The following is a 115,343-nucleotide window of genomic DNA, read 5'->3' as shown; positions in this document are numbered from 1 at the left end:
GAAAGTGTTCCCGCAGCCGCAGTGCACCGTGGTCTCGGCGTAGCCGGGGTGGATGTCAGCTTTCATGGTGTCCTCTTCGATCGTGTGTCGCCCTGGTCCGCCGTAAAACCCCGGGCGGTCGGGCGTGAACTCAGAACCTGACGGGGTTCCGGGCAGTCGGGGCTCGATTATGCCAGGTCAACTACCTACTGCCCAAACACCGAGATGCGCCCCCACATTCCCGGCGGCGCCAGCGGACGCTGCGCTAGTCGTTGTCCATATTCCCCGGGGTGGTCTTGGAGACCTGGACCAGGAACTCGTAGTTGGTCTTGGTCTTGCGCAGCTGCGACATCAGCAGGTCGATGGCCTGGTGAGAGTCCAGACCCGACAGCACGCGGCGCAGCTTGTGCACGATGCCGAACTCGTCGGGCGAGAGCAGCAGCTCGTCCTTTCGGGTGCCCGAGGGGTTGACGTCGACCGCGGGGAAGACCCGGCGCTCCGAGATCTTGCGGTCCAGCTTGAGCTCGGCGTTACCGGTGCCCTTGAACTCCTCGAAGATGACCGTGTCACCGGTGGACCCCGTCTCGACCATCGCCGTGGCGATGATGGTCAGCGATCCGCCTTCCTCGATGTTGCGCGCGGCGCCGAGGAAACGCTTCGGCGGATACAGCGCGGTCGAGTCGACACCACCGGACAGGATGCGGCCCGATGCCGGCGACGCGTTGTTGTAGGCGCGGCCCAGCCGGGTGATCGAGTCGAGCAGCACCACGACGTCCTGCCCCTGCTCCACCAACCGCTTGGCCCGTTCGATGGCCAGCTCGGCGACCGCGGTGTGATCCGACGGCGGCCGGTCGAAGGTCGAGGCGATGACCTCGCCCTTCACCGAACGCGCCATGTCGGTGACCTCCTCAGGCCGCTCGTCGACGAGCACGACCATGAGGTGGCATTCCGGGTTGTTTTGGGTGATCGCGTTGGCGATCGCCTGCAGGATCATCGTCTTACCCGCCTTGGGCGGCGACACGATCAGCGCACGCTGGCCCTTGCCGATCGGCATGATCAGGTCGATGACCCGGGTGGTCAGCAGGTCAGGCGTGGTTTCCAGGCGCAGCCGCTGGTTGGGGTACAACGGTGTCATCTTGGTGAAATCGGGACGCTTCTTGACGTCTTCGACCGGTCCGCCGTTGACGGTGTCCAGGCGCACCAGCGGGTTGAACTTCTGCCGCTGGTTGGGCTGTTCGCCGTCTTTGGGCACCCGAACCGCACCGGTCACCGCGTCACCGCGGCGCAGGCCGTTCTTGCGCACCATGTTCATGGACACGTAGACGTCGTGCGGTCCGGCCAGGTAGCCGGAGGTGCGCACGAAGGCGTAATTGTCGAGGACGTCAAGAATGCCGGCTACCGGCTGAACGACGTCGTCGTCGCGCAGCTCGGTGTCGCCACCGCCACCGCCGCCGCCGCCTTCGCCGGTCCGCTCGCCGCGGCGCCTGCGGTCGCGGAACCGGCGACCCCGCCGCCCGCCGCGTCCGTCGCCGTCGTCATCTTGCTGGTTCTGGTTCTGGTTCGAGCCGCCGCGGTTCTGCTGACCGCCCGAGTTCTGCTGGCCACCCTGGTCGTTGCCGAAACCGCGGTCGTCGGACTTGTTGTCCTGCTTCTTGTTGGACTGGCGATCGTCGGACTCGCCGCGGGGCGTCCCGTTGCGGCCGCCTTCGTCGCCTCCGCGAGCATCCGAGGACTCCTCCTCGTCGCGGTTGGCCGACCCCGCATCCCGGGACGCGCCACGGCGTTCCCGGCGCGGCGCCTCGGTCGAGGCATCGTCCTGTTTCCCTTGGGCGGCAGGCGTTTCGGCGCCGGCGGCCTCGGTCTTGGTGTTGGTGTTGTCGTCAGAGGCGGGACGGTCACTTACCGAAGTGCCGTTAGCCTGTCCCCTGGTCTCCTTGATGGCGGCGATGAGTTCGCTCTTGCGCATCCCGGACGTCCCCTTGACGCCGGCCTGAGTGGCCAGGGCGCGCAACTCGGGAAGCACCATGGTGGACAGGGAGCCGGTCGAGGCGTTCTTGACGCCGGGATTGTCTGAGGTCACGGGCTTCGACAGCTGGTCGCTGTCGGTGCTTTCGCGAGCCGTGAAGAGGTCCGTATCAGTCACGGATTTCCTTTCTTCCCTCGCTGATCACTTCATACGAGGGTTCGTTGCATTCAGCCAAATTGCCGAGTGCGCCCAAGTTCTCTGCAACGGTGATCGCCTAATCGGCGAAGGGAAGCGGCGAACCTCGTTCACGAGAAGAATTGGTGGTTGTCCTAGCTGCAAGGCAGTTAATGCAGATGCAGGTTCTGCGATTGCGGGACGGGTCCGAGGATAACCCGCATCGGGGCCGGAAGCAAGCAAACCCTCCGGCCGCGCCGCAGATCAACCGGCGACTTTGACACCCGGGCTCCAGCGAACTCCTTCGCCGGCGGCCATCTTGGTGACGGTGAATCCATGCGCAACCCCATATTCAGCGGCTTCCGCGGGTAACCGCGGTTCCGTACTGAGTGCGATGAGCGATGGACCCGCCCCCGAGAGCGTCGCTGACACGTTAAGACGCCGCAGCAGCCGCAAATATTCCGCCGAGGCGGGCATGGCCGGGGCGCGCTGCGGTTGATGAAGCAGGTCTTCGGTGGCCGGCATCAGCAGGTCCGGGCGCTCCGTGAGCGCCACGACCAGCAGCGCGGCGCGGCTGACGTTGAACCTGGCGTCCTCGTGGCTGACATGCGTGGGCAGCAGCCCCCGCGTCTCGGCCGTCAACGAGCGTTCCTCGGGAATCGCGCAGAACAGGTGGATATCGGGATGCAGCCGCAGCGCCACCGCCGAGTACTTGGGCGCGTTGCCGCTGCGGTCGGCCCACGACACCACGGCCCCGCCCAACACGGCCGCGGCGGCGTTGTCGGGATGACCCTCGAACTCCGAGGACAGCTGGATCAGCTGGGACTCGGACAGCGGAGCCGAATCCGATTGGGCGATAAGGCCATTGGCGGCCGCCAGGCCGCTCACCACCGCCGCCGCCGACGAGCCCAGCCCGCGGGAATGCGGAATGGCGTTGCGGCAGCGCACCACCATGCCCGGCGCGCTGACGCCGGCCGCCCGCAGCCCGCACTCGATGGCACGGACCACCAGGTGCTCGGCGCTCAGCGGGACCTGGTCGGCGCCCTCGCCCTCGACCACGACCACCAGGCCGGAATCCGTTGTCTCCACCACGATCTCGTCGTGCAATCCCACTGCCAGACCGACGCTGTCGAAACCCGGGCCGAGGTTGGCGCTGGACGCCGACACCACGGCGTTGGCCACCAGCCCGGCGGGCAGCGTGGCCTTAGCCACTACGCCAGCCCCAGTTTCTCGACGACCAGCACCGGGTCCACCGGTAGCGGGGACACGCTCGGCATGTCCCTGAGTGCCGTGTCGGGATCTTTGAGCCCATTGCCGGTCACCGTGCAGACCACGGTCGAGCCGCGCTTCACCCAGCCGTCCTCGACGGATTTGAGCAGGCCCGCGATGCTCGCGGCCGACGCGGGCTCGACGAACACACCCTCGGACTCGGCCACCAGGTGATAGGCGGCCAGGATCTCCTCGTCGGTGGCGGCCAGAAAGCGCCCGTCGGACTGCTCCTGCGCCGCGACGGCCGCGGACCACGACGCCGGCGAACCGATGCGGATCGCGGTCGCGATGGTCTCGGGGTTGGGTACCGGCTTGCCGTGCACCAACGGCGCCGCGCCGGCCGCCTGCGTGCCCAGCATCCGGGGCAGCTTCTCGAAGACGCCTTCCTGGTGGTACTCGGTGTAGCCCTTCCAGTACGCGGTGATGTTTCCCGCGTTGCCCACCGGAAGCGAATGAATGTCCGGCGCGGTGCCCAGCGCGTCGACGATTTCGAACGCCGCCGTCTTCTGGCCCTCGATGCGCACCGGGTTGACCGAGTTGACCAACGAGATCGTCGGGAAGTCTGCGGCCATCTTGCGGGCCAGCTCCAGGCAATCGTCGAAGTTGCCGTCGATCTGAACGATCTTGGCGCCGTGCATGACCGCCTGCGCGAGCTTGCCCATGGCGATCTTGCCCTGCGGGATGAGCACAGCGCAGGTGATGCCGGCGCGGGCCGCATACGCCGCCGCGGAGGCCGAGGTGTTTCCGGTCGACGCGCACAACACGGCCTGTTGCCCGCGGGCCACCGCGTCGGTGACCGCCATCGTCATGCCGCGGTCCTTGAAGGAGCCGGTGGGGTTGAGGCCCTCGACCTTGAGATGGACGGTGCAGCCGGTCTTTTCGGAGAGCCGGGTCGCCGGGATCAGCGGGGTGCCGCCCTCGAGCAGGGTGATCGGCGTCCAGTCGTCGCCGACGGGCAGTCGGTCCCGGTAGGCGGCGATCAGCCCCGGCCAGGGTTTATGGGTGGCCGTGTGCGGGGCGCTCATAGGCCGCTTCCTTCCAATCGCAGCACGCTGGTCACACCCAGCACGGAGTCCAAATCGGCCAGCGCGTCGACGGTTTCGGACAGCGCGGCGTCGGTGGCGCTGTGCGTCACCACGACCACGCGCGCACCCACCCGCCGGCCGCCTTCGTCCTCCACGCCTTCCTGGCGAACCTCGGCGATGCTGACCTCACGCTTGGCGAACTCCGCCGCGACGGAGGACAACACACCGGGCTTGTCGGCGACGTTCATGCTGACGTAGTAGCGGGTGGAGATGAAACCCATTGGCGCGATGGGCAATTGGGCGTACTTGGATTCCTTCGGCCCACGGCTGCCCAGCACGCGGTTGCGGGCCGCCATCACCAGGTCGCCCGTGACCGCCGAGGCGGTGGGCGCACCGCCGGCGCCCTGGCCGTAGAACATCAACCGCCCCGCGGCCTGACCCTCGACGACGACGGCGTTGAACGCCCCGCTGACGGTGGCCAGCGGATGCGACAACGGGACCAGCGCCGGGTAGACGCGCGCCGAGACCCGTTCGTGGCCATCGTCGTCCGTGATGCGCTCGCAGATGGAGAGCAGCTTGATGTTGCAGCCCAACGCGTGCGCGGATTCGAAGTCGGCCGGAGTGATCTTGGTGATGCCTTCGCGGTAGACGTCGTCGATGGTCACCCGGGTGTGGAAGGCGATGGAGGCCAGGATCGCGGCCTTGGCCGCCGCGTCGTAGCCCTCGACGTCCGCGGTGGGGTCGGCCTCGGCGTAGCCCAGGGCGCTGGCGTCGGCCAGGGCGCTGTCGTAGGTGGCGCCGGTGCTGTCCATCGCCGACAGGATGTAGTTGGTGGTGCCGTTGACGATGCCGGCCACCCGCAGCACTCTGTCGCCGGCCAGCGACTGGGTCAGCGGACGGATGACGGGGATCGCCCCGGCCACCGCGGCCTCGAAATACAGGTCGACGTGGGCGTTTTCGGCCGCCTGCGCGAGCGCCCCGGTGGACGTCGACAACAGCGCCTTGTTCGCCGTGACGACGGACTTGCCGTGTTCGAGCGCGGCCAGGATCGCCTTGCGGGACGGCTCCACCGGACCCATCAGCTCGACGACGATGTCGACGTCGTCGCGCGAGACGAGCGCGTCGATGTCGTCGGTGAGCAGCTCGATGGGGACACCGCGGTCGGCGGCGACGCGGCGGACTCCGATGCCGCGCAACGCCAGCGGCGCTCCGATCCGCGCCGTCAGGTCATCGGCGCTGTCCTCGATGATGCGGACAACCTCGCTGCCAACGTTGCCTAACCCGAGTACGGCTACGCCCACCGGCTTGACATCATCGGACACAGTTCACCTCACTTCCAGACTCAGTAGATCGTCGACCGTCTCGCGGCGCAGGACCAGCCGCGCACGCCCGTCGCGGACCGCGACCACGGCGGGCCGGCAGATCATGTTGTATCGGCTCGAGAGCGAATAGCAGTAGGCGCCGGTCGCGGCCACGCCCAGCAGGTCACCGGGCTGCAGATCGCCGGGCACCCAGGTGTCGCGCACGACGATATCGCCGCTCTCGCAGTGCTTTCCGACGATGCGAGCGAGTGTGGCCGGCGCGTCGCTGACCCTCGACACCAGCCGGGCGTCGTACTGGGCGTCATACAGCGCGGTGCGGATGTTGTCGCTCATGCCGCCGTCGACGCTGACGTAGCGGCGGTTCGCCGTGCTGCTGATGTCGACGTCTTTGACCGTGCCGACCTCGTAGAGCGTGATGGTCCCCGGCCCGGCGATGGCGCGTCCGGGCTCGACCACCAGACGCGGCGTCGGCAGCCCTACCGCGGCCGACTCGTCGCGCACGATGGCGCTGAGCTTGGCGGCCAGTTCGCCCATCGGGGGCGGATCGTCGGGTGCCAGGTACGAGATGCCAAGCCCGCCACCGAGATCCACCGTCGAGATCTGGGCGGTCTTCTCGACGCCGAACTCGGCGACGACCTCGTGCAGCAGGCCGATGACGCGGCGCGCGGCGAGCTCGAACCCGGCGACATCGAAGATTTGCGAGCCGATGTGGCTGTGCAGGCCGACCAGGCGCAGGTTATCGGTGGCGAACACCCGGCGCACCGCGGCCGCCGCCGCGCCGCTGGCCACCGACAGCCCGAACTTCTGGTCTTCGTGTGCGGTGGAGATGAATTCGTGGGTGTGCGCCTCGACGCCGACGGTGAGGCGCACGAAGACGTCCTGGACGACGCCCGCCTCGCCCGCGATGGTCTCGAGGCGCTCGATCTCGGTCGTCGAGTCCAGGACGATGTGGCCCACCCCGGCCTTGACCGCGGCGGTGAGCTCCGCGACAGACTTGTTGTTGCCGTGGAAGGTGATTCGCTCGGGCGGGAAGTTGGCGTTCAACGCCACGGCCAGCTCACCGCCGGTGCAGACGTCGAGCGAGAGGCCCTCCTCGTCGATCCAGCGGGCCACTTCGCTGCACAGGAATGCCTTGGCGGCATAGTGCACGTTCTGGCCGCCGCCGAATGCGCCCCCGATCTCCTTGCACCGGAAGCGGAAGTCCTCTTCGTCGATGACGAACAGCGGGGTGCCGTACTCCTGGGCCAGGTCGGTCACGAAGACCCCGGCGATGCTGGTCAGCCCGGCATCGTCGCGGGAGGTATTGCGCGGCCACACGTTTGGCGCGAGCAACAGCAGCTCCTCGGGAGACTGCGGGCGCGGCGGGCTCTGGGCTGGACGCGTCTCTTCGGCGTGCCGGGGACCGGCGGGGTGGACGTTCACATGCGCTCCGGTGCGGTGACGCCGAGGATCGCCAGACCGTTGGCGATGACCTGGCGGGTGGCCTGGCACAGAGCCAGGCGTGCGGTGTGCAGGTCGCCGGGCGGCTCGTCGCCCTGCGGCAGCACGCGGCATGAGTCGTAGAACCGGTGGTAGTCGCCGGCGAGGTCTTCCAGGTACCGGCAGATCCGGTGTGGTTCACGCAGGGACGCAGCGGTTTTCAGCACGCGCGGGAAGTCGCCGAGGGTGCGCAGCAGCGTGCCCTCTTTGTCGTGGCTGAGCAGCTCGAGGTTGTCGGTGTCGGCGATGAGGCCGAGCTCGGCGGCGCTGCGGGCCAGCGCGGACAGCCGGGCATGCGCGTATTGCACGTAGTAGACCGGGTTTTCGTTGGACGCCGTCGACCACAGCGCCAGGTCGATGTCGATCGGGGTGTCCACCGACGAGCGGATCATGCTGTAGCGCGCGGCATCCACGCCGATCGCTTCGACCAGGTCGTCAAGCGTGATCACGGTGCCGGCCCGCTTGCTCATCCGCATCGGCTGCCCGTCACGGACCAGGTTGACCATCTGGCCGATGAGCACCTCGACGGCGGCCGGGTCGTCACCGAAGGCCGCGGCGACCGCCTTCAGCCGCGCGATGTACCCGTGGTGGTCGGCGCCGAGCATGTAGATGCACAGGTCGAAACCGCGCTGCCGCTTGTCCAGGTAATAGGCGATGTCGCCGGCGATGTAGGCCGGCTTGCCGTCGCTCTTGATCACCACGCGGTCTTTGTCGTCGCCAAAGGCGCTGGTGCGCAACCAGGTTGCGCCGTCCTTCTCGTAGATGTTGCCGGTCTCGCGCAGCTTGGCGATGGACTGGTCGACGAGGCCGCTGGTGTGCATCGAGTCTTCGTGCGTGTAGACGTCGAAGTCGGTGCCGAATTCGTGCAGCGTCTCCTTGATGTGGGTGAACATCAGGTCGACGCCGACTTCGCGGAATTTCTCGTGCATCTCGGCGTCGGGCAGGCTCAGCGCGTCCGGCGCCTTCTTCAGCACGTCCGCGGCGATGTCGCTGATGTAGCTGCCCGCGTACCCGTCCTCCGGGGTCGGCTCGCCCTTGGCCGCGGCGATCAGCGAGCTCGCGAACCGGTCGATCTGGGCGCCGTGGTCGTTGAAGTAGTACTCGCGCGTGACGGCCGCGCCCTGCGTGGTGAGCAGCCGGCCCAGCGCGTCGCCGACGGCGGCCCAGCGGGTGCCGCCGATGTGGATCGGCCCGGTGGGGTTGGCCGAGACGAACTCCAGGTTGACGTTGAGCCCGGCCAGGTCGTCGGAGTGGCCGAAGCTTTGGCCGGCGTCGATGACGTTGTCGACGACCACCGCCTGCGCCGAGGTCTCCAGGCGCAGGTTGATGAAGCCGGGGCCGGCGACCTCTGCCGCGGCGATGCCGTCGGCCTGGGTCAGCGCCTCGGCGAGCCATCCGGCCAGCTCACGCGGGTTCACGCCGACCTTCTTGCCCAGCTGCAGCGCCAGGTTGCTGGCGTAATCGCCGTGCTCGGGATTGCGGGGCCGCTCGACGGTGGCCGTCGCGGGCAGCGCCGACGCATCGAGGGCATGCTCGGCCAGCACCGCGGCGGCGGTGGTTTTGAGCAGCTCAGCCAGGTCAGCGGGGGTCACGAGCGTCCATCCTATTGGCTAGGGTGCCCGCGCCTCGAATCCATTGCGGTGGCCGAGCGCCCGTCGCGATGCGTTAGTCTGTCTGGGCCCTATGGTGCAACGACTTAAGTCGTAGCGCCCCCGTAGCTCAGGGGATAGAGCGTCTGCCTCCGGAGCAGAAGGCCGCAGGTTCGAATCCTGCCGGGGGCACCAGTTCTGACCAGCCCGGTCGCCTCAACTCCGCACGAGTACGAACGCCTCGATGTGGCGATCGCCCGACGTGATTTCGTACTTCCGCCAGCCGGGATAGATTTCGAGGCCCTTCGCCCAGATCTCGTCGCGCTCGCCGGGTGGGGCCATTCGGGCCACCGCGTCCCAGGTATCGCCCTCGACGGACACAGTCGCCCGCGGGTTCGCCTTGAGGTTGTGATACCAGGCCGGGTGCTTGAGGCCACCGAAGTTCGACGCGATCACGGCCAGGCCGTCGGGATGCGGGATGGGGAACAACGCCACCGTACGGGGCTGACCCGACTTCACCCCGGTAGTGGTGAGCATGAGCGCCGGAACGCCGGTCACGATCCGCGACGCGCTGCCGCGGCCACCGGTGAGCTTGGTGGCGATTCGATCGAGGTGGTGTGCCGTCGGACGAAAGATCGTCACCCCCAGCTTCGTGGCGATGAGCTTACGCATTCCCCGGTGAAATGCGTTGGCGTCATTGAAGTTTCGACCCGACACCCTCACACCGGCTTCGCGCAGTCGACCTGTTCGCGGTCGTATTCGATGACGGGCGCCGAGTCGCCGTAGACGTTGAGCGTGTGAATGAAGCGGTGCAACCCCATCACCCCGGCGCAGGTGAAACCGAGCTCGATGATCTGCGCGGCGGTGAAGTGCTCCCCCAACCGCTTGTAGAACTCGTCATCCATCGCGTGGTGATCGGCGGACAGCAGGTCGATGAACTCGACCGCCATCTGCTCCTGCGGCGTCAGCTCGCCGTGGCCCGGCGCGAGCAGGCACGCGACGTCCTCGTCGGTGATCGAATCGTGCTTGCGTGACTGGCTACACGGCTCGCACTCGCCGAGTTGCGCGCTGCGGATGCGCAGTAACTCCAGGATCCGGCCGCCGAGCAGCGTCCCGGCACCGAGGTGGGTCCGCGCCATGTTGACCTGCTCGAGCTGCGCGCTGCGGTAGGCGAAGATCTGCAGGGGCACCGGCGTCGCGTAGAGCCCGGCCGCCACGCCGGCATCGACGATCTCGCGGGAATGCGAGCTGAGCTCTTCCATCGGTATTGGTGCAATACGCGGCATTAATTCAGGCTATCTTTTTTATGCGGCACTGAAAAGGAGAACCGATGCCCAGACTTGCCGGCAAGGTCGCGATAGTTACCGGAGGCGCCGGCGGGATTGGCGCGGCCACGGCACACGAATTGGCGCGCGAAGGCGCTGCCGTTGCCGTCGTCGATATCGACGAGGCGAAGGCCAACGATGTCGCCGACGAGATCCGGGCAACCGGGGCCCGAGCGATCGGGCTGGGCGGCGACCTCGCGGACGAGGACGCGGCGAAAAGCGTCGTGCAGTCCACCGCAAAAGAGTTCGGCCGCATCGACGTCCTGCACAACAACGCGGCGCTGACGGCCAGCGACTTCCTGTCGCGCGACACCACGGTGTCCGAGATGCCCATCGACGTCTGGCAGCGGTCCATGGAGGTCAACCTCGGCAGCCAGCTGCTGATGTGCAAGTACGCCGTCCCCGAAATGCGCAGGGGCGGTAGCGGTTCTATCGTCAACATGTCGTCGGGGGCCGCGCTGTCCGGCGACCGCACCCGCCTGGCCTACGGCGTCTCGAAGGCCGGCGTGCACGCCCTGACGATGTACGTGGCGACCAGCGAGGGCAAGCAAGGCATCCGGGCCAACACCATCGTGCCGGGCTTGATCCTCACCGACGCGGTGCGCGCACACCTGTCCGACAACATCCTCGACGGCCTCGGGCGCGCCACCCTGACGCCCTACGTCGGGCAGCCACACGACGTCGCCGAACTCGTCGCGTTTCTCGCTTCCGAGCAGTCCCGCTACATCACCGGACAAATGATTGCGATCGACGGCGGAATGTCGGCGCACGTGTCGATGAATACCGGCGATTAATTGCAGCAATTACCGGCACAAGCGCCATTCGGCGAATGTGAACCGACGAAATGGAGGCCCTATTAACTTGTCGGGCCGAGCGCGTAGGCGCCGGTCTCCGGGTGGTGATACCAGCCGCTGGCGGCATGCGTGCCGCCGTCGACGTGGATCGTCTGGCCGGTGATGTAGCTGGACATGTCGGAGGCGAGGAACACCGCCGCCCCCGCCATCTCGTCGACATGGCCCGCGCGGCCCATCGGCACGGTGAAGCCCATCCGCTGCTGCGCTCCCGGCGGCGCGATCTGCTCAAGACCTTCGGTCCAGGTGATATCCGGGGCCAGCGCGTTGACCCGGATGCCGTGCGGGGCCAGCTCGAGCGCGGCGGTCTTCGTGTAGTTGATGACGCCCGCCTTGGCCGCCGCGTAGGTCGCGTAACCGGGCGCGGCGCGCACGCCCTCGATCGACGTGACGCTGATGACGCTGCCCGGCAGCTTCTGCTCGACCAACACACGGGCCACCCGCTGCGTGCACAGGTAGACGTGGCGCAGGTTCGACTTGTACAGCGCGTCCCAGCCGTTCTCGGTGGTCTCGAGCACCCCCGACCAGAACACCCCGCCGGCGTTGTTGACCAGGATCGTCACCGGCCCGAGCTCCGCCACGGTCTGCGCCAGCGCGGCGTCCACCGCGGCGCTGTCCCGCACGTCGACCGGAATACCGAGAGCACCGATCTCGTCGGCGGCGGCGGTGCAGGTCTCGGGGTTGCGCTCCCAGATCGCGACCCGCGCGCCGAAGGCCGTCAGCCCCGCCGCGATGCCGCGGCCGATGCCCGAACCGGCACCGGTGACGACGGCGACGCGATCGGTCAGGAGCACGCTGGAGGGATCGATGGTCATGGAGGTTGACTATAGAACAATCCCACTTCACGGTTTACAGTTCTGACTAAATATGTTCGATATGTAACTCACAGCCAGCCTGAGGGAGGCCGCGATGGCCAGCACGATCTTCGTCACCGGCGCGACCGGCCAGACCGGTGGCAACGTCTGCGAGCAGCTGATCGAGCGCGGCGACCAGGTCCGCGCGCTGGTCCGCAACCCCGACGAGGCCGGTGTCCTGGCCGGGATCGGCGTCGAGTTGGTCAAGGGCGACATCAGCGACGCCGACGACGTGCGCAACGCCGCCAAGGGCGCCGAGGCCGCGATCCACTGCGCGGCGCTGCTGGGCGGCGCGAGCCAGGACCTGGAGGACTTCAAGGCCGTCAACATGGTCGGCACCACGAACGTCCTGGACGCGGCGAAGGCCCACGGCATGCGGCGGGTGGTCGCCCTGAGCACCGCCACCTTCCTCGACCTGGGCACCGGCCTCGACTTCGAAGAGGCGCCCGTGCTGAAGAACCCGCCGCAAGACCCCTACACCGTCACCAAGCTCGCCGCCTTCCTGGAGGCGCACAAGCGCGCGGCCGCGGGCGACGACGTGCTGACCTGTCACCCCGGCGCGATCTACGGGCCGGGTCTGGTCGTCCAGCGCGCGTTGCACCGCACCAGCTTCAATCGGGTGCTGCTGGCGGGCATGCGGGGAAAGATCAAGCGCTACTTGGCTTTTCCGGTCACATGGGTCGCCGGGGCGGATGTCGCGAAGGGCTCGATCGCCGCGCTGGACGACGGGGTGGCCGGTGAGCGGTACCTGCTGATCGGACGGCCCGAGGACACCTTCAGCACCGCCGGCGGCATCAACCGCGCCTGCGAGGTCGCTGGAATCGACCACCGTGTCGAGGATCTCGACTACCGTTCCGACCCCGAGGCGTTGACCGCCGAATTCGGGCCGACGCTGATGGCCATCGCGAAAGCCATGGCCCATAGCGAGCGCAAACCCAGGTCCAAAGACAACCTGACCACCCGACGCCTGGGGTATGCGCCGATGTCGTTCGACGACGGACTGCGGCTGCTGATTTCGTGGCTGCGCGGTCTGGGCAAGCTGTAGGGGCCGTGACCGTGTCGATCGCCGAATCACGCGGCTCGGATCACGGAGACCTGGCCGATCGAATCCTGGACGCCGCCCAGCGCCTGATGTTTCGAACTGGTGCCCGCAAGATGTCGCTGTCGGACGTGGCGTCGCTGGCCGGGGTATCACGCCCGACGATCTACCGGTACTTCGCGTCCAAGGAAGACCTGATCGACGCGATGGGAAAGCGCGTGCGGCGGCGCTTCGGTGTGGCGATGGACGAGGCCATGGCCGGAGTCGTCGGCGTCGCACGATTGGAGGCCGCGATCGACGTCGTCGCGAGGTTCGTCGAGGCTCAGCCGCCGGGGCGCCTGCTCGACATCGAGCCCGCCTTCGCGCACGACCAAATGGCCGCGGTACTACCGATGCTCGTCGACGGCCTGGTGGCCATCCTGCAGCGCTGCGCCAGCGAGGGCGGCCTGCCCGATGGCGCGAATCCACGCGCCCTTGCCGGCGCGATCGCGCGAACGGCGATGAGCCACTACATCTTTCCGGACCGAGACGGCGCCGCCGCGCGCCGCGAGATCCGAACGGCCGCAGGCGTTTACGGCCGCACGTAGCTCAGTCGGGGCGCAGCGGGTGGTCGATGTCGACCAGCTGGCGGGCGATCTCCTCGAGGCGGGTGTTGGTGTCCTGCGACAGCCTGGCCAGCAGCTGGAACGCGCCAGCGGCGTCGATGTTGAATCGCTCCATCAACATGCCCTTGGCCTGGCCAATCGTGTCGCGCGTCTCGATGGCGCGCCGCAGTTGCTCGATCTCGTCCTGCATCGCCCGCTGGCGTTGGGCGCTGCGCGCATCCTCCACGGCGTGCAGGGCCTCGCAGATGTGCAGCAGTTCGGCGGGAGACCAATGGTCGCGCCCGTTGCGCGCCAACTCGGCCAGCACCTGCCTGCTTTCCGAGATCTCTTCGACGCGGTGCGCCGCGCCGATCAACTCGCCGTGATCGATCAACGGGGTATTGGTGGGGCTCCACACCTTGGGCAGGAATTGGTCTGGGGCGGCCGGATCGCGGATGTCGTAGCGCTGAATCCGCATGTTGTGTACCTGGCCGCTGCGCATCGCGGTTTCCAGGGATGCCGCGAGGTTGGCGGTGCCGTTGGCCAGCGGATCGTTGGGATTGTCGGGGAACGCGTCGAAGAGGTATTCCCCGCGCAGTTCGTCGCCGTCCCGCAGCGTGGCCTGCTCGTATGCACTGCTGAAGCCGCGGATCCGCAGGTCGCGGTCGAGGATCAACAAGGCCACACCCGACGACTCTGGGGCGATCTGTCGGGCGACCTCATCGAATCGATTGTTCTCACGCATCGACAAATAAATACCCCCAGATAGAGGGGTCCAACCGCGTCGTATTAGTGACACGTGTCAAGTTGGGCCCCGGCCCCGGGGCCGATAAATGCGATGGGCGACCAACCCGTCCATGACGAACTTCCGTGCGCTCGAACCCTTTTCGACCAGCGCCACCGCCGGGTCGTCGGTACAGTCGCTAATCCGTTGCCGCGGAGCTAGTCTCAGCCACGGCGGCCCGTCCATAGGTGTTTCATATTTGTTTCTCCGCGGATAGGAATCGCCTATGAACGCGGCTTCGATACCCTCGTGCGTCTACCGCTTCGCAGTACTCTTCGATCACGTTCCCCTAGCGGCAGGAGAAGGGCGAAACATCATGCGGATCAACACATTCATGGCGGCCGCGGTCATTGCCGGCGCGGGACTGTGCGTGTCAGCACCAGTGGCGCGCGCCGCCGACGAAACCAAGATGAACGGCGTCTATACCTACGTCGACGAGGACGGCGTCACCGGGACGTGGATCATCAACACCACGTGCACGCCCGGCTGCGTCGCCCACGTCGGAACCTCGCTCGACAGCGGGTTCGATGCCCAACTGGTCAACGGCCGCTACACCGTCACCCGCACGGTGCCCGAGGGCGCGGTATGCCCGGACAACAGCAGCCACCCGGTCACCGTCAACCAATCGTGGGATCCGGCGACGCTCATTGGAGAAGTGGACTTCCTGGAAACCTCAGCGCCCTGCGGCCTTGCCGATCCGCACGACTACTTCAGCCTGACGCGGATCGGCTAGCCGGTATCAGACGTGCGCGCCGAGTCCGGCGATCAAATTGATCGTCACGGCCAGCACCACCGCGCCCAGCAGGTACGACAGCAGCGCGTGCCGCAGCACCGTCGCCCTGATCGACGTCACCCCGATCTCGGTGTCTGACACCTGATACGTCATGCCGACCGTGAAGGCCAGATAAGCGAAGTCGCGAAAGCGCGGCGGCTCGGGGTCGTGGAAATCGATGCCGCCCGGATCGTCGACGTAGTAGAGCCGCGCGTAGTGGACGGTGAACAACGTGTGGACGGCGAACCAGGACGCCGCGACCGTCAGGATGCCGATAAGCGCGGCGTGGATGGCGTGCGCGCCCGACCGCGACCCGGCGGCCACCACGTAGCCCACCCCGATCAGGCTTGCGATGCTGGCCGACACGATGACCACGTCGGCCACCCAACGGGTGGGATCCTCCCTGGTCGCATACCTACAGGTCTGCTGGGCGTCCATCCCGCCCACGATGAGCCACGTCCACCCCACATAGACCACCGCGCTGGTGATCCAGCCGGCGAGCGAGAATCGCCAGCCGACGGTGTTGCCCACCGCGACGGCGACGGCGACTCCAAGGACCACGGCAACCGCTATCCGCACCGCGGCGGTTTCGCGAAACACCTGAAGCTTCACAACCCCGACCTAAGCACTGACACCCGCCGTCCGTCGACATCCGTGACGACCGTGTCGGATCCGACGTCACTCGCCCGGGGGGATCACCCGGCCGCGAACGCGGCCACCGGCATCTCCACGGATCCCTGACAGGGGCCGCCGCTGATGTCGGTGTGCCAGGTACCGCGCAGCGACCCGTCGGCTTGCGGGGCGTAGAACGCCCACGACTTCGCCGGCGCCCAGACCTTCGGAATGCCTTCTCCCATATAGCAATCCCATTGGAAGTCGAAGTGCTCGACCCATCTGGTCCCATCCCAGACGTAGTGCGACGGCTGCGGCAGGGTCGGGTTCTTGGGCGTGGGCCCGTTGGTTGCCGTGGCGACGCATTGGGCCGCCGAACACGACGTGACGAAGACGTAGTCGGCGCTGAACGTGGGTTCTGATTGGCGGGCGGCCACGCTGGTGCCCGTCTTGTTCACGGCGTAGCGCACCAGCGAGTATTTCCCGTTCCACGACGGCATCGTCGCGTGCACCGCAATGGCGGGCACGGCAACGAACGCGATCGCGCCGAGCGCCGCGGCCGCCCGGGTGCCGGCCCTCGGTCGTGAACGCACCGTGTGAATTTACCGCCCGCGCAGCAGGAATAGGCCGTACGCGGCGATCGACTGCGCGTCGACGATCACTCCCGAGCGGATCATCTGCTCGACGTCGTCGCGGGAGAACCACGCGCTGCGCATGTCCTGCTCTTCGTGTTCGAGGTCGGCCTCCCCTTCGGTGATCCCGGTGGCCAGGAAGACCCAGCCGAGTTGGCTGGTCATCCCGGGGGCGACGTCGACCTGACCGAGCACCTCGAACGACTCCGCGCGTAGCCCGGTTTCTTCGCGGAGTTCGCGCGCGGCCAGCTCGGCCGGTTCGATGTCCGCGTGGTCGGGCGCGGCGCCCTGGGGAAACTCCCACCGCCGCGCGCCCACGGGATACCGGAACTGTTCGACCAACCGGAAACGCTGCCCGTCGTAGGGCATCACGAGCGCGTAGTGCGGCTTGTCCACCACGGAGTAGATGCCGGGGCTGCCGTCCGGACGCCGGATATCGTCCTCACGCAGCACCAGCCATGGGTTTCGATAGATCTCGCGGGACGCTACGCGTTCAATGAAGGGCACCTCGCCAGTATTGCCGCCGCCGTTACGCCCGGCCACGCCAGGTTACGGTGTCGTGTCGAACCCGTTGTGCCACAAGGCAAGCAGAGCCGCACCTGGCCGGCGCCCGGGGAGCCCCGTCTTCCCGGGATGCGACTCCGCTTGCGGGACACGGCCGTTGATTGGCAGTGACAGCGGTTCGCAAGGGTGGCACGATCTGGGTATGCACCAGGGCATGCACCGCCACATCATCGTCAGCGGCGACGACGCGCTGGCGACGACGATCGCCGCGGAGCTGCAGAATGCCGGTGCCACCGTCGTCAAGCTCGTCGACGACAACGTCGCCGACACCAAGTACGACCTCGCCGAGGCCGGGATCGCCCGCGCGGCCGCCGTGGTGTGTGCGGGCGACGATGACGCGATCAATCTCGAAATCGCCTTGCTGGCAAGGAAAGCCAACCCGGGCGTGCGTGTGGTGGCGCGGCTGGCCAACGATGTACTGCGCGAGGCGGTCGCCGACGACAACGGTCCCGGCGCGATCCTCGACGTCGCCGAGCTGGCCGCGCCATCGGTGGTCGAGGCCGCGCTGGCCCGCACGTCGCACCCCTTCGAGGCGGCCGGCATCAAGTTCATGGTGACCGGCGGTGAGGCCCCGTACGACGCCTCGCTGCGCGAGATCTACGCCGACCTGGCGCCGGTGGCGGTGATCCACGGCAAGGACTCGCCGACGCCGGGACTACTGGAAACCTGCCCGGGCCGCGACCTGACGGTGCGCGCCGGTGACTGGACGGCGATGATCGGCACCGCCGAAGAGCTGGCGGCGCGCGGCATCAGGCCGCCGCGGGCCAGCACGACGCGGGTGCGCCAGCGCCGGCTGCGGCGCGCCTTCGACGTCGCGCGGGGCCTGCGCAACGACGTCAACCCGATGTTCATGCGTGCGGTGATCGCGGTGCTGACCGTGCTGATCGGCTCAACGGTGTTGTTGCGCTTCTGCTATCAGCCGCACGCAAGGATGACGTGGGTCGACGCGCTGTACTTCAGCACCGAGACGATCGCGACGGTCGGCTATGGCGACTTCAGCTTCCTGTCGCAGCCCACCTGGCTGCGGCTGTTCAGCATCATGCTGATGTTCGCCGGCCTGACCACCACCGCGGTGCTGGTGGCGTTCATCGCCGATGTGCTGATCTCGCGCCGCTTCGTGCACACGGCGGGCCGCCGGCGCGCGCGCCACCTGCGCAACCACGTCGTCGTCGTCGGGCTGGGCTCGTTCGGCAGCCGCGTCGTCGCCGACCTGACCGCCGACGGTTACGACGTCGTCGTCATCGAGCAAGACGAGAACAACCGCTACCTGTCGACCGCGGCCGAGCTCGAGGTGCCGGTGATCTTCGGCGACGCGACGCTGCGCCAGACCCTGGAGGCGGCCCGCGTCGACCACGCGCGGGCCGTGGCGGTGCTGACCCACGACGACATGGTCAACATCGAGGTCGGCATCGTGCTCCGCGAGATGCTGGGTCCCCGGGTGATGCCGAAGGTCGTCCGGCCCGACGTCCCGATCGTGCTGCGCATCTACGACCGGACGCTGGGTGGCGCGGTGGCCGAGCGGTTCGGCTTCGACACCGTGCGCTCGACCGTCGAGCTGGCCGCGCCGTGGTTCATCGGCGCCGCGATGGGCCTGCAGGTGCTCGGCACGTTCTCGGTCGGCCAGCGCTACTTCATGGTCGGCGGCATGCACGTGGAAGCCGGTAGCGAGCTCGACGGGCTGCGGATGTTCGAGATGTCCACGCAGACCCGCGTCATCGCGATCACCCGGGCCGACGCGCCCGTCCAGCTGCACCCGCGCCGCGACGCCCGGCTGCGGGCCGGCGACACCGTCTACCTCGTCGGCCCCTATCGCGAGCTGGTGGCGACGCTGCAAAAGGGGCTGCCGCCGCAGCAGCCCGACGTCGGGCGCGACCGGCTGCCGGCCTAGAGCCGGGCGGCCACGTCGGCGGCGCGGCGAACCTGGTCGACGTCCGAGCTGGTCGGGATGAGCTGCACCTCGTCGGTGCCGATCTCCTCGAACCGCCGCAGCACCGCCAGCAGCTCGTCCTCGCTGCCGGCCCACCCGGTGGTCGGGGCCATCGCGTCGACGTACTCGGCCGGGATCCAGTTCATGTAGCGCAGCAGGTGGCGATGCACCTGGGCGCGGGCCTGGTCCGGGGCGCCGAACGCAAACCAGAACGACGTCGTCAGATGCGGTTTCGGCTTGCCCGCCTGCGCCCACGCCTCCCGCGCCACGTCGAACAGCTCGTTCTGCTTGGCGACGTCCAAATCGAGCGTGGTGCCGGCCAGCCCGTCGGCCCAGGCGGCCGCGCTGCGCAGCGTCTTGGGCCCGATCGTCCCGACGAACAGCGGCGGACCGCCGGGCTGGACCGGCGCGGGCCCGGTCGGCAGCACCGACTCGGTGATCTTCTCGCCGGCCCACACCCGCTTCATCACCGCGACGCTGTCGGCCATGCCCCGGATGGTCTGCGTCGACGGGTCGGCGCCCACGGCGTGGTAGTCCTCGATCCGGCCGCCCACGCCGACACCGACGGTCAGCCGGCCCCCGCTGAGCAGGTCACCGGTCGCCAGCCCCTTCGCCAGCAGCACCGGGTCGTGCAGCTGCGGCACGATCACCGTGGTCAGCAGCCGGACCCGCGTCGTCCAGGCGGCAAGCGCCCCCAGCAGCGTCAGGCTGTCCGGATTCGAGAACGTGATCCGCTCGCCCCAGCACAGCGACGAGAACGGTCCCTCGTCGGTGGCCCGGGCCCAACTCTCCAACACCGTGGCATCCAACTCCGGTTCCATCACCGGCATGGTCATCGCTATCCGCACGACGGCGATTCTGGCACGTCCTCAACATGGGATGCCTCCAGTGGCACCATGGGTTGGATGGCAGTAACGAGTTCGTCGATCGCCCACGTCCGCCTCACCGTGACCGACATCGAGAGATCACGGCAGTTCTACGAGAGCGTGTTCGATTGGCCGGTGCTGCTGGAAGTGCCCGAGAACGCCGACGAAGCCACCCGCAACCAGTACAGCTTCCTGTTCGGGGGCGTCATCTACGACCTGGGCGGCACGCTGCTGGGGCTGCGGCCGGTCGCGGCCGACAGCTTCCACGAGGATCGCTGCGGCCTGGACCACATCGCGTTCCGGCTCACCAGTTTGGCCGAATTAGAATCTGCCGCAGCACATCTCGACGACATCGGGATAACCCATGAGCCGGTCAAAGACATCGGGCCGTCCTACATCCTGGAATTTCGCGACCCCGACAACATCGCCCTGGAACTGACGGCACCGAAGTAACGTAGAACCATGGCCATCAGCTTCAACCACACCATCGTCGCCGCACGCGACAAGCAGAAGTCCGCGGAGTTTCTCGCCGACCTGTTCGGCCTGCCGAGCCCGAAGCCGTTCGGGCACTTCATGGTTGTCGCGCTCGAGCACGGCGTCAATCTCGACTTCGCCGATGCCCCCGAGGGCGAGGAGATTCGGCGGCAGCACTATGCGTTCCTAGTCTCCGAAGAGGATTTCGACGCCATCTACGGCAAGATCCAGGCACGCGGCCTGCAGCATTGGGCCGATCCCGGTCAGCGCAGGCCCGGGGAGATCAACGAAAAGCACGGCGGCCGCGGGGTCTACTTCCCCGATCCCGCCGGGCATGCGATGGAGATCCTCACCCGCCCCTACGGGTCGGCCTAGTCGCCGCCGCGCGGCGCCCCGTGCCGGGTGTGTTCCTGGTCGCGGTAGTCGTCGGCGAACTTCGCCACGTGCTTGGGCAGGCCGCCGGACGCGACATCGGCCACGGTGGTCTCCTCCAGCACCGAGCGCATGCTGGCCCGCAGCGCGCGCCAGACGTCGGTGAGCGCCGCCGTCGCGCCCGAATAGGGCAGGTCACCCAGCCCGATGTCGCGAACGCTGGCCAGCGGACCGTCGATGCAACGCAGCACGTCGGCGATGCTGATCTCGCTGCCCGGGCGTGCCAGCTCGTAGCCGCCGTCGCGCCCGCGATGGCTGCGGACCAGGCGATCGGTGCGCAGGTTGGTCAGGATGTCGACCAGAAACTGCGGCGGGATGCCCTGTGCGGCGGCCAGGTCATCGGTCTTGACCAGCACGCCCTCGTCGACGGTCGCGAGCTGGACCATGGCCCGCACCGCGTATTCCGCCTTGGCTGACATGCGCACGGACTCAGATTGTGCCATCCGGCCGGATGGCACAGGCGCCGTGGCGCCGCGTTAGGGCCGCAACTCCAGCAGGTCGATCACGCTTTGCGCCATTTCGTCGAGCGAATGCTCCGGGATGAGCCGCAGGTCCGGCTTCTTCGGCCGCTCGTACGGGCTGTCGACTCCGGTGAAGTGCGTGATCTCGCCCGCGCGCGCCTTGGCATACAGGCCCTTGGGATCACGCTTCTCGCATTCCTCGATCGGGGTGTCGCAGAAAACCTCGACGAAGTCGAAGCCGGCGTCGGCGTGGACCTTGCGGGCCATCGCGCGGTGCTCGGCCAGCGGACTGATCGCCGGCACCAAAACGACCTGTCCGGAATCGGCCAGCAGTGTGGCCACATGCGCCAGGCGGCGCAGGTTTTCGGCCCGGTCGGCCATGGAAAAGCCCAAGTCGGCATTCAGGCCATGGCGCAGGTTGTCGCCATCGAGAACATAAGCGGGAACGCCCTTTTCGAGCAGCTTCTTCTCAACCAGCACGGCCACCGACGACTTGCCCGCGCCCGAAAGGCCAGTGAGCCACACGGTCCTGCCCCGGGCCGCCCGGTCCTCGGCGGTCACCAATGACTTGTGCCGCACGGTATTCGGGCTGGCGGTCTGCGTCGACACGTCGCGCAGCACCATGCCCGCCGCCACCGTGCCGTTGGTATTCGGGTCGATCAGGATGAACGAGCCGGTGCTCGCATTGCGCGTGTACTCGTCGAGCAGCAACGGCACCTGGCTGCGCAGCGAAATACGGCCCAGCTCATTGAGTTTCAGCGCCGACGCCGTCTTGTCGCGGTGCAGCGTGTTGACGTCCAGCCGATAGTCCAGCGCAGTCACCTTGGCCCGGGTGGTCCGGGTGGTGTGCTTGATGACGTAGTCACGACCCGGCTCCAGCGCCGCGCCGTCGGCCATCCAGCACACGGTCGCGTCGAATTCCTGCGCGACCCTGGGCTGGTTGTTGGTGCGGGCGATCAGGTCGCCGCGCGAGATGTCGATCTCATCGGCCAGGCTCACCGAGACGGCCATCGGCGGAAACGCTTCCTCCACAGGGCCATTGGGGCCATCGATTGCGGCGATGGTGGTGGTCTTGCCGATCGGCAGCACCACTACCTCGTCGCCGGGGCGCATCACACCGCTGGCCACCGTGCCGGCGTAGCTGCGGTGGTCCTGGTGCTCACGGGTGTGCGGACGGATCACGTATTGCACCGGGAACCGCACGTCGACCAGGTTGCGGTCACCGGCGATGTACACCTCTTCGAGGTGCGACAGCAACGCCGGCCCCTCGTACCACGGCGCCGCGTCGGACTTGGTCACGACGTTGTCGCCGTGCAGCGCGGACAGCGGGATGGTGGCGACGTCCTGTACGTCCAGGCGCGCGGCGAAGGCGTGGAACTCGTCGCGGATCGCCTCGAATTTCTCTCTGTCCCAGTCGATTAGATCCATCTTGTTGACCGCCAGCACGATGTGCTGGATGCCCAGCAGCGACGCCAGGAAGGCGTGCCGGCGCGACTGCTCGAGCAGGCCGTGGCGCGCGTCGACCAACACGATCACCAGTTGGGCCGTCGACGCACCGGTCACCATGTTGCGGGTGTACTGGATGTGTCCCGGGGTGTCGGCGATGATGAATTTCCGCTTGGGAGTGGCGAAGTAGCGGTAGGCCACATCGATGGTGATGCCCTGTTCACGCTCGGCCCGCAGGCCGTCGGTGACCAGCGCGAGGTCGGTGTACTCGTGCCCGCGCTCCTCCGAGGCCTTTTCGACCGAGGCCCACTGGTCCTCCATCACGGCCTTGGAGTCGTAGAGCAGCCGACCGATCAGGGTGGACTTGCCGTCATCGACCGAGCCGGCGGTCGCCAGCCTCAACAACGTCGTCATCAGAAGTAGCCCTGTCGCTTGCGGTCTTCCATCCCAGCCTCCGAGATGCGGTCGTCAGCCCTGGTCGCGCCACGCTCCGTCAACCGTGACACCGCAGTCTCCGCAATGACCTCCGACACGCTGGCAGCCCCCGATTCCACACATCCTGTGCAGGTGACGTCGCCGACGGTGCGGAAGCGCACCGTCTTCTCCTCCACCCGCTCGTCGGCGCGCGGCTGCAGGTGCCGGTGCACGGCCAGCAGCATCCCGTCGCGCTCGAACACCTTGCGCCGGTGCGCGTAATAGATCGACGGCAGCTTGATCTTCTCGGCGCCGACGTAGGACCAGATGTCGAACTCGGTCCAGTTGGACAGCGGGAACACTCGGATGTGCTCGCCCTTGTGGTGGCGCCCGTTGTAAATGTTCCACAGCTCGGGCCGCTGGACCTTGGGGTCCCACTGCCCGAATTCGTCGCGGAAGCTGAACACCCGCTCCTTGGCGCGGGCCTTCTCCTCGTCGCGGCGCGCCCCGCCGAACGCGGCGTCGAACTTGTTCTCCCGGATGGCGCGCAACAGGGTGACGGTCTGGATCGGGTTGCGCGACGGGATCGTCTCGACGACCCGGCCCGCGTCGATGTCTTCCTGCACCGAGGCCACCACCAGGCGAACGCCGGACTCCGCGACGAGTTCGTCGCGGGCCGCGATCACCTCGTCGAAGTTGTGGCCGGTGTCGACGTGCATCACCGGGAACGGCAGCCGTCCCGGCGCGAACGCCTTGAGCGCCAAGTGCAGCATGACGATGGAGTCCTTGCCGCCGGAAAACAGCAGCACGGGCCGCTCGAACTCGGCGGCGACCTCCCGGATGATGTGGATCGCTTCGGCTTCTAGCGATCTCAGATGGCTCAACTCGTACTGCCCGGCGGCGGGGCCAGCCGTAACGTCGCTGGTCATGGCGTCCTTGTCGTAAACCCGATAAAGTTGGTAGATTTGACCATCTTTATGGTCATTGCCATCTATGGAACCAGCCCGCGTCGACGGTGTCAATGGTCTCGTGACTGGGCGTGCGCAGTGACCAACTGCGAGGCGGAGATCGTCGACCCCGACGGCCGGCTGGTCGCCAAGGCCCTCGGGATGTACAAGCTGGGCTAGAGCGTGACCTCGTCGAGCTTGCCGCTGGCGACGTCGAAGACGAACCCGCGCAGCGACACATGCTTGGTGACGAAGGGATCGTTTTCGATGCGGCGCAGCGACTGCCGGACATCCTCGGCCAGATCCGGGAAGGCCTCGGCCGCCCAGGCCGGCTTGACCCCGGTCTCGTCCTGAATGCTGCGCTTGAAGTCGTCGTCGGTGAAGGTCAGCATGCCGCAGTCGGTGTGGTGGATGAGGATGATCTCCTGCGTTCCCAACAACCGCTGGCTGATGGCCAGTGACCGGATGGCGTCGTCCGTCACGACCCCGCCGGCGTTGCGGATGACGTGGGCCTCGCCTTCGTGCAGGCCGAGGATGCGGTAGACGTCGAGCCGGGCGTCCATGCACGCCAGCACCGCGACGTGTTTGCCCGGCGGCAGGGGCAGTGGCCCCTCGAAGTTGTTTGCGTATTCGGCATTGTTCGCCAACAAATCTTCGGTAGCCGTCATCCGCTGCAGCCTAACGATCGGCCATCCGGAAGTCACTGGTCACGATCAGTGCGATCGGAAGAATGCAGCGCCGCCATCGCGCTCCGCTGCGCCGCGCTCGCTAACGTTGTCCCAATGCGGCGCAGGTGCGGTCTAACGTGATCAGATTCCTCGGCCGCCGCTTCCTCAACTACGTCGTGCTGCTGGTGCTGGCGTCGTTCCTGACCTTCTGCCTGACCTCCGTGACGTTTCACCCGCTGGACAGTTTCGTGCAGCGCCACCCGGTGCCCCCGGCGGAGGCCATCCACGCCAAGGCCGCCTCCCTGGGCCTGGACAAGCCGATCCCCGTTCGGTACGCGAAGTGGATCTCCGGCGCGGTCGCCGGTGACTTCGGCAAGACGGTGACCGGACACCCGGTCTCGCAGGAGCTGTGGCGGCGCATCGGCGTCAGCCTGCGGCTGGTGGTCCTCGGTTCGGTGCTGGGCACAGTGATCGGTGTTCTCGTCGGCGCCTGGGGAGCCATCCGGCAATACCGGCTGAGCGACCGGGTGATCACCGTCCTGTCGCTGATCGTCCTGAGCATCCCGTCGTTCGTGTTGGCCAGCCTGCTGATCCTGGGCGCGCTGCGGGTGAACATGTTCGCGGGCGTGGGGATTTTTCAGTACACCGGCGAGACCGCGCCGATTCCCCCGACGGGGTTTTGGGATGCGCTGGTCGAACGCCTGCAGCACATCGTGCTGCCCACCGCGACGCTGGCACTGGGCGCGATCGCGAGTTTCAGCCGCTACCAACGCAATGCGATGCTCGACGTGCTGGGCGAGGACTTCATCCGCACCGCCCGCGCCAAGGGCCTGACCCGCAGGCGCGCGTTGCTCAAGCACGGCCTGCGCACCGCGCTGATCCCGATGGCCACGTTGTTCGCGTACGGCGTCAGCGGCCTGGTCGTCGGAGCGGTGTTCGTGGAGAAGATCTTTGGCTGGCACGGGATGGGCGAGTGGGTGGTGCTGGGCATCTCGACCCAGGACACCAACGTCGTCGCGGCGATCACGTTGTTCTCCGGCGCGGCCGTGCTGATCGGCGGGCTGCTGTCCGACATCATCTACGCGGCGCTGGACCCCAGGGTGCGGGTGTCATGACGCAGGACACCACCGAAACGGCGGCCCGCTCGGGCGTGCACGCGGCCGGCTTCACGTCGCGCCGAGATCTGGTCATACGAAGGTTCATTCGCAACAGGCCCGCGCTGGTGGCGTTGACCCTGCTGGTGTTGGGATTCGTCGGCTGCTACGCGCTGCCGCCGCTGCTCCCCTACGGCTACACCGACCTCGACTACACCGCGCTGCTGCAGCCGCCCTCGCTTCGGCATTGGTTCGGCACCAACGCGCTGGGCCAGGACCTGTTGGCCCGGACGCTGCGCGGCATGCAGAAGTCGATGCTGATCGGGGTGTGCGTCGCGCTGATCTCGACCACGATCGCGGCCACCGTCGGATCGGTCGCCGGTTACTTCGGCGGGTGGCGCGACCGCGCGCTGATGTGGTTGGTGGACCTGCTTTTGGTGGTGCCGAGTTTCCTGTTGATCGCCATCGTCACCCCGCGCACCAAGCAGTCGAACAGCATCCTGTGGCTGATCGTGCTGCTGGCGGCGTTCGGCTGGATGGTCAGCTCGCGGATGGTGCGCGGCCTGACGATGAGCCTGCGGGAACGCGAATTCGTCCGTGCGGCAAGGTATATGGGAGTGGGCAGCCGCCAGGTGATCCTGCGACACATCGTGCCCAACGTCGCCTCGATCCTGATCATCGACGCCACGCTCAACGTCGGCTTCGCGATCCTGGCCGAAACGGGGCTGAGCTTCTTGGGATTCGGCGTCCAGCCACCCGACGTGTCGCTGGGCACGCTGATCGCCGACGGCACCCCGTCGGCCACCACCTTTCCGTGGGTCTTCCTGTTCCCGGCCGGGGCGCTGGTGCTGATTGTGTTGTGCGCCAACCTGACCGGTGACGATCTGCGGGACGCCTTCGACCCCGGCAGCCGCCAGGCGCGCCGCAGGAAGCGGCCGAAATGACGGCCCTGCTGGAAGTCAAAGACCTCAATGTCACGTTCGAGACGGCCGACGTCGCGGTGCCCGCCGCACGCGGCATGAACTACCACATCGACGCGGGCGAAGTGGTCGCCCTCGTCGGGGAATCGGGATCGGGCAAGAGCACCGCGGCGATGGCCGTGGTGGGGCTGCTGCCCGAATACGCACACGTGTCGGGATCGGTGCGGCTGCACGGCGAGGAATTGCTCGGGCTGCCCGACCAGGCGATGTCCCGGATTCGGGGCAAGTCGATCGGCACCGTGTTTCAGGATCCGATGTCGGCGCTCACGCCCGTCTACACCATCGGCAGCCAGATAGCCGAGGCCATCCGGGTGCATAACCGCGGCGTCAGCCGGGCGGACGCCCGTAAACGTGCGGTCGAGCTGCTCGACTTGGTCGGGATCGCACAACCGGACCCCCGCGCCAAGGCGTTCCCGCACGAGCTGTCCGGGGGTGAGCGCCAGCGGGTGGTGATCGCGATCGCTATCGCCAACGATCCGGATCTGCTGATCTGCGACGAGCCGACCACCGCGCTGGACGTCACGGTGCAGGCGCAGATCCTCGACGTGCTGCGCACGGCGCGCGACGTCACCGGCGCCGGCGTGCTGATCATCACGCACGACCTCGGCGTCGTCTCGGAGTTCGCCGACCGCGCGATCGTCATGTACGCCGGGCGTGGGGTCGAGATCGGCACGGTCAACGATCTCAACCGGGACCGCCGGATGCCTTACACGGCAGGGCTGCTGGGTTCGGTGCCGCGCCTGGACGCGGCGCAGGGTACCCACCTGATTCCCATTCCCGGTGCGCCGCCGACCATGTCGTCGCTGCTCCCTAATGCCTGCCCGTTCGCCCCCCGCTGCCCGCTGAAGATCGACGAATGCCTCGCGGCGGAGCCCGATCTGGTTGCCGTCGGCGACGGGCACTCGGCGGCGTGCATTCGTACCGACGACGTGGCCGGGCGCAGTGCGGCCGAGATCTTCGGTGCGTCAACGCAACCGGACCCCGTCGCTGCCGAGGCCGGCGAACCCGGCGTGGTGCTGCGGGTCAGCGGCCTCACCAAGACCTACCCACTCACCAAAGGCGTCGTGCTGCGCAGGCGGGTCGGTGAGGTGCGGGCGGTCGACTGCATCAGCTTCACCCTGGAGCAGGGCCGCACTCTAGGCATCGTCGGCGAATCCGGTTCCGGCAAATCGACCACGCTGACCCAGATCCTCGAACTCGCCGCGCCCCAGGCGGGTTCCATCGAGGTTCTCGGCGAGGACGTCGCGACGCTCGACCCGGCCGCCCGCCGCCGACTGCGGACCGAACTGCAGGTCGTCTTTCAGGACCCGGTGGCATCGCTGGACCCGCGGCTCCCGGTGTTCGACGTCATCGCAGAACCGCTGACCGCCAACGGGTTCGACCGGCGCGCATCCGAGGAGCGGGTCGCCGAGCTGCTGACCATCGTCGGGCTCGACCGGGGCGCCGCCGGCCGCTACCCCGCCGAGTTCTCCGGCGGCCAGAAGCAGCGGATCGGGATCGCGCGCGCGCTGGCGTTGCGGCCGAAGATCCTCGCACTCGACGAGCCGGTCTCGGCGCTCGACGTGTCGATCCAGGCGGGCATCATCAACCTGCTGCTGGACCTGCAGCAGCAATTCGGGCTGTCATATTTGTTTGTGTCGCATGATCTTTCGGTGGTCAAGCACCTGGCCCATCAGGTCGCCGTGATGTACAAGGGGACCGTCGTCGAACACGGTGACAGCGACCAGGTGTTCACCGATCCCCAGCACGAGTACACCCAGCGGCTGTTGGCCGCCGTCCCGCGGGCGCACCCCGATGTCGCCGGCCACTAGCATCGGCCGGGTGAGGCACCCGGTTCACCGGCTCGCGGCGCTTGCGCTGGCGATCGTCGTCAGCATTACCGGCTGCTCCAGCGGGTACCGGGATCTGCCGGAGGCGCACGCGGCCCGCGTCGGCAGCACCAGCGACATCAACCCGCGGGACCCCGCGACGCTGCGCGAGGGCGGCAACCTGCGGCTGGCAGTGTCGTCATTCCCGGACAACTTCAACGAGATGAACATCGACGGCAACACCGCCGACACCGGCGACATCGTCTCGCCGACGCTGCCCGGCGCGTTCATGACCCAGCCCGACGGCACGCTGAAGCTCAACACGGACTACTTCACCGGGGCGGAGCTGACCGGCACCAACCCCCAGGTCGTTACCTACACTATCAATCCGAAGGTGACGTGGAGCGACGGAACCCCGATGACATGGGAAGACCTCAGGTCGGAGGTCGACGCGAACAGCGGCCGCGACAAGCGTTACCTGATCGCCAGCAGGGCCGGGTTCGAACGGGTGAAGTCGGTATCCAGGGGCGTTGACGACCGCCAGGCCGTAATCACCTTCGACAAGCCGTATTCCGAGTGGCGCGGCATGTTCGCCGGCGGAATCCAGCCCCGCGGCATGACTTCCGACCCCGACGTCTTCAACAAGGGTCAGCTCGAAGCGCCGGGCCCGTCGGCCGGGCCGTTCATCGTGTCGACCATCGACCGGTCGGCGCAGCGCATCGTGCTGACCCGCAACCCGCGCTGGTGGGGCACCAAGCCGCGGCTGGACTCCATCACGTTCCTGGTGCTCGATCCCTCCGCGGTCATCCCCGCCCTGCAGAACAAGGCGATCGACTCCGCGCCCGTGAGCACGCTCGACGACGCGGTGATCGCCGAGCGCACACCGGGAATCGCGATCCGGCGCGCTCCCGCGCCCACCTGGTCGCACTTCACCTTCAACGGCGCGGCCGGATCCATCATGGCCGACGAGCGGCTGCGCCGGGCCATCTGCAAGGGCATCAATCGCCAGGCCATCGTCGACGTCGTTCAGCACGGCCTGACACCGCATCCGGTGCCGCTGAACAACCACGTCTTCGTCGACGGCCAGGTCGGCTATCAAAACAACAGCGCGCCAGGCGCTTACAACCCTGAGCAGGCCGGCAAGGACCTGGATGCGCTGGGCTGGAAGCTCAACAGTTCGGTTCGGGAGAAGGACGGCAAGCAGCTGGCCGTGCGCGACGTCTTCTTCGACGCGCAGTCGAATCGGCAGATCGCCATGGTCGCCCAGAACAATCTGGCGCAGATCGGTGTCAAGCTCGTGCTGGACGCGAAGTCCGGAAACGGATTCTTCAGCCAATACGTGAGCGTCGGCGACTTCGATATGGCCCAATTCGGCTGGGTGGGTGGCGCTTTCCCGCTGTCCGCCCTGCCCCAGATCTACACCTCGGACGGTGACAGCAACTTCGGCAAGATCGGCAACGACGCGATAGACGCCAAGATCGACGAGACGCTGTCCGAGCTGGACCCGGACAAGGCCCGCACGCTCGCCAACCAGGTGGACGCGATGCTGTGGCAGGAGGGCTTCAGCCTGCCGTTGTTCCAGACGGCGGGCAACAAGGCGGTGCGCAGCGATCTGGCGAACTACGGCGCACACGGGATCGCCGATATCGATTACACGGCAATCGGATTCATCAAGGACTGACTCAGCGGGCGGCCAGCCGCCGCCACACCGTCGGCAGCGCCGGCAGCGCGGGTAGCGCGCCCTCGGCGACGGCGGCCACCTCGATGGCCTTCCACAGCAGGCGCATGGCGGGGCGCACGGGCAGCGCGTCGAGCTTCGGGGACTGCGCGGCGAGCGTGGCGAAGTTACCGTGGCACACCGCCTCCGCGATGGTCAGCGCGGCGGGCTCGCGGAAGTCGAGCGCGCTGTGCGCCATGGTCGGCAGCCCCAGCAGCATCGACTGCGGCACCAGCTCCGCCACCCGTTCGGCCACCGCGCGCGGTGTCACCAGGTCACGCCCGCCGGAGACCACCACGGTCGGCCAATTGAATTTCGGCATCTCGGCCACCAGGTCGTACGGCTCGACCTCGAATGCCTCGGTGCTGCTCATGATTTCGCGGATCGCGGCGGCCGGGTCGAACGGCAGCCCGTCGGGTTCGGCGGCATAGTCCAGTTCGCGGAACGCGATGCGGCTGACCAGATCGATCTCGTAGTGGTACGGGACCTTGCGGCTGACCACGGCGCCGAAGCGGGACAGCATGTGCCACAACATGGTTCGTCCGCCGAGCAGCAGGTCGAGTTCACGATCCAGCAGCGATGCCCCGCCGTAGGCGTAGATGGTCGCGGCCACCTCCCCCGCCGACGGTGTCATCAACCCGGCGTCGACGAGTTTGCGAACCTTGGGCGCCAGCGTCGCGGTTTCCGGGGTGTCGCCCTCGAGCAGCAGTCCACGGATGGCGTCGCGGACGAGCGCGATGTCGTGGCGCGACAGCAGCGGTGAATCGAGGACCATTGCGTGCACCCGGCCCGGATGGCGCACACCGAGCCCGGCCGCGATGTAGGTGCCGTACGACGTTCCGTAGATGACAGCCGAGCCGACGTGCGCGTCGTCGAGCACGGCCGCGACGTCGTCGACCACCTGATCGACGGTGAACGCGCGCGGCGGCAGGTCCGCCCCGGTGTCGTCGTGCCGAGACATCCCCACGCCGCGGTGTTCGATCATGATGACGTCGAGTCCGGCTTCGGCGGCGCGGCGCCGCAGCCCTTTGTAGACCTGCATCGACGCCACACCGGGCCCGCCCGGGATGATGACCAGCGGATGGGCGGACTTACGACCGGTGCGGACGTAATACAGGTCGAACTCGTCCGGGCTGTCGGGCGACACCGGCCTGCGCACCGGGCGGACGCCGGGCATGCCCGCCAGCTTCTCGTGCACCCGGCGCCGTCTAGCGTTCATCGTCATCGGTGTCGGCCTGCCATGAACCCATTCTGCCGATACCGCCGCGGGAGGGCAGCGCGCCGGCGTGTGCCGCGCGGTTAGGCGCCGAGATCGATGCGGTGCGCGCCCTTGACGCCGTCGTAGCGGTCGGGGCTGCACGTCAGCACGATCACCTGTCCGTTGGCGCCCACGGTGTCGAAGACCTCGCCCATCTTGGCCAGCCGGTCCGGATCGGTGAATCCGAGCGCGTCGTCGACCACGACCGGGACGGCATCCTCCTTGGCGACCAGCGCGGCACCGGCCAGCCGGGCCAGGATGCCGAGTTGCTCCTTGGCCCCGCCCGACAGCGACTCGTACGGCACGGTGACGCCGCCGAGGGTGCGGCTGCGGATGCACAGGTTGCTGTCGATGTCGACCTCGAACGTGGGCCCGAAGACCGGACGGCCCAGCCGCTGCAGCTCGGTGCGATAGGGCTCGACATAGCGCAGCCGCGTGCTGTCGCGGTGGCGCGCCATCACCGATCGCAGCAGTTGCGCGGCCCGGGCGCGGCCGCCGACGCGGCAGTGTTCACTCGCGGCGTGCTCGCGTTCGGTCTCGGCGGAGTCGAGCTTGCCTTGGCGGCCCTCACTGCCGAAGACCGACAGCTCGATGCTGACCTCGCGCAGTGCACCGGCGACGTCTTCGTAGCGGTCGCGTAGTTCGTCGGCCGTCTCGGTGGCTTCGGCCAGTTCGGCGCTCACCGCGTCCGGCGTCGCGGCGGCCAGCGCCTCGGCCAGCTCGGCGGCCCGCTGCTGCGTGGCGGTCGCGACCTGCGCCTCGGCCTGCGCCGACGACGCCAGCTCCTCGTCGGCGGCCGACCCGCGCTCCTGCGCCAGTTGTGCTGTGGCCCTGTCCAGCTCGGCCCGCTGGGTGGCCGCTTCGCTCAGCAGCACGGTAGCCCGGGTGGATATCGCGGACAGCCGTGAGTCGGCATTCGCCGCGGCCTGCCGGATGGCCTCGCATTCGCCGTCGGCCGCCACGCGTGCGGCATCTGCGGCGTCGAGCTCGGCGCGGGCGGCGGCGATGTCCATCGACAGCTCGGCTTCGGCCGGGTGGTCGGAACGCAATTGCGTCAGCCGGGCCCGGATTTGGTCGGGCTCTTCGTCGCCGCACAACCCGGAGAGCGTCGCGTCCAATTGGTCTCGGCTGCTCTGCAATTCGCGGCGGCGCTGGTCCGCGGATCGTGCCGCGGCGAGGTCCTCGGCTTGGCCGGCGGACAGCGCGGCGGCCAGCCCTTCTTGTGCCGCAGCATGTTTCGCCTCGACATCCAGGGCCGTCGCGCCCGGCGTGATCCGGGCGCCCAGGACACCGGGCACCTCGAGCTCGGTGGTGCCGGTGACGGTCGTCGACCAGGTCTGACCCGCCGCCAGAGACACCCGCTGCTCGCCGACGGCGAGTTCGATGTCGGCGGCAGCGGTGAACTCTATCGCCGCCGAGATCAGCGCCAGCTGGTCGCCGGTGCGATCGACTGCGGCGGCGGCCTTTTCGATTCGCTGCATGAGCTCGTCGCTGAGCACGATCGCGGCGAGCTCCGCGCAGGCCCGGTCGCGCTCACCCTGGACGGACTCGATCCGGGCCAGCCGGGTGCTCAACCGGTCGATCTGCTCGCGATCGGCGATCTGATTGACGACGCGCCGCGCGCTTTCGGCGGCACGCTGCCGTTCGGCCAGCGTGGACAGCGACTCGGTGACCGCGGCGCCGGCCGCCTCGGCCTCCGTCTGCGCCACCGCGCGGGCCTCGGCGGCCTCTTTCGCCTCGGCCTCCGCGGTGGTGACAGTTACTGTGCGGGAATCAATTTCGGCGAGCAACCGCAGCCGCCCGTTGTGCGCGGCCGTCGCCGAGGTGCTGGTCGCGGCGGCCGCGGCGGCGACGAGTTCGGATTCCCGTACCTGGCGTGCAAGTTGCTCGATCTTGTCGACGGCGGCCTGCGCCGCGACGAGCCGGGGCCCGGCCGTCAGCCGCAGCTGCGACAGCTCGGCCACCTCTTCAGTGAGTTCGGCGTGGCGTCGTACCCGCTGGTCGACCTCGGCAACGGCGGCCACTCGCTCGGCCACACTCGACTCGGCGTCGGCCAATCGGGAAATCGCCGCTGCCCACTCGCCGGTGGCGCGCCCGGTGGGGGTGAAGTAGCGCGCGTACTCGGAGTCGATTCGCTCGATGAGCAAGGGTTCGGTGCCCGACAGTGCGGCGGCATCGCCGGCCGCCACATCGAGCGCGCGCGACAGCGCGTCGCATCCGGACAGATCTACCGCCGCGGTCGACGTGGCCTGCAGCACCCGCTGGGCATGCCACAGGTCGCTGTCCACGGTCTCGGCCAGGATCGACCGGACCCGTTCGTGGGCCTCGTCGCCGGTGAGCTGTTCGCGGCGCGGCGTCAGCACCGTCAACTCCGTCTCGCACTTCTTGTGGAAGCGCTTCCGATAGACGAAACGATATGCGCCACAGCTGATTTCCGCGGTCACCTCGGAGCCGACGTCGCTGTTGGTGGGTTTGACCTGCTTGACTTCCTTCTTCGTCGAGCGGTCCCGGGATTCCAGCAGCAGGTCCAACGCCTCGATCATCGACGACTTGCCGACTTCGTTGGCGCCGCAGACCACCACGACGCCGTGGTCGGGAAATTCGATCTCGCGGTGGGCGATGCCGCGGTAGTTGGTCAGGACCAGCCGGTGCAGCTTCACGCCGCACCCCGATCGGCCAGGCGCAACAACAGCGCCAGGGCCGCCTGCGCGTCGCCGGCGGACTCGGCGTCGCCCTCGCGCGCGGTGGCCACCAGCTCGTCGACGGCCGCGGCGGCGAACCCGCCGATGCCCAGGTCGGTGAACTCGCCGTCTGCCGGTATCACCGCGAGATCGGTGTGGCTGTCCCACGTTCGCAGGTGGGCGAACAACCGCGCGTAGCGGTCCAGGCAGGCGTCCAGCGCAGCGCGGTCGGTGACCGACAACGAACCCGTCAGCGCGAGCCGCACGACGGTGCGGTCCTTCTCGGCCATCAGGTCGAGATTCATGTCGAGGTCGGCGATGTCGCGGCTGGTGTCGACCTGATGATGCAGCGTGACGAACCGCCAGCGACCGACATGCCGGGACGTCACGGACACGGCGCCGCGTGGATCGTTCTCGTCGATGTCGACCACCAGGACGTGACCCGGGTCGGATTCGACGTCGTCGTAGTTGGTGACCTCCGGCGAGCCGGAGTACCAGACGCGGCCGGTGTCGCCGACCTGGGTGCGCGAATGCTTGTCCCCCAGCGCCACATAGTGCACGGCGCTTTTCGTGAGCGCTTCCTCGAGCCTGGCGAGCCGGATCAGCGACGGCTTGTCGCGATCGGGGTCGAGGACGTCGACCCCGCCGTGGGCGACCAGCACGCGGATGCCCGGGCCTGGTTCGAGGTCGTCGAGGACCTCGGCGACCAGATCGGTGGTCGGGGCCTTGGATCGCCACGGCGCGGCGACGATCTCAAGCCCCGGGCGCACCTGGTGAATCCCGGCCCGGTTCAGCACGTGGACGTTGTCCGGGCGTTCGGCGGTGAACTGCGCGCCCGTGTAGACCGACGACGCGTCCAGCGGATCGTGGTTGCCCGGCAGCAGGTAGACCGGAATGCCGATGGCGCGCATCGCTTGCAGGGACTGGCCGATCACCCGTGGATCGAGCTGATTGTGCTCGAACACGTCGCCGGCCACTACGACGAACTCCGCGCCGACCTCGGCCGCGAGCGCACCAAGGCCGGCCACGGCGTCGCGCCGGGCGGCCGAATACTGGGGCTGGGCCTCACCGGCCAGGAAGTGTCGGGTCATGCCCAGCTGCCAGTCGGCGGTGTGCAGGAATCGCATCCTTCGACCCCCTTCTGAGGTATGTGGCTGGCAGGGCAATGCGAGCTTAGGGCGATCCACTGACAACTCCGGGGACGCGCACCGGCATGCCTTCGAGCAGTTGTCCGAAACCTCGGCCATCCCGGTCCCGGCGGTGTGTCGTGTGCCCGCCTCTGAGCGACAAATCGCCACCCGTGCACACTCGTTGAATCCCTTGCGTCACTTTGGCTTCAGTGGTCCCTGGGCGGCATTTCTTGTCGGTGGCTCGCTCTAGTTTGGCGGTATGAGTACGGCGGATGACGCGGCGGCCACGGCGGCATTTGATGCCCTGGACAAGGCACTCGACACGGTCGCCGGGCTGAACTTCACGGCCTCCAACACGCGGAACCGGCTCGCCTCACTGAAGCGCTGCGAGCAGGTGCGCCGCCGGTTGCCCGCCGTGGAGCATCAGCTGATCAATCAGCTGGCCCGCGAGGCCACGCCGGAAGAATTGGGCGGCACCCTGCCGCCTGCGATCGCCGAGGCGACACTGATCAGCCGCGCCGAGGCCGGCAGGCGGGTGCGGGAGGCGGCCGACCTGGGTGAGCGGTGCGGGTTGACCGGCGAACCGTTGGCACCCGTGTTGGCCGCGACCGCCGCCGCGCAACACGCCGGGCGCCTGGGTGCCGGGCAGGTGGCGGTGATCCGCCGCTTCTATCACCAGCTGCCCGGCTTCATCGACGCCGACACCCGCGCGGTCGCCGAGGCGCAGCTGGCCGAGTTGGGTACGCAATACCGGCCCGACCCATTGGCCGGGTTGGCCGACCGCCTGATGGATTGGCTGAATCCCGACGGCAACTTCACCGACGACGACCGCGCGCGCCGCCGCGGCCTGGCCCTGGGCAACCAGCAGCCCGACGGCATGTCGGCGCTACGCGGCTGGCTCACCCCCGAAGCGCGCGCGTCGCTGGAAGCCGTGCTCGCCAAGCTCGCCGCACCCGGTATGTGCAACGCCGCCGACGACAACCCCTGCGTGGACGGCCCTCCGACAGAGGACGCGATCGAGCACGACGGCCGCAGCGCCGCGCAACGCAACCACGACGGCCTCAACGCCGCGCTGCGCGCGGTGCTGGCCTCCGGGGAATTGGGGCAGCACAACGGTTTACCGGCCTCGATCATCGTGTCGACCACGCTGGCCGAACTCGAACACGCCGCCGGGCACGGCCTCACCGGTGGGGGCACGCGGTTGCCGATCAGCGACGTGATCCGGTTGGCCCGCCACGCGCATCACTACCTGGCGGTGTTCGACAAGGGCAGGCCAGTGGCGCTGTATCACTCCAAACGGCTGGCTTCGCCCGGGCAGCGGATTGTGTTGTACGCCAACGACCGCGGCTGCTCGGCTCCGGGTTGCACGGTGCCCGGCTACTACTGCGAGGTGCACCACGTCGACGAGTACGCGAGGTGCGGCACTACGGGCATCGACAACCTCACGTTCGCCTGCGGACCCCACCACCGACTCCTAGGACCGCGCGGCTGGACCACCCGAAAACGCACCGACGGCCGCACCGTATGGATACCACCGCCACACCTCGACCGCGGCCAACCCCGCACCAACGCCTTGCACCACCCCGAGGAATTGCTATGCGATGGCGACGATGTCGCCTAGCGTGACTCGGATGAACGATCAGCGCACCCTGCTGCTCCTGCGGCATGCGAAATCCGCATACCCGCCCGACGTGGCCGACCACGAACGGCCGCTGGCACCGCGGGGCATTCGGGAGGCGGGGCTGGCCGGTGAGTGGCTGCGCGCCACCGCACCCGGCGTCGATGCGGTGCTGTGCTCGACGGCCACGCGCACCCGGCAGACGCTGGCCGAGACCGGAATCGACGCCCCGGTGCAATACCGCGAGCGCCTCTACGGCGCCACCCCCGGGATGATGATCGACGAAATCAACGGGGTCGACGACGACGTCAACACACTGCTCGTGGTCGGGCACGAGCCGACGATGTCCGACGTCGCACTCGGACTGGCGGGTGACATCGGCACCAACGTCGCAGCGATGCAACGTATTTCGGAGAAGTTTCCGACGTCGGCGATCGCCGTGCTGACCGTGGCCGGCGACTGGAAACGCGTCGAACTCGGCCGGGCCACGCTAGTCGAGTTCCACGTCCCGCGCTGAACGCCGCTAGGAGTTGGTGGACAGCGTCAGCTCCATGAGCTTGAGCGCCTGCGCGCACGCGTCGATGCCGGGCGCCTGAGGGTTGACCCACCAGCCGACCACCCCCGCCGCGTCGCTGGCCACTCCGCAGGCACCGTTGGGGTCGTCTGGACGCATCACGATCGAACTCACGCCCGCGATGGCCCGCGTCTCGATCTTGTACTTCAGGAACTCGGCGACCTTGCGCTCTTCGCTCAAACTGCCCTGCTCGAACCAGAACCGGGTGATGTCGATGAGGCCGGCGGGGTTGTTCGCCTGCCACCGGCAGATCGCACCCACGAACGTGCTCTGGATGTCCAGCGGATCGGCGCCGACCGTCTTGGCCAGGATGTCGCTGGTGAGCACTTCACATTCCTTGAGCAGATTCGGATACTGCTGCTGCGAATTGTTGTTGCGGGGAACGTTGCCGCCCGCCTTGATCGCCTTGCCGCCGATGGATTCCGAGCAACCGGTCAGGGTCACCAACACGGTGATGAACAGGGCCGCCAAGCTACGCCGCGTCACTTCGAATTCGCAATCGATTGGCGGGCAAGCTCTTTGGCGATGTCACACGGCGGCGGGAATGGCTTCTGGCTGAAGCTGATCGACCATTCGATGAAGTCGTCCTGGAACTGGATCCCGACCTCACACAGCGAGTCGCCCAGGTTGGGCTCGTTGCCGACGGCGATGAAGCCGCTGTGACCGTTGATGTTGATGTCGTCGACGCTGGCGCGCGACAGTTCCTCGGTCTTGCGCTCGCGTCCGATCGGGCTGCCGCGGTACCACGAGAACGAGAAATGCGGACCGAGGATGCCGCCGCCCGCGAGCCACTGGCATCCGACGGAGTTGCGGGCGGTGTTGTTGAGGCCCGACACCTTGGTCAGTTGCGCCACCGTCTGGTCGTTGATGCCACCGCATTGGGGAAACATCGGCCCGTGGTGACCCTCGGAATTTCCGGGCGCCGACGACGTCGTCGCTCCAGGCTTGTTGTCGCCGGAACCCGAGCACCCGGCAAGAACCAAAATCGTGGCCAACGCCGCGAGGGCAAGCGCCATACGGTTACGCCGCACCGCTACCCCGCTTTTCGTCAACCTGTCGCCGGTCCACACGATGCACTGTAGCGGCAGCCCTGCGGGGCAACCACCGACGCGCCATCTGAACAGGCATTTCATTCGTTTCGTCGGACGGGGTCGCGGCGCGCAACCAACCGGCCGCGCTCAGGGCCACGCCCCCGGGCAATGTGCGACAGTTACCAAATGCTCCTGGCACTGCTGCGCCAGTACATCCGGCCCTACCGCCGGCTGGTCGCGGTGCTGATGGCGCTCCAGCTGATCAGCACCCTGGCGTCGCTGTACCTGCCCACGGTCAATGCCTCGATCATCGACGACGGCGTGGCCAAGGGCGACACCGCGACGATCGTCCGGCTCGGCGGGGTGATGCTGGCGGTCACCGGGCTGCAGGCGTTGTGCTCGATTGGGGCGATCTACTTCGGCTCGCGGACCGGGATGGGGTTCGGGCGCGACCTGCGCTGGGCGATGTTCGAGCACGTCACGTCGTTCTCCGAGCGCGAGACCGCCCGGTTCGGCGCTCCGACGCTGCTGACCCGCACCACCAACGACGTGCGGCAAATTCAATACCTGGTGCAGATCGGGGCCACCGTCCTGGTGACCGCCCCGATCATGTGTATCGGCGGCATCTTCATGGCCATCCACCAGGAGGCCGCGCTGACCTGGCTGCTGCTGATCAGCGTCCCCACCCTGGCCGTGACCAACTACCTGATCATGTCGCGCATGCTGCCGCTCTTCCGCAGCATGCAGGGCCTGATCGACGGCATCAATCGGGTGATGCGCGACCAGCTCGCCGGCGTGCGGGTGGTGCGCGCCTTCACCCGCGAAGGCTTCGAACGCGACCGGTTCGGTCGCGCCAACACCGCGCTGTCGAACGCCTCGCTGACCGCGGGCAACTGGCAGGCGCTGATGCTGCCGGTGACCACGCTGACCATCAACGTGTCCAGCGTCGCGCTGATCTGGTTCGGCGGGCTGCGCATCGACCGCGGCCAGATGCAGGTCGGCTCGCTGACCGCGTTCCTGTCGTACTTCACCCAGATCCTGATGGCCGTGCTGATGGCCACCATGACGCTGGTGGTGCTGCCGCGGGCGTCAGTGTGCGCCGAGCGGATCACCGAGGTGCTGTCGACTCGCGCGGCCATCGACAACCCGCAACGACCCCAAATCCCCGCGACCGGGATCACCGGCGAATTGCGGCTCAAGGGCGTGACATTCAGCTACTCCGGTGCCGATCGGCCAGTGCTGCAAGACATCTCGTTCACCGCGCGGCCCGGCACCACCACGGCGGTGGTCGGCAGCACCGGCTCGGGAAAGTCGACGCTGCTCTCGCTGATCTGCCGGCTCTACGACGTGACGGACGGCGCGGTCGTCGTCGACGGTGTCGACGTCCGCGACTACCAGACCGAGCGCCTCTGGTCGGCGATCGGCCTTGTCCCCCAGCGGGGTTACCTGTTCTCGGGGACCGTCGCCGAGAACCTGCGCTACGGCAAGTCCGACGCCACCGACGAACAGATGTGGGAGGCGCTGCGCGTCGCCGCCGCCGACGACTTCGTGCGCGCCGACGGCCCGCCTGGTGATGGGCTGCAGATGCGCGTCGCGCAGGGCGGCATCAACTTCTCCGGCGGGCAGCGACAACGGCTGGCGATCGCACGGGCCGTCATCCGCCGCCCGGCCATCTACCTGTTCGACGACGCCTTCTCCGCGCTGGACGTGCACACCGACTCGCGGGTCCGCGCCGCGCTGCGCGAGATAGCCGGCCGGGCGACGATCATCGTTGTCACACAACGCATTACGACCGCCGCGCAGGCCGACCAGGTGATCGTCGTCGACAACGGGCGGGTGGTCGGCGCGGGCACGCACGAAACACTGCTGGCCGATTGCACCACCTATGCCGAATTCGCCGACTCCCAGACGGTGAGCGCCTTGCGATCAGGTGACGCCGGGGGCGCGCAGTGACCACGGCGTCGGCGGCACCGACCCGAGACTTCTGGGGCTCGGCGATCCGGCTGGTCAAACGCCTTGCACCGCAACGGAACCTGGCCCTGGCTGTGATCGCCCTGGGCATCACCGGGACGGCGATCGGTGTCGTCGTCCCCCGCATCCTTGGCCACGCCACCGATCTGCTGTTCAACGGCGTGATCGGGCGGGGGCTGCCGCCGGGGATCAGCAAGGCCCAGGCCGTCGCCCGGGCCCGCGCGCACGGCGACAACGCCTTCGCCGACCTGCTCTCGGGGATGAATGTGATACCCGGCCGCGGCGTGGACTTCGGGGCGGTCGCCCGAACCCTGACGCTAGCGCTGGCCCTGTATCTGGTTGCCGCGCTGCTGATCTGGGCGCAGGCGCGGCTGCTCAACGCCACCTTGCAGCGCACGATGATCGCACTGCGGTCCGACGTCGAGGACAAGATTCATCGGCTGCCGCTGGCCTACTTCGATGGGCGCCAACGCGGCGAGCTGCTGAGCCGGGTGACCAACGACATCGACAACCTGCAGTCGTCGCTGTCGATGACGATCAGCCAGCTGGTCACGTCGATGCTGACCGTGGTGGCCGTGCTGGCGATGATGGTGTCGATTTCGCCACTGCTGGCGTTGATCACGGTGCTGGTCGTGCCGGTCTCGCTGCTGGCGACGCGGGCGATCGCGCGCCGTTCGCGGCGGCTGTTCGTGGCGCAGTGGACCAGCACCGGGCGGCTCAACGCGCACATCGAAGAGACCTACAGCGGATTCACCATCGTCAAGACGTTCGGCCACCAGGCCGCGGCCCGCGAGCAGTTCCGCCGGTTCAACGACGACGTCTACCAGGCCAGCTTCGGCTCCCAATTCTTCTCCGGCCTGGTGGCCCCGGCCACGACGTTCGTCGGCAACCTCGGCTACGTCGCGGTCGCCGTCCTCGGGGGCCTGCAGGTGGCCACCGGGCATATCACCCTCGGCAGCATCCAGGCGTTCATCCAATACGTGCGGCAGTTCAACACGCCGCTGGGCCAGGTGGCCGGCATGTACAACACCCTGCAGTCGGGCGTGGCCAGCGCCGAGCGGGTGTTCAGCCTGCTCGACGAGCCCGAGGAGCCGGCGGACACGCAACCGGTCCCGGCGGGGCCGAACGGGCAGCAGCCGGCCGGGCGGGTCGAGTTTGCGCACATCAACTTCTCCTACCGGCCGGGCACGCCGGTGATCGAAGACCTGTCGCTGGTGGCCGAACCGGGACGCACGATCGCGATCGTCGGCCCGACCGGGGCAGGCAAGACCACGCTGGTGAACCTGCTGATGCGGTTCTACGACGTCGATTCCGGCCGGATCCTGCTCGACGGCGTCGACATCACCACGATGAGCCGCCACGCCCTGCGCTCGCGTATCGGCATGGTGCTGCAGGACACCTGGCTCTTCGACGGGACGATCGCGGAGAACATCGCCTACGGGCGGCCGGATGCCGGCGACGACGAGGTGCAGGCCGCGGCGCGGGCCGCCTACGTGGACCGGTTCGTCGAGACGCTGCCGGCCGGCTATGGGACCCGGGTCAGCGGGGACGGCGCCAACATCAGCGCCGGGGAAAAGCAGCTCATCACCATCGCCCGCGCGTTTCTGGCCCGCCCGCAGCTGTTGATCCTGGACGAGGCGACCAGTTCGGTCGACACCCGCACCGAGGCCCTCATCCAGCGCGCCATGTGCGAGCTACGCCAGGACCGGACGAGTTTCATCATCGCGCACCGCCTTTCGACGATCCGCGAGGCCGATCGCATCCTGGTGATGCGGGCCGGCCGCATCGTCGAGCAGGGCAACCACGCCGAGCTCATCGCCAGGCACGGCGCCTACTACGCGATGACCCAGGCCTAGCTCGAGGCCCGTCAAGAAGTCTTTGAGAATCCTCCAAGGCGGCGGTGTGACGCTGGGCGCGTTCACCACTGGCACAGCCGAAAAGGATGACAGCGATGCTCTCACACCGTCTCACCACGATTGCCGCCATCGGGATCGGCACCGCCGCCATCGGCCTCGCCGCCGCGGGAACCGCGGCGGCGAGCAGCGCCGACGACGCCTTCCTCAGCCAGATGACCGCTGTGGGGATCTCGTTCAGCTCACCGCAGGAGGCCGTGCGGGCGGGTCACCAAGTGTGCAAGGAGCTCGCCGCGGGCAAGACCGAGGCCGACATCGCCGTCGAGATCCGGAGCCAGACGCAGCTGAGCCCCAAGCAGGTGGCCTATTTCGTCGTCGACGCGAGCAACATCTACTGCCCGCGGCTGGCCAGCGAGCTCACGTAATCGGTTCGGCCACAGCAAAATTCGACTCGGAGGGCAGACATCGACGAAGCAGCGACGACGGCCGAAGTTGAACCTTCTTGTGCGGGGCGCGTTTTTAGCCTCTCCGCTGCGTTGTGTCCGAATCACGCGGGTTTACCATCGAATCCGCCCGGTTCGTATCACAATGGCAACCGGCGACATGACCGGAAGGGGCGATCAGCGACCATGGCAGACACACGTCTCGAGCTCGGTCTGCTCGGACCGTTGGAGATGAGTGTCGACGGCACATTGGTGCCGTTAGGCACCCCCAAGCAGCGGGCGGTGCTGGCCGTGTTGCTGATGAACCGCAACAGCCCGGTCGGCGTCGAGCGACTTATCAACGCGCTGTGGGCGGGCGAGCCGCCGTCGGGGGCGCGGGCGAGCATTCACTCCTACGTGTCGAACCTGCGCAAGCTCCTGAGCGGCGCCGGCATCGACCCGCGCGTCGTGCTGGCCGCGGCGCCGCCGGGCTACCGGCTGAGCATTGCCGAAAACGCTTGCGATCTGGGCCGGTTCGTCGCCGAGAAGACGGCGGGCGTGCACATGGCCGCGTCGAGTCGCTTCGAGGACGCCAGTCGGCACCTGTCTGCCGCGCTGGCGCAGTGGCGTGGGCCCGTGCTGGAGGACCTGCGTGACTTCGAGTTCGTCGAGACCTTCGCCACCTCGCTCGTCGAGGAGAAGATGCTCGTCCACACCGCCCTCGCGGAGGCCGAAATCGCTTGCGGGCGCGCGGCGGGCGTCATCAGCGAGCTCGAGTCGCTGACCATCGAGCACCCGTACCGCGAGCCGCTGTGGGCCCAGTTGATCACGGCCTACTACCTCACCGATCGCCAGTCCGACGCCCTGGCCGCCTACCGCCGCGTGAAGGCGATGCTCGCCGACGAGCTCGGGATCGACCCGGGCCAGACATTGCGTGCGCTCAACGAGCGGATCCTGCGCCAGGAGCCGCTCGACGCGAAGAAGTCGGCGAAGACCACGGCGGCGCATACGATTACCGTGCTCGACAAGCACACCCAGGTGTCGGAGCGGTCGGCCGTGGCGTACCTGCACGAAGCCTCGGGCCGCAGCTACGCGCTGCAGGCGACGGCGACCCGGATCGGGCGGCTGTCCGACAACGACATCGTGCTCGACAGCGCCAACGTCAGCCGCCACCACGCCGTCATCGTCGACACCGGGACCAACTACATCCTCAACGACCTGCGGTCGTCGAACGGAGTCCACGTGCGGCACGAGCGAATCCGGTCGGCGGCGATGCTGAACGACGGCGACCACGTCCGAATCTGCGACCACGAGTTCACGTTTCAGATCGTCGCGCACGACGGCGCGACGACGGCGCACTAGCCGCTGCCGCACGCGGTTGGAATGTTTGCCGTCGGCGCGCGGGCAAGCGACTGAGCGCATGGCGCCGAATTGGTATGGTCGGCTGGTCTCGGGTTGGTTTGGAGGATCGGCATGAGCGACGAGCAGCCCTCACGCATAGGGTCGATGTTCGGTCCCTACCACCTGAAACGGCTGCTGGGCCGGGGTGGAATGGGCGAGGTCTACGAGGCCGAGCACACCATCAAGGAGTGGACGGTCGCGGTCAAGCTGATGTCGGACCAATTCAGCCAGGACCCGGTGTTCCGCGAACGGATGAAGCGCGAGGCGCGAATCGCGGGCGGTTTGCAGGAGCCCCACGTCGTACCCATCCACGAGTACGGCGAAATCGACGGCAAGATGTTCATGGAGATGCGCCTCGTCGAGGGCACCGACCTGGAGAGCTTGCTCAAGCGGTTCGGCCCGCTGACCGCGCCCCGCGCGGTCGCCATCATCAGTCAGATCGCCTCGGCGCTCGACGCGGCGCATGCGGCCGGGGTGATGCACCGCGACGTCAAGCCGCCCAACATCCTGGTCACCCGAGACGATTTCGCCTACCTGGTCGACTTCGGCATCGCCAGCGCCACCACCGACGAGAAGCTCACCCAGCTCGGGACCGCGGTGGGCACCTGGAAATACATGGCCCCGGAGCGGTTCAGCAACGGCGAGGTGACCTACCGCGCCGACATCTACGCGCTGGCCTGCGTGCTGTACGAATGCCTGACCGGCGCACCGCCGTATCGCGCCGACAGCGCCGGCGTGCTGGTCAACGCGCACATGAGCTCGCCAGTCCCGAAGCCCAGCGCGGCACGGTCGAACGTTCCCAAGGGGCTCGACGCGGTCATCGCGCGCGGCATGGCCAAAAGCGCCGAAGACCGCTACGCCAGCGCGGGTGATCTGGCCGCCGCCGCGCACGACGCGCTCAGCGACCCCGACCAGGATCACGCCGTCGACATCCTGCGCCGCAGCCGTGAGGCGACGCTGCCCGGCACGGTGGAGATGAGTGCCACTGCCCCGCCGGCTCCCACCACCCCGCCGGCTCCGTCCCCCAGCGCCGGGCCGCGCTCGGGTCGGATGCCCCCCCCACCCCGGGGTACCAGACCGGCGGCAACTGGGGCGGCCCGCCACCGAGTATGCCGGTGCCACAACACTTTTCCGGCCCCGCCCCGTGGAGCCAGGGACCCCCGGCCAAGCGTAAACGCAACCCGTGGCCGATCATCGGCGCCATCGCGCTGGTGGTCGTTCTCGTCGTCTGCGGAGTGGGCATTTTCCTTGCCACCCAGTCCGATCCGCCCCCGCCTCCGCCCGACCCGATACCGCCCGAGCGGCTCAGCGCCCTGCTGCTCAACCCCGTGGATATGAACTCCGTGATGGGTTCCTCGACCATGGAACCGGGCAAGCCCATCCTGTCGATGGACAGCTCGCCGGTGACGCTCTCGCTGCCCAGCTGCCAGGGCGCGCTCTACACCAGCCAGGACCCCGTCTACTCCGGCAGCGGCTACACGGGAGTGAGCGGCCTGGTGTCCTCGGAGCCGGGCGACAACTACGACCACTGGGTCAATCAGGCCGTGGTGCTGTTCCCCTCGGCCGACAAGGCCAAGGCGTTCCTGCAGACGTCGGCCGCCGGTTGGAAGAACTGCGCCGGCCGGACGGTGACCGTCACGAACAAGAGCAAGAACAAGTCGTATCGCTGGACGTTTGCGCAACTCGTCGGTGCCGGCCCACCGAAGATCTCGATGATGGAGACGCAGGAGGGCGCCGACGGCTGGGAGTGCCAGCGATCGATGGGCGTGGCCAACAACGTGATCATCGACATCAACGCGTGCGGGTATCACATCAGCAATCAAGGCGACCAGATGATCGACAAGATCACCGCGAAGGTCAACAGCGAGTAGATCTGCCGCGAATCCCCAAGTTACACAGCGGGATTGGGCTAGCTCAGGTCCGGACCTTCGGCGCGCAGGTCGTCGACCGCCGACATCGCGTCGCGCAGCTTGGCCAGCCACTCCTCGGTGTGCTCACCGACTAACTTGACCGACCACGCGAGTGCGTCGGCGCGCGACCGGGCGACGCCGGCGTCGACCAGCGTGTCGAGCACCTGGCGTTCGGGTTGCTTGAGGCGCGTCATCACCGGTACGGCGATGTGGGTGAACATGATTCGTTCGGTGCCGTTCTGGGAGCCGACCTCTACGCCCCAGGAAACCTTGCGGCCGTAGCGGTCCTGCGCCTCGTCGGCGATGTGCATTCGCTCCGAACGGGTTTCCTCGCGGAAGCGCGAGACCCGGCCCGCCGCACGGGCTTCGCTCTCGTCTTTTCCGGTCCCTTCGGATTCGGCCAGCTTTCCGATGACCGTGATCTCTTCGCGGTCGACGATGACCGTCGGGTCGCCGTCGAACCAGGTTTCGGGCAGGCGCCCGGCGAACCATTCCGGGGCATCGCCCGCGTCGGGCTGCTGGGCCTGTTGCCAGCCGCCCGGGCGGCCGTACCGCCGGTTGGAGTGTTGCGTCTTCATAATTACATAATTACACCGTTACACATGTAATGGAACCCCGGTTCGCCGCCAGCGAACACCGGGGCCTCGCGGCCGAGTCCGTACCGGGATAACCGTTGATATGCGCAGATCCGAGGCGTATTTTTGAATGCGAAGCAGGCCCGGAAGCGACCAATTCAAAGCGCCGGAAAAGGGGACAGCAAGCCGGCCGCGTACGACCCGCGCAAGACGGAGTCGACGCCCCCCAGCGTCGCGCCGGGCCTGCCCTATGCCTTAAGGGACTAGCCGCGGCGCACCCGAAACAGCTTGACCTCGCTCTTGATGCCCTTGAGGCGCCGCGCGCTGGCGAACGAGCCCTGAAATGCACCGGTACCGGCCCGTTCTTGCAAGGCGTCCCAGACCGAATCCGCGACCAGCACGGTGCCCGGGCGCGCCACCCCGGTGACCCGGCTGGCCACGTTGACCGGGCTGCCGAACCAGTCGCCGGCCCTGCTGACGGCCATCCCGGACGCCACGCCCGCCCGCAGCCGCGGAAAGTCGTTGTCGCCATCGACGACCTCGACCAGTTTCAGGACGACGTCCAGCAACGGCGCCGGATCGGGACACACGAACATCACCGCGTCGCCGATCGTCTTGATGAACCGCACCGGCGGGGCGGTGATGTCGCGGGCCAGATCGGCCAGCCGGTTGGCCAGCTGCCCCAACTCCTCGGGTGACACCACCTCCCCGAGCTTGGTGAAGCCGACCAGGTCGGCGAAGGCGACGCTCACCTGGCGCGCCCCCGGCAGCGGCCTACCGGCGGCACGCTCGCCGGCGTTGACGGCCTCGGTCTCCATCATGTGGCGAAGATGCATGAAGAGCATGTCCTGGATCATCGGGCCGAGCATCGGCGCGATCTGGCCGACCAGAGCCTTGGACCCCTCGGCGATCTCGACCTCGGTGGCGCCCGGACGCATGATCGCCGAGAGCGCGGTGAAGCGCATGACCTCGGCGGCGCGCGACAGGCCTTCGGCGAGCACCCGCACGACGAGCACCACCTGATCGGGGTTGAGCCCCAACTCGACGAACCGTTGGGCGTACGCCGCGGTCTCGCCGTCGCCGCGCATGTGCACCGCCGCATCGGGGTCGTCCACCCGGGCTAGCCCGATGGCGCGCTGCACGCGCTGCAGCAGCCCCAGGTCGATGCCGTAGTTCTCGCTGATCTCGCGGGTCGACACGTAGGTGCCGTCGTCGCCGATGAGGTGGCGACTGGCCAGCAGCAGCGGCGGATTGGTCACCCGGATCTCGTCGAGGGTGATGCCCTCTTTCAGCAGCCACGCCACCAGCTCGGCGCGTTCGGTGCGCGCGGCACCGTCCAGGCCTTCGAGTAGATCGTCAATGTCGGGGACACCGTCGGCCATCTGGCCAACGTACAACGCCGGCGCGCGATGATGTGTTGCGATGAGTGCAGCGCTTCTCGAAGGGTTCCCGCCGGTCGTCGACGATCGGGCCGGGGTGCTGATCCTCGGCTCGTTTCCGAGCGCGCAGTCGCTGAGGCTGCGCCAGTACTACGCCAATCCGCGAAATGCGTTCTGGGCGATCACCGCTGAGCTTTTCGGATTCGACGCCGAGGCGCCGTATGACGCGCGGCTGGCCGCGTTGCGGTCCCACCGCGTCGCCCTCTGGGACGTACTGCACCGGTGCCGTCGGGCCGGCAGCTCAGACTCGGCATTCGACCCGAAGAGCTTGGTGGTCAACGACTTTGGCGCGCTGTTCGCGGAATACCCCACGATCACGCGGGTGTACTTCAACGGCGCCAAGGCGGCCGAGCTTTATCGCAGGCTGGCACCCAGGCCGGCATCTGTCGCGCAACGACTGGAATTTCAGCGGCTGCCGTCGACCAGCCCGGCGCACGCGACGCGGCCCGGCGTCAAGCTGGCGGCGTGGCGGGCGATAGTCGCCTCATGACACCGGAGGTCGCCGGTGCGCCCACGGCCGCGCGCGTTCGATCTGCGCGGACAGCGACAACAGCGTCGCCTCGTCGTAGGGCCGGCCGACGAGTTGCACCGACATCGGCAAGCCGTAGCCGTCGAGATCCCATGGCACCACCGCGGCCGGCTGGCCGGTGAGGTTCCACACCGGGAAATACGGAACCTGCTGGGAGACCGCGAGCAGCGTCGACACCCAGCCACGTTTGCGGTAAGCGCCGATGCGGGACGGTGGCGCGGTGGTGCCCGGCGTGAGGACGACGTCGACGTCGTCGAAGATCGACTGGATCTTGGCGCTCACCCGATCCTCGATGCCCCGCAGCTGCTCCATCCGCCGGTCGGAGAAAAACGACCCGGCGCGCGCCATGCTGCGGGTGCGCGATTCCAGCCGCTCCGGGTGCGCCTGCGCGTCGGCGTCGTCACTGATGCCCCGCAGGAAGCGGGGCAGGAAGTTCGCGTAGATCTGGGGCAGCGGATAGTCGGGGTCGGCGACGATGACCTCGTGGCCCAGGTCGCGCAGCAACGCGCCGGCCTGCTCGACGGCAGCCATCTGCTGTTGACCCGCCCGCACCGGAAGCGTTGGGACCTTGGTGCTCAAGGCAATTCGCAGCTTTCCGGGCTCGCGGCGGGCGGCGGCGACGAACTCGCCATCGGGTCCCGGCACCGTCGACGTCGCATCGAGAAACGTCGCCGCGTCCAGCACCGAACGCGCGATCGGGCCGTTGACGCTCAACCCTTGCCAGGCATTGTCGTGCGGTTCGACAGACACCCGATCACGTTGCGGTTTCAGGCCGTACAGGCCGCACCAGGATGACGGGATGCGAATCGAGCCGCCACCATCGGATCCCAGCGCCAGCGGCGCCAGACCCGCGGCGACCGCGGCACCGCTACCGCCGCTGCTCCCGCCCGGGCTGCGGCCCAGGTTCCACGGATTGCGCGTCGCACCGAACGTCAGCGACTCGGTGAAGGGGAAGATCATCAACTCGGGCACATTCGTCTTACCGAGGATGACGGCACCGGCCGCGCGCAATCGCCGCACCGCCTCGGCGTCGGAGGCCACCGCGGGTCCGTGACCGCCACTGCCGCACGCCGTCACCTCGCCGGCGACGTCGACGTCGTCCTTGATCGCGACCGGCACGCCGAGCAGCGGCAGCCGCTCACCGGCGTCGAGCAACTCCTGGGCCGCATCGGCCTCGTCGCGCGCGCTGTCGGTCAGCACCACGCGGTAGGAGCGCAGGTCGCTGTCCAAGCGCGCGATCCGTTCGAGATAGATCTCCAGCAGCTCAGGTGCGGTCACCGCACCATCGGCCAGCAGCTGCGCCTGCGCGGCCGCGCCGGCGAAGGCAAGATCGCGAGCGTCCACTGCGGCAGCGTATCCCCCGGCGGGCCCGAGATCGCCGCGGGACGCACCCAGTACCGTGGCGGCATGTCCTGCGTTTTCTGTGCGATCGTCGCCGGCGAGGCCCCGGCCATCCGGATCCATGAAGACGACGACTACCTGGCGATCCTCGACATCCGCCCGTTCACCCGGGGCCACACCCTGGTGGTGCCCAAGCGGCACACCGTCGACCTCACCGACACTCCCGCGCAGACATTGGCCGAGATGGTCGCCATCGGGCAGCGGATCGCCCGCGCGGCCCGCGCGGCGGAATTGGCCGACGCGACGAACATCGGGATCAACGACGGCCGCGCCGCCTTTCAGTCCGTATTCCACATCCACCTGCATGTATTGCCGCGCCGCAACGGCGACAAGCTGGCGGTCGCCAAGGGAATGGTGCTGCGCCGAGACCCCGACCGCGAGGCCACCGGTCAGATCCTGCGCGACGCGCTGGCGCGCATCGATGCGAACCCGTAAGATTCACGAAATCGATTTCGGGCCAAGGCTTTCGGGCTAGCCGGCAGCCTGATGCTGCCCGCCGATCCAGCAAACTTCGTGCCAGATGATGAAGCCGAGGCCTGCCCCCGCGGCGTTTTGGTACGCGCGTAAACGACAACGAGCTGAAAAAAGCGGTAGCAAACCCAATTCGGCGGTTTATTCTGCCCTAACGCGGTGAAGCTTCGCCTGTTCACCGCATGACGCAGACGGGGTGGCTGCTATGGGACGCGGGAAACGGAATCCGTGGCGGCGATTCCGGCTGCCCGCCCGCGTCGGCTGGCTCATCCTGGGGATTTACTCGCTGGCTGCCGGGCTGGTGGTCGCCTCCGGGCTCTGGGGTTGGGAGGGCAGCTACGAGACGCGGCCGGTCGACGACATCGCGGTGGTGATGTGCCTGGTCTTCACCGCGGCGTGCGCCGGTCACGCGGCCCGCCTGTCGGTCGGGCGCACCAGACTGGGCTGGCTGGCGCTGGTCACGGGCGTGCTGGGATGGGCGGTCGGTCAGTTCATCTGGGCCGTCTACGAGGCGCGGCCGGACCTGGAACACGCGACCCACCCGGCGGCCGCCGAGATCGTGCTCTGCCTGTGGCCCATCGGGGCCCTCGCGTCGTTGATCCTGATGTCCCAGGCGTCCCGGCACAGCCCGCGACGGCTGCTGCTGGACGGCGTGATCGTCACGACGTCGCTGTTCGTGGTGTCGTGGGTGTTCGTCCTGGACAAGCAGCTGCGCGAGCACAGCGATTCGCGGCCCGCGACGCTGGTGCACGTTTTCAACGACGTCATCCTGCTGACGACGGCGATCCTGATGCTGTCGCGGCGCCGCCCCAATGACCCGCCGAGCCGGACCCTGCTCGCCGCCGGGACCGCGACGATCAACATCTTCGACATCTTGACGGTGTTTCACAGCGGCGTCGGCAGCTATCACGCGACCGTGCTGGCCGACCTGGGCCGGGTGGCCGGGCTGGGACTGCTGGCGGTCGCGGCGCTGTCCAGCGTGAAAGAGCCACCCTTGCCGGCGTCGCAGAGTGAGAATTTGTCCCGGCCGCTGCTGTGGCTGCCGTACCTGCCGCTGGTGCTGGCCGCCGCGGTCGGCATGGGTCACGCGGTCGGCCTGATGAAACACGGCCCGATGCTCGCGGCGCTGACCATTCTCGTCATCGCGGTGCTCGCGCGGCAATTCGTCGTGCTCCTGGAAAACCAGAAGTTGTTGAAAGAGGTCGCCAGGGAAGCGTTTCGCGACAGCCTGACCGGGCTGCCCAACCGCGCCCACTTTTTGCATAGGCTGGACGAAGCGGTGGCCCGAAAAGGCCCGGACAGCAAGGCGATCGGGGTGCTATGGCTCGACCTCGACAATTTCAAATCCGTCAACGACGCGCTCGGCCATCCGGCGGGAGATGAGCTGCTGGTCTGGGTTGCGGGCCGGCTCACCACCGCCGTGGGCGACCTGGGCGCGGTCGCCCGCCTCGGCGGTGACGAATTCGCCGTCCTCGTCGAGGGTTCCGTCGAACAGACCCAAGCGACGGCGCAGCGAGTTCTGGAGGCCTTCAAGGCCGAGGTGGTGATCGAGAACGTTCCCATCGCGGTCCGGCCGAGCATCGGCTTCACGGTGGCCCCCGCGGCGGCCAACAGCTCCGCCGACCAGCTGATGCGCCACGCCGACTTGGCGATGTATGCCGCCAAACGCGAAGGCGGCCAATGCATCCGCAGCTTCGTGCCGGATCTGACGCTGCCCTTTACGGCTCCGGAGCCGGGCGGACCGGCGGGAGGCGTGGCCAGCCTGGCCGCCGGGGCGTCCGGCTCGCCCGCGCCCCGGGTGACAGCCCCGATCGCCCAGCTCGCGATGTCGACCGAAGACCCGCGCACCGATGTGCAGACGGCCATCCAGTGGCCGACCCCGGCGATCCGATTGGCCTTGCTGCTGTTGGCAGTTGGTGTGGCCGCCTTCGCCATCATGGGCACCCTCGACCCGCATGTCAGCCAGAGTCCGTTCGTCGCCAAGTTCCTATACTCCACGCTGAATGTGTTGGCGGCGGCGCTCATTGCGGTGCGCGCCTACCAGGTCAAGCCCGACCGGTTGGCGTGGGGGCTGATCGCGGCCGGCATGCTGTGCTCGGCGCTCGGCGACATCGTCTACGCCCTGTGGGTGCCGAATGGCCAGTCGCCCTCGGTGGCCGATCCGGAATACCTGGCGTTCTATCCGCTTGTCTACCTTGGTCTGCTGGTGCTCATCCGGGCGCGACTGAAGTGGGCGGCGCTTTCGGTGCGGCTCGATTCGCTGGTGTGCGGGCTGGCGATGGCCGCGGTGGCGGCGGCGCTGCGCGCGGGCCCCCTGCACGCGGCCGCGGCGCACCGGCCGGCGACGGTGCTGGTGGGCCTCATCTACCCGTGGGGCGACCTGGTGCTGTTGATTCTGGCCGCCGGGGTGGTGCCAATCCTGGGCTGGCGCAATGAATTCCGTCTGGCCTTGCTTATCGGAGGCTTGGTCGGTTTCGCGGTCGCGGACACGGAGTACCTTTTCGAGACCGCCGCGGGCTCGTACCGCGTCGGTTCCACCCTCGACGCCCTGTGGCCCGCCGCGTCGCTGTTGATGGCGATGGCCAGTTGGGCGCCCAGGTCGTCGGCGGCGGTGCCCACGCGACGCGCGCTCAGCTCCTATGCGGTGCCGCTGGCGTGCACGGCCGTTGCGCTCGGCGTCATTGTGTTGGGCCACAATTCGGTGCTCGCCGCCACCCTGGCCGCGTTCAGCCTCATCGCGGTCGCGGTGCGCTTCTCGGCGACCTTCCGCGACGTCAGCCTGGTGGCCGAAAGCCACAAGAGCGCCATGACCGACGAGTTGACCACGCTGCCCAACCGGCGCTCGCTGGCGACGTCCCTGACCGCGCAGTCCGGCCCCCCTGCGGGCGGACCCGAGTCGACGCTGAAGACCACATCACGCACCGCGCTGTTGCTGATGAACTTGTACGAGTTCCACGAAATCAACGACACGATCGATCGCCGTTTCGGCGACGAACTGGTGCGCCACATCGCGAATCGGCTCGCGAACAGCGTGCGGCGCGGGGATGTGCTGGCGCGGGTGGGCGACGACGAATTCGCCGTCCTGCTGACCGAAGGGGCCGACCTCATCGGCGCACGCGCGCAGGCGACCCGCCTGCTCGAGGTCTTGCGCAAGCCGTTCGCGCTGGACTCGATCACCGTGCGGGTCGACGCGTGCGTCGGTATTGCGCTGTGTCCAGACCATTGTGATCATCCGCAAGAACTGCTGAGTCGCGCCGAAACCGCAATTCCCTACGCCAAATTCGCCCTCAGCAAGATCGCCGTGTACGACTGCGCGTTCGACTCGCATCGCGAAAACGACCCCAGCCTGATCGACGAATTGCGCACCGCGCTGGTCAAGGGCAACGAGCCGACGCTGTACTACCAGCCCAAGATCAACGCGTTCGACGGCAGCGTGCACAGCGTCGAAGCGCTGCTGCGCTGGAACCACCCCAACCGCGGACTGCTGCACCCCGAGGAATTCCTGCCCGCCGCCGAAAGCGCCGGGCTGATGCGCAAGGTGGCCAACCGAACCCTCAAAGTCGCCCTCGAGCAGATCCAGACCTGGCGCCAGCAAGGCATCGCGTCGTCGGTGGCGGTGAACCTGTCGACGACGAACCTGATCGACCTCGACCTGGTCGGAACGATCGACTGGCTGCTGTGGACCCACAACCTGCCCGCGGACGCCCTGATCGTCGAGATCACCGAAAGCGCCCTCGTCGACTCGGCGCGATCCCGCAATACCGTGGCCGAACTGCAGCGCCGCGGTGTGCGGATCTCGCTCGACGACTACGGGACCGGCTGGTCGTCGCTGGCCCGCCTGCAGGACGTCTCGGTCGACGAGCTCAAACTCGACAGGGTGTTCGTGGCCAGGCTGGCCCACGACCCCCGGTCGGTCGCGATCGTGCGCTCCACGGTGGCGCTGGCGCACAGCCTCGGCGCCGACCTGGTGGCCGAGGGCGTCGAGGACGAATTCACCTTGAGCGCATTGCGCCGCTACGGCTGCACGATCAGCCAGGGTTTCGTGCACAGCCCGGCGGTGCCGCCGCACGAGCTGGAGCATTGGGTGCGCGCGCACGTCGCCGATCCCGATGCGCGTCAGGTCGAGCAGACCGGCGTCTGGGACTAGAACAGCTCCTTGGCAAGCAGCTCCAGCGTCGCGATGCGGGCCGGGGCGGTGGCCGGGTCGGTGCCGCGGTGGGCCGACGCGACGGGGTGGACCATCACCTCGTCGACGCCGAAGCGTTCGGCAAGGGCGCGCAGCTGGGCCGCGGCCTCCGAGGGCGCGCCGAGCACGGCGCGCTCGAGCCCGCTCTCGACTATTCGCTGCTGCTGGTCCGTCAGTTGCGCGACTTCGGCCTCCTCGACCAACGGCACCGGCCCCAGCGGCTGGCCGGTGCGCAGCCTCGCCATCATCTGCAAGTTGGGTAGCATCAAAGCCGTTGCCTCGTCGCGTGTTTCGGCCACCGCGGCGTTCACCGTCAGGAATGTCACCGGCTCGGGCGCGGCGGCGCTCGGCTTGAAGCGGGACCGGTAGAGCTCGAGCGCCTCCTCGGTGCCCTGCCCGGAGAAGTGGTGGGCGAACACGTAGGGCAGCCCCTTGGCCGCGGCCAGGTGCGCCGAATACATCGACGAGCCCAGCAGCCACAGGCGCGGTTCGCTTGCGGCCGCGGGGGTCGCCTTGAGCTGGTAGTCGCCGGAGCGCAGCGGAACGCGCACACCGCGGGCGCTCATCAGCGCCACCACGTCGTCGAGATATTCGGGGAAGTTCTCGATGTCACGGTCGTCCCGCCCACCGCGCAGGGCATATGAGGTCACCGGGTCGGAGCCGGGCGCGCGGCCGATGCCCAGGTCGATCCGGCCGGGGGCGGCGGCTTCCAGCAGCGCGAACTGCTCGGCGACTGCCAGCGGCGCGTGGTTGGGCAGCATCACCCCGCCGGACCCGAGCCGCAGCCGCGCGGTCTGCGCGGCCAGGTAGGCAAGCAGCACCGGCGGGCTGGTGGCGCCAACGGACGGCATGTTGTGGTGTTCGGCGACCCAGTAGCGGGTGAAGCCCAACCGGTCGGCGGTCTGCGCCAACTGCACGGTGGCCGCCAGCGCGTCGCCGGTGGACTGGTCGGTGCGCACCGGCACGAGGTCTAGGACGGAAAGGCGCACGAAGACCTCAACGCCCGTCGTAACGGGAACGTTCCCGGCTCAGTAGTCCGGCAGGGTGATCGAGTGCACGATCGCGTCGAACTGCTCCTGCGATATCGGGGCGCCGCCCGGGATGTTGTCGGTGGCCAGGAATTGGGTGCGTTCGATATAGGCGTGAAAACGCTTGAAGTAATTGATGAAGGCGCTGCCGTGGTCGATCCACTCCCCCTGCGTCGCGGCCTTCAGCTCGCCGGCCAGGAGGTAGGCGCCCAGCAAGGCAACACTGGTTCCCTGGCCCGACAGCGGCGAACAGCAGTAGCCGGCGTCGCCGACCAGGGCCACCCTGCCGATCGACCAGTGATCCATCACGATCTGCGACATCTCGTCGAAGTAGAAATCCGGCGCGGCCCGCATGTACTCCAGCAGCTGCGGCCGGATCCAGCCGTCGCCGGCCATCCGCCGTTCCACTTCGGCGATCTGTGCTTCGGTGTCGCGGTAGTCGACACGCAGGTCGGTGTCCATGAAACCGAGCATCGCCCGCGCCTCAGAGTTGTTGCGCGCGCTATACACCCCGGCCATCGTGGTGTCCCCGTAGTGCCACATCTGCCAGTGGTCCAGGTTCAGGACGTTGGGGACGGTGAAGATCGCCGCGTAGGTGCCGAGCCTCTTGATGAAGCGTTCCTCGGGCCCGAAGACCAGGCGGCGCACGTTGGAGTGCAGGCCGTCGGCGCCGATGACCAGATCGAAACTGCGCGACGCTCCACTCTCAAAGGTCACCTCGACGAGCTCGCCGCGGTTGTCCAGTTCGGCGATGCTGTCGCCGAACAGGTACTCGGTCCTGGGCAGCGTCGCCTCGTAAAGCAGCTCGACCAAATCGTCGCGCAGCAGCTCGATGTCGGGGTTGTCGATCAGGCCGCCGGTGGGCGTCGACTCGGTGTCGCGGGACAGCTCGTTGCCGTCGCGGTCGACGACCGACGACCCGCGGATTCCGGTCTTGAGTTCGGCAGCCGCGGCCAACAGGCCCATGCGTTCGAGCACTCCCAGCGCCGGGCCCCGCACATCGATCGCTTGGCCCCCCGGCCGCAACCCGGGGTGGCGCTCCACCACCGTCGCCGAAAACCCGTGCTGGCAAAGCCAATACGCCAACGTCGTGCCGGCGACACTGGCACCGGAGATCAAGACCTCAGTCACCGAATCCCTGCCTGCTTCCTGGCCGCGCCGAATACGTCGTCGAGCATCGCCGGAGTCAACCTACCGGTAAACATGTTTTGCTGGCTGGGGTGGTAGCAACCGAGCAACCGCTTGCCGGAGGGCAGCTCGGCCACCACGCCGTGCCCGAACCGCGGCTTGGGTATACCGGCGATGCCCGGTAGCCGCAGCGCGACCTGCCACGCGAAACCGCCCAGCGCCACGATGACCCGGACGTGCTCGGACACCAGCAGCCATTCCGCGTCCAGCCACGGCGAGCACGTCGTCCGTTCCGCCGGCGTCGGCGCATTGCCCGGCGGCGCGCACCGCACCGGAGCGACGATCCGAATCTTCTTGGCGCGCAAGCCGTCTGCGGCATCGACACTGGTCGGCTGGTTCACCAGCCCGGCCCGATGCAGGGCCGCGTACAGCTGGTCGCCGGAGCGGTCGCCGGTGAACATACGTCCGGTCCGGTTGGCCCCGTTCGCGGCGGGCGCCAACCCGACGATCAGCAGCCGCGGCTGCTCGGATCCCCAACCCGGCACCGGGCGTCCCCAGTACGGCTGATCGGCGAAGCTGCGGCGCTTGACCTCCGCCACCTCTTCACGCCACGTGACCAGCCTCGGGCAAGCCCGGCACACACTGCTCTGCGCGTCCAGTTCGGCTATCGAAACCGCCCGGCCGGCCAGCCCGGAAACCTGCGCGGCGTCGCGCGCGACCGCCGTCTGCGCGGTGGCCGGATCGCCCGGCCATCCGGTACCGGGCTCGACGGGCGAATCGAACAGCTGGCCGGTACGCGGGTGAGCGAGCACATGAACATCCTGCATTCAACGGACCGTGATGGTGAAATTCGATGGTCCCAATAGCCTTTAGACGTTAAATTCAGCCGCGATATCCCATGACAAACACCGCCCGCGGCCCCGCTTTCCTCATCCTGTTCGCCACGCTGATGGCGACCGCGGGTACCGGCATTTCGTTGGTCGCGTTCCCGTGGCTGGCGCTGCAGCACCACAACAGCGCGAGCGACGCGTCGATCGTGGCCGCCGCTATGACGCTGCCGCTAGTGCTCTCGACGCTGGTTGCCGGCACCGCGGTCGACTTCTTCGGCCGCCGCCGGGTTTCACTCGTCTCCGACTCGCTGTCCGGCACCGCGGTCGCGGCCGTCCCGCTGCTCGCGTCGTGGGTCGGGGCGGACGCGATCAACGTCGCCGAGCTGGCCGTGTTGGCTTTCTTTTCGGCCACTTTCGATCCGGCCGGGACGACGGCACGCCAGTCGATGCTGCCCGAGGCCGCCGCCCGCGCCCGCTGGTCGCTGGACCGCACCAACAGCGTGTACGAGGCGATCCTCAACCTGGCCTACATCGTGGGCCCGGGGATCGGTGGTCTGATGATCGCCGCGGTCGGTGGCATCAATACGATGTGGGTCACGGCGGGCTGTTTTGGGTTGTCGTTCTTGGCAATTGGCGCGCTGCGGCTCGACGGCACCGGCGCGCCGCACCGCGCGACCAGACCCGAAGGGCTGATATCCGGTGTGGCCGAAGGGATGCGGTTCGTCTGGAGGCTGCGGGTGTTGCGGACGCTCGGCCTGATCGATCTGGTCGTCACCGCGTTGTACCTGCCGATGGAGAGCGTGCTGTTCCCGAAGTACTTCAGCGACCACCACCAACCCCAGCAGCTGGGCTGGGCGCTGGCGGCGCTCGGGGTCGGCGGCGTAGTGGGTGCGCTCGGGTATGCGGTGTTGGCCAACCGCACGCGGCGACGCACGGCCGTGCTGACCGCGACCCTCGCCTTCGGCGCCGCGTCGGTCGGCATCGCGTTCCTGCCGCCGCTGCCGGTGATCCTGGTGCTGTGCGGGGTGACCGGCCTGGTCTACGGCCCGATCCAGCCGATCTACAACTACATGATGCAGACCCGGGCGCCGCATCATCTGCGCGGTCGCGTGGTCGGGGTGATGACGGGGTTGATGTATGCCGCGGGCCCCCTGGGCCTGCTGGTGGCCGGCCCCCTGGCCGACGCCGCCGGGCTGCGGATTACCTTCCTGGCGCTCGCGGTGCCCATCCTGGTCGTCGGCCTCATCGCGTGCGGGCTGCCGTCGCTGCGCGAACTGGATCGCGCGCCGGACTTTGCTGAGGACTCCACGCCGTAAAATCGGCCCGTGAGCGCCACAGTCAATGCAGACACGATGGCCGGCCTGATCGCCGCCCTGCCCGAGGGAATGGTGGTCACCGATCCGGCGATCACCGAGGGCTACCGACAAGACCGCGCCTTCGACCCGTCGGCCGGCACCCCGCTGGCCGTGGTCCGGCCCCGCTGCACCGAGGACGTGCAGACGGTGCTGCGCTGGGCCACCGCCCACCGGGTGCCCGTCGTCCCCCGCGGGGCCGGCAGCGGGCTGTCCGGCGGGGCGACGGCGCTGGCCAACGGGATTGTGCTGTCGACGGAGAAGATGCGCGACATCACCGTCGACCCGGTCACCCGCACCGCGGTGTGCCAGCCCGGCCTGTTCAACGCCGAGGTGAAGAAGGCCGTCGCCGAATACGGCCTGTGGTATCCGCCCGACCCTTCGTCGTACGAGATCTGCAGCATCGGCGGCAACATCGCCACCAACGCGGGCGGCCTGTGCTGTGTGAAATACGGCGTCACCACCGACTACGTGCTGGGCATGCAGGTGGTGCTGGCCGACGGCACCGCGGTCCGGCTCGGCGGCCCGCGGTTGAAAGACGTGGCGGGGCTGTCGCTGACCAAGCTGTTCGTCGGCAGCGAGGGCACGCTGGGCATCGTCACCGAGGTGACGTTGCGGCTGCTGCCCGCGCAGAACACGTCGAGCGTGGTGGTGGCGACGTTCGCCTCGGTCGAATCGGCGGTCGACGCGGTGCTCGGCGTCGCGGCGCGGTTGCGGCCCGCGATGCTGGAATTCATGGACTCGGTGGCGATCAACGCCGTCGAGGACACGCTGCGGATGGACCTGGACCGCGGCGCGGCTGCGATGCTGGTGGCCGGCTCCGACGAGCGCGGCCGCGCGAGCGGTGAGGACGCCGAAGTGATCGCGGCGGTGTTCGCTGAGAACGATGCAACGGACGTTTTCAGCACCGACGATCCGGACGAGGGCGAGGCGTTCGTCGCCGCGCGCCGGTTCTGCATCCCGGCCGTCGAGGCCAAGGGGTCGCTGCTGCTCGAAGACGTCGGGGTACCCCTTCCGGCGCTGGGCCGGCTGGTCACCGGGATCGCGCGGATCGCCGAGGAGCGCGACCTGATGATCTCGGTGATCGCGCACGCCGGCGACGGCAACACCCACCCGCTGATCGTCTACGACCCCGCCGACGCCGCGATGGCCGAGCGGGCGCATCTCGCGTTCGGCGAGATCATGGATCTGGCCGTCGACCTGGGCGGAACGATCACCGGCGAACACGGCATCGGCCGCCTGAAGCGCCCGTGGCTGGACGGCTACCTGGGCCCCGACGTGATGGCGCTGAACCAGCGCATCAAGCACGCGCTGGACCCGCTCGGCATCCTGAATCCCGGCGCGGCGATTTAGCTCTTTGTGTCGCGGGTGCCCGGCTGGCCGGGCCACCGATCGACGAATTTGCGGCTGATGTCGGCGGCGAACAGCACCCTCCTACCTGCGACGCTAAGAATCGGCAACAAGATGGCGGACGTGTTTTGCCATTGTCGCGTTGGACCCGAGGACGGATCTCGGCCTGTTGAAGGGTCGCATCGGCCGGTAGCTACTTCTTACGAAGTCGATTTCGAATTGCCTCCGCGTGCTTCGCCGGTAGGTGCGGCCTGTACGCGTTGAACTTACCGTCAGTGGTCCAGATATCGACAGCAGCAAAGGACCGCGTTCGCGCGTATCGATCGCGTTCGACAAGGATTGTCAAGTCGCCCGCTCCTAACGCCTTCGTCGCGAAGTGGTTAACCAGCGTCGTACCGGTTCCATTGCCGACCAATAACTCTCGAATGAACTCGCCGTTCCATGCAAGGTCGTGCAGGATCCAAGGCGGCTCATCCGAAGCAGCGAGTTCGAGTGCCTTATGGAAACGCACAGCGACCGGGTGCGGATCCGAGCATTGGACGATGAAGTTGCCAGTCTCGACGATGGTTGTTATTGGCAGAACGAACCTTACGCCATTCGCATAGCGCACCTTAAATTCGTCTCCGAAGTGGGCAGATTCCTGCGCGGTCGTTCTACCCGGGACTTCTATGAGGTGGCAAAATACTGAGGTGTCGATGAACTCGACGCGCGGTCGCATCATGACTTGAAGATTTCTGCCAGCGCTGCACGTGCAGCATCGGCGTTGACTTTTCCAGGCCGCAGGCGGTCATGAACCGCGCTGTCGCCCAACGATGTGCGTCCGACAACCTCGAAGTAGTCAGGAAAGTCCGTTAGCCGGTCAACACGGCTCCATCCAGTCGTCTTGTCGCGGCTGGCAACCACTACAGACTCGTGATCGGCGCCCGTTAGGGCGTCGAGCAGCGGTGGGCTATGTGTAGTCGCGACCGTGCGGATATTCCGCTCAGCAGCAACACTTTTGATTCGCTCGAGCAAGACGGACGCTTGCGATGGGTGTAATCCGCTTTCAATTTCCTCAACGACAAGCAGTCGGCCACGTTGAATCGTCTTGGACAATGACACCGGCTGCTTGTCGAGCAACGCTGCCGTAATCGCAAGGAATCGCAGGGTGCCGTCACTCATTAGGCGCGCGGGGACCGGGCGGACCTGTCCGCCCATCATTTCCTTCACGACCACCATGACGTCGCCGAGTGAGCTTGTAGCCCACGTCAGCTCCGACACTTGAGCCTCGGATAACGACCTTGTCATCTCCAGAAGCGTTTCCTGCACAGCCCGTTCCGAGGCAAGACGTTTCAGCGAGGCGGACAGGTTGTCTGCGTTTCGCCGCAACGCTGCATCGCGTTCAGGCACGTACTCGCGCATCTGATGCGGATCGGGGTCGAGGATGAATATTCCCGAGATCGCAGAGAGCACGATTTCGGCCACCTCGTGAACCCTGCGTCCCGCAGCCGATGTCGCCGGGACTCTCGTCGCCGCCTGTGACGTTAGTAGCTGAGTGGACCGCATGGCGATCGCCGGGTTCACTCCTCGCTTGCCGTTGTGCCACCTCACTTGTAGATCCGACGAGTGCGGATCGGGTGGATCCGACCTCAGGTAATCGACCCGACCCGCTGATCCGCGCGATGACCAGAGGTGCTCAGAGATAATTGCTAACCGCGGCGAGACTTGGATTTCCAAATCCAGTGAGTATTGGGATCCAGCATGACTAACGGTACATCCCAGCTGAAAGGCATTGGTACCCAATGGGGCACAGCCTTCGGATCCCCCCCTCACTACAGGGCCGTCGTGACCACCATCAAGGGAATCACGCAGGTCTCCACCCTCAGCGAGCGCTGATAGAACTGCCAACCCATCGATGACGTTCGACTTACCCGACCCGTTGCGGCCCGCAATCACCGTCAAGGAGTCGATCGGAATCACAGCGTCGCGAAGGCTCTTGAACTCCGGCAGTCTCAGTTCTGTCAGTTCAGCGGTCGACACAGATCACTCCTCTGGCCTAGTTCTCGGTCCGGTCCATCGATCGTCGACGCCAACCGGCTCAGCGAACCAGTTCTCATGGCCAGCAACGACAGAAACGGGATCCAAAGGCGATAACATCCGGTCCTCAACACTTTCTACTGCACGTTGTACGAGATCCCCGGGCCATTCGTGAGGCCGCTTCAAGACTCTCTCCGCAAGCGTCGCACTTAGCGCCCCCAGCTTGATTTCGCTCGCCCATCCTCCGGCTGGTAATCCGGCACGAATGCCTTTGAAAGTCTCGAACTTGAATACGCGCCCACCACGAGAGGCTAGGACGAGACCGCGAAGGTCGCCAATTTCCGCCGACAGCACTTCGTCGTGCATAGCAGCGAGTCGCTTATCGATCCACACAATACTGCCCTCTGTGGACACTGCGCGAACCATCCACAGGGCCTTCGGGGACAGGATGATTCGGTTCAACCGCAAGGCATCTTGCAACACTAACTCTCGACCGATTGAGTATTTCCGAAACTGACGTATAGCATCCCGCATCCCCACGAAGTGTCTTGGAGCAAGGGCGTCGATAGCCTCTCCAAGTTGAGGTGCAAGCTCGATGACCGTTCCCGACGAGGCGACAGTGAGAAGTGAGAAGAGCCAGGATCGAAGCTCGAAGTCTCCCTCATGTGCGTTGAGCTGTTGCTTCCACCAAGAGGCGTCCTTGCGATGGGTCCTAGCCTCGGACTCTCGCGCGAGGGCCACTTGCAATCCGGGGCGCTCGCTCGCCACGGAGCCCCCCAGTTGATCGAGGTTGATGGCTTCGGGGATGATTGCGACTCCTTGACGAAGCACCCACCCATCGCCCCAGACTTCGGCAACTCTAGTCAGTCGACGCCGCCAGTCGTCAACCTTCAAGTTGATCGACCTCTGAGGGAGCACCTCCATAGCGCATTCGACGACAGCAGACAGAATTGCACCCCGGCTCTTCCCGCGTAACCTGGTCCGAGACAGACCCCGTTCTGCCGGTCTTATAGGAGCGCCCGACCGCATCATCGCAATGACTCCGCTAATCACCATCCGTCCAACTGGAAGCCCGCGATTCGTGACGCGGTATGCCTCCGCAGCGCCGTCATTTATTTCTGCTTTGACGATGCCGAGAATGTCATCACTGAAGCCTGAGTATCCACCGGCGGACAAAAGCACTGTCGCCCAACAGGAGTCAGACTTGTAGTTGCTGAGTATCGACATCAATCGCTGCTCGCGGTCCCGATTGAGGTCGCCAAGAACACCGAGATCGCTTGCGATCTTAAGCCATTCAGTGGTTTCATCATATCGATCCCACCACCAATCGGTCAGATCGTCGTGCTTATTTGCGTGACGCCGCAGACTGGCGACGAGCGCTGATGCAATACCCGGCTCGGGATTATTTAACAAGCGCGCCTGCAGGTGGCGCAGCGCTTGCTGCCGGCCCGCACGATCTGAAAACTCAAGCGCAGCGCCCGCGACGTCTAGTAGGCCATCCTCGGCGAGGACTACGCCTGGGCCGTCCAAAACAAAGTCGACGATTTCCTGAATCGGGCTATCTTTTTGGCCTTCGTATGTTCGATCGTTCAAGAAAAGCGTTGCGGCCGTTCGCAATATCGGGTGCAGGCCGAAAAATCCATCAGCCGCAATGTCTTCGAGCACCGACCGCATGCCGCGAACTTCGCCTTTCGAATACATGCCGACGAAAAACCTGCTGACATTGGACCAGTAGGGCCTCTTAAGCAGCGCGATGAGGCAATCGTCTCGGGAGTCGCGGCCGGCTTCGTCGAAGAGGTAGACGGCGGCGAAGTATTCCCTTAAGGATTGAACGTCGAATTGGAACTCGCCGGAACCCGGATCACGCTCGACAAGACACAAGACGCGGGTCGTTAGCGCCGAGAACAACTCGCGCGCGAGTGCCTGGCCGTCTTTGCGCCCTTCGAGGTGTCGTTCCAATACCGCCTTCAGTTCTGTTCGCTTGATAGATCCCGAACTCGTACCCTCCTCTGCGCGACTGTGGATGTACCAGCCGATGTAGGCGTGTATGTCTTCGATTACCTGCCGTTCTTCGGCGAGCAGCGGCTCCTTGTCTTCAGTCTGCTCCCGGTCAAGGAAGGTTTTGAAGTACTCGGAATACAAATCAGTGCGCCGTTGGGGCAGCAACTGGCGACGCTGCAATAAGTGAAGCAGGATCGCGAGCTGCATTGGATACGAGGCAAGTTCACGAATGTGCGGTAAGTTCTGGTTCTCCAAGAACGTACTTTGAAGTCTCTCCGCAGCCTGCTCCGACAGCTTGGCCACCACTGCCCAGCGTTGCAGGTACTGCAACCGCAAGCCAAAGGTGAGTCGCCGAAGGTTCAGCTTCGGAAACTTGTCAGAAGACCAGAGAAGTGAAGTTACTCCGCCTGGCCGCGTTGCGACTAACATTGTGAGATCGTGAGCATCAACGTTTAGTCGGACGTGCGTGTCGACAATTTGCGAGCTCACTAGTTCTCGAAACTTCAAATTCGCGACCTCGTCGAGGCCGTCAAACGCAAGTAGAACTGGTCTCGTTGATACGAGAAAGCCAAGGTCTTCGACAGTGAACGAACGGCCGCCACTGACGCGCCCGAGGTTTTCTGCTATGTACTCTTCGATGGTCTTCCAGGGCTCCTCAGCCCGCGGTCGGGATCTCTTACGCCTCTGCTTATCGTCAGACTTTAATGAAGCCGCTCTACTGGCCCAATTCGCATAGTCGCGCAGGTCGAGCCGGATTGGAACTCGTCGCAGCGAAGTGAGCTCTTGCAGCTGCTGCTCCTGGCCCGTGTACTCCTCGTTCCCAAGTAGCCGTGCGCGATAGAACTGACAGATGTATTGCAACAGAGTGGATTTGCCCTGGCCAGGGCCTCCGACAAGTAGCGCGTTACTTTTCCAGCCCGGGTTTAGTAACGCCTGCGCGGCGCCCGTCACGACATAACCGTCCGCCGACTCGTCTGACGTTGAGTCCCCGGGGGCATCCTTCGCTATCCGCATCATAAGCTCAGCGACAGCAGCGTCGATTTTACACGCGAACGGCACATCGACGAACATTGAGTCGACGGACGGGCCATGTAGTTCGGCCTGTTCGAAGAGCACTTTGTCTTCGCGTGCGTAACGATTTGCAATGTACTTCTGGATAGTCGTGTCTATATCACTGCGACGCTTCGCCTGTTTCTCATGCGCCTGACGCATAGCAACAAGGTCATCGACGCTGTACGCTGCACCGTTGTTGGCGTCGACCATGCCGTGGTGCGTCGGGCATAAAAGGATGAGATTGTCGTACTGGTGCAATTTTGCACCTGGGTAATCCGGGTCATAGCGCGGCCCGCCAACTCTATAAGAGCGGATATGAGCTTGCTGACCTACCGGGTTGGTAAGTGGCTCACCGGTAGTCGTGTCTACTGAGTCCGCAGTCAGCGACTGGTTACAGCCAGGAAAGGCGCACCGGTCGAGCGCGCGAGACCAGAGCACCTTCACGACCGCAACCGAGATATTCAAAGCGCCGTTCTTTCTAGGACAGTCATTCTGAGCCGCGCAGCTTAGAGCCCATTGTGATGAACACTCGCCCAGATAAGCAACGACCGAGCGCACAGTGTCGAGGCGCGTTGATTCGCCGCGCAAGCGACGCGGCGTCGCGCTACGACAAAGCGAGGTCCGTCGCGGTGCTACTGCGATTGGTCTTGGTGGCGCGCCACGCACACGCGGTGCCGTCGTTCCCGGCTGGTTCTCGGCTTGCCAAGAGCTAGCTCGAGGCGGTGGGCGGCGGCGAAGCCGACGTCCAAAATTGTCGCCGCAATTCGCACTCGCGCCCGGCTGGCCGGGCCACCAGTGTCGAGTGCCCCACTGGCCGGGCGCCCGGCGATGCGCATGGTTGACATTTTTCAGTCGTTGTCGTACGAATGAGACATGTCATCGGTTATGTCTCAGAGTTCTCCGGTCGTGTTCGAGCTCGCGACCGCCGACACCTGGCCGAATCCCTGGCCGATGTACCGCGCGCTGCGGGATCACGACCCCGTGCACCACGTCGTGCCGGCCAACCACCCCGAGCACGACTACTACGTGCTGTCCCGGCACGCCGACGTCTGGGCCGCGGCCCGCGACCACGAGACGTTCTCCTCCGCCCAGGGTTTGACGGTCACCTACAACGACCTGGAACTGATTGGGCTGCAGGATAATCCGCCGTTTGTGATGCAGGATCCGCCGGTGCACACGGAGTTCCGCAAGCTGGTGTCACGCGGATTCACCCCGCGTCAGGTCGAGGCGGTCGAGCCCAAGGTCCGCGAGTTCGTCGTCGAGCGCATCGAAAGGCTGCGCGCCGACGGCGGCGGCGACATCGTCACCGAGCTGTTCAAGCCGCTGCCGTCGATGGTGGTCGCGCATTATCTCGGTGTGCCCGAAGACGATTGGGCGCAGTTCGACGGCTGGACGCAAGCCATCGTCGCGGCCAACACCACCGCGAACGGCGTCGCGGGCGCGCTGGAAACCGTCGGCGACGCCGTCGGGTCGATGATGGCCTACTTCACCAGCCTGATCGAGCGGCGCCGGACCGAGCCCGAGGACGACACCGTCTCCCACCTGGTCGCCGCGGGGGTCGGGGCCGACGGCGACATCTCCGGGACGCTGTCGATCCTGGCGTTCACCTTCACGATGGTCGCCGGCGGCAACGACACCGTGACCGGGATGCTGGGTGGCTCAATGCCATTGCTGCATCAGCGGCCCGACCAGCGCCGGCTGCTCGTCGACGATCCGGGCCGCATCCCCGACGCGGTCGAGGAGTTGCTGCGGCTCACCTCGCCGGCACAGGGGCTCGCGCGCACGGTGACCCGCGACGTGACGATCGAAGGCACCACCATCCCGGCCGGCCGCCGGGTGCTGCTGCTCTACGGCTCGGCCAACCTCGACGAACGCCAATACGGCCCGGATGCAGGCGAACTCGACGTGACGCGCTGCCCGCGCAACATCCTGACCTTCAGCCACGGCGCGCATCACTGCCTGGGTGCGGCGGCCGCCCGGATGCAATCCCGGGTTTCGCTGACCGAACTGCTGGCCCGCTGCCCCAATTTCGAGGTCGACGAATCCGCGATCGCCTGGGCGGACGGCAGCTACGTCCGGCGCCCGTTGTCGGTGCCAATGCGAGTGATCCCCTGATGCCAGGCCAAGACTGGCTGGCCGCACACCGCAACGAGGCGGCCGCGGACCGGATCCTGGACGCCGCCGAACGGCTCTACACCGAGCGAGACCAGGCGTCGATCGGGATGAACGAAATAGCCAGGGCCGCAGGCTGTTCCCGCGCGACGCTGTACCGGTACTTCGAGAACCGGGAGGCGCTGCGAACGGCCTACGTGCACCGGGAGACCCACCGGCTCGGCCGCGAGATCATCGCGCGGACCGGCGCCATCGAGAGCCCGCAGGAACGGCTGGTCGAGAGCATCCTGGTCACGTTGCGGATGGTTCGCGAAAACCCGGCGCTGGCATCGTGGTTCGCTACCAGCCGCCCGCCCGTCGCCGGCGAACTGGCGGAACAGTCCGACGTGATCGCCGCCCTGGCGGCGGCATTCCTGCACTCGCTTGGCTCCGACGACAACGCAGCCGTCGTCGAACGCCGGGCGCGTTGGGTGGTCCGGGTGATCGTCTCGCTGCTGATGTATCCGGCTCACGACGACAACGACGAGCGGGCGATGATCGAGGAATTTGTCGTCCCGATCATCGCCCCGGCAAGCGCTCGTCGCTAGTCGATAGCCCCCCGCCCTTCGCGGTTAGGCCATCCAATAGGCCTGCGCCTTAATCGATTTGCGTGGTATTCCGAAGTCGTCGCGCAACACGCCGGCGACCGAACGGGTGGTGCGATTGTCGGAGGCCACCCAACCGTAGTGATCGCCGGCGTCGAACGCCGCCGCCCGCACGGCCTCGAGTAACGCGCGGCCGCCGTCCTTGCGGTCGACCCAGGTGATGTCGGGGCCCACCACCACCGGCAGGTCTTTGTCGTCGTCGTGGCCGGCCTCGAGGAACACCCGCGCCGGGACGTCACCGATGGAGGCGAGCAGCGAGTTGATCGCCGGCAGCGAGGCGCTGTCTCCGACGATGACGTATCCGGCCGGGGCCGGCTCGGGGATCTCGAATCTGCTGCCCAGCACGGTCGCCTCGATGGTGTCGCCGGGTTGAGCCTCGCGCGCCCAACGCGAGGCGGCGCCGTCGTGCAGCGCGAACTCGACGTCAAAGGTGTCGGCGGCCGGATCGGGGTCGACCAGCGTGTAGCCGCGCTGGTGCACCTTGTCGCCGTTGGGAAACCACATCCGGATCCACATCGTCGGGTGCACGGAATGACGCGCGAGCATCCCACCGCCGTCGAAGCTCAGGCTCAGGTAGTGCGGGCTGATCTGCCGCCGGCCGGTCACCGTGAGCCGGTGCTCGCCTGCGCCGAACAGCTTGAGGACCGCGCCCTGCCAACCCCGCGATGCCGTGTGTTCGGTCATGTGCCCCTCCGCTGTACTAGTTAGGTTAGGGTAACCTATCTTCACGGCGAGGGGAACGGTCAGGCGGGCACCCGGGTAAAACGGTGTAGCAGCCAGGCGAGCGGGATCGTCAGTACCAGGGTCGCGACGTAGAGATAAAACATGGAGCCGGTGTAGACGTGGGCCATCACCACGTAATCCATCGCGAATTCCATTGTCACCAGGTGGATCAGGAAGATCTCGTAGGAGATCTCGCCGAGCCACACCATCGGCCGGGAGGCCAGCGCCCGCGAATACCAGCCCCGGTCGCCGAGGGCCAGGGGCGCGACGGCCAACGTGGCGATCACGGTGTAGAAGACGGTCTTCCACAGTGCCTCCGGCAGCGACGCCGGCGAGGTCGTGGGCGCGCCCCCGATCGGCGTGGCGACGATGAAATAGCTGACGATCGCCAGCGGTATGGCCACGAAGGCGTAGCAGCGCACTCCCATCGCCTGCAGCACCGTCAGAAGCATGCCGCCCAGGAACCAGGCCAGGTAGGTGGGCAGCCAGAGCCGAGCGCCGTCGGGGAACCAGTGATTGGTGTGCACCAGGATCAGCCACCCCGGGCTGATCAACATCAGCGCCAGCAGGCAACCCACCAACACCCTCGGCCGCCATTGTCGCCGGCAGATCATCGCGAGCAGCAGGTAGGCCAGGAACGGCAGCGTGACGTAGAAGGCCCCCTCCACCGCGAGGCTCCACATCTGGGTGAGCCCTTGGTGCAGGTACTTGCCGAGGTAGCCGTCGGTGTAGATCTGCGTCAGCGTGAGGTTGCGGACCAGTCCGAGCCAAGTGTGCCCGGGATTGGGTCCCGCCTCGCGGAAGTGGTACAGCACATAGGCGATCAGCACGGTGATGACGTAGGCCGGCATGATGCGCCGGATCCGATGCCGCGCATAGCGACTCACCGACGGTGGCGGGCCGTCGGTGACGGTCGCCTTCACCCACGGGCGGAACAACAGGAAACCGGACAGCACGAAGAACATCGGCACGCCGATCTCCATCCGGGCCCCGACCAGTCCCCAATAGCCGTGGGTGTACTTGCCGGTGGTGTAGGCCGCGTGGGTGCCGACGACCAGGAGTGCGGCCACCGCGCGAACACCGGTGAGCGAGGCGACCCGATCCACGCCAGCGACCTGCTCCAGGCCGCCCTGGGCGTCCTGCTCTTCGGACAAGGTCATGCGCCGTGCTTCCGGCGCGGCTTGGCGCCCTTGGATTCGGCCCCGCGACGCGCCTTGTCGGCGGGCTTGCCGCCCGACCGTTCCGGCCGAAGGTCGATCAGCACACCCGAGATACGGGTGTGCTCAAGCCTTTTCAGCGTCGCAGCGGGCAGCTTGGCCGGCAACTCCACCAGCGAGAAATCCGGCCCGATCGAGATGTGACCGAAATCGCTGCGATGCAGCCCGCCCTCGTTGGCGATGGCACCGACGATCGCGCCCGGGCCGATCTTGTGCCGCTTGCCGACGGCGATCCGGTATGTGCCGAATGCCTTTGTCCCCCTTGACTTGTCGGCATGCTCCCGGCGTTCGGTGGACCGTTCGGACCGTTCGGACCGCTCGCGCCGCTGCGGCGGCGGTTCCGGCGACATCAGGAACGCCTCGCCATCGCGGGACTGCAGCGCCAGGGCCGCGGCGATGTCGGCCATCGGGACGTCGTGCTCGCGCTCGTAGTCCTCGACCAGCCTGCGGAACAGCTCGATCCCGGCACCGCCGAGCGTGTCGGTGATGGAATCGGCGAATTTGGCCACCCGTTGGGCGTTGACGTCCTCGACGCTGGGCAGCTCGACCTCGGTCAGCGTCTGCCGGGTCGCCTTCTCGATCGCCTTGAGCATGTGACGTTCCCGCGGCGAGACGAACAGCAGCGCGTTTCCCGAACGCCCGGCCCTGCCGGTGCGCCCGATCCGGTGCACGTAGGACTCGGTGTCATGCGGGATGTCGTAGTTGAGCACGTGCGATATCCGCTCGACGTCCAATCCCCTGGCCGCGACGTCGGTGGCGACCAGGATGTCGATCCTGCCGTCCTTGAGCGCGGCGATGGTCCGCTCGCGTTGCGCCTGCGCGATGTCGCCGTTGATGGCCGCGGCGGAAAACCCTCGGGCGCGCAGCTTTTCGGCGACCTCCTCGGTCGCCTGCTTGGTGCGCACGAAAACGATCATCGCCTCGAACGTCTCCACTTCGAGGACCCGAGTCAGCGCATCCATCTTGCGCGGACCGGCGACCTGGACGTAGCGCTGCGAAATGTTCTCGGCCGTGGCGGTTTTCGCCTTGAAGCTGACCTCGAGCGGATCGTGCAGGTACTTGGTGGTGAGCTTGCGGATGGCCGCCGGCATGGTCGCCGAGAACAGCGCCACCTGTTTGTATTCCGGGGTATCGCTCAGGATGCGGTCGACCTCTTCGGCGAAGCCCATGGTGAGCATCTCGTCGGCCTCGTCGAGCACCAGGTAGTCGACGTGGGACAGGTCGAGCGTCCCGCGCTCGAGGTGGTCGATGACCCGGCCCGGGGTACCGACCACCACCTGGGCGCCCCGCCGCAGCCCGGACAGCTGCACGGTGTAGGACGAGCCGCCGTAGATCGGCAGGACGTTGATCTGCGGCAGGTGGGCGCCGTAGCGGCTGAACGCCTCGGCGACCTGCAGGGCCAGCTCGCGGGTGGGCGCCAGCACCAGCGCCTGGGTCACCTTGCTGGTCACGTCGATCTTGGACAGGATCGGGATGGCGAACGCCGCCGTCTTGCCGGTGCCGGTCTGCGCCAGTCCCACCACGTCAGAGCCGGCCATCAGCGCCGGAATCGTCGCCGCTTGAATCGCCGTCGGCGACTCGTAGCCGACGTCGGCGATCGCCCGCATGACGGGATCGGGAATCTGCAGCTCGGCAAACGTAGGAGCGGGCGTCGCGGGCGAGCTGTCCGGGTGGGTCATCGTGTGTCGAGTTTAGTGGTAGGGAACGGCTGGCACACACCGGCGAGGCGGGTACCGGTACGGTTGCGCGATGTGTGGTCGCTTCCCCGCCGTGCCCAGCCACTGATCCTCGCCATCGCGCTCGCCGCCACCGTGAGCGGCTGCGGGTCCGGAGATTCCACGGTCGCCAAGACACCCCAGGTGACGACGAGTGCCACGGCCTCGATCACGGCACCCGCCACCCCGTCGGCGCAGGCCGCCCCGACCAGCAGCGGGCCCGTCGATCCGTGCGCGATCGACCTCGCGTCGCCGACCATCGCGAAGGTGGTCTCCGAGCTGCCCCGCGATCCCCGCAGCCAACAGCCGTGGAACGTCGAGCCGCTGGCCGGCAACTACAGCCAGTGCGCCCAGCTGTCGGCGGTGATCATCAAGGCCAACACCAACGGCGTGAACCCCACCACCCGCGCGGTGCTGTTCCATCTCGGCCAGTTCATCCCGCAGGGCGTGCCCGACACCTACGGCTTCAACGGCATCGACCCGGCGCAAACCACCGGCGACACCGTGGCATTGACCTACCCCAGCGGCATCAACGGCCTCAACACCGACGTGCGCTTCCACTGGAACGGCAACGCCGTCGAGCTCATCGGCAACGCCCCGGGCCACTGAGCGGCGCACCATCGCGGAAACGCCGCAACGTCGGACCCCTCACCTACAGTTGCTGCTGTGTTCGTCACCGACGACAGCCTTGTCTACAGCGCGTCGGATCTCGCCGCCGCCGCTCGGTGCGAGTACGCCCTGCTGCGCGACTTCGACGCGAAGCTCGGCCGTGGTCCGGCCGTCGCCGTGGAGGACGAACTCCTCGCGCGCACCGCGACTCTGGGTGATGAGCATGAGCGGCGCGAGCTCGACCGGTTGCGGGCGGAGTTCGGCGACGAGGTTGCGATCATCGGCCGTCCGGCATACAGCATGGCCGGGCTGGCGGCGGCCGCCAAGGCGACACGGCGCGCGGTCGCACGGGCCGCGCCGGTGGTGTACCAGGCCGCCATGTTCGACGGCCGCTTCGTCGGATTCGCCGACTTCCTGGTCCGCGACGGCGAGCGGTATCGGCTGGTCGACACCAAGCTGGCCCGCTCCCCCAAGGTCACCGCGCTGTTGCAGCTCGCGGCCTACGCCGATGCGCTGACCGCGGCGGGTGTCTCGGTCGCGCCCGACGCCGAGCTGCGGCTGGGCGACGGGTCGGTCGTGTCCTATCGCGTCGGCGACCTGATCCCGGTATACCGATCCCAGCGCGCGCAGCTGCAGCGGCTGCTCGACGAGCACTACGCCCGCGATACCGCGGTGCGCTGGGAGGACGACGGCGTCCGGGCCTGTTTCCGGTGCCCGCTCTGCGACGAGCAGGTGCGGGCCGCCGACGACCTGCTGCTGATCGCCGGCATGCGGATCAGTCAGCGCGACAAGCTGATTGACGCCGGGATCACCACGGTTGCGGACCTGGCGACCCACGCCGGACGCGTGGCCGACATGGCGCCCAGCGCGCTGGGCAAGCTGACCGCCCAGGCCAGACTGCAAGTCCGGCAACGCGACACCGGCACTCCGCAGTTCGAGGTCGCGGATCCGCAGCCGCTGGCGCTGCTCCCCGACCCGGACCCCGGCGACCTCTTCTTCGACTTCGAGGGCGATCCGCTGTGGACCGCCGATGGGCACGACTGGGGCCTGGAGTATCTGTTCGGGGTGTTGGATGCCACGGGGAATTTCAGCCCGTTGTGGGCGCACGACCGGGTCGACGAGCGCAAGGCCCTGATCGACTTCCTGGCGATGGTGAAAAAGCGCCGCAAGCGACGGCCCAACATGCACATCTACCACTACGCGCCGTACGAGAAGACGGCGTTGCTGCGACTGGCCGGGCGCTACGGGGTGGGCGAGGACGAGGTCGACGAGCTGTTGCGCAGCGGCACGCTGGTCGACCTGTATCCGTTGGTACGCAAGAGCATTCGCGCGGGAGCCGAATCGTTCAGCCTGAAGGCGCTGGAACCGCTGTACATGGGGGCCCAGCTGCGCGCCGGTGAGGTCACCACCGCCACCGCTTCGATCACGTCCTACGCCCGCTACTGCGAGCTGCAGGCCGACGGCCGCGCCGACGAGGCCGCGACGCTGCTCAAGGAGATCGAGGACTACAACCACTACGACTGCCGGTCGACGCAGGGGCTGCGCAACTGGCTGCTGGTGCGTGCCCTGGAGTCCGGCGTCACACCCATTGGCGCCCAACCGGTTTCCGACGGCGGCGCGGTCGAAGACCACGACGCGCTGGCCGCGCGGCTGTCGTCGTTCGCCGGCGACGTCGCCGTCGGCGCCCGCACGCCCGAGCAGATCGCCGTCGCACTGGTGGCCGCGGCGCGCGGCTACCACCGGCGCGAGGACAAGCCGTTCTGGTGGGCGCACTTCGATCGGCTGAACTTTCCGGTCGAGGAGTGGGCGGATAACACCGACGTCTTCGTCGCTGATGACGTTGCACTGCTTGAGGATTGGCACACGCCGCCGCGGGCCCGAAAGCCGCAGCGGCGGGTGCGGTTGCGCGGCGCGCTGGCCCGCGGGGATTTGATGCGGACGGTGTTCGCGCTCTACGAGCCGCCTGCCCCGTCGAGCATGACCGACAACCCCGACCGCCGGGCCGCCGGCCGCGCCGAGGTCATTGAGGTCGACGACCCCGCGGTGCCGACCGACGTGCTGATCGCCGAGCGAGTGGGCAGCGACGGCAAGCCGTTTCATCAACTGCCCTTCGCACTCACCCCGGGCCCGCCCGTTTCCACCGCGACGCTGCGGGATTCGATCGAATCGACCGCGGCGGCGGTGGCCACCGGGTTGCCGAGCGTGCCCCGCGACGCGATGGCCGACATCCTGCTGCGCCGCGCGCCCCGGACCCGCAGCGGCGCCGCGCTGCCCCACGGCGGCGACACCGTCGGCGACATCACCGCGGCGGCCCTCGACCTCGACTCGTCGTATCTGGCCGTGCACGGGCCGCCCGGGACCGGCAAGACGTACACCGCCGCCGCGGTGATCACCCGCCTGGTCACCGAGCGCGGCTGGCGCGTCGGCGTGGTGGCGCAGTCGCACGCGACGGTGGAGAACCTGCTGGGCGCGATCATCGACGCCGGGCTGGACGCGGGGCGGGTCGCCAAGAAGCGGCACGACCACGACGCTCCGCGCTGGCGCGAAATCGACAGCGGCGAATATGCGGCGTTCATCGCCGACACCGCGGGATGCGTGATCGGCGGCACAGCTTGGGATTTCGCCAACGCCAACCGCGTGCGGCCCGGCAGCCTCGATCTGCTGGTGATCGACGAAGCCGGCCAGTTCTGCCTGGCCAACACCATCGCCGTGGCACCGGCCGCGCGCAACCTGCTGCTGCTCGGGGACCCCCAGCAGCTGCCGCAGGTCAGTCAGGGCACCCACCCGGAAAAGGTCGACACCTCCGCCCTGGAGTGGCTCGTCGACGGCCAGCGCACGCTGCCCGACGAGCGCGGCTACTTCCTGGACCGCTCGTACCGGATGCATCCTGCGGTCTGCGCCGCGGTCTCGGCGCTGTCCTATGAGGGCCGCCTGCACTCCCACACGGAGCGCGCGGGCGCGCGTCGCCTCGACGGTTATCGGCCCGGGGCGCACGTGCATGTGGTTGACCATCAAGGCAACTCGATCGACAGCCCCGAGGAGGCCGACGCGATCGTCGCCGAGATTCAGCGGCTACTCGGATCTTCCTGGACCGACGAGCACGGCACCCGGCCGTTGACCGCGGCCGACGTGCTGGTGCTGGCGCCCTACAACGCGCAGGTGGGTCTGGTGCGCCGGCGGTTGGCGTCGGCCGGGCTCGAGGACGTGCGGGTGGGCACCGTCGACAAATTCCAGGGCGGGCAGGCACCGGTGGTCTTCATCTCCATGACGGCCTCCTCGGTCGACGAAGTACCGCGTGGAATCTCGTTCCTGCTCAACCGGAACCGGCTCAACGTCGCCGTTTCCCGGGCACAGTACGCGGCCGTGATCGTGCGCTCGGCATTGCTGACTGAGTACCTGCCCGGCACGCCGGCGGGCCTAACCGAGCTGGGCGCCTTCCTGGCGCTCACCTCGACCGACGACGCAGGCTAGATGCGCGGGGACCGCCGGGTGGGGCCGGCGACCCGACGAACCCGGCCCGCATCCTGGACGTGAAACCCGTTGTGCGCGAAGGGCGCTGGCTCGGGTTCGCGACGCAGCACGAACTCGACGTAGTCGTCGTCGTCATATCCCTCGCCGACGGCGTCGTCACCGTCCGAGGGCGGTTCGGCCGCCCGGCGCTGCCCCGAGGGCGCGGCGCCGAGCAGGAACAGGGCGGCGACGATGCCGAACAGCGTGACGAACGCGGGCAGCAACACCGACTGCGCCATGGCCGCCGAGAACGGCTCACGCAGGAACGCGGGCAACTGCAAACCGAGGCGGTCTTCGTCCACGCCGGACGACTGCGGCATCTCGGCGCCGATGCGCCCGGTCATGAACGCGGCCATGCCCGCGCTGCCGAGCACCGCGCCGAGCTGGCGGACGGCGTTGTACACCGCGGAACCCGTCCCGGCCAGCTCCGGCGGCACGTTGCGGGTCGCGGTGGCCGTCAGCGGCGACCACACGAACGCCATCCCGACGCCCACCACGAAGAACGGCAAGGCCAGCCGCCAGATCGGCGTGCCAGGTGCCATCTCGAACGACAGCCAGGTCAGGGCGATCGCCAGCACCGAAAAGCCGAAGCCCAGCACGGGCCGCGGATGGGCACGATCGACGAGCCGGCCGACGAACGGCGCGAACACACCGTTGGCGACGGCCATCGGCGCGATCAAGAGGGCCGAGCGCGTCGGCGACAACCCGCACACGGACTGCGTGTAGAACGTCAGCGGCAGCATCATCGCGGTCGCCGCGAACGACGTGACGGCCACCCCGATGCTGCACAGGCTGAAGTCGCGGTCGCCGAAGATCTGCAGCGGGATCATCGGCTCGCGGGGATTCACCGACTGCCAATAGACAAAGGCAGTCATGCAGCCGATCCCCGTCACGATCAGCGCCCAGATCCACGGCTGCCAGTGCGCGCCCTCACCCTCTTGCAGTCCGAACACGATGCAGAACATGCCGACCGTGGACAGCGCGACGCCGATCATGTCGAACCGGTGGGCCTGGGTGGGCAGCTCCGGCACCAGCCATACCGCCAGCGCGATCCCCGCTATGCCGATGGGGACGTTGACGAAGAAGATCCACTCCCACCCGAGCCCGTCGACCAACACGCCGCCGGCCAGCGGTCCCACCAGGCTGGCGACCCCGGCGGTGGAGCCCCACACGCTTACCGCGACACCGCGCCGCTGCGGCGGGAAGATCCGGGTGATGGTGGACAGCGTCTGCGGCGTCAGCACCCCGGCGCCGACGCCCTGCACCACCCGGGCGGCGATCAGCATGGCGGCACTGCCCGACAGCCCGCACCACATCGAGGCGAGGGTGAACACCAGCAGGCCGATCAGATAGAGGTTCTTCGGGCCGAACCGGTCACCGAGCCGGCCCGCCACCATCAGCACGACCGCATAGCCCAGCAGGTAGGCGCTGGTCACCCACACGACGGTGCCGTAACCGATGTGCAGGTCGGTCATGATGGTCGGGTTCGCGATGGCGACGATGGTCGAGTCGACCATGATCATGAAAAAGCCGATCATCATCGCCCACAGCGCGTGCCAGGGGTTCGGTGGCCGGGCTTGCCCGGGCGCCCGCGACGTCGGCGTGGTCATCTACCCCACCTCGTTTCGGCTCCCCAGCATGCTGTCGGCGATGCTGTCGGGACTGCAATGGCCCACCTGACCCGGATCGCCACCGACAGCCTGCATTATCCCGGGTGGGGCAACGGGCGCCGCAGCCGCGGACCCGATAGCCGGAAACTTCGCAGCTCGGCCCGGGTTTAGCAAACACGAGTTAGCCTGAAAGGGTTGTTGTTCACTCCGAGAGGCAATATGAGCGCCCGACGCACCCAGCGAAGCTCCGCTCCCGATTGGCCGCCGGGCGCCTCAACCGGCCGACCCAAGGCATCCGCGCGCGCGTTGGCGCAGGTCATCGAGCGCAGCACCCGGATCCAGGCCCCGGCCGCGGCGGCCTACGTCGCCCGGTTACGACGGGCGCATCCCGGGGCCAGCCCCGCCGAAATCGTCGCCATGCTGGAAAAGCGCTACCTGACCGCGCTGACGGCCAGCGGCGCGGCGGTGGGATCGGCGGCGACCTTCCCGGGCATCGGCACACTGACGGCGATGTCCGCGGGCGCCGGCGAAACCGTCTTCTTCATGGAGGCGACCGCCGTGTTCGTGCTGGCGAACGCCGTCGTGTACGGCGTCCCCGCCGACCATCGCGAGCGGCGCCGCGCCTTGGTGCTGTCGGTCCTGGTGGGCGACGACAGCAGGCGCGCGATCGGCGAGCTGATCGGCCCGGCGCGTACCAACGGCGGCTGGCTGGCCGAGGGAATGGCCTCGCTGCCGCTGTCGAGCCTGGGGCGGTTGAACAGCCGGATGCTCAAGTACTTCGTCAAGCGGTACGCAATGCGGCGCGGCGCGCTGATGTTCGGCAAGCTGCTGCCCGTCGGCATCGGCGCGGCTGTCGGCGGCGCCGGCAACCGCATCCTGGGCAGAAAGATCGTCCGCAACGCCCGCCAGGCGTTCGGCGTCCCGCCGGCCCGTTGGCCCGCCGCCCTGCACGTGCTGCCGACGGCGCACGACGCCGGCTAGCGGTCCACCCATCCATCTGGCGAATTGCCGGCGAAGCGATAGCCTTTTATGGGGCGGAAGTGCTTTCCAGCCGCCACGGGTGTGAGGTACTCCGCCGGCCGGGGTGCGAAGAATCGCAGGCGATCAGCAATAGCGCTGCAGAGCCTGCACGACACGAGAATTGAGGCGAACAGCGGTCGTGAGCAACATTAGTTCACCGTTCGGGCAGAACGAATGGCTGGTCGAGGAGATGTACCGCAAGTTCCGCGACGACCCGTCGTCGGTGGATCCGAGCTGGCACGAGTTCCTGGTGGACTACAACCCCGAGCCCCCTGCACCCGCTTCGAAGGCCCCGACTCCCCCGCCGGCCGAAGGCGACGAGGTGCAGGTGCTGCGCGGCGCCGCCGCGGCCGTCGTCAAGAACATGTCCGCCTCGCTGGACGTCCCGACGGCGACCAGTGTGCGGGCCGTCCCCGCCAAGCTGATGATCGACAACCGCATCGTCATCAACAACCAACTCAAGCGCACCCGCGGCGGCAAGATCTCGTTCACCCATCTGCTGGGCTACGCGCTGGTGCGGGCGGTTAAGAAGTTCCCGAACATGAACCGGCACTTCGCCGAGGTCGACGGCAAGCCCACCGCGGTGACCCCGGCGCACACCAATCTCGGTCTGGCCATTGACCTTCAGGGCAAGGACGGCAAGCGCTCGCTGGTGGTGGCCGGCATCAAGGGCTGCGAGGAGATGCGGTTCGCCGAGTTCGTCTCCGCCTACGAGGACATCGTGCGGCGCGCCCGCGACGGCAAGCTGACCGCCGAAGACTTTGCGGGCGTGACGATTTCGCTGACCAACCCGGGCACCATCGGCACGGTGCACTCGGTGCCCCGGCTGATGTCGGGGCAGGGCGCCATCATCGGCGTCGGGGCCATGGAATACCCCGCCGAATTCCAGGGCGCCAGCGAGGAGCGCATCGCAGAGCTGGGCATCGGCAAGCTGATCACGCTGACCTCCACGTACGACCACCGCATCATCCAGGGCGCGGAATCCGGTGACTTCCTGCGCACCATCCACGAGATGCTGCTCTCGGATTCGTTCTGGGACGAGATCTTCCGCGAGTTGGGCAACCCGTATCTGCCGATCCGCTGGAGCACCGACAACCCGGACTCGATCGTCGACAAGAACGCCCGGGTGATGGAGCTGATCGCGGCCTACCGCAACCGCGGACACCTGATGGCCGACATCGACCCGCTGCGCCTGGACACCACCCGGTTCCGCAGCCACCCCGACCTCGAGTTGCTCAACCACGGCCTGACGCTGTGGGACCTCGATCGGCAGTTCAAGGTCAACGGCTTTGGCGGTTGGGAGTACAAGAAGCTGCGCGACGTGCTGGGCCTGCTGCGCGACGCCTACTGCCGCCACATCGGCGTGGAATACACCCACATCCTCGAGCCCGAGCAACAGCGCTGGCTGCAAGAGCGGGTCGAGACAAAGCACGTCAAGCCGACGGTGGGCGAACAGAAGTACATCCTGAGCAAGCTCAACGCCGCCGAGGCTTTCGAAACCTTCCTGCAGACCAAATATGTTGGGCAGAAACGCTTCTCGCTGGAGGGCGCCGAAAGCCAGATCCCGCTGATGGACGCGGCGATCGACCAGTGCGCCGAGCACGGCCTGGACGAGGTCGTCATCGCGATGCCGCACCGCGGGCGGCTCAATGTGCTGGCCAACATCGTCGGCAAGCCGTACTCGCAGATCTTCAGCGAGTTCGAGGGCAACCTCAACCCGTCGCAGGCGCACGGGTCCGGTGACGTCAAGTACCACCTCGGTGCCACCGGCGTGTACCTACAGATGTTCGGCGACAACGACATTCAAGTGTCGCTGACGGCAAATCCGTCGCACCTGGAAGCAGTCGACCCGGTGGTGGAGGGCCTGGTCCGGGCCAAGCAGGACCTGCTGGACAAGGGCGACAGCGACGACGGCTTCTCGGTGGTGCCGCTGATGCTGCACGGCGACGCCGCGTTCGCCGGCCAGGGTGTGGTCGCCGAGACGCTGAACCTGGCGCTGCTGCCGGGGTACCGCGTCGGCGGCACCATCCACGTGATCGTCAACAACCAGATCGGCTTCACCACCGCCCCCGAGTACTCGCGCTCCAGCGAGTACTGCACGGACGTGGCGAAAATGATTGGCGCGCCGATCTTTCACGTCAACGGCGACGACCCGGAGGCGTGCGCGTGGGTGGCGCGGCTGGCCGTGGACTTCCGCCAGACGTTCCGCAAGGACGTCATCATCGACATGCTGTGCTACCGCAGGCGCGGGCACAACGAGGGCGACGACCCGTCGATGACCAACCCCTACATGTACGACGTCGTCGACACCAAGCGCGGTGCCCGCAAGAGCTACACCGAAGCCCTGATCGGCCGCGGCGACATCTCGATGAAGGAGGCCGAGGACGCGCTGCGCGACTACCAAGGCCAACTCGAGCAGGTGTTCAACGAAGTCCGTGAGGTGGAAAAGCACGGCGCGCTGCCGAGCGAATCGGTGGAGGCCGACCAGCTGGTGCCCGCGGGGTTGTCCACGGCGGTGGACAAGTCGCTGCTGGCCCGCATCGGCGACGCGTTCCTGGCCGTCCCCGACGGATTCACCGTGCACCCACGCGTGCAGCCGGTGCTCGAGAAGCGCCGCGAGATGGCCTACGAGGGCAAGATCGACTGGGCCTTCGGCGAGCTGCTGGCCCTGGGATCGCTGGTCGCCGAGGGCAAGCTGATCCGGCTGTCGGGGCAGGACACCCGGCGCGGCACCTTCTCGCAGCGGCATTCGGTGATCATCGACCGCCAGACCGGCCAGGAGTTCACTCCGCTGCAGCTGCTGGCGACCAACTCCGACGGCACCCCGTCGGGCGGCAAGTTCTTGGTCTACGACTCACCGCTGTCCGAGTACGCCGCCGTGGGATTCGAGTACGGCTACACCGTGGGCAACCCGGACGCACTTGTGTTGTGGGAGGGGCAGTTCGGCGACTTCGTGAACGGCGCGCAGTCGATCATCGACGAGTTCATCAGCTCCGGTGAGGCCAAGTGGGGCCAGCTGTCCAACGTCGTGCTGCTGCTGCCGCACGGCCACGAGGGCCAGGGCCCGGACCACACCTCCGGCCGCATCGAACGCTTCCTGCAACTGTGGGCCGAGGGTTCGATGACGATCGCGGTGCCGTCGACGCCGTCGAACTACTTCCACCTGTTGCGCCGGCACGCGCTGGACGGTGTGCAGCGCCCACTGATCGTGTTCACCCCGAAGTCGATGCTGCGCAACAAGGCGGCGGTCAGCGACGTGCGGGACTTCACCGAGATCAAGTTCCGCTCGGTGCTCGAGGAGCCCACCTACGAGGAGGGCATCGGCGATCGCAGCAAGGTCAGCCGGATCCTGCTGACCAGCGGCAAGATCTACTACGAGCTGGTCGCCCGCAAGGCCAAGGACAACCGCGACGACGTGGCGATCGTGCGGATCGAGCAGCTCGCGCCGCTGCCGAAACGGCGACTCAACGAAACGCTGGACCGCTACCCGGCCGCCAACCAGTTCTTCTGGGTGCAGGAGGAACCGGCCAACCAGGGCGCGTGGCCGCGGTTCGGCTTGGAGCTGCCCGAGCTGCTGCCGGACAAGCTGACCGGGATCAAGCGCATCTCCCGCCGGGCGATGTCGGCCCCGTCGTCGGGTTCGTCCAAGGTGCACGCCGTCGAGCAGCAGGAGATCCTCGACATCGCGTTCGGCTGAGCCTGAGACACCCGGCGTTATCAGGGACCGCCGGTACCGGTTAACCTCGACGCAGATTCTTCTTCACGAGGGAGCGTGTTCATGCGGGGATTCGCAGGCAAGGTCGCGGTGGTCACCGGCGCGGGTTCGGGCATCGGGCAGGCGCTGGCCATCGAGCTGGGCCGTTCCGGCGCCAGCCTGGCGATCAGCGACGTCGACACCGAGGGCCTGGCGCAGACCGAGGAGCAGCTGAAGGCGATCGGCGCGCCGGTCAAGGCCGACCGCCTCGACGTCACCGAGCGCGAGGCGTTCCTGCTGTACGCCGACGCGGTCAAGGAGCACTTCGGCAAGGTCAACCAGATCTACAACAACGCCGGCATCGCCTTCACCGGCGACATCGAGGTCAGCCAGTTCAAGGACATCGAACGGGTGATGGACGTCGACTTCTGGGGCGTCGTGAACGGCACCAAGGCCTTCCTCCCCCACCTGATCGCCTCCGGCGACGGCCACGTCGTCAACGTCTCCAGCGTGTTCGGGCTCTTCTCGGTGCCCGGTCAGGCCGCGTACAACTCGGCGAAGTTCGCCGTCCGCGGCTTCACCGAGGCGCTGCGCCAGGAGATGCACCTGGCGGGGCACCCGGTCAAGGTCACCACCGTGCACCCCGGCGGCATCAAGACCGCGATCGCCCGCAACGCCACCGCCGCCGAGGGCCTCGACCCCGAGCAGCTGGCCAAGCTGTTCGACAAGAAGCTGGCGATGACGAGTCCGCAGAAGGCCGCCCGCATCATCCTCGACGCCGTGCAGAAGAACCGGGCGCGCGTGCTGGTCGGCCCCGACGCCAAGATCCTGGACATCATGGTTCGCCTCACCGGCTCCGGATATCAGCGCATCGTCCGGTCGTCGATGGGCAAGATGATCCCGCGTTAGGGCTCAGCGCCCCAGCGGGTGTTCGGCCAGCCAACCGCCGGCCACCGCCTGCGGGTCGGCGCCACCGGCCACCTGTCTGCGCATGTCGGCCAGGGCGGCGGTGTCCAGCACGCCGGCCACTTCGTTGATCGCCAGCAACTGCCGATCGCTCAGCGCGTTGCGCCGGTACAGCGGCACCACGTTCTCGGCCTGAACCAGCGCGGGCTTGCCGTCGGCCAGCGACACCAGGTCGCCGGGGACCGCGGGGTCGGCGGTGGTGGTCCATGCGGCGGTCAGCTGCCCGGCCCGCAGCGCGTCGAACATTGTTGTCTCAGAAGGGAATTCGCGTGCGGCTGGCAGCAGGCAGCTGCCGACCGCGGCGGGTACCCGGCGACCGGCGACGACCCCGAGGGCCAGCCCGTCGCAATGTTTCGGTAGCGCGCTCAGGTCCGCGTTGCGGTTGTTGCCGCCCCACGCCCTGGCGGTCGACTGCGTCACCATTAACACGGGCTTGTCTTCGGCGGACGTGGTGTAGTCGCCGGCGGCGACGCCTTCCGGGAGCGCCGACACCATCGTGCGGTAGACCTGCGTGTCGGACAGCTGCGACGCCCCGGGCCGCAGGGTCTGCAGCATCTGACCGGTGAAGGCCGGCACGACGGTGAATGCGCCGGAGTCCAGCTGGGCCATCGGGTTGTCGCTCGGCTCGGTGCGCGCGGGGAAGCCGTACGACCGCAGCGCCGCCGCGTAGATACCGGCCAGCAGCGTCGACTCGGCGTCGCGCCCGGATCCGACCACCACCTCGCCGGCGTGGGGGTTACCGCTGTGGGAGCCGCAGCCGGCCAACGACAGCACTGCCACGGCGGCGACCAGCAGCAGGGCGACCAGCCTGCCGGTTTTCACCCGAGTGGCCTCAGGACGGTCAGGCTTCCGCAGCCTGAGCCACCGCCTTGGCCACCGCTTCGCTGACGCTGTGGTCCAGCGGGCTCGGGACGATCCGGTCGGGCGCGAGGTCGTCGCTGACGACCGAGTAGATCGCCTCGGCGGCGGCCACCATCATCTTCTCGGTGATCCGGCGGGCACCGGCGTCCAGCGCGCCGCGGAACACGCCCGGGAAGGCAAGCACGTTGTTGATCTGGTTCGGGAAGTCGCTGCGCCCGGTGGCCACGACGGCGGCGTACTTGGCCGCGAGCTCGGGATGGATCTCCGGGTCAGGGTTGGACAGCGCGAACACGATCCCGTTGGGCGCCATCGTGGCGATGAGCTCCTCGGGGACGACTCCCCCCGACAGCCCGAGGAAGACGTCGGCGCCGTCGAGCGCCTCCACCATGCCGCCGGTGATGCCGCGCGGGTTGGTGCCGCGCGCCAGGTCGGCCTTGACGGCGTTCATGTCGTCTCGGTCGGGGTGCAGAACGCCGCGTGAGTCGAGCACGGTGATATCCGAAACACCTTCTGCCAAAAGCAGTTTCGAGCAGGCGACGCCGGCAGCGCCGGCGCCGGAGACCGCCACCCGCAGCGAGGACATGTCCCGGCCGAGCAGCTTGCTGGCGCCCATCAGCGCCGCGAGCACCACGATCGCCGTGCCGTGCTGGTCGTCGTGCATCACCGGGCAGTCCAGCGCCTCGATGGCCCGCTGCTCGATCTCGAAGCAGCGGGGAGCCGAGATGTCCTCGAGGTTGACCGCGCCGAACGTCGGCCGCAGCCGCACCAGCGTCTCGACGATCTCGTCGGGGTCCTTGGTGTCCAGCACGATCGGGATCGCGTCCAGGCCGGCGAATTCCTTGAACAGCGCGCTCTTGCCCTCCATCACCGGCAGCGCCGCGGCCGGGCCGATGTCGCCGAGGCCCAGCACCGCGCTGCCGTCGCTGACGACGGCGACCAGCCGATTCGCCCAGGTGTAGCGGGCGGCAAGCGTGTGGTCGGCGGCTATCGCCCGGCTGACCTGCGCCACACCGGGGGTGTAGGCGATCGACAGGGCGCGCTTGGTGTCCAGCGGGGACTTGAGCTCTACGGAAAGCTTTCCCCCTGCGTGAGCCTCGAAGATCTCATCGTCGCCGATGACGATCTTTTCCGACTCCACAATTTCTGGCACGGCCTCAGGGTACTGACTACTCATTAGTAGCCCTAATCGTCTCGCGATGCCGGTGGCGACCCGCTGCACCCGGCTTCGCCGCGCTTGCGATCGCCACGCTTGCTCAGATCAGCTTCAGTTCCGTGACGGCCGCGCGCTCGTCGACCAGCTCGGCGGTGGTCTTGTCGATGCGGCTCTGGGAGAACTCGTCGATCTCCAGACCCTGCACGATCGACCAGTTGCCGTCCTTGGTGGTCACCGGGAACGACGACACGATGCCCTCCGGCACGCCGTAGGAGCCGTCGGAGAAGACCGCCATCGAGACCCAGTCGCCGTCCGGGCTACCCAGCAGCCAGGAGCGGGCGGCGTCGACGGTGGCCGAGGCCGCCGAGGCGGCAGAGGAGGCGCCGCGCGCGTCGATGATCGCCGCGCCGCGCTTGGCGACCGTGGGGATGAAGTCGTTCTCGATCCAGTTCTGGTCGTTGACCACGTCGGCCGCGTTCTTGCCGCCGACCTCGGCGTGGAAGATGTCGGGGTACTGGGTGGCCGAGTGGTTGCCCCAGATCGTCACCTTCTTGATGTCGGTAACCTTGGCGCCGGTCTTCTTGGCCAGCTGCGAGATCGCCCGGTTGTGGTCCAGGCGGGTCAGCGCCGAGAACCGTTCTTTCGGGATGTCGGGCGCGTTGCTGAGCGCGATCAGCGCGTTGGTGTTGGCCGGGTTACCGGTCACGCCGATGCGGACGTCGTCGGCGGCGACGGAGTTCAGCGCCTTGCCCTGCGCGGTGAAGATCGCGCCGTTGGCCTCCAGCAGGTCGCTGCGCTCCATGCCCGGGCCGCGCGGCCGCGCGCCGACGAGCAGGGCGAGGTTGACGCCGTCGAAGATCTTGTTCGCGTCCGAGCCGATCTCAACGCCGGACAGCAAAGGGAACGCGCAGTCGTCGAGCTCCATCACGACGCCCTCGAGCGCCTTGAGCGCGGGCTCGATTTCGAGCAGCCGTAGCTCGATCGGGCGGTCGGGCCCCAGTAGCGAGCCGCTCGCCAGGCGGAACAACAGGCTGTAGCCGATCTGGCCGGCAGCGCCGGTGACGGCGACCTTGAGTGGACTTGCGCTCACGTCGGTTCACTCCTATGGAGAAAGTCTTCAAAACAGTTCGGGGTCGCCCACGAAACTAGCGCACCGCCGCCGACCGTCCGGCGGCCGCCATCAGCACTCGGCCGCGGCACGCCATTTCATGCCGCGTTTTACCAGCACGCGTAGCATGGGGCACCGCCCTACCAGGTTCGCGGCATCATTGGAGGTTGTGGTGTTCGAGGGTTTCGACGCACTGCCGGAAGCGCTTCGAACGATCGCGCACGAGCCGGATCCCGAACCCACGCCGCAACCGCCCCCGCCGCACGAGGCGTTGATCGACTGCGCCGTGTACGTGGGAGGTCAGCGGCTGCCCGGCAAGTTCAGCTACGAAGCCGCCTGCAGCAAGGTGCACCAGATCGAGGCGCTGGGGCACGAGGCGTTCGTCTGGGTCGGCTTGCACGAACCCAACGAGGCGCAGATGACGGAAGTGGCGAACGTGTTCGGGTTGCACGCGCTGGCCGTCGAGGACGCGGTCTGCGCGCATCAGCGACCCAAGCTGGAGCGCTACGACGACACGCTGGTGCTGGTGCTCAAGACGGTCAAGTACGTGCCGCACGAGTCGGTGGCGCTGGCCCGCGAGATCGTCGAGAGCGGCGAGGTGATGGTCTTCGTCGGCAATGATTTCGTGGTCACGGTTCGCCACGGCGAGCACAGCGGGCTGGCCAACGTGCGCAAGAGCATGGAAGCCGACGGTGAGCAGCTGCGGATGGGGCCGTTCGCGGTGATGCACGCGATCGCCGACTACGTCGTGGATCGCTATCTCGAGGTGACCCGGCTGATGGAATCCGACATCGACAGCATCGAGGAAGTCGCGTTCGCCCCGGGCCGCAAGCTCGACGTCGAGCCGATCTATCTGCTCAAGCGCGAGGTTGTCGAGCTACGCCGGTGCGTGACCCCGCTGTCGACCGCATTCCACCGAATGCAAATGGAAAACAAGGACCTGATCTCCAAAGAGGTGCGGCGCTATCTGCGGGACGTCGGCGATCATCACTCCGAGGCCGCCGACCGGATCGCCGGCTACGACGACATGCTCAACTCGCTGGTGCAGGCGGCGTTGGCCCGAGTTGGCATGCAGCAGAACAACGATATGCGCAAGATGGCGGCCTGGGCCGGTATCCTGGCGGTGCCCACCATGATCGCCGCGATCTACGGGATGAACTTCCACTTCATGCCGGAGCTGAACTGGACGTGGGGTTACCCGGGCATCATGGCCGCGACGAGCCTCGCCTGCCTGGCGCTGTACTTCCAATTCCGCAGGAACAACTGGCTTTAGCCGTTCAATTCGGTTGTGCTGCGCGGCGATTCGGGTTCAGTACATCGACGCCGTCGTTCTGCCACGCCTGCCGCATGGCCTCGGCGCCCTTGAGCCGCACCCAGGCCGCCTCGGTCGCGGTGATCGGCGTCGCCGACAGGAAGCGCACCGGGTCGAGCGGCGGCTCGAGCGGCAGCTCGCCGATGTCGCTGTGGCCCAACAACACCGCGGTGAACGGCACCCGCGCATCCGGTCGAGCCCACAACGGCGAGCCCAGGTCGATCAGCGCGTCGGCCACCAGCACCACACCGTCGACCGCCGGGGTGGCCGCCAGTACGGCTAGGCTGCGCGCGACGCCGCTGACGGTCCCGGGGTCGCGCAGGGAAAGCACCACCTCGGCGCGCGGGCCGCGCAGCGGGTCGGCCAAGACTTCGGTCGGATCGGTCATCGGGTGTCGCGAGCACCCCAGCGACGCATAGTGCACCAATTGGTCTGTCCGGGAACGGAACCGCAGTATCTCGATGGTTTCGGTGCCCAGGAACGTCACCCGCGCGGAGTCGGGCTCGGAGGCGTAGTGGGCGCGTAGGTGCGCCCGCACCAGGTCCAGGGTCACTCGGCCGCGGGCACCGGGATCGTCAGGTTCACACCCGAATCGGCATCGAAGACGGCGAGCTTGGTGGCATCGAAGACCAACTCGAGCGGCTCGCCGATCGCCGCCTTCGATGCCGCGGGAACCCTTGCCACGAACTCGTTTTCGTGCGCGTCCGTGTCGGCCGCCAGCTCGTCCAGTTGCGTCGCGTGCGCATCCCAGTCCGCGCTGGAGAAGTACACGTACTTGTCGGCGCCCAACGATTCCACCAGGTCGACGTTGACCTCGAAGATCAGCGCGCCGATGCGCTGATAGCCGTCGATCAGCGTGGCGTCGGCCAGGTGCTCGGGACGCACCCCCACGATGACGTTGTCCGGCCGCCGATGCCCGGCGATCACCTGCTGGACTTCGGGGGCGAGCATCACCTCGCCGAAGGGCAGCGTCAGCCCGTGCGCGGTCAGCGTGGCGGGAAAGAAATTCATTGCCGGTGAGCCGATGAACCCCGCGACGAAAAGGTTGGCGGGGCGCTCGTAGAGCTCGGCTGGCGTGCCGATCTGCTGCGCGACGCCGCCGTGCATGACCACCACACGGTCGCCCAGCGTCATGGCCTCGGTCTGGTCGTGCGTGACGTAGACGGTGGTGGTGCCCAGCCGCTTTTGTAGCCGGGCGATCTCACCGCGCATCTGCACCCGCAGCTTCGCGTCCAGGTTGGACAGCGGCTCGTCCATCAGGAACGCCTTGGGGTGCCGCACGATCGCCCGGCCCATCGCGACCCGCTGGCGTTGCCCACCCGACAGCTGGGAGGGCTTGCGGTCCAGAAGTTCGGTCAGGTCAAGGATTTTCGCGGTCTCGGTGACCTTCTGGGCGATCTGGGCCTTGTTCATCTTCGCCAGGGTCAGGGGGAAGGCGATGTTCTGGCGCACCGTCATGTGCGGGTACAGCGCATAAGACTGGAACACCATCGCGATGTCGCGGTCCTTGGGCTCCTTCTCGTTCACGCGTTCACCGCCGATGCGCAGTTCGCCCGACGAGATGTCCTCAAGTCCCGCAATCATATTCAGCGTCGTGGTCTTGCCGCAGCCGGATGGCCCGACCAGGATCAGGAATTCGCCGTCGGCGATGGTGATGTTCAGGTCAGCCACCGCGGTCGCCCCGTTGGGGTAGCTCTTGTTGACGTGCTCCAGCACAATCTCGGCCATCGCGCTATCCCTTCACGGCGCCAGAGGTCAACCCAGCGACAATCCGTCGTTGGAAGATTAGAACAAACACGACGATCGGGACCGTAATCACGATCGCCCCTGCCGCGATCGATCCCGTCGGTTCCTCGAACTGTGAAGTCCCGGGGAAGTTCACGATCGCGACCGGCGCGGTGATCGCCGCCTTGGTGGCGGTCAGCGACAACGCCAGCAGCAGGTCGTTCCACGCGAAGATGAAAACCAGGATCGCCGCGGTCACCAGCCCGGGTGCGGCCAGCGGGACGATCACCTTGCGGAACGCCTGCCCCGGCGTGGCGCCGTCCATCTTGGCCGCCTTCTCCAAATCCCACGGCACCTCGCGGAAGAAGGCCGACAGCGTGTAAATCGCCAGGGGCAGCGCGAAGGTGATGTAGGGCAGGATCAGGCCCGGCCAGGTATCGAACAACCCCACCGCCCGTTCGATGTTGAACAGCGGCGTGACCAACGAGATCGCCGGGAACATGGTGATCAGCAGGGTGGACCCGATGAGCAGTCGCTTACCGGGAAAGTCCAGGCGGGCAATGGCATAGGCCGCCATCGCGCCCAGGGTCACCGCTATCACGGTGGTGATCAACCCGATTCCGATGGAGTTGACCAGCGCCGAGCTGAAGAAGTCACCCCGGAAGATGCCGCGATAGTTGTCGAAAGTCACCGACGACGGAATCAGCTTGCCGTCCCTCACCATTGACGTCGGCTTCAGCGACAGGCTCAGGATCCACAGCACCGGAAGCCCGGCGTACACGACGACCAGGGTGTCGAGCACGGCCCACGCCGCGGTGCGCTGCCCGCGCGTCAACTCAGTGCCCATCGGTATCACCACCGGGCGCCGCGACCCCGAACAGCTTGATGTAGGCCAGCGCGATGATGCCCGCGCAGACGAAGATCAGCACGCTGATCGCCGAGCCGAGTCCGACGTCGAAGCCCTTGAACAGGTTGTTGTAGCCCAGGATTGACACCGAGTCGGTGTCGGTGGCGCCCTGCGTCAGCACGTAGATGTTGTCGAAGATGCGAAACGCATCCAGCGTCCGGAACAGCAGCGCCACCACGACCGCCGGCTTGATGATGGGCAGCGTGACACGCAGCAGCCGGCGCCAGGCGCCGGCGCCGTCCACCTGCGCCGCCTTAAGCAGGTCCTGCGGCACCAGCGCCAGGCCGGCCAGCAGCAACAGTGACATGAAAGGCGTTGTCTTCCAGACCTCGGCGAGCACGACGACACCCAGCGACGGGATCTGCTCGGTCAGCGGCGCGACGCCCCGGGGCAACAGGTTGGCCAGGTAGCCGGTGCCCGGCGTCCACGCGTAGTACCAGCTGTAGGACGCGACCACGGTGACGATGCCGTACGGGATGAGCACCGCGGTGCGGACCAGTCCCCTGCCGACGAGGGTGTGGTGCATCACCAACGCCAGCGCGAGGCCGATCACGAATTCGATGAGCACCGAAACCGTTGTGATCGCGCATGTTACGGCCAGCGCCGTCCACCAATACCGGTCGGTCAAGACGGTCTGGTAGTTGCCCAGCCCGACGAATTTGGTGTCGTTCGGCGTGGCCAGGTTGTTGCGCTGCAGGCTCAGCCAGATCGCGTAGGCGATCGGGTAGGCCGTCACCGCCACCATCAAAATCGCAGCCGGCGCAACGAGTGTGAAGGCCAGCCGATGCTCGGCCGGAAGGTTCTTGACGGTCAGCCGCGCCGGCCACGCAACGGTCACGGCAGCAACCCCTTGCCGTCGATGGCCTTCTGCACCTGCCTGGTCAGCTCGTCGGCGGTCCGGTCGGGATCGATCTGGGTGACCGGGCTCAGCGCCGCGGCAAGCCGGATCGCCATCGCCTGATAGGCCGGCGTCGCCGGGCGCACCGCGGCGTCGGTAAGCTGCTGGCGGATCACGGTGTACATCGGATACTTGGCCTGGAACTGCGGGTCGGAGTACAGCGTGGTGCGCACCGCCGGGAGCCCGCCGTTGAGGGACACGTATTTCTGGTTCTGCAGGCTGCGCAGGCAGCGCACGGCTTCGAACGCCTCGGCGCGATGACGGGTGGTGCTGGCCACCGCGAGGTTCGCGCCGCCGATCGTCACCTTGGCCGGTCGTCCCGGCGCGACACCCGGGTACCGCGCGAACCCGAACACCTTCTGGCTGGCCGCGTATGCCGTCTGGAATTGCTCGTCGTTGGGGGCGAATGTGCCGAATTCGTTGATGCTGCCGGCCAGCACCGGGTCCCGGTTGAGTGGCAGGAAGCTGACGCCGCCCTTCACCGCGTTCTCCAGCATCGACGCGAACACGAAAGGCCAGTTGACTTCCAGGGCGGCCTGGCCCTGTTCGACGGCCAGCCGCGCGGTGCCGTTGTCGCTGCGGGTGATCGACGGGTCGGCGCCGGGCGCGGTGGCCACGGCCTTGATGATCCGCAACGCGTTGACCGTGGCGGCCCGGTGTTCGGGTGTGTCGGTCAGTGTGACGCGGCTTCCGTCCTCGGAGAGCACCTGACCGCCCCCGCTGACCAACAGCGTGTTGAACCAGACGACCAGGCCCTCGCCCTCGTTGGCCTGCACGGCGATCCAGCTCGGCTTGCCCGCGGCGTGCAGCCGGGTCGCCTCGGCCACCATCTCGGTCCAGTCGCGTGGCGGCTGCTTCACCAAATCGGCTCGGTACCAAAGCAATTGGGTGTTGGTGGTGATCGGCGCCGCGTACAGCCTGTGCTTCCAACGGGCCGTTGCGAGCGGGCCGGGCAGCGTGTCAACCACTGCGTCGGTCTCGGCCCGGCCGGCGGGATCCTCGGAGAGCGGCAGCGCCCACCCGGCCTCGGCGAATTCGGCCGTCCACACCACGTCCAGCGACATCACGTCCAGCGTGCGGTCGTGACCGGTCAACCGCCGCGCCAGTTGCAGGCGCTGCTCGCCAGGGGCCCGGGGCAGCCCGATCTGCTGGATCGTGAACCGGCCGCCGAATTGCGCGGAGCAGTCGCGGGCGACCGCGGTGAACGTCGCGGAATCGTCGGACGGCGTGTAGAAGCTGATGACCAGCCCGTTGGCGGTCGAGCCGCATCCCGAGATCGATACGATGATCAGCAGCGCCAGCACGATGACGCCTGCCCGGCGTGCGCGCCCGCGACTCACCGCAACCTCAGCCTTTCGTTCGGCCTCAAATCGCCAGGCGTGCCAACAGATCCCGCGCCCTTTCGGCGTTCTGCGGTTCGCAGAGCACGTCGTAGCGGCCGGCAACCAATTGCATGGTGGAGCTGAAATCCCTTGTGCCACGGGCCATTGCGTACGGGACGGCGGAGGTGATCAGTCCGAAGAAAACCCCGGCGACCAAACCGGTCAGCAGCGCACCCCACGGGTTCGGGCTGAAGAAGCCGAGCACCAATCCGATGAACAGCCCCAGCCAGGCCCCGCTGAGGACTCCCCCGCCCAGCACCTTGGGCCACGTCAGCCGGCCGGTGACCCGCTCCACCTGCATCAGGTCGACGCCGACGATGGTCACCTGCTGGACCGGAAACTGTTGATCGGACAGGTAGTCGACGGCGCGCTGCGCCTCGGCGTAGGTGGGATACGACCCGACCGGCCAGCCCTTGGGCGGCGTCGGCAGGCCGGGCGCGCTGCGACGACCCGCGACCGCACCGCCGGGCGTCGCGCCGGGAACCTGCCCGGGCTGGAAAGGACTAGTCATCGGGGTCATTCTCCTCCGTCGTGGCCGCCCTTTCACCCCGCCCCCGGTTCACGGTGAGACAAAGTCCACCGGTGCCCGCGAACGTCGGTGGCGGCGGCTAGGTTGAACACCATGACAGCTCCGGGCGGTGCCGGCGGTGAGGACCCCCGCGAGGGTGGCTGCGGCGGGTCGGACACGCCCCCGACCGGCGCGCCAGGCCTGCAGAAGCCGGCCTGGGAGCCGCCCTGGGAGACCCCGGGCGCGCAGCCGGCGGCCGGCTACCCGGCCTTCGGGTATCCGCCCCCGCCGCACGAATACCAGCCGCCGCCGGGCTACGGCGCACCGCCGGGCGGTTACGGGCCGCCGGGCGGCTATGGGGCACCCCCGTATCCCGGGGGCTACTACCCGGCGCCGGACTATCCGGGCGGCTACGGGCCCCAACCGAGCCAGCCCGGGACGAACGGGCTGGCGATCGGGTCGCTCATCGCGTCGTTCACCGGATTGCTGTGCTGCGTCGGCGGGATCGTCGGGATCATCCTCGGCATCATCGCGCTCGACCAGATCAAGCGGACTCGCCAGGACGGCTACGGCATGGCCGTCGCGGGCATCGTGATTGGAATCGCCACTCTGATCATCGCTTTGATCGTCGGGATCTTCGCGATGCACTCGAGTTAGCGACCCCCGTCACGCTGCAGCGGCTGCGAGCCGGGCGTCCGGCTGCTTAGGCTCCTTGCCATGCCTCCGGTCAACAGGGTCTACGTCGCGCGGCTCGCGCGGATGCTGGTGCTGGGTCCACTCGGCGAAAACTACGGCCGGGTGCGCGACGTCGTGATCAGCATCAGCATCGTCCGCCAACAGCCGCGGGTGCTGGGCCTCGTCGTCGACCTGGCGACCCACCGCAGCATCTTCATCCCGATCCTGCGGGTCGGCTCGATCGAACCCAACGCGGTCACGCTGAGCACCGGAAGCGTGTCGCTGCGCCACTTCGAGCAGCGACCCGGCGAGGTGCTGGCCATGGGCCAGGTGCTCGACACCCAGGTCAAGGTCAACGACCCGGAGCTGCCCGAGCTGGCGGGGCACGACGTCGTGATCACGGACCTGGGCATCGAGCAGTCCCGGACCCGCGACTGGCTGGTGACCAGGGTTGCCGTGCGCACCCAGCGGCGGCTCGGCCGGCGCGGGCCGGTGCAGGTGGTGGACTGGCAGAGCGTCCAAGGGCTGACGCCGTCGGCCTTGGCGATGCCCGGCCAGGCAGTCGCGGAGCTGCTCAACCAGTTCGAGGGACGCCGCGCCGTCGACGTCGCCGATGCCATCCGCGGCCTGCCGCCCAAGCGGCGCCTCGAGGTGTTCCGGGCGCTCGGCGACGACAGGCTGGCCGACATCCTGCAGGAGCTGCCGGAGTCGGAACAGGCCGAGGCGCTGTCGCAGCTGGGCACCGAGCGCGCGGCCGACGTGCTCGAAGAGATGGACCCGGACGACGCCGCCGACCTGCTCGGCGAGATGAACCCGAACGACGCCGAGCTGCTGCTGACCCGAATGGACCCCGACGACTCCGAGCCGGTGCGCCGGCTCCTGACGCATTCGCCCGACACCGCGGGCGGGTTGATGACGTCCGACCCGGTGGTGCTGACCGCGGACACCACGGTCGCCGAGGCCCTGGCCCGGGCCCGCGACCGCGACCTCACCGCGGCGCTGTCGTCGATGGTGTTCGTGACCCGGCCGCCGACGGCCACCCCGACCGGGCGCTACCTGGGCTGCGTGCACCTGCAGCGGCTGCTGCGCGAGCCGCCGAGCGAGCTGGTCGGCGGGATCGTCGACAGCGACCTGCAGACCCTGGCCCCAGAGACCTCCCTGGCGTCGGTGACCCGTTACTTCGCGGCGTACAACCTGGTCTGCGGCCCGGTCGTGGACGACCAAAACCACCTACTGGGGGCCGTGACCGTGGACGACCTGCTCGACCATCTGCTGCCGCACGACTGGCGCGCGGACGCCCAGGAGCTGGACGCCGTCGTCGCGCGCGGGGGGTCCCGGTGAGCAAACCGACGGCAGCACCCCGGCGGCTGTACACCCCGCGGACGTCGCGGTGGAGCATGCTGCGGCTGGACCCCGAGACTGTCGGGCAGAGCACCGAGGCCATCGCCCGCTTCTTCGGCACCGGTCGGTATCTGCTGATCCAGACCATCATCGTGATCGTCTGGATCGCCTTCAACCTCGTCGCGATCGAGGAGCGCTTCGACCCCTACCCGTTCATCCTGCTGAACCTCGCCTTTTCGACGCAGGCCGCCTACGCCGCACCGCTGATCCTGTTGGCCCAGAACCGCCAGGAGAACCGGGACCGCGTCGCCCTGGACGAAGACCGCCGCCGCGCGGCGCAGACCAAAGCCGACACCGAGTTCCTGGCCCGCGAGCTGGCCGCGCTGCGATTGGCCGTCGGCGAGGTTGTCACGCGCGAATACCTGCGCGACGAACTCGACGACCTGCGCGCTTTGTTGACCGATGTGCAGCTGCGAGTACCGCACGAAGAGCGCCCGGGCGCGGGTGAAAATCTGCCCCGCATCGCCAAGAAATCCCCCTGAATATCAAATCCCCCATTGCGCCACTCCCGTCACGGGAGTTATGTATGGTGATCTAGTTCACGAAGCTAAGAAGAGGTTTCCGGCAGCTCACAGAACATTTCCGACGGCTCACTAGTACTTAGGACGGTCGAGTGCGCGTAGGGGGACGGGGTGCACGCCCGGTCGACGCGGCGGCACGGAAGAGGGTCGGTCTGACCCGAACGCCGGCATTCGGCGTAGCCGTGATCGCTCCCGTGGTCCTCGCCGGAGCCGTCGCAGGCGCACCGCCCGCAACACACGCCAACGGCAAGAGCGCCATTCCGTCCGTGCACGCCGTCATCACGCCGGTCGCCGCGGTTTCGCCGACGGTCCCCGACCTTTCCGGCCCCGTCGTCATCGCCCTGGACCACGCCCCGACGGCATTTCACATCGGTTCGGCCACGACGTCCGCGCCGCCGCCCCCGATGATCGTGAGCGCGCCTGGCGCACTGGGCATCCCGACGATCGCCCTGTCCGCTTACCGCAGCGCCGAACAGAAGATGTCCGCCGAGGCCCCCGGCTGCGGCGTCAGCTGGAACCTGCTGGCCGGCATCGGGCGCATCGAATCGGGCCACGCCGGCGGCGGCGCCGTCGACGCCCGCGGCACCGCGGTCAGCCCGATCTACGGCCCCGCACTGGACGGCACGCTGCCCGGCAACGAGGTCATCATCTCCAGCAGCGCCGGCAGCAGGGTCACCTACGCCCGCGCGATGGGGCCCATGCAGTTCCTGCCCGGCACCTGGGCGCGCTACGCCTCCGACGGGAAGGGCGACGGAACCGCCGACCCGCAAAACATCTTCGACGCCACCCTGGCCGCCGCCCGCTACCTGTGCAGCGGCGGGCTGAACCTCCGCGACCCGGCCGGCGTCATGTCGGCGATCCTGCGCTACAACAACTCGACGGCCTACGCGCAGAACGTGCTGGGCTGGGCCGCCGCGTATGCGACGGGCGTGGTTCCGGTCGACCTGCCGGCGATCACCGGCCCGCCGCCCCCGCTCGGCAGCACGCACGACGAGCACCCGGAGGGGCTGGGCCCCGGCCTGCCGATGAACGTCAACGGCCTGTCGGCCAACGACCCGCTGGCGCAGATGCCGCTGATCGACTTGACCGGCATGCCGCCGCAGGCCAACCCGACCCAGCCGATGTTCCCGTGGATGGCCCCCGCCGCGGCGCCGCAGACGCCGGGCCGCACACCCGGCTGCACCCTGATCTGCATCAGCTCGCAGACCCCGCCGGGCGCCCCGCAACCGCCTAACGCGCCGCCACCCTGGGCGCCGCAGCCCCCGTCGCCACCGCCGTGGGCACCGCAGCCCCCCGCGCCGCCGCAATCGGCGTCTCCCTTCGCGCACTGACCTGCCTCCGGACAGGCCGAAAGGCGCGCCGCCTACACTCGGCGGTGATGTCTCGTCATGAATCCTCTGGTACAGAAGCCGACCTGAGCTCTGCCATCCGCACCGCACTGGGCAAGGTCATCGACCCCGAATTGCGGCGGCCCATCACCGAACTCGGGATGGTCAAGAGCATCGACGTCGCCCCGGACGGCGGTGTCCACGTCGAGATCTACCTGACCACCGCCGCGTGCCCCAAGAAGACCGAGATCAGCGAGCGCGTCACCGAGGCCGTCGCCGACGTGCCCGGCACCGGCGCCGTGCGGGTCACCCTGGACGTGATGAACGACGAGCAGCGCACGGAGCTGCGCAAGCAACTGCGCGGCGACGCCGCCGAGCCCGTCATCCCGTTCGCCCAGCCCAGCTCGCTGACCCGGGTGTACGCCGTCGCCTCCGGCAAGGGCGGCGTCGGAAAGTCCACTGTCACAGTCAATTTGGCCGCGGCGATGGCCGCCCGCGGGTTGTCGGTGGGCGTGCTCGACGCCGACATCCACGGCCACTCCATCCCCCGGATGATGGGCACCACCGACCGGCCCACCCAGGTCGAGTCGATGATCCTGCCGCCGATCGCACACGACGTGAAGGTCATCTCGATCGCCCAGTTCACCGAGGGCAACACCCCGGTGGTGTGGCGCGGGCCGATGCTGCATCGCGCGCTGCAGCAGTTCCTGGCCGACGTCTACTGGGGCGACCTGGACGTGCTGCTGCTCGACCTGCCGCCCGGCACCGGCGACATCGCCATCTCGGTGGCGCAGCTGATCCCGAACGCGGAGATCCTGGTGGTGACCACCCCGCAGCTGGCGGCCGCCGAGGTTGCCGAACGGGCGGGCAGCATCGCGCTGCAGACCCGTCAGCGCATCGTCGGCGTGGTCGAGAACATGTCGGGGCTCACCCTGCCGGACGGCTCCACGCTGCAGGTATTCGGCGAGGGCGGCGGCGCGCAGGTCGCCGAGCGGCTGACGCGGGCGGTCGGCGCCGACGTGCCGCTGCTGGGTCAGATCCCGCTGGACCCCGCGCTGGTGGCCGCCGGCGACGCGGGCACGCCGGTGGTGCTGAGCGCACCGGACACCCCGGTGGGCAAGGCGCTGCGCAGCGTCGCCGACAGCTTGTCAGCGCGGAAGCGCGGCCTGGCGGGCGTCTCGCTGGGGCTGGACCCCACCAAGCACTGAGCCCGATCAGGTCGCGTCGGAGTCGAACGGGGTGTGCCCGGACGCGGGCTGCTGCGCTTCGCCGTGACCGCCGTTGCTCTGCCCATTCGGTGCCGGCTGTTGGGGCGTGCCGCCCGGCGGGCGGTCGAAGTTTCCGGTGAGGAACGAGTCGTCGCCGTCCAATAGATGCTTGGTCAGTGCCGCGCGCGGCGTCATCCCCCGCAGCTTCTGCAGCTCGCCGAGCGGCGCGCGCAGGTCATCGAACTCGGGCCCGAGGTCCTGGCGCAGCTGGCTGGTCATGCCGCTGAGGTAGTCCCGCGCCTGCCGCAACGTGTTCGACGTCCAACGGATGGCGCCCGGCAGCCGCTCGGGCCCGAGGATGACCAGCCCGACCACGACGAGGACCAGGATGTGCTCCCAGCTGAGGTTGGCGAACATTTAGCCGCCGTCGGCGTCGGGTTTCACCGTCAACGTGACGTTGCGGCCGTCGCGGACCACCTCGATGGGAGCGTCCTGCCCGATGTTGAGCTGTCGCACCGCGACGACGAACTCGTCGGCGTCGGCCACCTTGCGGGTGCCGACCTTGACGATCACGTCGTTCTCCAGGATCCCGCCCTTCTGCGCGGGGCTGCCCGCCTTGACGTTGGCGACCTGCGCCCCGGACGCGATCGCGTTGCTCACCGACCGGGTGCTCACCCCGAGCGTCGGGTGCACGATCTTGCCGTCCTTGATCAACGCCTGTGCGACGGACTTGACCTCGTTGACCGGGATCGCGAAGCCCAGCCCACTTGCGCTGTCCGACAACGACTTACCGGCGGTGTTGATGCCGATCACCTGGGAGTCCATGTCGATCAGCGGCCCACCGGAGTTCCCGTGGTTGATCGAGGCGTCGGTCTGCAGGGCGTCGATGACGGTGTCGGTGTCCGAACCCTCCCCGGACAGCGGGACGGGGCGATGCAGCGCGCTGATGATGCCGTGCGTCACGGTGCTGCGCAGCCCGAGCGGCGCGCCCGCGGCGAGCACCTCGTCGCCGACCTTCACCTTGTCGGAATCGCCGAGCCGGGCCACGCTCAGGTTGTCGACGTTGTCGACCTTGAGCACGGCCAGGTCGGTCTTGGGGTCGCGGCCCACCAGGTTGGCGGGGACTTCCTTGCCGTCGTTGAACACCACGGTCGTCTTGAACTGGCTGGGGTTGTTGGCGGCCTCGGAGATCACGTGGTTGTTGGTCACGATGTAGCCGCGGCCGTCGATGACGACGCCGGATCCCTGCATGCCCTCCTGGTCGCTCTTCGACTCGATGGTCACGACCGCGTTGGCGGTCGCGGCGGCCACCTTCGCGAACCGACCCGCGGGGCCTTCGCCATTGCCGTTGGTCGACAGCGTCACCTTCGACGTGGTGAACGCATCGACGACTTCGGCCGTCTTGCGCCCGATCACCCCGCCGATCAGGCCGACGAACAGCGCGATCAGCAGCAGGATCGCCAGCGCCAGGTAGGACACCTTCCTGCCGAAGAGCACGTCGCGCACGCCCAGCTTTCCGCCGTAGCCCGACGGGGCCTGCGGGAACGACGGCGCGACGGCCGGGGTCCCCAGTGCGGCCGCGGCGCCCGGATCGCGCCACGGATCGTCGGCTTCGTCCGCCTCGGATCCGTTCTTCTCGCCGGCCAGCGCGGCGGCATCGATCGGGTGGCGCTGCAGCGTGTCCGAGACTCCGTCGGGCCGATGGAACGCTTCTTTGAGGACCGGGTCGGCGGGTTGCTCGTGCGGCCTGAACTCGGCCTGATGCTGGAATTTTGGTGGCCGAACGCGTTCGGCGACAAAGGATCCCTGCTGGCCCGGCGGGCGGCCGAACGCTTGACGCGACCCGGGGTCGACCGGTGGCCGGGAGATGGGACGCGGCGCCAGACGGTTGCCCCCGTTGTTGCCGCTGTCTTGCGTCTGGTCGAAGCCTTGGTCGGAGGTCACCTTGTCCTCTTTTGGATCTACTGCTGAGAGCTCGGGGCCGGCTCAAGACGCACGGCGTTGTCCGTGTCCACCCTAGTGTCTACGGTTCCAAACGGGTCGGAGAGAACCCACGCGCCGCGGCAACCCACCCAGCTACCGGCGCTTACGCTGGTCGCGCGCGTCGCGGTCAGCGAAACGGTCGGGCACCTGTGGCGACGCGTCCTCGTGCGGGTAGTGCGGGATCTCGGAGAGCATCCCGAGCAACGTGCTGGGGATGCGGATCGGGTGGGAGTCGCGCAGCGCCGCGCGGGCGCGACTCTGGTCGTCGACCTCGCGCGCGCATTGCGGGCACAACGACAGGTGGTGGGCGGCGCGCAGATGAGCGTTCATCCGCAGCTCGCCGTCGACGAACGCCGCGACGGCCTCGACCGAGAGATGCTCCGTGGAGCCGAACTGGCGGGGCGCGCCGACCGGCGCATCGCTCTGGGAGGCGAACTGGGCGGGCAGCCAGGAGAACGCGCGACGAAACACATGTCCCCGCTCGGCCATCACCAGTTCCTTTCGCTGCTATCCACGAATGTAGCGCGATGAGGCGCTCAATCGCTCGTCACAGCCACCGAAACTCGCTCGTATCGACGCCCGAACGAGACAACCGGCGTTACGCCGACTTGGCGTGCAGCACGTCGCCGCCGTGCTCCGAGTGCGCCGCGAGGTAGTCCCGCAACGCCTGGCGTCCGCGGTGAATGCGGCTGCGGACCGTGCCCAGCTTGACGCCGAGGGTCGCGCCGATCTCCTCGTAGGACAGGCCCTCGATGTCGCACAACACGACCGCGGCCCGGAATTCCGGCGGCAGCGAATCCAGCGCGGCCTGCAGGTCGGGGCCCAGCCGCGCATCGTGGTAGATCTGCTCGGGGTTGGGCTCGTCGGCCGGCACCCGGTCGTAGTCCTCGGGCAGCGCCTCCATCCGGATGCGCGCGCGACGCCGGACCATGTCGAGGAACAGGTTGGTGGTGATGCGGTGCAGCCAGCCCTCGAAGGTGCCGGGCTGATAGTTCTGCACGGAGCGGAAGACCCGGATGAAGGTCTCCTGCGTCAGGTCCTCGGCATCGTGCTGGTTACCGGATAGCCGGTAGGCCAGGCGGTACACCCGGTCGGCGTGCTGGCGCACCAACTCGTCCCACGACGGCATCGTCGCGATGTCGCCCGTCGCGTCGAACACCGCGGTGCCCTGCAGCGCATCCGGCGTCTGAACCCATTCGTCGTCGGGCAGTTCCTGGGCGTGCGGCATGGTGTTCGGACTCAAAAATGTCGTGATGGTCGCTTCCTCCGCGTTTTCCCTGCCAGTCGACAACTCGCCTGGTAATTCATCATCCGCGGCAACACGCAGCTGCCAATCGGTATTCCCCACCCAACCCCCTCCGCGATCCATACGGTCACCGTCGCGCATCGGCGTATGCACGACATAGGAGCAATCTGAGGTTTGGCTGAGAAACCAGATCGTTACCTCCGTTGAGCAGGACATACCCAACCCCCTTGTGCTCAATCTGGCCGGGCGTGTCGGAAACGGTCCGGCCGCCGCGCGCCTGTCGGACTGCGCGGCAATATGGAATACGCTGCGGGCATGGACGGCACCGAGGAAGAAACCCCCGGCCAGGCGGCCCAGAGTCGAGCCGAATCGCTCTTCGCCCACGCCGAGGCGTCGATCTCCGAGGACGTGATTTTGGCGGGCGCCCGCGAGCGCGCCGTCGACATCGGCGCCGGGGCGGTGACGCCCGCCGTCGGCGCGCTGCTGAGCCTGCTGGTCAAGCTCAGCGGCGGCAAGGCCGTCGCCGAGGTCGGCACCGGCGCGGGAGTCAGTGGGCTCTGGCTGTTGTCGGGGATGAGCGACGACGGGGTGCTGACCACGATCGACATCGAGCCCGAGTACCTGCGGCTGGCCAAGCAGGCGTTCTCCGAGGCCGGCATCGGCCCGTCGCGCACCCGGCTGATCAGCGGCCGGGCCCAGGAGGTGCTCACCCGGCTGGCCGATGAGTCCTATGACCTGGTCTTCGTCGACGCCGACCCGATCGACCAGCCCGATTACGTCGTCGAGGGCGTGCGGCTGCTGCGGTCTGGCGGCGTGATCGTGGTGCACCGGGCGGCGCTGGGCGGCCGCGCCGGTGACCCCGCCGCGCGCGACGCCGAGGTGGTCGCGGTCCGCGAGGCCGCGCGCCTGATCGCCGAGGACGAGCGGCTCACCCCCGCGCTGGTGCCGCTCGGCGACGGCATGCTGGCCGCCGTCCGCGACTAGCGGGTTGGCGCGGCCGCACTTCTGATTTCTTTACGGGTTCGTTGCGGCGTAGGTGCTTGACTCCAGGCTGAACGACTGTTTAGTGTACTGAACATGCGTTCAGTCGACCTGACTGCCGCCGCGCGGATCCGCGACGCGGCGATCGAGCAGTTCGGCGAACACGGTTTCGGGGTCGGGCTGCGCAAGATCGCCGAGGCCGCCGGGGTCAGCGCGGCGCTGGTCATTCACCACTTCGGCTCCAAGGAGGGCCTACGCAAGGCCTGCGAGGACCACATCGCCGAGGAGATCTACAGCAGTAAGTCCGAGGCGCTGCGGTCCAACGACCCGGCCACCTGGTTCGCGCAGATGGCCGAGATCGAGGAGTACGCACCGCTGATGGCGTACCTGGTACGCAGCATGCAGGCGGGCGGCGAACTGGCGAACACGCTGTGGCGCAGGATGATCGACAACGCGTACGTGTACATGGAAGAGGGCGTGCGGGCCGGGACGATCAAGCCCAGCCGCGACCCGGCCGCCAGGGCCAAATACCTGGGCATCACCGGCGGTGGCGGCTTCCTGCTCTACATCCAAATGCACGACACCCCAACGGATCTGCGTGCCGTCCTGCGCGACTACGCCCGGGACATGGTGCTGCCCGCCCTGGAGATCTACACCGAGGGCCTGATGACCGACAGGACGATGTACGACGCGTTCCTAGCCGCTGATGATCAAGGAGAATCGCATGACAAGTGACAACGTTGCCAACTCCGCGCCCATCGAGATCCGCGGTCTGGTCAAGAATTTCGGCGCCGTGCGGGCGCTGGACGGCCTTGACCTGACGGTGCGCGCCGGTGAGGTGCACGGGTTTCTCGGCCCCAACGGCGCCGGGAAGTCCACCACCATCCGCACCCTGTTGGGTCTGGTCAAGGCCGACAGCGGAAGCGTGCGGCTGCTGGGCGGTGATCCGTGGACCGATTCGGTGAACCTGCACCGCCAGATCGCTTACGTGCCAGGCGATGTCACGCTGTGGCCGTCGCTGACCGGTGGCGAGACCATCGACCTGCTGGCCCGCATGCGCGGCGGCATCGACGACCGGCGCCGCACCGAGCTGATCGCACGCTTCGACCTGGACCCGCACAAGAAGACGCGCACCTACTCGAAGGGCAACCGCCAGAAGGTGTCCCTGATCTCCGCCTTCTCGTCGCGGGCCGGCCTGCTGCTGTTGGACGAGCCCAGCAGCGGCCTGGACCCGTTGATGGAGAACATCTTTCAGCAGTGCGTAGCCGAGGCGCGCGACCGTGGCGTGACGGTCCTGCTGTCCAGCCACATCCTGGCCGAGACCGAAGCGCTGTGCGAACGGGTGACCATCATCCGGGCCGGCAAGACCATCGAAAGCGGCTCGTTGGACTCCATGCGTCATCTCAGCCGCACCTCGATCAAGGCCGAAATGATCGGTGATCCGGGAGACCTGCGCCGCATCAAGGGCGTCGAGGACATCAGCATCGAGGGCAACACGCTGCGCGCCCAGGTGGACAGCGAAAGCCTCGGCGAGCTCATCCGGGTGCTCGGCGACGCGGGCGTGCGCAGCCTGGTCAGCCAGCCGCCGACCCTCGAAGAGCTCTTCTTGCGCCACTACGACACCGGCCGCAGCGGCACGAAGGTCTCGGCGTGATGAGCACCGCAACCCTGCAGCGGCCCGGCCACTCGGCAAGCCATGGGCCGCAACATAATTCGAACTTCGCCGGAACTCTCGGCATGCTGCGGCTGTACCTGCGTCGCGACCGCGTCTCGCTGCCGCTGTGGGTGCTGCTGCTGTCGCTGCCGCTGGCCACGGTCTACGTCGGAAGCGTAGACAAGGTCTACCCCACCCAGGCCGCCCGCGCCGGGTTCGCGGCCTCCATCATGGCCAGCCCCGCACAGCGCGCGCTCTACGGGCAGGTCTACAACGACAGCCTTGGGGCGGTGGGTATTTGGAAGGCGGGCATGTTCCACGTGCTGATCGCCGTGGCCGTCATCCTCACGGTGATCCGGCACACCCGCGCCGACGAGGAAGCCGGGCGCACTGAACTGATGGACTCGACGGCGATCGGCCGTTACGCGAGCCTGACCGCGACGCTGATCCTGTCGTTCGGGGCCTCGCTGGCCACCGGCGCGATCGGCGCGGCGGGACTGCTCGGCACGACCGTCCCCGCGGCCGGGTCGCTGGCCTTCGGCGCGGCGCTGGCCGCCTCCGGCCTGGTGTTCACCGCCGTCGCCGCGGTGACCGCGCAGCTGTCCCCGTCCTCGCGGTTCTCGCGCAGCGCCGCGTTCGCCTTCCTGGCGGCCGCATTCACGGTGCGCGCCATCGGCGATGCCGGCTCCGGCGCGTTGTCGTGGCTCTCGCCGCTGGGATGGTCGTTGAAGGTCATGCCGTACGCCGGTGATCACTGGTGGGTGTTGCTGCTGCATCTGGCCGCGGCGGCCGTGCTCACCGCGGCGGCCTACTGGCTGCTGGCCCGCCGCGACGTCGGCGCCGGGCTGATCGCCGAGCGTGCGGGCCCCGGCCGCGCGGCCCCCGCGCTGAGCAACGTCTTCGGGCTGGCGTGGCGGCTGGACCGCGGCGCGGTGCTGCTGTGGACCGTGGGCCTCACGCTCTTCGGGTTGTTGATGGGCAGCGTGGCGCACGGCGTCGGCGACGAGCTGGGCGACGGCCCGGCCCGCGACATCGTCGCGCGCATGGGGGGCACCGGCGCGCTGGAGGAAGCCTTCATCTCCGTGGCGTTCACCATGATGGGCATGGTGGCGGCCGCGTTCGCGATCTCGCTCACCCTGCGCCTGCACCAGGAGGAGGCCGAGCAACGGGCCGAGACGGCACTCGCCGGCGCCGTCTCGCGAACCCGTTGGCTGGCAAGCCATGTGGTGAGCGCGCTGCTCGGTTCCGCGGGGGCGATGCTGCTGGCCGGTGTGGCGGGCGGGCTCGTCTACGGCATCGCCGCGGGCGATGTGGCCGGCAAGGTGGCGATGGTCGCCGCCAGCGCGGCCATCCAAGTGCCCGCCGTCTGGCTGCTGTGCGCGGTGGCCGTCGGATTATTCGGTCTCGCACCGAGATTCACCCCGGTCGCGTGGGGTGTGCTGGTCGGCTTCGTCGCGTTGTTCCTGATCGGTTCGCTGGCGGGCTTCCCGCAATGGCTACTCGATCTCGAGCCGTTCGGCAACCTGCCTCGGGCCGGCAAGGACTTCACCGCCGTGCCGTTGCTGTGGCTGCTGGCGATCGACGTAGCGCTGATCACGTTGGGCGCCATGGCCTTTCGGCGGCGGGATCTGCGCTGATGAACACCGGGATCCGAGCGGCCGCATCGTCGATAATCGGACTGGCCGCATTGGGCCTGCTGCTGTTCCTACCGGCGGGCACGCTCAACTATTGGCAGGCATGGGCTTTCATCGCCACCTCCCTGGCGGCGACCGTCCTGCCGAGCATCTACATAGCCCGGACCAATCCGGCGGCGCTGGAGCGCCGGATGCATGGCGGCCCGCGAGCGGAATCCAGAAGAGTTCAGAAGGTCGCGATCACCGGCGCGTTTCTGGCGCTTCTCGGCATGGTGGCGTTCAGCGCCTACGACCACCGGATGGGCTGGTCGCACCTGCCCGCGTGGCTGTGCGTGCTCGGCGACGTCCTCGTCGCGGCCGGCCTCGGCATCGCCATGCTGGTGGTCATCCAAAACGGCTACGCCGCCGCCACCGTCACGGTGGAGACCGGCCAGCACGTCGTCTCGTCCGGCGTCTACGCATTCGTCCGGCACCCGATGTACGTCGGGAATGTGATCATGATGATCGGCATCCCGTTGGCGCTCGGCTCGTACTGGGGACTGCTGTTCGTCATCCCGGGAGTCGTGGTGCTCGTGGTCCGCATCCGCGACGAGGAATCGATGCTCGTCCACGAATTGGCCGGATATCCCGAGTACGTCCGGGACGTGCGCTATCGGCTGCTGCCCTACGTCTGGTAGCTAGCGGCTAAACCCAGACGCCCTTGCCGACCGCGACCACGCCGCCGGCGCTGATCGCGAATCGTTCCCGGTCTTTCTCCAGGTCGACGCCGACCATTTCGCCGGGCCCGATGACGACGTTCTTGTCCAGGATCGCGTGCCGGACCACCGCGCCGCGGCCGACGCGGGCCCCCGGCATGATCACGCTGCCTTCCACGATCGCCCCGTCGTCCACCACGACGTTGGACGACAACACCGAGTTGCGCACCGAGGAAGCCGAGATGATGCTACCCGCGCCCACCACCGACTCCTGGGCGGAGCCACCGTTGACGAATTTGGCCGGCGCCAGGTTCTCGGTCTCACCGCGAATCGGCCAGCGCCGGTTGTAGAGGTTGAACACCGGGTGCACCGACACCAGGTCCATGTGCGCGTCGTAGAACGCGTCCAGGGTCCCGACGTCGCGCCAGTACCCGCGGTCGCGGTCGGTGGCGCCGGGCACCTCGTTGTCGGAGAAGTCGTAGACCGCGGCGATCCCGTCCTGGACCAACCGCGGGATGATGTCGCCGCCCATGTCGTGGTCGGAATGGTCGTCGTCGGCGTCGGCCCGGATCGCGTCGAGCAGCACCTTGGTGGTGAAGATGTAGTTGCCCATCGACACGAACGTCGCGTCCGGGTCGTCGGGCGTGCCAGGCGGCTCCAGCGGCTTCTCCAGGAAGCCCCTGATCCGCCCGGAGTCGTCGGAGTCGATGCAGCCGAACGCGCTTGCCTCGGAGCGTGGAACCCGGATGCCGGCCACCGTGGCACCGGCCCCGCTGTCGATGTGGAACTGGACCATCTGCTCGGGGTCCATCCGGTACACGTGATCGGCACCGAAAACCACTATGTAGTCGGGGTCTTCGTCGTAGATCAGATTGAGCGACTGAAATATCGCGTCGGCGGAGCCGGTGTACCAGCGCGGGCCGAGGCGCTGCTGCGCGGGCACCGGGGTGATGTACTCGCCCGCCAGACCAGACAGCCGCCAGTTCTGCGATATGTGACGGTCAAGTGAATGCGACTTGTATTGCGTGAGAACGCAGATCCGCAAATACCGGGCGTTGACGAGGTTGGAGAGCACGAAGTCGATCAGCCGATACGCTCCCCCGAACGGAACTGCGGGTTTGGCCCGGTCCGCCGTCAGCGGATACAGCCGCTTGCCCTCACCGCCGGCCATGACGATGCCCAGCACGTGTGGCGCTTCCCTCATGGCTCCAAACCTAATGGCCTTCGCGAACCGCTGCCAGGGGGAACACGGATTGGCGAGCGGTGACGGGCTGTCCGTCAAGGTATTTGGTTGATTTCGATACGCCGATCGCCGTGCGGCAATTGCCCGGACCCGCCGCGCGCGCCGTCTCGGCGCCAACTACGGTGCGGGTATGCGGGTGGCGATGATGACTCGGGAGTACCCACCAGAGGTCTATGGCGGAGCCGGAGTACACGTCACCGAACTCGTCGCCCAACTGCGCCGGTTGTGCGCGGTCGACGTGCACTGCATGGGAGCGCCGCGGGAGGGGGCGTTCGCGTATCAGCCCGACCCGCGCCTCGAGGACGCCAACGCGGCGCTGTCCACCCTGTCGACCGACCTGGTGATGGCCAACGCTGCCGCGGGCGCCACGGTGGTCCATTCGCACACCTGGTACGCCGGCCTGGCCGGTCACCTGGCCGCGATGCTCTATGACATTCCCCACGTGCTGACCGCGCACTCGCTGGAACCGCTGCGGCCGTGGAAGGCCGAGCAACTCGGCGGGGGCTACCGCGTGTCGACGTGGGTGGAACGCAACGCGGTGCTGGCCGCCGACGCGGTGATCGCGGTCAGCTCCGGGATGCGCGAAGACGTGCTGCGGGTCTACCCCGCGCTGGACCCGAACGCGGTGCACGTCGTCCGCAACGGCGTCGACACCGACGTTTGGTATCCGGCCGGCCCGGTGCCCAGCGGGTCCATGCTGGACGAGCTCGGCGTCGATCCCGGGCGGCCGATCGTGGCATTCGTCGGGCGCATCACCCGGCAGAAAGGCGTCGCCCACCTGGTGGCCGCCGCGCACCACTTCAGCCCGGACGCGCAGATCGTGCTGTGCGCCGGGGCACCCGACACCCCGGAGATCGCCGAGGAGATCCGCGCCGCGGTGGACGAGCTGGCCCGCAGCCGCACCGGGGTGTTCTGGATCCGGGAGATGCTTCCGATCGGGAACCTACGCGAAATACTCTCGGCGGCAATGGTTTTCGTGTGCCCGTCGGTGTACGAACCGTTGGGCATCGTGAACCTGGAGGCGATGGCCTGCGGGACGGCGGTGGTGGCTTCTGACGTCGGCGGGATACCCGAGGTGGTCTCCGATCAGACCACCGGTTCGCTGGTGCACTACGACGCGGACGACCCGATCGGGTACCAGACGAGGCTGGCCGACGCGGTCAATGCGCTGGTGGCCGACCCCGAAAAGGCGGCCCGCTACGGTCGCGCCGGACGCCAGCGCTGCATCGACGAATTCTCCTGGGCCCAGGTGGCCGAGCAGACACTGGACATCTACCGGAAGGTGTCCGCGTAGCCGCCAGGCATCGAGCGGGCCCAGCCACCTTCGGTTCGACGCTTAGCTGGTGACGCCTTTGAGTTCGTCGCCCAGCGCGGCGGCTTCGTCGGGCGTCAACTCGACGACAAGACGACCACCACCCTCGAGTGGTACTCGCATTACGATGCCGCGCCCCTCCTTGGTTGCTTCCAGAGGACCGTCTCCGGTCCGGGGCTTCATCGCCGCCATCGAGTGCTCCCTCCAAATTCGAGCAGGCCCGTCCTCGCGGGCGTGATCGGCGTCGAGCATGCCGCGCGTTTCCAGCCATACCCGACCTTGAACTGCCAAGTCACCCCTCCATTGTTCCTTATCCGGGTGTCCAAATGCACAACACCCGGGGTTCGGGGCCTCAGGGCGCCCTAAGAAGCGGCCGCGGGGACCCAGCACGCGGCAATGTGGTCGTCGACCATTCCGGTCGCCTGCATCAGCGCATAGGCCGTGGTGGGTCCGACGAACCGGAAGCCGCGCCGTTTGAGCTCGGCGGCCATCGCCTTCGATTCGGCCGTGGCCGCAGGGATTTCGGATGCGTCGGCGAATCGCGGCCGCGGCGGCGGCGCGAACGACCACAGCAAATCGGACAGGTCCTCGGACGACCCCAGCTCGGCGATCGCCCGCGCGTTGGCGATCGTCGCGTCGATCTTGGCGCGGTTGCGGACGATCCCCGCGTCGGCCATCAGCCGCTCGACGTCGGCGTCGCCGTACCCGGCGACCTTCTCGACGTCGAATCCGGAGAACGCGCGCCGGAAATTCTCCCGTTTGCGCAGAATGATCAGCCACGACAGCCCGCTCTGGAAGGCCTCCAGGCTCATTCGCTCGAAGAGCGCCACCCGGCCGCGCAGCGGGCGGCCCCACTCCTGGTCGTGATAGTTGCGGTAGAGATCGAAATCGGGGCCGGGCCGAAGGCTCGCCCAGCCGCAGCGCACCAGCTCATCGTCTTTCACACTGATTCCTGACGGTCCTCACCGTCGTCGGGTTCCATCGGGTCGCGCTCGGCCTCGCTCGCCTTCGCGGCGACCGGCGCGGCCCGACCCGCGGCCAGCTCGCCGCGCAGCGCCTCGAGCTCGCGGGCCAGCCGGTCCAGCACCCAGTCCACCTCGCTGGTCTTGTAGCCGCGCAGCACCTGCGTGAATTTCACCGCGTCGACGTCGGAACCGGTGACGCCGTAGGCCGGCAGAACCGTCGCCGTCGTCCCGCGCGGCAGGGGCGGCAACTGCTCACCGCGCCCGAAAAGCAGGCTCGCCGCGCCGAACAGCACGATCGCCACGAGCACCAGCACGACCAGGTACAGCAACACCAAAGCCACGTCGCCATCTTGCCCTAAGGCACCGACAGCTCGGCTCAAGCGTGGGCCCTACAGGGGTCTGCTGGGAGGTCGGATCACGTTCATCGGCGGCCGGTCCGTCAGCGACACCGGCGAGGTGCGCTGGGTGTAGCCGTCATCGGTGGCGACGAACTGGGTCAGCCCCACGCCGGAGTCCGGGATGCCGCAGCGCGAGAGCAGGGTGGCGATGACTTGGCGGCTCATCACGCCCAGCTCGGCCAGCGGCCGGTTGCGGTGCGCGCGCACGCCCAGGTTGACCTGGGCGATCGCATCCAGGCCCAGCCGGTCGAAGGTGTCGACCAGCAGGCCGATCTCCACGCCGTAGCCCGGCGCGAACGGCAGCGACGTCAGCAGCTCCCGGCTGGCCGCGTACTCGCCGCCCAGCGGCTGCACCACGCAGCCGAGCTCGGGACGCAGCGCCGACAGCAACGGCCTGGCCACCAGCTCGGTGACCCGCCCGCCGCCGGTGGCGCTGACGTCGCCCCCGACGTCGCCGACGTCGCTGAGCTCGCTGCCCCGCAGGGGCCGCCGGTAGAAGCTCTTGACCAGGTGAACGCCGTCGCCGGTGAGCATCGGGCCGACGAGCCACGGCACGAACATCGGGTGCGGGTCGATCAGGTCGGAGTCCACGAACACCACGATGTCGCCGCTGGTGGCCGCCAGCGAGCGCCACAGCGCCTCGCCCTTGCCGGGTCGGATCGGCACCTCGGGCAGCGCCTGCTCGCGGCTGACGACGCGGGCACCGGCCGCGACGGCGCGGATCTCGGTGTCGTCGGTCGAGCCGGAATCGAGCACGATCAGCTCGTCGACCAGGCCGCCAGAATCTCGGACCAGCGGCGAGATGCTCTCGATCACCGAGGCGATGGTTTCCTCCTCGTCGAGGGCCGGCAGCACCACCGAGATGGTCCGCCCCGCCTTCGCGGCTTCCAGCTCGGCGATGGTCCAGCTCGGCCGGGTCCGCCGGTCGTTGGCCAGCCACACGTCTCCGGGGCGGGCCGCGATGACCCCGCCGGCGAGGTCGCGGGCGACCAGCTCCGATGCCGTCATGCGAGCCCCCTCACGGTGCGCGTCGGCGGGCGGGTGCCCTGGATCGAGGCCACCATCTCCAGCACCCGCCGCGTGGCCGCGACCTGGTGCACCCGGAACATCCGCGCGCCCGCGGCGGCCGCCAGCGCGGTGGCCGCGAGGGTTCCCTCGAGACGCTCGGTCAATTCCACCCCCAGAGTCTCCCCGATGAAGTCCTTGTTGCTCAAAGCCATCAGCACCGGCCACCCGGTCTTAACAAGGTCGGCCACGTGGCGCAACAGCAGCAGCCCGTGAAAGGTGTTCTTGCCGAAATCGTGGGTCGGGTCGATCAGCACCCGGTCGCGGGCCACCCCGGCCGCGACGGCCCGCTCGGCGGCGTCGGTGACCTGACGGATCACGTCGTCGACCACCCCGCGGGTGGCGGTGCCGTAGCTGACCCGGAACGGGCGGGTGCGCGGCTGCGCACCGCCGGTGTGCGAACACACCAGGCCCGCGTCGAACTCGGCGGCCACCTCGGGCAGCGCGGGGTCGATGCCGCCCCAGGTGTCGTTGATCAGGTCGGCGCCGGCCGCGCACGCGACCTTCGCAACCTCCGAGCGCCAGGTGTCGGCGCTGATCAGCTGGTCGGGGTACTCGCCGCGGAGCCATTCGATGAACGGCACCAGCCGGGCGATCTCGGTCTGCGCGTCGACGTTTTCACCGGGGCCGGCCTTGACCCCGCCCACGTCGATCACGTCGGCGCCTTCGGCGACGGCCTGGTGCACCGCGGCGCGGGCGGCCTCGTCGCTGAAGTTCGCACCCTTGTCGTAGAACGAGTCCGGCGTGCGGTTGATGATCGCCATGATCAGCGCGCGATCGGATGCGACCGGCCGGCCGCACAGGCTTGACTGCACCCGTCCATAGTGCCTGGTGACCGCGGGGGCCTCAGCCTTGCGGTCGCTTACCGCCCGCAATCTCCTGCGCGTATTCGTCGTAGTACGGCACGTAGCCCTCGTCGCGGCCCGCCAGGACGTAGAGCGGGTCGGCCACGTCGGATCCGTAGGCCTGGTCGCGCAGCTCCACCTTGCGGCTCTTGAAGGTCGTGGTGTGCTCCAGCGACTCCACCACCCGGACGAACAGCGGCAGTGCGTAGCTGGGCAGCTCGTCGTACACCGCGCGCGCCAGCGAGGCGCCGTCGAACTCGGCGCCCTCGCGCAGCTTGACCGCGGCCATGCCGGCGCGGCCGCCGGTGTCGGGGACCTCGACGCCGAAGACGGTGCACTCCTCGACGGACTTGTCCGACGCCAGCGCCGCCTCGACCTGGGTGGTCGCCACGTTCTCGCCCTTCCAGCGGAAGGTGTCGCCGAGCCGGTCGACGAACGCGGCGTGTCCCATGCCCTGCGGGCTCATCACGTCGCCGGAGTTGAACCAGCAGTCACCCTCACGAAAAGCGTTGCGCACCAACTTCTTTTCGCTGGACTCCTGGTCGGTGTAGCCGTCGAACGGCTGCAGCCGGTTGACCGGGCTGATCAGCAGGCCGGGCTGGCCCGCGGGCACGCGGAGCACCCGGCCGTCGTCGTCGCGTAGCGGCACCCCGGTGTCCGGGTCGTACTGCACGTAGGCCAGCGGCGTCGGCGAGACGCCGGTGGTCCGCGGCACGTTGAAGATGTTGATGAAGGCGGCGTTGCCCTCGCTGGAGGCGTAGAACTCGCAGACGCGCGCGATACCGAACCGCTTGGTGAACTCGTCCCAGATCTCCGGGCGCAGGCCGTTGCCGGCGATCAACCGGACCTTGTGCTTGCGGTCGGTGGGCTTGGCCGGCTGGTTGAGCAGGTATCGGCAGATCTCGCCGATGTAGATGAACGCCGTCGCCTCGTTGGCGATCACCTCGTCCCAGAATCGGGTGGCCGAGAACGACTTCCCCAGCGCCAGCGTCGCGCCGGAGTTGATCACCGACGACACCGCGACCGTCAGCGCGTTGTTGTGGTACAGCGGCAGGCAGCTGTACAGCGTGTCGGAACTCTTCAGCCGCAGCCCCAGCCCGCCGAACGCGGCCAGCGCGGCCAGCCACCGTCGGTGCGTCATCACGCTGGCCTTGGGATATCCGGTGGTGCCGGAGGTGAAGATGTAGAACGCGGGGTCCCTGGCTTGCACCGTCGCCACCGACGCGGGGTTGGTGGCCGGCGCGCCGACGGAGAATCGGTCCAGGTCCTCGATGGTCAGCGTCTCGGTGCCGGCGGGGGCGCCGCTTTCGGTGACGGCGCTGACCAGGTCGGTCTCGGCGACCAGCACCTTGGCGTCCAGCAGGCCCAGGCTGTGCGCCAGCACGTCGCCGCGCTGGTGGTAGTTGAGCATCCCGGCGACCGCACCGCACTTGACCGCGGCCAGCATGGCCAGCACGGTCCGCGGCGAATTGCGCAACATGATCGCGACGACGTCGCCGTGCCCGACGCCGCGCGAGGCCAGCACCGCGGCGTACCGGTTGGCGGCCGCGTTGGCATCGCGGTAGGTCAGCTCTTGATCGCCGAACTTCACAAAGACCCGGTCGGCGAAGCGGGCGGCTCGGTCCTGGAACACGGTGCCGATCGACTTGTGCGCGCTCGGGCTGGCCACCAGGCCGGTCCGCGCACCCCGCAGGATGATCGGCAGGTCCGCCAGCACGCCCGGCAGCCCCGATGCGATGTCGGCCAGGCCGACCGGTTTACGCGTTCCCCCGTCGTGATCGGACACGTGATTCCTCGATTCCCCGGTTACGCATCCGACTTCACGGCGCGCACGCCTCCAGCGCGGCACCCACCTTATCGACCAGGACCAGCCGGTCCATCGCCAACTGCGAGATGTAGCCGCTGTCGAGCAGTCCGTTCAACCACACCCACAAGCCCTCGTAATGCCCCCAGGGATCCAGCATCACCACGGGTTTGTCGTGCATACCCAGGTAGCCCGTCGTCCACGCTTCGAAGAGCTCGTCGAGGGTGCCCACGCCGCCGGGCAGCACAATGAACGCATCCGAACGGTCTTCCATGATCTGCTTCCGCTCGCGCATGGTGTCGGTGACGACCAGCTCGTCGGCCGCTGCGTCGGCGATCTCGCGGCGCATCAGCTCTTGCGGGATCACGCCGACGGTCCGGCCGCCGCGCGCCCGGGCCGCGCTGGACACGGCGCCCATCGCCGAGACGTGGCCGCCGCCCCACACCAGCGTCCAGCCGCGCTCGGCGATCGCCTCGCCGAGTTCGCTGCCCAATTCCAGCAATTCGGGGTGGGTGGGCCCGGATGCGCAGTACACACAGACCGCCCATGGGCGGGATGAATCGCGTTCCGGAGGCATATCCGCCAAAGGTAGACCAAAGCCCATTCGGTCGCGCCCCTACGGACTCGCGACGCCAGCTGGTGGCCATTCGGCCACCGCGCCGCAATAGGATCGGCGTTAGTGCCGATTCGATGGAACGTCCCCCAACACGAGGCCGCCCTCGCCCAGCTCGACGCTGTCCTGGGTGATTCGGCCCGGCCCGGCGCGGTCGTGCTCGGGCCCGACGGCATCGGCAAGTCCACGCTGGCGCGGCTGGCCGCGGAACATTTCGGCCGGCGCCACCCCGACACGATCGTTCGCTGGGTGACCGGAACCCCGACCGAGCGCGTGGTCCCGTTCGGCGCCTTCAGCCATCTGGTCGAGATCGCCGACATCGGCAAGCCGGCGGCGCTGTTGCGCGCCGCGCGCGCGTCGCTGGCGCGGGACGCGCAGAGCCGCCTGCTGCTGGTGGTCGACGACGCCCACGATCTGGACGTGCTGTCGGCCACGCTGGTGTACCAGTTCGCGCTGGCCGGCACCGCGCGGATGATCGTCTCCGCCCGCGGCCCGGACTTCGGTGCGACGCCGGAGGCCATCGCGGCGCTGTGGTCCGACGGGCTGCTGGACCGCCTCGACATCGAGGCGCCCGGCGAGGCGACCAACCCCGCCAGCAAGTCCGGGGTCGACGAGTTCATCGCGCAGCTGCCCGAGCCGGCGCGGGCGGTGCTCGACTACCTGTCGCTGCAGGAACCGCTGTCGGTCGCCGACCTGGCGGCCCTGGCCGGCGACGACGCGATCGCCGAGGCGCAGGAGTGGGGCGCGGCCGAAACCCGCGCGCGCGGCGAAGTCGAGGTGGTCTACACCGCCCATCCGCTGTTCGCCGAACGGGCGCGCGCCCTGCTGGGCAACGA

The 115,343-nt window shown here is 67.9% G+C and carries 99 protein-coding genes, 1 tRNA gene and 3 pseudogenes (2 of these 103 cut by a window edge); 45 read left to right on the top strand and 58 right to left on the bottom strand.

The window, feature by feature from the left end:
• The 7 genes from rpmE to argS all read right to left on the bottom strand — a co-directional run.
• Positions 1 to 66, bottom strand: the start of a protein-coding gene (gene rpmE / locus MRAB57_RS17285; protein ID WP_077088437.1) for a 50S ribosomal protein L31. The gene continues 171 nt to the left of window position 1, outside the view; the window shows 66 of its 237 coding nt (coding positions 1-66); it begins with the start codon at positions 64 to 66; its stop codon lies off the left edge, out of view.
• Positions 67 to 244: 178 nt separating this feature from the next.
• On the bottom strand, positions 245 to 2,122 hold the full coding sequence (gene rho, locus MRAB57_RS17280) for a transcription termination factor Rho (RefSeq protein ID WP_077088436.1): 1,878 nt from the start codon (positions 2,120 to 2,122) through the stop codon (positions 245 to 247).
• Between the two features lie 261 nt (positions 2,123 to 2,383).
• Entirely contained in the window at positions 2,384 to 3,331 is a 948-nt protein-coding gene (thrB, locus tag MRAB57_RS17270) for a homoserine kinase (RefSeq protein ID WP_077088435.1), read from the bottom strand.
• Entirely contained in the window at positions 3,331 to 4,413 is a 1,083-nt protein-coding gene (gene thrC / locus MRAB57_RS17265) for a threonine synthase (protein WP_077088434.1), read from the bottom strand. Before thrC ends, thrB begins: the two co-directional genes overlap by 1 nt.
• Positions 4,410 to 5,735 carry a homoserine dehydrogenase gene (locus MRAB57_RS17260; protein WP_077088433.1) on the bottom strand — a complete coding sequence of 442 codons (1,326 nt, stop codon included), beginning with the start codon at positions 5,733 to 5,735 and terminating at the stop codon, positions 4,410 to 4,412. The genes thrC and MRAB57_RS17260 overlap by 4 nt, the downstream gene beginning before the upstream one ends.
• A gap of 3 nt (positions 5,736 to 5,738) precedes the next feature.
• On the bottom strand, positions 5,739 to 7,157 hold the full coding sequence (gene lysA / locus MRAB57_RS17255; protein ID WP_077088432.1) for a diaminopimelate decarboxylase: 1,419 nt from the start codon (positions 7,155 to 7,157) through the stop codon (positions 5,739 to 5,741).
• Positions 7,154 to 8,806, bottom strand: coding sequence for an arginine--tRNA ligase (gene argS, locus MRAB57_RS17250; RefSeq protein WP_077088431.1), 1,653 nt, complete (start codon positions 8,804 to 8,806; stop codon positions 7,154 to 7,156). Before argS ends, lysA begins: the two co-directional genes overlap by 4 nt.
• 116 nt (positions 8,807 to 8,922) lie before the next feature.
• On the opposite strand from argS, the gene MRAB57_RS17245 reads away from it, so the two are divergent.
• Positions 8,923 to 8,998 (top strand) — tRNA-Arg (locus tag MRAB57_RS17245).
• Between the two features lie 21 nt (positions 8,999 to 9,019).
• On the opposite strand, the gene MRAB57_RS17240 is transcribed toward MRAB57_RS17245, so the two are convergent.
• The gene (locus tag MRAB57_RS17240) at positions 9,020 to 9,520 is read right to left on the bottom strand and encodes a nitroreductase family deazaflavin-dependent oxidoreductase (RefSeq protein ID WP_077088430.1); all 501 of its coding nucleotides are present in this window, start codon (positions 9,518 to 9,520) and stop codon (positions 9,020 to 9,022) included.
• Between the two features lie 2 nt (positions 9,521 to 9,522).
• Complete coding sequence (locus MRAB57_RS17235) at positions 9,523 to 10,089, bottom strand: carboxymuconolactone decarboxylase family protein (protein WP_077088429.1); 567 nt, start codon at positions 10,087 to 10,089, stop codon at positions 9,523 to 9,525.
• 44 nt (positions 10,090 to 10,133) lie between these two features.
• Here MRAB57_RS17235 and MRAB57_RS17230 point away from each other — a divergent pair, with 44 nt between their 5' ends.
• The gene (locus tag MRAB57_RS17230) at positions 10,134 to 10,922 is read left to right on the top strand and encodes an SDR family NAD(P)-dependent oxidoreductase (protein WP_077088428.1); all 789 of its coding nucleotides are present in this window, start codon (positions 10,134 to 10,136) and stop codon (positions 10,920 to 10,922) included.
• Between the two features lie 62 nt (positions 10,923 to 10,984).
• Here the strand turns inward: MRAB57_RS17230 and MRAB57_RS17225 are convergent, their stop codons facing one another.
• The gene (locus MRAB57_RS17225) at positions 10,985 to 11,794 is read right to left on the bottom strand and encodes an SDR family NAD(P)-dependent oxidoreductase (protein ID WP_077088427.1); all 810 of its coding nucleotides are present in this window, start codon (positions 11,792 to 11,794) and stop codon (positions 10,985 to 10,987) included.
• Positions 11,795 to 11,888: 94 nt separating this feature from the next.
• Here MRAB57_RS17225 and MRAB57_RS17220 point away from each other — a divergent pair, with 94 nt between their 5' ends.
• The gene (locus MRAB57_RS17220) at positions 11,889 to 12,878 is read left to right on the top strand and encodes an NAD-dependent epimerase/dehydratase family protein (RefSeq protein ID WP_077088426.1); all 990 of its coding nucleotides are present in this window, start codon (positions 11,889 to 11,891) and stop codon (positions 12,876 to 12,878) included.
• Between the two features lie 5 nt (positions 12,879 to 12,883).
• Positions 12,884 to 13,459, top strand: coding sequence for a TetR/AcrR family transcriptional regulator (locus MRAB57_RS17215; RefSeq protein ID WP_077088425.1), 576 nt, complete (start codon positions 12,884 to 12,886; stop codon positions 13,457 to 13,459).
• 1 nt (position 13,460) lies between these two features.
• Here MRAB57_RS17215 and MRAB57_RS17210 read toward each other — a convergent pair whose 3' ends face one another.
• The gene (locus MRAB57_RS17210) at positions 13,461 to 14,201 is read right to left on the bottom strand and encodes an ANTAR domain-containing protein (protein WP_077088424.1); all 741 of its coding nucleotides are present in this window, start codon (positions 14,199 to 14,201) and stop codon (positions 13,461 to 13,463) included.
• Positions 14,202 to 14,556: 355 nt separating this feature from the next.
• On the opposite strand from MRAB57_RS17210, the gene MRAB57_RS17205 reads away from it, so the two are divergent.
• Positions 14,557 to 14,973 (top strand): hypothetical protein, encoded by a 417-nt coding sequence (locus MRAB57_RS17205; protein ID WP_077088423.1) that lies wholly within the window; start codon positions 14,557 to 14,559, stop codon positions 14,971 to 14,973.
• A 6-nt stretch (positions 14,974 to 14,979) separates the two neighbouring features.
• On the opposite strand, the gene MRAB57_RS17200 is transcribed toward MRAB57_RS17205, so the two are convergent.
• The 3 genes from MRAB57_RS17200 to MRAB57_RS17190 all read right to left on the bottom strand — a co-directional run bounded on the left by MRAB57_RS17200 (position 14,980) and on the right by MRAB57_RS17190 (position 16,763).
• Positions 14,980 to 15,624, bottom strand: a complete 645-nt coding sequence (locus MRAB57_RS17200; RefSeq protein WP_077088422.1) for a DUF1345 domain-containing protein — start codon at positions 15,622 to 15,624, stop codon at positions 14,980 to 14,982.
• Positions 15,625 to 15,707: 83 nt separating this feature from the next.
• Positions 15,708 to 16,217: an Rv2253 family sensor-like surface protein gene (locus MRAB57_RS17195; protein WP_483869920.1), complete on the bottom strand. Its 510-nt coding sequence runs from the start codon at positions 16,215 to 16,217 to the stop codon at positions 15,708 to 15,710.
• Between the two features lie 9 nt (positions 16,218 to 16,226).
• Entirely contained in the window at positions 16,227 to 16,763 is a 537-nt protein-coding gene (locus tag MRAB57_RS17190; RefSeq protein WP_077090652.1) for an NUDIX domain-containing protein, read from the bottom strand.
• Between the two features lie 211 nt (positions 16,764 to 16,974).
• On the opposite strand from MRAB57_RS17190, the gene MRAB57_RS17185 reads away from it, so the two are divergent.
• Positions 16,975 to 18,708, top strand: coding sequence for an NAD-binding protein (locus tag MRAB57_RS17185; RefSeq protein ID WP_077090651.1), 1,734 nt, complete (start codon positions 16,975 to 16,977; stop codon positions 18,706 to 18,708).
• On the opposite strand, the gene MRAB57_RS17180 is transcribed toward MRAB57_RS17185, so the two are convergent.
• A complete protein-coding gene (locus MRAB57_RS17180; protein WP_077088421.1) occupies positions 18,705 to 19,583 on the bottom strand; it encodes an LLM class flavin-dependent oxidoreductase in 879 nt (292 codons plus the stop codon). The two genes, MRAB57_RS17185 and MRAB57_RS17180, sit on opposite strands and share 4 nt — an antisense overlap.
• A gap of 69 nt (positions 19,584 to 19,652) precedes the next feature.
• Here MRAB57_RS17180 and MRAB57_RS17175 point away from each other — a divergent pair, with 69 nt between their 5' ends.
• Both MRAB57_RS17175 and MRAB57_RS17170 read left to right on the top strand, forming a co-directional pair.
• On the top strand, positions 19,653 to 20,066 hold the full coding sequence (locus MRAB57_RS17175; RefSeq protein WP_077090650.1) for a VOC family protein: 414 nt from the start codon (positions 19,653 to 19,655) through the stop codon (positions 20,064 to 20,066).
• Positions 20,067 to 20,075: 9 nt separating this feature from the next.
• Positions 20,076 to 20,462, top strand: a complete 387-nt coding sequence (locus tag MRAB57_RS17170) for a VOC family protein (protein ID WP_077088420.1) — start codon at positions 20,076 to 20,078, stop codon at positions 20,460 to 20,462.
• Here MRAB57_RS17170 and MRAB57_RS17165 read toward each other — a convergent pair.
• The 3 genes and pseudogenes from MRAB57_RS17165 to cysD form a co-directional block, all read right to left on the bottom strand.
• A complete protein-coding gene (locus MRAB57_RS17165) occupies positions 20,459 to 20,944 on the bottom strand; it encodes an Rrf2 family transcriptional regulator (protein ID WP_077090649.1) in 486 nt (161 codons plus the stop codon). The two genes, MRAB57_RS17170 and MRAB57_RS17165, sit on opposite strands and share 4 nt — an antisense overlap.
• Positions 20,945 to 20,995: 51 nt before the next feature.
• The gene (gene cysC, locus MRAB57_RS17160; protein WP_077088419.1) at positions 20,996 to 22,840 is read right to left on the bottom strand and encodes an adenylyl-sulfate kinase; all 1,845 of its coding nucleotides are present in this window, start codon (positions 22,838 to 22,840) and stop codon (positions 20,996 to 20,998) included.
• Positions 22,840 to 23,831 (bottom strand): annotated as a pseudogene (gene cysD, locus MRAB57_RS17155) (sulfate adenylyltransferase subunit CysD). The gene cysC and the pseudogene cysD overlap by 1 nt, the downstream one beginning before the upstream one ends.
• Here cysD and MRAB57_RS28615 point away from each other — a divergent pair.
• Positions 23,806 to 23,967, top strand: coding sequence for a hypothetical protein (locus MRAB57_RS28615; protein WP_157900621.1), 162 nt, complete (start codon positions 23,806 to 23,808; stop codon positions 23,965 to 23,967). The pseudogene cysD and the gene MRAB57_RS28615 sit on opposite strands and share 26 nt — an antisense overlap.
• Here the strand turns inward: MRAB57_RS28615 and MRAB57_RS17150 are convergent.
• A complete protein-coding gene (locus MRAB57_RS17150; RefSeq protein ID WP_077088417.1) occupies positions 23,964 to 24,455 on the bottom strand; it encodes a beta-class carbonic anhydrase in 492 nt (163 codons plus the stop codon). The genes MRAB57_RS28615 and MRAB57_RS17150 overlap by 4 nt on opposite strands.
• Positions 24,456 to 24,592: 137 nt before the next feature.
• On the opposite strand from MRAB57_RS17150, the gene MRAB57_RS17145 reads away from it, so the two are divergent.
• From MRAB57_RS17145 to MRAB57_RS17130, 4 genes are read left to right on the top strand one after another with little or no spacing between them, the layout of a single operon-like run.
• A complete protein-coding gene (locus tag MRAB57_RS17145; protein ID WP_077088416.1) occupies positions 24,593 to 25,570 on the top strand; it encodes an ABC transporter permease in 978 nt (325 codons plus the stop codon).
• Positions 25,567 to 26,493, top strand: coding sequence for an ABC transporter permease (locus tag MRAB57_RS17140; RefSeq protein WP_077088415.1), 927 nt, complete (start codon positions 25,567 to 25,569; stop codon positions 26,491 to 26,493). Before MRAB57_RS17145 ends, MRAB57_RS17140 begins: the two co-directional genes overlap by 4 nt.
• Positions 26,490 to 28,340, top strand: coding sequence for a dipeptide ABC transporter ATP-binding protein (locus MRAB57_RS17135; RefSeq protein ID WP_077088414.1), 1,851 nt, complete (start codon positions 26,490 to 26,492; stop codon positions 28,338 to 28,340). The genes MRAB57_RS17140 and MRAB57_RS17135 overlap by 4 nt, the downstream gene beginning before the upstream one ends.
• The gene (locus MRAB57_RS17130; RefSeq protein WP_077088413.1) at positions 28,324 to 30,018 is read left to right on the top strand and encodes an ABC transporter family substrate-binding protein; all 1,695 of its coding nucleotides are present in this window, start codon (positions 28,324 to 28,326) and stop codon (positions 30,016 to 30,018) included. Before MRAB57_RS17135 ends, MRAB57_RS17130 begins: the two co-directional genes overlap by 17 nt.
• A gap of 1 nt (position 30,019) precedes the next feature.
• Here the strand turns inward: MRAB57_RS17130 and MRAB57_RS17125 are convergent, their stop codons facing one another.
• The 3 genes from MRAB57_RS17125 to MRAB57_RS17115 form a co-directional block, all read right to left on the bottom strand.
• A complete protein-coding gene (locus tag MRAB57_RS17125; RefSeq protein WP_077088412.1) occupies positions 30,020 to 31,279 on the bottom strand; it encodes an alpha/beta hydrolase in 1,260 nt (419 codons plus the stop codon).
• 74 nt (positions 31,280 to 31,353) lie between these two features.
• Complete coding sequence (locus MRAB57_RS17120; protein ID WP_077088411.1) at positions 31,354 to 33,972, bottom strand: AAA family ATPase; 2,619 nt, start codon at positions 33,970 to 33,972, stop codon at positions 31,354 to 31,356.
• Positions 33,969 to 35,120 (bottom strand): metallophosphoesterase family protein, encoded by a 1,152-nt coding sequence (locus MRAB57_RS17115; protein ID WP_077088410.1) that lies wholly within the window; start codon positions 35,118 to 35,120, stop codon positions 33,969 to 33,971. The genes MRAB57_RS17120 and MRAB57_RS17115 overlap by 4 nt, the downstream gene beginning before the upstream one ends.
• 262 nt (positions 35,121 to 35,382) lie before the next feature.
• Between MRAB57_RS17115 and MRAB57_RS17110 the strand changes: the two genes are divergently transcribed.
• Entirely contained in the window at positions 35,383 to 36,744 is a 1,362-nt protein-coding gene (locus tag MRAB57_RS17110) for an HNH endonuclease signature motif containing protein (RefSeq protein WP_077088409.1), read from the top strand.
• 10 nt (positions 36,745 to 36,754) lie between these two features.
• Entirely contained in the window at positions 36,755 to 37,258 is a 504-nt protein-coding gene (locus MRAB57_RS17105; RefSeq protein WP_077090648.1) for a SixA phosphatase family protein, read from the top strand.
• A gap of 6 nt (positions 37,259 to 37,264) precedes the next feature.
• Here the strand turns inward: MRAB57_RS17105 and MRAB57_RS17100 are convergent, their stop codons facing one another.
• A complete protein-coding gene (locus tag MRAB57_RS17100) occupies positions 37,265 to 37,801 on the bottom strand; it encodes a DUF3558 domain-containing protein (RefSeq protein ID WP_077088408.1) in 537 nt (178 codons plus the stop codon).
• The gene (locus MRAB57_RS17095; RefSeq protein ID WP_425436754.1) at positions 37,798 to 38,331 is read right to left on the bottom strand and encodes a DUF3558 domain-containing protein; all 534 of its coding nucleotides are present in this window, start codon (positions 38,329 to 38,331) and stop codon (positions 37,798 to 37,800) included. The genes MRAB57_RS17100 and MRAB57_RS17095 overlap by 4 nt, the downstream gene beginning before the upstream one ends.
• 201 nt (positions 38,332 to 38,532) lie before the next feature.
• Here MRAB57_RS17095 and MRAB57_RS17090 point away from each other — a divergent pair, with 201 nt between their 5' ends.
• The 5 genes and pseudogenes from MRAB57_RS17090 (at position 38,533) to MRAB57_RS17070 (ending at position 45,864) form a co-directional block, all read left to right on the top strand.
• Positions 38,533 to 40,299 carry an ABC transporter ATP-binding protein gene (locus tag MRAB57_RS17090; protein ID WP_077090647.1) on the top strand — a complete coding sequence of 589 codons (1,767 nt, stop codon included), beginning with the start codon at positions 38,533 to 38,535 and terminating at the stop codon, positions 40,297 to 40,299.
• Entirely contained in the window at positions 40,296 to 42,173 is a 1,878-nt protein-coding gene (locus tag MRAB57_RS17085; RefSeq protein ID WP_077088406.1) for an ABC transporter ATP-binding protein, read from the top strand. Before MRAB57_RS17090 ends, MRAB57_RS17085 begins: the two co-directional genes overlap by 4 nt.
• Positions 42,174 to 42,268: 95 nt before the next feature.
• Entirely contained in the window at positions 42,269 to 42,595 is a 327-nt protein-coding gene (locus MRAB57_RS17080; RefSeq protein WP_077088405.1) for a DUF732 domain-containing protein, read from the top strand.
• A gap of 204 nt (positions 42,596 to 42,799) precedes the next feature.
• On the top strand, positions 42,800 to 43,954 hold the full coding sequence (gene embR / locus MRAB57_RS17075; protein WP_077088404.1) for an ATPase/transcriptional regulator EmbR: 1,155 nt from the start codon (positions 42,800 to 42,802) through the stop codon (positions 43,952 to 43,954).
• A 111-nt stretch (positions 43,955 to 44,065) separates the two neighbouring features.
• Positions 44,066 to 45,864 (top strand): annotated as a pseudogene (locus MRAB57_RS17070) (serine/threonine-protein kinase PknH/PknJ).
• Between the two features lie 38 nt (positions 45,865 to 45,902).
• Here MRAB57_RS17070 and MRAB57_RS17065 read toward each other — a convergent pair.
• Both MRAB57_RS17065 and MRAB57_RS17060 read right to left on the bottom strand, forming a co-directional pair.
• Positions 45,903 to 46,481, bottom strand: a complete 579-nt coding sequence (locus MRAB57_RS17065) for a hypothetical protein (RefSeq protein ID WP_077088403.1) — start codon at positions 46,479 to 46,481, stop codon at positions 45,903 to 45,905.
• Positions 46,482 to 46,741: 260 nt separating this feature from the next.
• A complete protein-coding gene (locus tag MRAB57_RS17060) occupies positions 46,742 to 47,860 on the bottom strand; it encodes an adenylate cyclase regulatory domain-containing protein (RefSeq protein ID WP_077088402.1) in 1,119 nt (372 codons plus the stop codon).
• 40 nt (positions 47,861 to 47,900) lie between these two features.
• Here MRAB57_RS17060 and MRAB57_RS17055 point away from each other — a divergent pair, with 40 nt between their 5' ends.
• Positions 47,901 to 48,407, top strand: a complete 507-nt coding sequence (locus MRAB57_RS17055) for a DNA-deoxyinosine glycosylase (protein ID WP_077088401.1) — start codon at positions 47,901 to 47,903, stop codon at positions 48,405 to 48,407.
• Here the strand turns inward: MRAB57_RS17055 and MRAB57_RS17050 are convergent.
• Positions 48,402 to 49,790, bottom strand: a complete 1,389-nt coding sequence (locus tag MRAB57_RS17050) for an amidase (RefSeq protein WP_077088400.1) — start codon at positions 49,788 to 49,790, stop codon at positions 48,402 to 48,404. The genes MRAB57_RS17055 and MRAB57_RS17050 overlap by 6 nt on opposite strands.
• A 63-nt stretch (positions 49,791 to 49,853) precedes the next feature.
• Here MRAB57_RS17050 and MRAB57_RS17045 point away from each other — a divergent pair, with 63 nt between their 5' ends.
• Both MRAB57_RS17045 and MRAB57_RS17040 read left to right on the top strand, forming a co-directional pair.
• A complete protein-coding gene (locus tag MRAB57_RS17045; RefSeq protein ID WP_077088399.1) occupies positions 49,854 to 50,282 on the top strand; it encodes an HIT family protein in 429 nt (142 codons plus the stop codon).
• A 241-nt stretch (positions 50,283 to 50,523) separates the two neighbouring features.
• Positions 50,524 to 54,465, top strand: a complete 3,942-nt coding sequence (locus MRAB57_RS17040; protein ID WP_173813943.1) for a diguanylate cyclase domain-containing protein — start codon at positions 50,524 to 50,526, stop codon at positions 54,463 to 54,465.
• Here MRAB57_RS17040 and MRAB57_RS17035 read toward each other — a convergent pair.
• The 3 genes from MRAB57_RS17035 to MRAB57_RS17025 are packed head-to-tail and all read right to left on the bottom strand — an operon-like array spanning position 54,462 to position 57,487.
• Entirely contained in the window at positions 54,462 to 55,493 is a 1,032-nt protein-coding gene (locus MRAB57_RS17035; RefSeq protein WP_077088398.1) for an LLM class flavin-dependent oxidoreductase, read from the bottom strand. The genes MRAB57_RS17040 and MRAB57_RS17035 overlap by 4 nt on opposite strands.
• Before the next feature lie 39 nt (positions 55,494 to 55,532).
• Entirely contained in the window at positions 55,533 to 56,663 is a 1,131-nt protein-coding gene (locus tag MRAB57_RS17030; RefSeq protein WP_077088397.1) for an FAD-binding protein, read from the bottom strand.
• Positions 56,660 to 57,487, bottom strand: a complete 828-nt coding sequence (locus MRAB57_RS17025; protein WP_077088396.1) for a uracil-DNA glycosylase — start codon at positions 57,485 to 57,487, stop codon at positions 56,660 to 56,662. The genes MRAB57_RS17030 and MRAB57_RS17025 overlap by 4 nt, the downstream gene beginning before the upstream one ends.
• A gap of 71 nt (positions 57,488 to 57,558) precedes the next feature.
• Here MRAB57_RS17025 and tap point away from each other — a divergent pair, with 71 nt between their 5' ends.
• Complete coding sequence (gene tap, locus MRAB57_RS17020) at positions 57,559 to 58,806, top strand: multidrug efflux MFS transporter Tap (RefSeq protein WP_077088395.1); 1,248 nt, start codon at positions 57,559 to 57,561, stop codon at positions 58,804 to 58,806.
• Between the two features lie 36 nt (positions 58,807 to 58,842).
• On the top strand, positions 58,843 to 60,195 hold the full coding sequence (locus MRAB57_RS17015; protein ID WP_077088394.1) for an FAD-binding oxidoreductase: 1,353 nt from the start codon (positions 58,843 to 58,845) through the stop codon (positions 60,193 to 60,195).
• Between the two features lie 190 nt (positions 60,196 to 60,385).
• Here the strand turns inward: MRAB57_RS17015 and MRAB57_RS17010 are convergent, their stop codons facing one another.
• From MRAB57_RS17010 to MRAB57_RS17000, 3 genes are all read right to left on the bottom strand, one after another.
• Positions 60,386 to 60,913 carry a hypothetical protein gene (locus tag MRAB57_RS17010; RefSeq protein WP_083743441.1) on the bottom strand — a complete coding sequence of 176 codons (528 nt, stop codon included), beginning with the start codon at positions 60,911 to 60,913 and terminating at the stop codon, positions 60,386 to 60,388.
• Positions 60,910 to 62,127 carry an AAA family ATPase gene (locus MRAB57_RS17005; protein WP_245836101.1) on the bottom strand — a complete coding sequence of 406 codons (1,218 nt, stop codon included), beginning with the start codon at positions 62,125 to 62,127 and terminating at the stop codon, positions 60,910 to 60,912. Before MRAB57_RS17005 ends, MRAB57_RS17010 begins: the two co-directional genes overlap by 4 nt.
• Positions 62,128 to 62,214: 87 nt before the next feature.
• Positions 62,215 to 65,520: an NACHT domain-containing protein gene (locus MRAB57_RS17000; RefSeq protein ID WP_157900620.1), complete on the bottom strand. Its 3,306-nt coding sequence runs from the start codon at positions 65,518 to 65,520 to the stop codon at positions 62,215 to 62,217.
• A 615-nt stretch (positions 65,521 to 66,135) separates the two neighbouring features.
• On the opposite strand from MRAB57_RS17000, the gene MRAB57_RS16995 reads away from it, so the two are divergent.
• Complete coding sequence (locus tag MRAB57_RS16995) at positions 66,136 to 67,377, top strand: cytochrome P450 (protein WP_173813942.1); 1,242 nt, start codon at positions 66,136 to 66,138, stop codon at positions 67,375 to 67,377.
• Complete coding sequence (locus MRAB57_RS16990) at positions 67,377 to 67,961, top strand: TetR/AcrR family transcriptional regulator (RefSeq protein WP_077088390.1); 585 nt, start codon at positions 67,377 to 67,379, stop codon at positions 67,959 to 67,961. Before MRAB57_RS16995 ends, MRAB57_RS16990 begins: the two co-directional genes overlap by 1 nt.
• A gap of 24 nt (positions 67,962 to 67,985) precedes the next feature.
• Here MRAB57_RS16990 and MRAB57_RS16985 read toward each other — a convergent pair whose 3' ends face one another.
• Genes MRAB57_RS16985 through MRAB57_RS16975 form a run of 3 tightly spaced genes read right to left on the bottom strand, consistent with a single transcriptional unit; the run spans position 67,986 to position 71,637 of the window.
• The gene (locus MRAB57_RS16985; RefSeq protein WP_077088389.1) at positions 67,986 to 68,702 is read right to left on the bottom strand and encodes a siderophore-interacting protein; all 717 of its coding nucleotides are present in this window, start codon (positions 68,700 to 68,702) and stop codon (positions 67,986 to 67,988) included.
• Between the two features lie 59 nt (positions 68,703 to 68,761).
• Positions 68,762 to 69,901, bottom strand: coding sequence for an acyltransferase family protein (locus MRAB57_RS16980; RefSeq protein ID WP_077088388.1), 1,140 nt, complete (start codon positions 69,899 to 69,901; stop codon positions 68,762 to 68,764).
• Positions 69,898 to 71,637: a DEAD/DEAH box helicase gene (locus tag MRAB57_RS16975; protein ID WP_077088387.1), complete on the bottom strand. Its 1,740-nt coding sequence runs from the start codon at positions 71,635 to 71,637 to the stop codon at positions 69,898 to 69,900. Before MRAB57_RS16975 ends, MRAB57_RS16980 begins: the two co-directional genes overlap by 4 nt.
• Positions 71,638 to 71,700: 63 nt before the next feature.
• On the opposite strand from MRAB57_RS16975, the gene MRAB57_RS16970 reads away from it, so the two are divergent.
• Positions 71,701 to 72,282, top strand: a complete 582-nt coding sequence (locus MRAB57_RS16970) for an LppP/LprE family lipoprotein (RefSeq protein ID WP_077088386.1) — start codon at positions 71,701 to 71,703, stop codon at positions 72,280 to 72,282.
• Positions 72,283 to 72,339: 57 nt separating this feature from the next.
• Positions 72,340 to 75,753 (top strand): TM0106 family RecB-like putative nuclease, encoded by a 3,414-nt coding sequence (locus tag MRAB57_RS16965; protein WP_077088385.1) that lies wholly within the window; start codon positions 72,340 to 72,342, stop codon positions 75,751 to 75,753.
• Between the two features lie 89 nt (positions 75,754 to 75,842).
• Here the strand turns inward: MRAB57_RS16965 and MRAB57_RS16960 are convergent.
• Positions 75,843 to 77,402 (bottom strand): annotated as a pseudogene (locus tag MRAB57_RS16960) (MFS transporter); the annotation flags it as partial.
• A gap of 219 nt (positions 77,403 to 77,621) precedes the next feature.
• Between MRAB57_RS16960 and MRAB57_RS16955 the strand changes: the two are divergent.
• The 3 genes from MRAB57_RS16955 (at position 77,622) to MRAB57_RS16945 (ending at position 83,025) form a co-directional block, all read left to right on the top strand.
• Positions 77,622 to 78,383 carry a hypothetical protein gene (locus MRAB57_RS16955; protein WP_077088384.1) on the top strand — a complete coding sequence of 254 codons (762 nt, stop codon included), beginning with the start codon at positions 77,622 to 77,624 and terminating at the stop codon, positions 78,381 to 78,383.
• Between the two features lie 178 nt (positions 78,384 to 78,561).
• On the top strand, positions 78,562 to 82,119 hold the full coding sequence (locus MRAB57_RS16950) for a multifunctional oxoglutarate decarboxylase/oxoglutarate dehydrogenase thiamine pyrophosphate-binding subunit/dihydrolipoyllysine-residue succinyltransferase subunit (RefSeq protein WP_077088383.1): 3,558 nt from the start codon (positions 78,562 to 78,564) through the stop codon (positions 82,117 to 82,119).
• A gap of 81 nt (positions 82,120 to 82,200) precedes the next feature.
• Positions 82,201 to 83,025: an SDR family NAD(P)-dependent oxidoreductase gene (locus MRAB57_RS16945; protein WP_077090644.1), complete on the top strand. Its 825-nt coding sequence runs from the start codon at positions 82,201 to 82,203 to the stop codon at positions 83,023 to 83,025.
• Between the two features lie 3 nt (positions 83,026 to 83,028).
• On the opposite strand, the gene MRAB57_RS16940 is transcribed toward MRAB57_RS16945, so the two are convergent.
• The 3 genes from MRAB57_RS16940 to MRAB57_RS16930 form a co-directional block, all read right to left on the bottom strand.
• Positions 83,029 to 83,904 (bottom strand): glycine betaine ABC transporter substrate-binding protein, encoded by an 876-nt coding sequence (locus tag MRAB57_RS16940; RefSeq protein WP_077088382.1) that lies wholly within the window; start codon positions 83,902 to 83,904, stop codon positions 83,029 to 83,031.
• Between the two features lie 19 nt (positions 83,905 to 83,923).
• Complete coding sequence (locus tag MRAB57_RS16935) at positions 83,924 to 85,117, bottom strand: NAD(P)-dependent malic enzyme (protein WP_108637958.1); 1,194 nt, start codon at positions 85,115 to 85,117, stop codon at positions 83,924 to 83,926.
• Positions 85,118 to 85,196: 79 nt separating this feature from the next.
• On the bottom strand, positions 85,197 to 86,186 hold the full coding sequence (locus MRAB57_RS16930; protein WP_077088380.1) for a malate dehydrogenase: 990 nt from the start codon (positions 86,184 to 86,186) through the stop codon (positions 85,197 to 85,199).
• Positions 86,187 to 86,376: 190 nt separating this feature from the next.
• Here MRAB57_RS16930 and corA point away from each other — a divergent pair, with 190 nt between their 5' ends.
• The gene (gene corA, locus MRAB57_RS16925; protein ID WP_077090643.1) at positions 86,377 to 87,477 is read left to right on the top strand and encodes a magnesium/cobalt transporter CorA; all 1,101 of its coding nucleotides are present in this window, start codon (positions 86,377 to 86,379) and stop codon (positions 87,475 to 87,477) included.
• Positions 87,478 to 87,481: 4 nt separating this feature from the next.
• Here corA and MRAB57_RS16920 read toward each other — a convergent pair whose 3' ends face one another.
• Genes MRAB57_RS16920 through MRAB57_RS16895 form a run of 6 tightly spaced genes read right to left on the bottom strand, consistent with a single transcriptional unit; the run spans position 87,482 to position 92,939 of the window.
• Positions 87,482 to 88,063, bottom strand: coding sequence for a suppressor of fused domain protein (locus MRAB57_RS16920; RefSeq protein ID WP_425436815.1), 582 nt, complete (start codon positions 88,061 to 88,063; stop codon positions 87,482 to 87,484).
• Between the two features lie 2 nt (positions 88,064 to 88,065).
• Positions 88,066 to 89,244 (bottom strand): ABC transporter ATP-binding protein, encoded by a 1,179-nt coding sequence (locus tag MRAB57_RS16915; protein WP_077088378.1) that lies wholly within the window; start codon positions 89,242 to 89,244, stop codon positions 88,066 to 88,068.
• Positions 89,245 to 89,248: 4 nt separating this feature from the next.
• Entirely contained in the window at positions 89,249 to 90,088 is an 840-nt protein-coding gene (locus tag MRAB57_RS16910; RefSeq protein WP_077088377.1) for a carbohydrate ABC transporter permease, read from the bottom strand.
• Entirely contained in the window at positions 90,078 to 90,986 is a 909-nt protein-coding gene (locus MRAB57_RS16905; RefSeq protein ID WP_077088376.1) for a carbohydrate ABC transporter permease, read from the bottom strand. The genes MRAB57_RS16910 and MRAB57_RS16905 overlap by 11 nt, the downstream gene beginning before the upstream one ends.
• The gene (locus MRAB57_RS16900; protein ID WP_077088375.1) at positions 90,983 to 92,386 is read right to left on the bottom strand and encodes an extracellular solute-binding protein; all 1,404 of its coding nucleotides are present in this window, start codon (positions 92,384 to 92,386) and stop codon (positions 90,983 to 90,985) included. Before MRAB57_RS16900 ends, MRAB57_RS16905 begins: the two co-directional genes overlap by 4 nt.
• A gap of 25 nt (positions 92,387 to 92,411) precedes the next feature.
• Positions 92,412 to 92,939, bottom strand: coding sequence for a YflT domain-containing protein (locus MRAB57_RS16895; RefSeq protein ID WP_077088374.1), 528 nt, complete (start codon positions 92,937 to 92,939; stop codon positions 92,412 to 92,414).
• Between the two features lie 111 nt (positions 92,940 to 93,050).
• On the opposite strand from MRAB57_RS16895, the gene MRAB57_RS16890 reads away from it, so the two are divergent.
• The 5 genes from MRAB57_RS16890 (at position 93,051) to MRAB57_RS16870 (ending at position 98,069) form a co-directional block, all read left to right on the top strand.
• Positions 93,051 to 93,593, top strand: coding sequence for a DUF4190 domain-containing protein (locus MRAB57_RS16890; protein WP_108637957.1), 543 nt, complete (start codon positions 93,051 to 93,053; stop codon positions 93,591 to 93,593).
• 60 nt (positions 93,594 to 93,653) lie between these two features.
• Positions 93,654 to 94,952 (top strand): magnesium transporter MgtE N-terminal domain-containing protein, encoded by a 1,299-nt coding sequence (locus MRAB57_RS16885; RefSeq protein WP_077088372.1) that lies wholly within the window; start codon positions 93,654 to 93,656, stop codon positions 94,950 to 94,952.
• A complete protein-coding gene (locus MRAB57_RS16880; RefSeq protein WP_077088371.1) occupies positions 94,949 to 95,494 on the top strand; it encodes a DUF1003 domain-containing protein in 546 nt (181 codons plus the stop codon). Before MRAB57_RS16885 ends, MRAB57_RS16880 begins: the two co-directional genes overlap by 4 nt.
• Before the next feature lie 131 nt (positions 95,495 to 95,625).
• Positions 95,626 to 96,864 (top strand): lytic transglycosylase domain-containing protein, encoded by a 1,239-nt coding sequence (locus MRAB57_RS16875; protein WP_077088370.1) that lies wholly within the window; start codon positions 95,626 to 95,628, stop codon positions 96,862 to 96,864.
• 47 nt (positions 96,865 to 96,911) lie between these two features.
• Positions 96,912 to 98,069: an Mrp/NBP35 family ATP-binding protein gene (locus tag MRAB57_RS16870; protein WP_108638100.1), complete on the top strand. Its 1,158-nt coding sequence runs from the start codon at positions 96,912 to 96,914 to the stop codon at positions 98,067 to 98,069.
• A gap of 6 nt (positions 98,070 to 98,075) precedes the next feature.
• Here the strand turns inward: MRAB57_RS16870 and tatB are convergent, their stop codons facing one another.
• From tatB to sigE, 4 genes are all read right to left on the bottom strand, one after another.
• A complete protein-coding gene (gene tatB, locus MRAB57_RS16865; protein WP_077088369.1) occupies positions 98,076 to 98,486 on the bottom strand; it encodes a Sec-independent protein translocase protein TatB in 411 nt (136 codons plus the stop codon).
• Positions 98,487 to 100,013, bottom strand: a complete 1,527-nt coding sequence (gene htrA, locus MRAB57_RS16860; RefSeq protein ID WP_077088368.1) for a serine protease HtrA — start codon at positions 100,011 to 100,013, stop codon at positions 98,487 to 98,489.
• A gap of 132 nt (positions 100,014 to 100,145) precedes the next feature.
• Positions 100,146 to 100,541, bottom strand: coding sequence for an anti-sigma E factor RseA (rseA, locus tag MRAB57_RS16855; RefSeq protein ID WP_077088367.1), 396 nt, complete (start codon positions 100,539 to 100,541; stop codon positions 100,146 to 100,148).
• 109 nt (positions 100,542 to 100,650) lie between these two features.
• Positions 100,651 to 101,421 carry an RNA polymerase sigma factor SigE gene (gene sigE / locus MRAB57_RS16850; protein WP_077090641.1) on the bottom strand — a complete coding sequence of 257 codons (771 nt, stop codon included), beginning with the start codon at positions 101,419 to 101,421 and terminating at the stop codon, positions 100,651 to 100,653.
• A gap of 192 nt (positions 101,422 to 101,613) precedes the next feature.
• On the opposite strand from sigE, the gene MRAB57_RS16845 reads away from it, so the two are divergent.
• The 5 genes from MRAB57_RS16845 (at position 101,614) to MRAB57_RS16825 (ending at position 106,244) form a co-directional block, all read left to right on the top strand.
• Positions 101,614 to 102,282 (top strand): O-methyltransferase, encoded by a 669-nt coding sequence (locus tag MRAB57_RS16845; protein ID WP_077090640.1) that lies wholly within the window; start codon positions 101,614 to 101,616, stop codon positions 102,280 to 102,282.
• A gap of 93 nt (positions 102,283 to 102,375) precedes the next feature.
• Positions 102,376 to 103,014, top strand: a complete 639-nt coding sequence (locus MRAB57_RS16840) for a TetR/AcrR family transcriptional regulator (protein WP_077088366.1) — start codon at positions 102,376 to 102,378, stop codon at positions 103,012 to 103,014.
• Complete coding sequence (locus MRAB57_RS16835; RefSeq protein WP_077088365.1) at positions 103,004 to 103,933, top strand: ABC transporter ATP-binding protein; 930 nt, start codon at positions 103,004 to 103,006, stop codon at positions 103,931 to 103,933. Before MRAB57_RS16840 ends, MRAB57_RS16835 begins: the two co-directional genes overlap by 11 nt.
• Positions 103,933 to 105,570, top strand: coding sequence for an ABC transporter permease (locus MRAB57_RS16830; RefSeq protein ID WP_173813941.1), 1,638 nt, complete (start codon positions 103,933 to 103,935; stop codon positions 105,568 to 105,570). Before MRAB57_RS16835 ends, MRAB57_RS16830 begins: the two co-directional genes overlap by 1 nt.
• Complete coding sequence (locus MRAB57_RS16825) at positions 105,570 to 106,244, top strand: methyltransferase family protein (protein ID WP_077088363.1); 675 nt, start codon at positions 105,570 to 105,572, stop codon at positions 106,242 to 106,244. The genes MRAB57_RS16830 and MRAB57_RS16825 overlap by 1 nt, the downstream gene beginning before the upstream one ends.
• Positions 106,245 to 106,251: 7 nt before the next feature.
• Here MRAB57_RS16825 and glgC read toward each other — a convergent pair whose 3' ends face one another.
• Positions 106,252 to 107,466, bottom strand: a complete 1,215-nt coding sequence (gene glgC / locus MRAB57_RS16820) for a glucose-1-phosphate adenylyltransferase (protein WP_077088362.1) — start codon at positions 107,464 to 107,466, stop codon at positions 106,252 to 106,254.
• A gap of 169 nt (positions 107,467 to 107,635) precedes the next feature.
• On the opposite strand from glgC, the gene glgA reads away from it, so the two are divergent.
• Complete coding sequence (glgA, locus tag MRAB57_RS16815; protein ID WP_077088361.1) at positions 107,636 to 108,799, top strand: glycogen synthase; 1,164 nt, start codon at positions 107,636 to 107,638, stop codon at positions 108,797 to 108,799.
• A 42-nt stretch (positions 108,800 to 108,841) separates the two neighbouring features.
• Here glgA and MRAB57_RS16810 read toward each other — a convergent pair whose 3' ends face one another.
• From MRAB57_RS16810 to MRAB57_RS16780, 7 genes are all read right to left on the bottom strand, one after another.
• Positions 108,842 to 109,009, bottom strand: a complete 168-nt coding sequence (locus tag MRAB57_RS16810; protein ID WP_003406247.1) for a DUF3117 domain-containing protein — start codon at positions 109,007 to 109,009, stop codon at positions 108,842 to 108,844.
• A 170-nt stretch (positions 109,010 to 109,179) separates the two neighbouring features.
• On the bottom strand, positions 109,180 to 109,761 hold the full coding sequence (locus MRAB57_RS16805; RefSeq protein WP_077088360.1) for a DNA-3-methyladenine glycosylase I: 582 nt from the start codon (positions 109,759 to 109,761) through the stop codon (positions 109,180 to 109,182).
• Positions 109,758 to 110,123 carry a DivIVA domain-containing protein gene (locus MRAB57_RS16800; RefSeq protein WP_077088359.1) on the bottom strand — a complete coding sequence of 122 codons (366 nt, stop codon included), beginning with the start codon at positions 110,121 to 110,123 and terminating at the stop codon, positions 109,758 to 109,760. The genes MRAB57_RS16805 and MRAB57_RS16800 overlap by 4 nt, the downstream gene beginning before the upstream one ends.
• Before the next feature lie 48 nt (positions 110,124 to 110,171).
• Positions 110,172 to 111,188 (bottom strand): glucosyl-3-phosphoglycerate synthase, encoded by a 1,017-nt coding sequence (locus MRAB57_RS16795; RefSeq protein WP_077088358.1) that lies wholly within the window; start codon positions 111,186 to 111,188, stop codon positions 110,172 to 110,174.
• Entirely contained in the window at positions 111,185 to 112,009 is an 825-nt protein-coding gene (folP, locus tag MRAB57_RS16790; RefSeq protein ID WP_245836098.1) for a dihydropteroate synthase, read from the bottom strand. Before folP ends, MRAB57_RS16795 begins: the two co-directional genes overlap by 4 nt.
• Positions 112,010 to 112,091: 82 nt before the next feature.
• Positions 112,092 to 113,876: a long-chain-acyl-CoA synthetase FadD6 gene (fadD6, locus tag MRAB57_RS16785; RefSeq protein WP_077088356.1), complete on the bottom strand. Its 1,785-nt coding sequence runs from the start codon at positions 113,874 to 113,876 to the stop codon at positions 112,092 to 112,094.
• Between the two features lie 34 nt (positions 113,877 to 113,910).
• On the bottom strand, positions 113,911 to 114,471 hold the full coding sequence (locus tag MRAB57_RS16780; RefSeq protein ID WP_077088355.1) for a TIGR00730 family Rossman fold protein: 561 nt from the start codon (positions 114,469 to 114,471) through the stop codon (positions 113,911 to 113,913).
• Positions 114,472 to 114,573: 102 nt separating this feature from the next.
• On the opposite strand from MRAB57_RS16780, the gene MRAB57_RS16775 reads away from it, so the two are divergent.
• On the top strand, positions 114,574 to 115,343 hold the 5' end (the start) of the coding sequence (locus tag MRAB57_RS16775) for a tetratricopeptide repeat protein (RefSeq protein WP_077088354.1). It continues 1,378 nt past the right edge of the window; the window shows 770 of its 2,148 coding nt (coding positions 1-770); the start codon lies at positions 114,574 to 114,576; the stop codon falls past the right edge of the window.

The organism is Mycobacterium rhizamassiliense (genome assembly GCF_900157375.1).
GTDB lineage: Bacteria > Actinomycetota > Actinomycetes > Mycobacteriales > Mycobacteriaceae > Mycobacterium > Mycobacterium rhizamassiliense.
The sequence above is the reverse complement of the archived record's forward strand: the minus strand, read 5'-3'. Positions and strand labels throughout refer to the sequence as shown.

Coding starts and splice junctions, on each gene's coding strand:
- thrC (WP_077088434.1), bottom strand. CDS start 4,413: ATGAGCGCCCCGCACACGGCCACCCATAAACCCTGGCCGGGGCTGATC.
- MRAB57_RS17235 (WP_077088429.1), bottom strand. CDS start 10,089: ATGCCGCGTATTGCACCAATACCGATGGAAGAGCTCAGCTCGCATTCC.
- MRAB57_RS17230 (WP_077088428.1), top strand. CDS start 10,134: ATGCCCAGACTTGCCGGCAAGGTCGCGATAGTTACCGGAGGCGCCGGC.
- MRAB57_RS17225 (WP_077088427.1), bottom strand. CDS start 11,794: ATGACCATCGATCCCTCCAGCGTGCTCCTGACCGATCGCGTCGCCGTC.
- MRAB57_RS17220 (WP_077088426.1), top strand. CDS start 11,889: ATGGCCAGCACGATCTTCGTCACCGGCGCGACCGGCCAGACCGGTGGC.
- MRAB57_RS17210 (WP_077088424.1), bottom strand. CDS start 14,201: ATGCGTGAGAACAATCGATTCGATGAGGTCGCCCGACAGATCGCCCCA.
- MRAB57_RS17205 (WP_077088423.1), top strand. CDS start 14,557: ATGCGGATCAACACATTCATGGCGGCCGCGGTCATTGCCGGCGCGGGA.
- MRAB57_RS17185 (WP_077090651.1), top strand. CDS start 16,975: ATGCACCGCCACATCATCGTCAGCGGCGACGACGCGCTGGCGACGACG.
- MRAB57_RS17180 (WP_077088421.1), bottom strand. CDS start 19,583: ATGACCATGCCGGTGATGGAACCGGAGTTGGATGCCACGGTGTTGGAG.
- MRAB57_RS17175 (WP_077090650.1), top strand. CDS start 19,653: ATGGCAGTAACGAGTTCGTCGATCGCCCACGTCCGCCTCACCGTGACC.
- MRAB57_RS17170 (WP_077088420.1), top strand. CDS start 20,076: ATGGCCATCAGCTTCAACCACACCATCGTCGCCGCACGCGACAAGCAG.
- cysC (WP_077088419.1), bottom strand. CDS start 22,840: ATGACGACGTTGTTGAGGCTGGCGACCGCCGGCTCGGTCGATGACGGC.
- MRAB57_RS17150 (WP_077088417.1), bottom strand. CDS start 24,455: ATGACGGCTACCGAAGATTTGTTGGCGAACAATGCCGAATACGCAAAC.
- MRAB57_RS17140 (WP_077088415.1), top strand. CDS start 25,567: ATGACGCAGGACACCACCGAAACGGCGGCCCGCTCGGGCGTGCACGCG.
- MRAB57_RS17135 (WP_077088414.1), top strand. CDS start 26,490: ATGACGGCCCTGCTGGAAGTCAAAGACCTCAATGTCACGTTCGAGACG.
- MRAB57_RS17130 (WP_077088413.1), top strand. CDS start 28,324: ATGTCGCCGGCCACTAGCATCGGCCGGGTGAGGCACCCGGTTCACCGG.
- MRAB57_RS17125 (WP_077088412.1), bottom strand. CDS start 31,279: ATGACGATGAACGCTAGACGGCGCCGGGTGCACGAGAAGCTGGCGGGC.
- MRAB57_RS17115 (WP_077088410.1), bottom strand. CDS start 35,120: ATGCGATTCCTGCACACCGCCGACTGGCAGCTGGGCATGACCCGACAC.
- MRAB57_RS17110 (WP_077088409.1), top strand. CDS start 35,383: ATGAGTACGGCGGATGACGCGGCGGCCACGGCGGCATTTGATGCCCTG.
- MRAB57_RS17105 (WP_077090648.1), top strand. CDS start 36,755: ATGAACGATCAGCGCACCCTGCTGCTCCTGCGGCATGCGAAATCCGCA.
- MRAB57_RS17095 (WP_425436754.1), bottom strand. CDS start 38,331: ATGGCGCTTGCCCTCGCGGCGTTGGCCACGATTTTGGTTCTTGCCGGG.
- MRAB57_RS17090 (WP_077090647.1), top strand. CDS start 38,533: ATGCTCCTGGCACTGCTGCGCCAGTACATCCGGCCCTACCGCCGGCTG.
- MRAB57_RS17080 (WP_077088405.1), top strand. CDS start 42,269: ATGCTCTCACACCGTCTCACCACGATTGCCGCCATCGGGATCGGCACC.
- embR (WP_077088404.1), top strand. CDS start 42,800: ATGGCAGACACACGTCTCGAGCTCGGTCTGCTCGGACCGTTGGAGATG.
- MRAB57_RS17065 (WP_077088403.1), bottom strand. CDS start 46,481: ATGAAGACGCAACACTCCAACCGGCGGTACGGCCGCCCGGGCGGCTGG.
- MRAB57_RS17060 (WP_077088402.1), bottom strand. CDS start 47,860: ATGGCCGACGGTGTCCCCGACATTGACGATCTACTCGAAGGCCTGGAC.
- MRAB57_RS17055 (WP_077088401.1), top strand. CDS start 47,901: ATGAGTGCAGCGCTTCTCGAAGGGTTCCCGCCGGTCGTCGACGATCGG.
- MRAB57_RS17045 (WP_077088399.1), top strand. CDS start 49,854: ATGTCCTGCGTTTTCTGTGCGATCGTCGCCGGCGAGGCCCCGGCCATC.
- MRAB57_RS17040 (WP_173813943.1), top strand. CDS start 50,524: ATGGGACGCGGGAAACGGAATCCGTGGCGGCGATTCCGGCTGCCCGCC.
- MRAB57_RS17025 (WP_077088396.1), bottom strand. CDS start 57,487: ATGCAGGATGTTCATGTGCTCGCTCACCCGCGTACCGGCCAGCTGTTC.
- tap (WP_077088395.1), top strand. CDS start 57,559: ATGACAAACACCGCCCGCGGCCCCGCTTTCCTCATCCTGTTCGCCACG.
- MRAB57_RS17015 (WP_077088394.1), top strand. CDS start 58,843: ATGGCCGGCCTGATCGCCGCCCTGCCCGAGGGAATGGTGGTCACCGAT.
- MRAB57_RS17010 (WP_083743441.1), bottom strand. CDS start 60,913: ATGATGCGACCGCGCGTCGAGTTCATCGACACCTCAGTATTTTGCCAC.
- MRAB57_RS16995 (WP_173813942.1), top strand. CDS start 66,136: ATGTCATCGGTTATGTCTCAGAGTTCTCCGGTCGTGTTCGAGCTCGCG.
- MRAB57_RS16990 (WP_077088390.1), top strand. CDS start 67,377: ATGCCAGGCCAAGACTGGCTGGCCGCACACCGCAACGAGGCGGCCGCG.
- MRAB57_RS16985 (WP_077088389.1), bottom strand. CDS start 68,702: ATGACCGAACACACGGCATCGCGGGGTTGGCAGGGCGCGGTCCTCAAG.
- MRAB57_RS16980 (WP_077088388.1), bottom strand. CDS start 69,901: ATGACCTTGTCCGAAGAGCAGGACGCCCAGGGCGGCCTGGAGCAGGTC.
- MRAB57_RS16975 (WP_077088387.1), bottom strand. CDS start 71,637: ATGACCCACCCGGACAGCTCGCCCGCGACGCCCGCTCCTACGTTTGCC.
- MRAB57_RS16955 (WP_077088384.1), top strand. CDS start 77,622: ATGAGCGCCCGACGCACCCAGCGAAGCTCCGCTCCCGATTGGCCGCCG.
- MRAB57_RS16945 (WP_077090644.1), top strand. CDS start 82,201: ATGCGGGGATTCGCAGGCAAGGTCGCGGTGGTCACCGGCGCGGGTTCG.
- MRAB57_RS16935 (WP_108637958.1), bottom strand. CDS start 85,117: ATGAGTAGTCAGTACCCTGAGGCCGTGCCAGAAATTGTGGAGTCGGAA.
- MRAB57_RS16915 (WP_077088378.1), bottom strand. CDS start 89,244: ATGGCCGAGATTGTGCTGGAGCACGTCAACAAGAGCTACCCCAACGGG.
- MRAB57_RS16910 (WP_077088377.1), bottom strand. CDS start 90,088: ATGGGCACTGAGTTGACGCGCGGGCAGCGCACCGCGGCGTGGGCCGTG.
- MRAB57_RS16895 (WP_077088374.1), bottom strand. CDS start 92,939: ATGACTAGTCCTTTCCAGCCCGGGCAGGTTCCCGGCGCGACGCCCGGC.
- MRAB57_RS16890 (WP_108637957.1), top strand. CDS start 93,051: ATGACAGCTCCGGGCGGTGCCGGCGGTGAGGACCCCCGCGAGGGTGGC.
- MRAB57_RS16885 (WP_077088372.1), top strand. CDS start 93,654: ATGCCTCCGGTCAACAGGGTCTACGTCGCGCGGCTCGCGCGGATGCTG.
- MRAB57_RS16870 (WP_108638100.1), top strand. CDS start 96,912: ATGTCTCGTCATGAATCCTCTGGTACAGAAGCCGACCTGAGCTCTGCC.
- tatB (WP_077088369.1), bottom strand. CDS start 98,486: ATGTTCGCCAACCTCAGCTGGGAGCACATCCTGGTCCTCGTCGTGGTC.
- rseA (WP_077088367.1), bottom strand. CDS start 100,541: ATGGCCGAGCGGGGACATGTGTTTCGTCGCGCGTTCTCCTGGCTGCCC.
- sigE (WP_077090641.1), bottom strand. CDS start 101,421: ATGGATCGCGGAGGGGGTTGGGTGGGGAATACCGATTGGCAGCTGCGT.
- MRAB57_RS16845 (WP_077090640.1), top strand. CDS start 101,614: ATGGACGGCACCGAGGAAGAAACCCCCGGCCAGGCGGCCCAGAGTCGA.
- MRAB57_RS16840 (WP_077088366.1), top strand. CDS start 102,376: ATGCGTTCAGTCGACCTGACTGCCGCCGCGCGGATCCGCGACGCGGCG.
- MRAB57_RS16835 (WP_077088365.1), top strand. CDS start 103,004: ATGACAAGTGACAACGTTGCCAACTCCGCGCCCATCGAGATCCGCGGT.
- MRAB57_RS16830 (WP_173813941.1), top strand. CDS start 103,933: ATGAGCACCGCAACCCTGCAGCGGCCCGGCCACTCGGCAAGCCATGGG.
- MRAB57_RS16825 (WP_077088363.1), top strand. CDS start 105,570: ATGAACACCGGGATCCGAGCGGCCGCATCGTCGATAATCGGACTGGCC.
- glgC (WP_077088362.1), bottom strand. CDS start 107,466: ATGAGGGAAGCGCCACACGTGCTGGGCATCGTCATGGCCGGCGGTGAG.
- glgA (WP_077088361.1), top strand. CDS start 107,636: ATGCGGGTGGCGATGATGACTCGGGAGTACCCACCAGAGGTCTATGGC.
- MRAB57_RS16810 (WP_003406247.1), bottom strand. CDS start 109,009: ATGGCGGCGATGAAGCCCCGGACCGGAGACGGTCCTCTGGAAGCAACC.
- MRAB57_RS16795 (WP_077088358.1), bottom strand. CDS start 111,188: ATGACGGCATCGGAGCTGGTCGCCCGCGACCTCGCCGGCGGGGTCATC.
- folP (WP_245836098.1), bottom strand. CDS start 112,009: ATGGCGATCATCAACCGCACGCCGGACTCGTTCTACGACAAGGGTGCG.
- MRAB57_RS16780 (WP_077088355.1), bottom strand. CDS start 114,471: ATGCCTCCGGAACGCGATTCATCCCGCCCATGGGCGGTCTGTGTGTAC.